This window comes from Nocardia cyriacigeorgica, from assembly GCF_010858045.1.
Classification (GTDB): Bacteria; Actinomycetota; Actinomycetes; order Mycobacteriales; family Mycobacteriaceae; genus Nocardia; species Nocardia cyriacigeorgica_E.
In genome coordinates this window covers 1-108,237 of sequence record NZ_JAAGVC010000016.1, presented here as the reverse complement: position 1 = coordinate 108,237, position 108,237 = coordinate 1, and the positions used below count along the sequence as shown (strand labels likewise).

Here is a 108,237-nt window from a genome sequence, read left to right as displayed (position 1 = left end):
CATGGTTTCCCAGATCACGGATACCGTCACACGAGGTATCGATGGCGCTGGTCGCTTCGATCCGGCCGACTGGCTGACCGGCCGCCACTGCTGCCGCCGCCACTGTTGCCGCCGCCGTTGCCGCCCTTTCCGTCCTCGTCGCCCTTTCCGTCCCCCTTACCGTCGCCGTCGCCTTTCCCGTCCCCCTTACCGTCGCCGTCGCCTTTCCCGTCCCCCTTACCGCCGTCGCCCTTACCGTCCTTGGGCGGTTCTTTATGGCCTGCGGCCGACTCGTCGACATAGGCGACGAGCAAATCCGTGCATTTCTGGACCGAACCACTCATGATGCCGTACAGCGGATACTCTTCCAAAATACTTTGGATACCCGCAGCAGTACTGCCCTTCTCGCCTTTGACACCTTTGGACAGTTGCTTGGCGATCGCCTCGTTCGCGGTCTCGACATTGTCGTACATCTTCTTGTAAGTGGCGACATTGTCGTTCGTCAGCTTTTCCGCCAACTTCTTCAGATGCTTGTCGTATTCCTTGAATTCGTCGTACTTCTTGCCGATCTTCTTGTTCACATCCTGGTAGCCCTTGTTGGCCTCTCCCGCCCCCTCCAGAGGCTTCACATAGGAAGTGTCGAAGAATTCGTCCTTCAGGGTGGTACCACCCTTTTTATTCTTGCCCTCGACGAGGAACTTCGGAATCTCCGGGTTCTTCGAGCCCATCTGATGCCCGATGTGCTTCAGCTTCAAGTTCATGAAATCCACCCAGCGGCCGAGCGCCGGCGATGGCTTTTCCCCACCCTTGGGAAGCTTGAACTCGAGTGGGTAGTTCTTCGGACTGGTACCGGCTTTCAGGCCCTGGTGCGGCTTGCCCCATACCGCGATCGTGCCCGTATCGGCTTCGGGATTGTATTTATCCCAGCTTTTCGGGATTCCTCCCTTGATCGCAGCTATCCGACCATCGTTGGTGAGCACGAAGTAGTCCGGCTCATGACCGTCGTCGTTTTCCCAGTCTTTGCCTTCTGAGGCCGGGCCGTCAAATGTCGAGTTGCTGGTTTTCGTTGCCCATACATTGACATCTTCTGTCCTTTCCTGCTTACCCCCCATGCCGTTGAGCTCGGTGGTCTTCTGGCCCACCAGGTTCAGCCGGGTGGCGCCCTGCTGCCCGAACCACCCGCCTTCTTCATCGAACTTTATCCGGGTGCCGTTCTTCCCCTCCGACAGCTGGTTGACGATCTTTCCGGTCGAGACCTCTTCGACGACCGCATTACCGTCCTTGACCCCGAAACGGTATTCACCATTCTGGGAGTACAGCCACCGATTCTTGTCTCCTCCGAGCTCGTCGCCTTTAGAGAGGACACCCGCAGTGATGTCGTCCTTTGTCGGCTTGTTACCAGCCACCAGCACAGCCCCTTTTTGCTTATCGCACCAGACCGCTTCGAGTCAGGAGCATTCGATCTATTTCGCGCACCGTGCAGGCACGGGCTTGGCGCAGTTACACCTCGGGTCCGGCACGACGCACCCGGGCGCCACCATCAATATCTTGGCCATCGATACTCACCGCGGTGACATCGAGATAATCGCCGGACAGATTTCGATCGTCCCCGACGCCGGTATAATTCTTCCTGCGTTCATTTATCGCCTGCATCCACAGGCCGCGCGCCTGGTTGGCCGCCTTCCCGAACATCTCTTCGAAATCGCGCTCCCAGTCGGGATCCCCTTCGGCCTTCGCATAGGCGGGTTCAGCGGCCGCGCGCTCCATGTTGGCCTGTTTGCGCGTCTCGGGCGAACTGTGATGCAGAGCCATCTCGACGAACACTCTCCTCGTGTTGTGCCGGGCTACCGTTCGATGTCATGGCGACCATCCGGGTCACATCGTCGCAATCAGCAGTCCGAACCGAATTCATCTCTCAATTTCCGTTGGAATTCGGACTCCGTCGGGAGCCCCAACGTGTCGGCGGTGTAGGGCGCCGCTCCGGCCTCCAGTAGTTCCGCGCGGCGGCCGACCTGTGACTTCAGGTAGGCCAAGCGGGCCACCCGCAGGATCTCGCGGGACAACCAGTAGTCGCTGTTCGACCACACTTCGTCGCCGAGGTGCACACCGGCGACCATGCCGCTGCGGTCGCACGCCACACCAACCGAGAAGTCCGGGTTGAACACTTCGTACAGGATGTTCTGCGCAAGGGGTACCGCGCCGGGCTCACCGAGCTCATCCACGTTCGTCATCCAGGTTTCCCACCTGCCGGTCAGTCCGATTCGCCGGGCACTCGCCCGGGAAGCTCGGGCGGCCGCATCTCGTCCACCGCGATCCCATGTTGGCGAATGGCATCCAGGGCGCTTTCGCGGATAGCGGCCATGATGTCGGCCACGAGCTCCTGTGGGTTGGCTGTACTCGCGATGGTTCCCGGAGCTATGTACAGGTCCGTCAGCCGCCCGAGCCCGTCGACCTCCGGGATGACGCGGCCGGACGGCGAGGGGCGGCGGGCACGGATGCCGTCGATCCGTTCGAGCATCGCATCCATGGCGTGGACCGCCGCTCGTCCACCTTCGAGCGCCGCCTCGGTATCGGGATGCATCCCGAGATCCCAGTTCTCCGACACTGTCACCACCCGGGCGGCAGGTGCCCATCGGCAGTCACGCCGCCGCGAGACCGTGACCCCGCCGGTCGTGCGGCGACGTCGCTCGGCCTATGGATCGTTTGCGCAGGCTGGACACCGTCGAGCCCCATCCGCACACTGCCTCCTCCCGCACTGGTATTTCCCCAACTTTTCACACTCGCGCAGGGTTTTTCATCGTTGGGAAGGCCCGGCCGTTGGGACGATGCCGTCGCAACGCAGCATCCACTACGACTGTGCCGATATCGTCGTAGCCTGCCGCCGACGAAAGAATCCAGCATGGCCGAATCCCCCGATCGCCGGGTGCGCCGCACCCGCGATCTGCTGCATCGCGCGTTGATCGAGCTGATGATCGAACGCGGGTATGAGCGGGTGACGGTCACCGACGTGATCGACCGCGCCGATGTCGGCCGGTCCACCTTCTACGCGCATTATCGGGACAAGGACGATCTGCTGGTGGTGAGTTGCACCGAGTTCCTGCGCCGGGAGATCGCGCGAGTGCGCGCGGTGCCCGGGTCGCCGCTGGCCCCGCTGCGCGTGATGTTCCAGCTGGCCGCGGATTATCCGGATGTCTACCAGCCGCTGATCGGCCCGAAGAGCGGCGCGACGGTGCTGCGCGCCTACCAGCAGTCGGTCCGTAGCATCTTGGCCGAACAGCTCGCGGGGCGGCTCGACATGGACGACGGCGAGTTCTCCGACACCGTCGCATTCCTGTCCTGGGGTGTGATCGGGCTGCTCGGATCGGTTATCGATCCGCGGGCGCCGACGCCGCCGTCGACCGCGTGGCGGCGGTTCGAAGCCCTGTGCACGTCAGGTCTGGGCAGCCGCTTGGGACGAACCAGCCTGCGGTGACACTTCGGAGCGCGCACCGTGCGGCGGCACCTGCCATCGGGACGCTGCGTTCCGGGTGGACAACCGTGCGCGGCCGGTCACTCGGGCGAGCGCGGCGTGCGGCGGCGACGGGACAGGTCGGGCCAGGGCGGGCGACGGAGGACGGCGAGGGTGACGATCACGACGGAGAGCAGACCGAGACATTCGCCGAGCAATGCGATCCGGTTGACGTCGACGGCAGGCACCCAGACGGCCTCGCCGTCACGAATGGTGAAAACTCCGACCGGGCGCACCCCGGTGCCGAACCGGCCATAGCGGTGCGCGACGGTGATGATCGTGGCGCCGTCGGCGGTTTCGAAGGGTTCGCCGTAGATGGGTGTGCCGTCGAGGGCCGCCTGGCCGAGTCGCTCGCCGATCGCCATCGCTTCGATCCCTTCCCGCTGCTCGCCGAGGCCAACACGCGGTTGGCCGATCGGGCGTCTGTTCCCGAGTAGTGTGCGGCACCCGATGCCGTCGCGCACGGCATTCGGTTCAGGACCTCCCGCGTAGGCAGCCGGAACCCGGGTATGCGACCGGCGAGGCGGCAGCAGGTCGCCGGAGGGAACGGAGCTGTTCAGGAGGTTGACATGGGTGCACGTCGAGTGGTCGCGTCCGTCGGGTTCGCGGCCGCCATGACGCTGGCGGGTGCAGGAGTGGCGGGGGCCCAGCCGGCGGCGCCGGAGCCGGAATCGCCGTTGACGCAGTACGTGGAGATGTTGCCGCCGGCGCCGCCGGAGTGCGCGGCCATCTGGGAGCCGATCGAGGATCGGATCGAGGATATGGTGCCGCCGCAGGTCGAACCCGCGTTCGACGCGTTCGACGACTGGTGCGAGGGCCCCACCGACTGAGTGGCGGTCAGCGTGCGGTGAGCCGGAGGACCGGGTAGATCCGCTTGGACTTCTTCTGATATTTCCCGATGCGGGGTTCCTCGGCGACGATGCGTTTCCAGGCTTCCTCGCGGTCGGTGCCGTCCAGCGTCTGCGCGATGACGTCGACGGTGCCCTCGCCGGGGAGTTCGATGGAGACCCGCTCGGGATGCGCCGTCAGGTTGGCGTACCAGTCGGGGTTCACGCTGCCGCCGCCGGAGGCCACGATCAGCTTGGCGTCACCGTCGCCGAACCAGGCGAGGGGCGTCTCGCGCTGCTCCCCGCTGCGGCGGCCGACCGTGTGCAGAATCAGCACATTCATGCCCATCACCTTGCCGCTGCCCTTACGGCGCATCTTCGCGGCGGTGCGTGCGTTCATCTTCTTCTGAAACCACCGCGACAGCGACCCCGGCGTCCCGGGCTTGCGCTTGCCACCCACCTGCTGATCGCCTGCCATCGCCTGACCTCTCATTCCTCGGCCCCGGACGCCGCGCGGATCCGTGCGCGACGCGAACTTGGTATCACGCTAACCAGCGCCGCCCACGCGCCGCTTCTCGATTCCTGATCGCCTCACCGACGGTTACCCCGTCCGAGACAACCGACGCGATGGCGATCCGGCCGCGGGATCGCGGACGGTCTCACTCCCCCAACGGGACGAGCCCTCCCGCACCGAAGGGCGGGAGGGCTCGAAACGTCTTGCGTTACTTCGATTTACACGTCGAAGTAGAGCTCGAACTCGTACGGGTGCGGGCGCAGGTTCACCGGGGCGATTTCCTGCTCGCGCTTGATGTTGATCCAGGTCTCGATCAGGTCCTCGGTGAAGACGTTGCCTTCGGTGAGGTAGTCGTGATCGGCCTCGAGCCGGTCGATGACCGTGGCCAGGCTGGTGGGGGCCTGCGGGATGTTCTTGGCCTCCTCCGGCGGGAGCTCGTAGAGGTCCTTGTCGACCGGGGCCAGCGGCTCGATCTTGCGCTTGATGCCGTCCAGGCCGGCCATCATCATGGCGGCGAAGGCCAGGTACGGGTTACCCGAGGAGTCCGGCGCGCGGAACTCGATGCGCTTGGCCTTCGGGTTGTTGCCGGTGACCGGGATGCGGACCGCGGCGGAGCGGTTGCGCTGCGAGTACACCAGGTTGATCGGGGCCTCGTAACCCGGGACCAGGCGGTGGTAGGAGTTCACGGTCGGGTTGGTGAACGCCAGCAGCGACGGCGCGTGGTGCAGGATGCCGCCGATGTAGTGGCGGGCCAGATCCGACAGGCCACCGTAACCGGACTCGTCGTGGAACAGCGGCTTGCCGTCCTTCCACAGCGACTGGTGCACGTGCATGCCCGAGCCGTTGTCACCGAAGAGCGGCTTCGGCATGAAGGTGACGGTCTTGCCTTCCTGCCACGCGGTGTTCTTGACGATGTACTTGAACAGCTGCAGGTCGTCGGCCGCCGAGAGCAGGGTGTTGAACTTGTAGTTGATCTCGGCCTGGCCGGCGGTGCCGACCTCGTGGTGGCCGCGCTCGAGCTCGAAACCGGCCTGCTGCAGGTTGGTCGAGATCTTGTCGCGCAGGTCGACGTAGTGGTCGTACGGCGCGACGGGGAAGTAACCGCCCTTGTTGCGGACCTTGTAGCCGCGGTTGAGGGTGCCGTCCGGGTTGAACTCCGCGCCGGTGTTCCAGGAACCGGAGACCGACTCGATCTCGTAGAACGCGCCGTTCATGGCCGAGTCGTAACGGATGGAGTCGAAGATGTAGAACTCCGCCTCGGCGCCGAAGTACGCGGTATCGGCGATACCGGTCGAGCGCAGGTACTCCTCCGCCTTACGCGCGATGTTGCGCGGGTCGCGGGAGTAGGCCTCGCGGGTGAACGGGTCGTGCACGAAGAAGTTCAGGTTCAGCGTCTTGGCGGCGCGGAACGGATCCAGCTGCGCGGTGCTGTAGTCGGGCAGCAGCAGCATGTCCGACTCGTCGATCGACTGGAAACCACGCACGGAGGAACCGTCGAACGCCAGCCCTTCCTCGGCCAGGTCGGCGGTGAACGCCTTCGCCGGGATGGAGAAGTGCTGCTGAACACCGGGAAGATCGCTGAAGCGGATGTCGACGTATTCGACGTCCTCATCGGCGATGTATTTGATGACCTCGTCGGCCGTGCTGAACGTCACTTAGTTCTCCTTACGGATTGTTTCCCAGGCCAGTGTCGATTGCATGGGCGTCGCGACCAGACGGTATGGACGCGGTGTTTCCCGGCAGTCAAGGTTGTGTTTCGCCAGTGTTACACGTGCTACCGAACGGGTGGCATGTGCCACCCATGCTCTGACGGTGACGTCATTCTGCCATTCGTGACCTGGGCCAACGGCGTGAGCACCGGTTATGCGGTCGCGGGTGGCCGACCGCATAGACCTATCCTGGAAGCCATGGCACGCATCACCGGATCCTGGCTCTCCGGACCGACAGCGGATCCGGGCGATCCGGCAACTCCCGAGTTTCGCGGCGAACACATCGGATTGCCGCGCGAGGGCGCAGGCTCTCTGGTGGGCATGGGCCGGCGCATCGCGGCACTGATGGTCGACTGGGTCATTGCGATGGGCATCGCGGCGCTGATCGTGCGGCCGGACCCGCAGCAGATCATCGCCGAGGCGGACGTGCCTGCCGGCAAGCAGCCGCCGACCAACTTCGAGGCCGTGGTGAGCGCGCTGAGCACGCCCACATGGATGGTGTGGGTGGTCGTCGGCATCCTCGCGGTGACCCTGTTCGGGTTCACACCCGGCCAGTACTTCCTTCGACTACGCGTGATCCGCGTCGACGCCCCGGTGCGGGTGGGCTTCGTGCGCGCCCTCGGCAGGCAACTGCTGCTCATCTTCGTGGTGCCCGCGCTGTTCACCGATGCCGACGGGCGCGGTATGCACGATCGGGCGACGGGTACGGCGGTCGTGCGCTCGCGCTGACCTCCCGTCCGGAGTCGGTGGTGCTGTTCGGCGGTGCCGCGGCGTTGTGGGCGGTGGGCCTGCCGCCGTGGGGGGCTGGGGTTCGTCGCGACCCTGGTGATCTATCACGTCATCGCGTATGACCGGATTCGTTGGCTGAGCACCCCGCTACGCCAAGGGCCGGTGCCCGCGATCCGGACACCGGCCCTTGCCGAGAATTGTGGGCTCAGCGGCGCCGGATGGTGCGCTGCACGCCGCGCATCTTCGCGCCCGCCGGCATCGGGCCCTTCGGCAGGGCCGGGCCGCTGCGGGCGCTGAGGGCGGCGAGGCGGCCTTCGATGAGGTCGATGCGCTTGGCGTCGATATTGCGGGGCAGCTTGGTGAGGTAGCGCTGAAGTTCCTTGAGCGGAACCTGGCCCTCCTCGTTACCGACGATGACGTCGTAGATCGGGGTGTCGCCGACGAGGCGGGCGGTGCGCTTCTTCTCCTGCGCCAGCAGCGACTTCAACCGTTGCGGCGAACCCTCGGCGACGAAGATCACGCCGGGCAGGCCGACCACGCGGTGCACGGCATCGAGCTGGGTGGTGGCGGCGACGCCGTTGCTGACCCGCCACTTGCCCTGCAGGTTGTCCAGCACCCAGGCCGCGGCACCCGCCTGACCTTCGGCTTTGCTGTACACCGACCGCTGCACCCGGCGACCGAAGATGATGAACGCGACGAGCACACCGAGCAGGATGCCCAGCGGCAGCAGGAACCATTGCAGGCCGAAGATCAGCCCGATCAGGAAGAACACCACGGTGATGCCGACCAGCGCGCCGATCATCAGCGGCAACAGCAGCTTGTCTTCCTTGCGCTGCATCTGGAAGGCCTGCCACAACTGCTGGCGGCGCTCCTTCGACTGCTGTTTGCGGGCCGCTTTCGCCGCGGCCTTCGCTTCCTTGGTGGGCTTACCTGCTGGCATGCCTCTCAGGATAGTGCCCGTGGGTGAGCGTTCCCGCCACGGGACGACCGGCGACAACCACGACGACGGCACCCCGGTTCCGGGGGCTGGACGTTCGTCCGGCGACCCGATACTTCTTAGGTGCGCTGCCGACGTAGTCCGTCGCCGGCCCGCGCGTGGGCTGGAACGGATGCGGAGGTAGTCGAGCGGTGCCTGGTCGACCGGTTCTGGTGCGTGCACTCTTGCTCGTCGTCGGCGTGCTGATGGTGGTGACCGCGGCCGTGCCGATGACCGCGAGCGCGCGGCCGGAGGTACCGCACGAATGGCGTGAGGCCTACATCGACGCACCCGACGGCACCCGGCTGCACGCCGACATCCTGCGCCCGGCCGGTCTGGCCGACGATGAACGCACGCCGGTGATCCTCACCGTCAGCCCGTATCGCGCACATTCGGCGTACCTGAGCGAGCCGCGGCTCGAGGGCGGGCCGTCGGTGGAGAACCTGACGCCCGAGCTGTTCCTGAACGCCGGCTACACCTACGTCATCGTGGACCTGCGCGGATTCGGCGGATCGTCGGGCTGCCCGGATTTCGGGGGACCGGGTGAGCGAGCCGACGTGGCCACCGCGGTGGAATGGGCGGCGAGCCAGCCGTGGTCGAGTGGCAAGGTCGGCATGTGGGGCGCCTCCTACGAGGCGTGGACCGGATTGATGGGGCTGGCGACCGAGCCGAAGGGCCTGGCGGCGGTCGCGGCGTTCGAGCCGGTGGTCGACCCGTACACCTACCTGTACATGGAGGGCGTGTCGTGGAAGTTCTCCGGTAAACCCGTCACCGAGGACGGGGTGCGGCCCGCCGACCTCGCCGGTTTCGAACACGTGCTGATCGCCTCTACCCCGCCGCACCCCGGCGACTCACCCGAGTACCAGGCCAACGCACTGCAACTGCCGATGCAGTGCTACGCCCGCTACCTCCAGGACATCACCGACCACAACGGCGACACCGCGTTCTGGCGCGATCGCGATCTGGTCGCCAAGCTGGGCGGCACCACCACTCCGCTGTTCCTCGGGCAGGGGTTCCTCGACTACAACACCCGCGCCTACCGCGTCTTCGACCTGTGGAACAACCTCGGCCCGGGCGACCACAAGGCATGGTTCGGGCAGTGGGGACACCAGACCTGCCACGAGAAGTGCGCGACCCCGCATTTCGACACCGAACTGCTGGCGTTCTTCGACAAGCATGTGGCCGGGCGCGACGTGCAGATTCCGGGGCCGCGGGTCACCGTCGGGCAGTTCGACGGACGGTGGCGCGGTGAGACGCAATGGCCGGCCGCCGACACCGTGCGCGTCCCGGTCGAGCTGCGCACCGCGCGCTATACCGATCGCGGATTGCTGCCGGGACCGGATCGAGAGATCTGGTCGGTGACCGAGCCCTTCGACCGTGCGGTGCATCTGTCGGGAATCCCGACGGCGACGTTGTCGCTGGCCGGGCCGCCGAACGCGACGGTGGCGGTGGAGCTGTTCGATATCGCGCCGGACAACAACGCCGTCGTCATCACCCGGGGGATCGCGCCGGTGAGCCAGACCGCGCAGGTGCGGCTGCTGGCCCAGGATTGGCCCATCGCGGCCGGACATCGGCTCGGCGCGCGCATCACCGATGTGGTGGACGACGTCTGGTCGCACTCCCCCGCCTTCGCCGAGGTCACCGTCACCGCGGCGCGCCTCGAGGTGCCCGTCCTGACCCAGCCGCGCACGGCCGATCTGCCCGGCGGTATCGGCGAGGCCATCCCGAAGTGGCATCGCAAGAAGACCCGCACCCTCGACGCCGGGGTGGTGAACAATGCAGTGGTGCCGATGAACCTGCCCACTGCGCCCACCCGATGAGCGGGGCCGCCCGCAACGAGCCCGACGAAGGCGCCCCGGTCGGTGCCGCCGACAGGTCCGTGCCCGCCGCTGGACCACGTGAACCCGGCGCGGACGGGTCGGCGTCCGACGGCACGGTAGCCGGGGAGCGGCCCGATCGGGGCGAGCCGGTTGATCCGACCACCGGCGGTCGAATGGTCGGGGCGGATGTCGACTCCTCCGTGCCCGCCACATCGGAGGCTCGGGCGCTGGCCGCTGCCGGCAGCGATCCCTTCGGCCGGTCGCACCCGATCGACGGCGTCGATGACGCGACGGCGGAGCGGCTGGCAGCGGCGCTGCGGTGTGCGACCGTGTCGCGGGAGGATCCGGCCGAGATCGACGATGCGGCGTTCGCGCTGTTGGCCGAGCACCTGGAGCGGTCGTTCCCGCGAGTGCATGCCGAGCTGGACCTGGAATTGTTCGGGCACAGCAGGCTCTACACCTGGCCCGGGACGGATCCGTCGCGGACGGCGGCGATCCTGCTCGCGCATCAGGATGTCGTTCCGGCCGATGATCAACCGCATTGGACGCATCCGCCGTTCATGGGTGTCGTCGATGAGCAGTACATCTGGGGGCGCGGCGCGATCGACGACAAGAGCCGGGTGATGGCGATCCTCGAGGCCGTCGAATCGGCCCTCGCCGCGGGGATTCAGCCGGCGCAGACGGTGTATCTGGCGTTCGGGCACGACGAAGAGGTCTTCGGCGACGACGGCGCTGTCCGCATGGCGCAGGCGCTGCGCGAGCGGGGTGTGCGGGCGGAACTGCTGCTCGATGAAGGCGGGGTGATCACCGAAGGCGTCGCCGATGGCGTCGCCCGGCCGGTGGCCTCGATCATGGTGGGCGAGAAGGGATACGCGACCGTCCGGCTGTCGGTGAACGATGTCGGCGGGCACTCGTCGATGCCGGGGAAACAGACGGCGGTCGGGCGCATCGCGCGGGCGGTGGGGCGACTGCAGGATCGGCCGATGCCGCTGCGATTGACACCGGTCATCACCGACATGCTGAGCCGTCTGCGCGCGGCCATGCCACCGGCCCGGCGCACGCTGCTCGGCATGGCAGGGGTCGCCGGGCCCGTGATCACCCGGGTGCTGGCCGCCAGACCGCAGACCGAGGCGATGGTGCGGACCACGACGGCGCCGACCGTCATCCGCGGCGGGGTGAAAGCCAACGTGCTGCCCCAGCACGCCGAGGCGCTGATCAACTTCCGGATCCTGCCCGGCGACTCGGTGCACGGAGTGCTGGAACACTGCCGCCGCGTCGTCGGCGATGACGGCGTGCGGATCGAGCTGGTCGGCATGTCATCGGAGCCGTCTCGGGTCGCCACTGCCGGCCCGGCTTTCGACCGGATCGCTCGCCTGGCCAGCGAGGTGGTGCCCGGTATCGTCGTCACCACCGGCCTGGTCCCCGGCGCCACCGACTCGCGCCACTACGACGATCTGGCCCGCACCCGCTGCAACTTCGCCCCTGTCGTCTTCGACCGGACCGATCTCGAACGCATCCATGGAACCGATGAACGGATCTCCCGCGTCAACTACGCTCGCCTCATCGCATTCAACCGGCGGCTGATCGACCAGCTCGCCGACCCGGCGCCACGCCCCACCCGAGGAACCGACACATGAGCCAAGCCGCCGAGCCGGACAAGCACTCCGCCTCCAGCACAACCGATTCCGCGACGACCGACACTGGAAACGGTGCCGCGAAGACCCCGGCAAAGGCCGCGGCCAAGAAGGCCACCACGCGGGCCTCACGCGCCACCAAGAGCACATCCTCCGGCGCCGCGTCTGGCGCGGCAGCCAAGAAGGCCGGAACGGCGGCGAAGAAGGCCGGCACAGCGGCCGAGAAGACCGGCACAGCAGCGGCGGCGAAGAACACCGGCACGGCGGCGAAAAAGGCCGGCACGGCTGCCAAGACCGCCGCGAAGGCGACAGCGCGCGGCGCGGCGAAGAGCACTGCGGCCACATCCGCCGCGACCAAGAGCACGGCCGACTCCGAGGTGACAAGCGCGGGCACGCCCGCTTCCGGCACCGCCGATTCCACCGCCGCCCCGGCGAAGAAGCGGCCCGCGAAGAAGGCCGCGCCGAAACCGGTGACCACGGCCTCCACCGACGCTGCCACCACCGGGTCGACGCCGGAAGCCGCCACCGGCACCACCGGCGACCGTCCCGCGAAGAAGACGGCCGCGAGCACGCGCGCCCGCAAGACCACTTCGACCAGCCCGGCATCGCGCCCGGCTGCGAAGAAGTCCGCTACCAAGGCGGCCGCATCGAGCTCTGCTACCGCGGACACCGACGCCGCACCCACGAACACGCAAGACGCAGGCAACTCCGAACCGCTGGGCGCTGCCGCGAATACAAAGGCATCGAGCTCCGCACCGGACTCCGCCACCGCAGTCACCGATGCCACAACCACCGACACGCAAGAAGCAGGCGGTACCGAACCGGCCACCGCCGCAGCAGGACCGGCCACCGACGACGCTTCCGAGACCAGCGCGGGTTCGGGCAGGATCGGCGCCGATTCAGGCGAGACCGACGTAGTTCCGGCCGAGTCCGACGCAGTATCAGCCGAGGCCAGCGCGGCTTCGATCGAGACCGACACGGCTCCGAGCGCATCCGACGCAGCTCCGGGCGAGACAGGCGCAGCATCGGCCGACACCGACGCGGTTCCGAGCGCGTCCAGCGCGAATTCAGGCGAGTCGAGCACAGTTTCGGCCGAGACCAGCGCGGATGCGGCCGTGTCCAGCGCAGATTCGACCGCGACCACCAGCGAAGCTTCGGGCGACGCGAACGGCGACGACGCGGAACCCGCCGCGGACATCGCCGTGTCCGACGACACCGCGGCATCCGGCGCCGCGACGGCACTCGACAGCGATTCGACCGGCGCAGAGAACCCGCCGGAGATCGCGGACGCAGCCGGCGCGAGCTCAACTGCATCCGCGACAGATAGCGCCGCCTCGACCTCCGGCGAACAGCCCCACGCCGATTCCGGCTCCTTCATCGGGCACGGTGCCCGGATCGAGTGGCGGGCCTGGCTGCCCGAAGGCGGGGCACGCGGGGTGATCGTGCTGGTGCACGGTGTCGCCGAGCATGCCGGGCGGTATGAGCATGTGGGGCGTCGGCTGGCCGATGCCGGGTTCGCGGTGTACGCGCTGGATCATCCGGGGCACGGGAATTCCGGTGGGGCGCGGGCGAATATCGGGTCGATGGATGCGGCGGCCGATAATGTGGCGACGTTGCTCGCGATGGCGCGGCGGGAGTTCCCCGCGGTGCCCGCGTTCCTGCTCGGACATTCGATGGGCAGCCTGATCGTGCTGTTCCTGGTGACGCGGGCGCCGATCGAGGTGGACGGTGTCGTGGTGTCGGCGCCGCCGCTCGACATCCCGGTGGGCAATCCGATTCAGCGGCTGCTGGCACCGGTGCTCACCAAGATCACACCCAATCTCGGTGTGCTGAAACTGGATTCGTCCGATATCAGCCGCGATCCGAAGGTCGTCGCCGCCTACGACAGCGACCCACTGGTGTTCCGTGGCAAGCTCCCCGCGCGGACCGCCACCGAAATACTCAACGCCGCAATCGCCGTCAAGGGTCGCCTGCGGAAGCTCACCGCACCGACGCTCGCGATGCACGGCACCGCCGACACCATTGCCGCGCCGTCGAGCACCGATCTCATCGAAAAGGGCGCGGGCGCCGAGGATCTCACCGTGCGCCGCTACGACGGCCTGTACCACGAGATCTTCAACGAGCCCGAGCAGGACCAGGTGCTCACCGACGTCGTGGACTGGTTGGAAGCACACCTCGGCACGTAGGCCGGCCCGCACAGCAGAAGGCGCCGAGGTCGACAACCCGACCTCGGCGCCTTCGCTGCTCGGACTACCTCAGTTGTACTTGTTGGCGCAGGCCGCCTCGCCCTCGAGCACACCCAGACGGAACGCCTCGAGCCGCAGATACCCGCTCTCCACGGTCTCGCCGTTGACGTCGCTGGCCGCCAGACCGTCCGAGAGAAGACCGGAAATGGCCTCGTCCAGATCACCGGCCGAGAGCTGAACTTCACGGCCCGGCTTGCTCAGTTCGGTGGTGATCGCACCGGACAGGCAGGAGGTGCGCAGGCCGGCGGTGTCCGCGCCCTCCAGCGACAGGCCCCGTGCCTTCTGCACGGCGAGGGTGTAGCGGGAGATGAAGACGACGTAGGCGTTGTAGTCGCCGCTGACGATCGCCGAGAGCGGTTTGTCCTCGTCCTCCAGCGGGCCCGCGCGTTCGGCGAGCGCCGGGATGTCGGTGCCGATGGAGTTGGCGTCCGGGCAGTAGGACACCGGCTCGGTGACGGTCACTCCGGAGCAGCTCGACGCCACACCCGAGTAGTCGTACTGCGGAGCGACATCCGACGGCAGCGCCTCGGCCGCGGCATTGGCGACGCTGACCAGCGATTCCTGATCGACCGGCAGCTGACGTTCGCCGTGGTCGTCTTCGAAGGTGATCGGCAGGCCCGCACGGCGCTGTTCGATCTCGTCCTCATTGATCGCCTTGCAGGCTTCGGCGCCGCTGGTGTAACCCATCTGCACCGCGGTCACCCGCTCGAACGCCGAACCGTGCACGTTGTCCGGGTCGTCCGGGTCGCGGTCGCGCACCGCGACCGTCGCGCCGAGCACACCGTTGAGGCCGTCGGTGGTGTTCATCGTGAAGTACTGGGAATCGCCCTCGGCGACGTAGCGCAGGTACACACCGGCCAGGCAGTCGGCCTGCTGTTCGCGCACCAGCCCGGGGGTGCGCCGGTCGGAGATCTTGGCCTGGCCTTGCAGGGCGTGGCCGTACTCGTGGGCCAGCACCATGACCACCGACATGTCGCCGAACTCTTTGACCAGCTCAGGGAGCAGCACGCCGCGGTCCCAGCCGATCGAATGGTCGGAGCCGCAGTAGGCGGCATTGACCATTTGATAGGTGTCGATGGTGCAGAACTCGACCGCCTCGGATTTCGGCGCCAACGCGGACCAGGAGATCAGCTGCTGCACCGGCTCGAAGGTGCCGGGAAAGGTCTTGCTGTACTCCTTTTTCCAGAATTCCTGCACGTCGTAGACGGCGTTGAGGGCGAGTTGGTCCATCGGCCCGCCGTCACCGTTCTCGGCCTGGATCGGCGCGTCCGGGGCGTCGGGGCGCGGCCCGCTCGGACCGGTGCTCGACGTGGCACCCGCGATCTGCCACGGGTTTTCCTGCCCCGGACCCGACTGCGCTGCCTCGGCCGATTCCGAACAGCCGGTGAGCACCAACGCGGCGCACGCCGCGATGGCGGCGGCAAAGCGCAGCCGCTTGTTCCTTGTCACTTGAATGCCTCCCCAAGTTCGACCGGGCCGGAATACAACCCGGGCCCGGACCGGCGCCGCATGCGCCTGCCGTCCGAGCGCTCCACATCGTAATCGCTCGGCGGCGCCGATACGCATCGTCGCGGCGGAAATTCGCGGCGATGCGGTGTCTCGATCAGTGCAAGTGGATGCGGGCCAGGACGGCGCGATGGTCGGTGCCCGGCACGACCATGGTCCAGACCTCGTCGGCGGTGGCGTCGGCGAGCAGGACGTGGTCGATGCCGATGACCGGGCCCCAGCTCCGGTCCTGCGGGTAGCTGCGCAGTGGGCCCGCCCCGGCCTGATCGGCGGCGGATTCGAAACGGCCGCGCAGCAAGTCGCGGAAGGCGCTGTGGTCGCGGGTGGCGTTGAAGTCGGCGCCGACGATGGCCGGACGCTGCTCCACGTCGAGAAGGTCGCGAATGGCGCTCAATTCGCGCTGCCACCTGCCGAAATCCACCGGCGGCGGTACCGGATGGAAGGCGTAGACCGCGATGGCGCCGCGATCGGGGTGGTCCATGATCGCGGAGATGTTGTTGAGCAGGAATCCGTCGTAGTTCTCGGTGTCGCGCAACGGGTATCGGCTGTAGATGCCGGTGCCGACGCCGCCGGCCTCGGAATCTTCCAGGTAGTGGTACGGGAGCAGAGTGTCGATTCCGGCGGCGGTGAGTCCGGCGACGGCGGCGGGGGTGAGCTCGTTCAATGTGAGCACATCCACGCTCTGCGCGCGCACGGCCTCGACCACCGCACCCGTATCCGCCCCGCCGAACAGCAGATTCGACTGCATCACGGTCAGTTCCGGCCCGGTGGCGGCGTGGCCGTCCGGCACGTAGATCGGTACTTGGGTCCACAACGCCGCGGCCACCGCGACGCCGGCGGCGATCATGCTGCGCCGCCCGCGAGCGATGACGAACAACACCAGCGCCACGATCGTGCCGAGCATCAGCAGCGACGCACCGGAAGCCAGCAGGACCATCGTCCGCCGCTGCGATCCGCTGAAGTACAGCGCGATCCCCGCGACTCCCGCCAGCAAGGCAACCCACCCCGTGCCGAGCAGCGCTCGGTTCACCCATGTTCGCATGTCTGGGACCCTAGAACGGGCCGGTGACGGATTCGTGGATCAATTGTGTGGATCCTGTGAGAATCGACTCGCCCGGACAGGAGGAGCACCGTGTACTTCGAAGAATTCGATTCCCCTGGCGCGCTCACCCGCGACGCCGCCGAAGCGTTGCTCGACGTGGCGGGCCGCTACTCCTCCACCATCGTCGTCACCGCCAACGCGCACTCGGTGCACGCGCCGCTACTGCCGCTGTGCTGGGAAGAACTCGGTATCGCGGCAGGTACCGCGGTCACCGTCACCGCCGACAACGGGCATCAGCCGCCCGATCTCGAAGACCGCCGTGCGCTCGGCGATTTCGTCGGCAGCTTTCGCCGACTCACCGCGCCGGGCGCTCGATAGTGGTCGAGCACCGCGCCGCCGACTGCCGCCGAAGCCCGAAGCCCGAAGCCCAGGTCAGCGCGGACTGTGGATGTCGAGGCCGGCCAGAAGCCTCCACTGCTGCGCCGGGATGGTGAACGGCTCGGCCGGGAGCGCCTGAAGGCACACGTGGTCGGCGCCGGCGGACAGATGCGCGGCGATCCGTTGTCCGACTCGGTCCTCCCCGATCGCGACCAACGCGTCGACGAGCCGGTCACTGCCGGGTGCGGCGAGATCGGCGTCGGTGAAGCCGAGTCGCTGCCAGCTCGCCCGGTATCCAGGGTTGGTCAGGTAGGCGCCCACGTGTGCGAGAGCGCGGCCGCGGGCATCGGCGTCGTCGGCCCCTACCACCACGGCCTGTTCGACCACGAGAGTCCGGTCCGGCCCGAGAACGGCACGCGCCTGCGCGGTGTGTTCGGGTGTCGTGAGATAGGTGATGGCGCCGTCGGCCCTGTCCCGGGCCAGTTCCAGAGCGCGCGGGCCGAGCGCCGCGAGTACTCGCGGTAGGCGGCCGGAGTCCGGCAGTCCGAGCTGGGCTCGCAAGCTGTCGGGCGCGTCGAGATCGTCCAGGTAGGCGCGCAGGGCGGCCAGCGGTTTGCGGTATTCGAGTCCGAGCACACCTTCGACGACACGAGGATTGGATGTGCCCGCCCCGAACACGAACCGCCCCGGGTAGGCGTCCAGGACCGCCCGGGCCGAGGCGCGCATCCAGTGCGGATGGCGACCGTAGGTCACCGCGATCCCCGTGCCGACCACCAGCCTGCGGGTGGCGGCGAGCAGCCCGGCGGCCGTGACGAACGGGTCGTGCGCGAGCCCCTCGCTGAGCCAGATCGCGCCGAGCCCCAGGCCCTCCAGCTCCGCGGCCATTGCCCCGACCACCGGCGGCGGCTGCAGATCGAGCCCGTTCACCCAGATGCCGGTACGCGGCAGATTCGGCGGCAACATCACGTTCGGCTCCTGTCGATTACAATTCGGAATGCCATTCCGAATATACGGAATGGCATTCCAATTAGCCACAGGAGGCCCGATGGACCACGGAGAGTCAGCGCCGCCGGGCGGAGTGCGAGCCGATGCGCGCCGCAGCCGGGCACGACTGCTCGAGGCCGCGCACACCATGTTCACCAGCGAGGGCGTCGATGTGTCGTTCAATGAGATCGCCCGTCGCGCCGGGGTGGGACCTGCCACGCTCTACCGGCATTTCCCCCAGCGCGAAGACCTCATCGCCGCAGTGGTCGGCACCAGTCTCGACGAGGTGATCGCGCTCGCGAGCACTCTCGATGCCGAGCCCGATCCCGCTGTCGCGCTTGCCCGCTGGGTCGCCGCGCTGGTGTCGCACATTCGCCGGGTCCGCGGGCTGTCCGAGGAGATCATGCGTGCCCTCGAGGTCCCCGACAACCCTCTCGCGCCGCATTGCGCCGCGGCACTCGACGCGGCAGGCACCGTGCTGTCCCGCGCCCAACAGGCGGGGCGCGCGCGACCGGAAGCCACCACCGACGACATCGTCAAGATCGCCGGCGCGATCGCGTGGACCAGCGACCAGTCCGACGCCACCGCGCAGGCCACCGATCGTCTTGTCGGTCTTGTGCTGCACGGCATCATCGATTCCGACCGCTCGCCTACCTGACGGTGCCTGGCGCCCGCCGAGCCTGTCTGCGGAATCCGCTGCGTCGCCGGACAACCGAACCCCAACCGGTCATCCGCCTCGGTCAGGCCCCGAATACCCGCTCCACCACGCCTTTCGCGCGCCGGGTGATCCGCATGTAGTTGTCGAGGAATTCCCCGCCGTCACCGTTGCGCCAGCCCGCCGCGTACGCCACCGCCGACAGCTGCGGGCCGGGCGCGGGCAGTTGATCGCTCGGCTTGCCGCGCACCTGGACCAGGGCATTGCGGGCCTTGGTCGCGATGAGCCAGGCCTGGCGCAGCAGGTCGACGTCCTCGGGGTCGAGCAGGCCCTTGCGCTCGATGACGTCCAGCGTCTCCAGCGTCGAGGTGTTGTGCAGCTCCGGCACCTCGTGGGCGTGGCGCAGCTGCACGAGCTGCACAGTCCATTCGATATCGGCGAGCCCGCCGCGGCCGAGTTTGGTGTGGGTAGCCGGGTCGGCGCCGCGCGGCAGGCGTTCGGAATCGACGCGGGCCTTGATCCGGCGGATCTCGCGCACCGATTCGGCCGACACCCCGCCCGCCGGATACCGCACCTCGTCGATGAGGTGCAGGAACCGCACGCCGAGCTCCTGATCTCCGGCGACCTGGTGGGCGCGCAGCAAGGCCTGCACCTCCCACGGCTGCACCCACTGCTCGTAGTAGGCCGCGTAGGAGGCGAGGGTGCGCACGAGAGCGCCGTTGCGTCCCTCCGGTCGCAGCGCGGCATCCACCTGCAGTGGCGGGTCGGTGCTCGGCGCGCCGAGCATGCGCTGCACCCGCTCGGCGATGCCGGTGGCCCAGCGCACGGCCTTGGTCTCGTCCTCGCCGGGCCGCGGATCGCAGACGAACAGCACATCGGCGTCGGAACCGTAGCCGAGTTCCATGCCGCCGAGCCTGCCCATGCCGATCACCGCGAAGTCGGCGGGCGCGGGTGCGCCGCGTTCGGCCTCGCTGGCCCGGATCACCGCCCGCAGCGATGCCTCGAGCACCGCGACCCACACCGACGACAGGGCCCGGCACACCTGCGGCACATCGAGCAGGCCGAGCAGATCGGCGGAGGCGACCCGGGCGAGTTCGTGCCTGCGCAGCGAACGTGCCGCGGCGACCGCGCGGTTCGGGTCGTCGTAGCGGGCGGCGGCGGTGAGGATGCCGCGGGCGACGTCCTCGGGTTGCGGGCCGAGCAGCAGCGGCCCGCTGGGCCCGTCGGCGTACATGCGGATGGTCTCTGGCGCGTTGATCAGCAGATCGGGCAGGTAGGCCGAGGAGCCGAGCACGATCATCAACCGCTGCGCGACCGCACCCTCGTCGCGCAGTTCGCGCAGGAACCAGGTCTGCTCGGCCAGCCCCTCCGAGACCCGCCGATAAGCCAGCAGGCCCGCGTCCGGGTTGGGGGTATCGCCCAGCCATTCCAGCAGCGTCGGCAGCAGCAGCGCCTGGATACGACCCTTACGCGACACCCCTCCGGTGAGTGCGCGCAGGTGGCCGAGCGCGTGTTCGGGGGCGGCGTAGCCGAGGGCGGCGAGCTGGCGCACGGCCGCATCGGGGCTCAACCGCAACGCGTCCGAATCCAGCCGGGCGACCGACTCCAGCAGCGGCCGGTAGAACAGCTTGGCGTGCAAACGCCGCACCCGGACGGTGTTGCGGCGGATCTCCGTGCGCAGCACCCCCACCGCGTCCTGGCGCCCGTCGGGACGCATATGGGCGGCCCTGGCCAGCCAGCGCATGCCGTCGGCGTCGTCGTCGGCGGGCAGGGTGTGGGTGCGCTTGAGCCGCTGTAGTTGCAGCCGGTGTTCGAGCAGGCGCAGGAACTCGTAGGAGGCGGTGAGGTTGGCGGCATCGTCGCGGCCGACGTAGCCGCCGGCAGCCAAGGCGGTCAAGGCTTCGACGGTGCCCTGCACATGCAGGGTGTCGTCGACCCGGCCGTGCACCAATTGCAGCAGCTGCACGGCGAATTCGACGTCGCGCAAACTACCGTGGCCCAGCTTCAGTTCACGTTCGCGCAGGTCGGCGGGCACCAGATCCTCGACGCGGCGGCGCATGGCCTGCACGTCGGGGACGAAGTCGGTGCGTTCGGAAGCCGACCACACCATGGGCATGAGCGCGTCGCGGTATTGCTCGCCGAGGGCCAGGTCACCGGTCATCGGGCGCGCCTTGAGCAGCGCCTGGAACTCCCAGGTGCGCGCCCAGCGCTGGTAGTAGGCGATATGCGATTCGAGAGTGCGCACCAGCGCACCGGCCTTGCCCTCGGGGCGCAGCGCGGCGTCGACCTCGAAGAAGGCGGCGCTGCCGATGCTCATCATCTCCGCGGCCAGCCGAGCGGCGGTGGCGTCGGCCGGTTCGGCGGCGAACACGATATCGACGTCGGAGACGTAGTTGAGTTCGCGCGCACCGCATTTGCCCATGGCGATCACCGCGAGCCGCACCGGGCACGGCTCGTCGCGGCAGACCCGGGCGACGGCGACCGCCAGCGCCGCGGTCAATGCGGCATCGGCGAGGTCGGTGAGATGGCGGCCGACCACCTGATACGGCAGCACCGGCTCGTTCTCCACGGTGGCCGCGAGATCCTGGGCGGCCAGCAGCATCAGCTGATCGCGGTAGCGTTTGCGCAGCAGCGCAACGACTTCCGGGCCTGACTGCCCGGCCCGGAACAGCATCGGGGCGGCGTTCGGGCCCGTCTCCGGTACCGCGTCGACGGCGTCGAGCAGATCGGTGACCAACTCGTCGCGGTCCGGGAGATCGGTGCGGCGCAACGACTTCCACGCCGACGGATCGGCCACCAGATGGTCACCGAACGCCGTCGACGAGCCGACAAGAGCGAACAACCGGCCGCGCAGGGCCGTATCGGTACGCAACGCCGAATCCAGCTCGGCCCACTCGTATCCGAGCGCCTCACGCAACCGGATGATCGTATTCAGCGCCAGGTCGGCGTCGGGCGCGCGCGAGAGCGCCCACAGCAGCGGGATGCCATCGATGTTGTCCCATGCCAGTTCGGCCAGGGAGGCGGCAGCCGTCGGCTCGAGCAATCCGAGACGGCCGACGCCGGGGACAGCGGAGCGGGCAGTCGGGGGCCGGACCATGCTTTCAAATTACATGCTCGCGCCCAGGTCGTGGTGGGCACGACCGCACCGCGACCTCACAGCCCGAGATACTCCCTGAGTTCGAACGGCGTCACCTGGCTGCGGTAATCGGCCCACTCCCGGCGCTTGTTGCGCAGGAAGAAGTCGAACACGTGCTCACCGAGGGTTTCGGCGACCAGTTCCGAGCGTTCCATTGCCTGCAACGCCTCATCGAGGGTGCCCGGCAGCTCCCGGAAGCCCATCGCGCGGCGCTCGGCGGCGGTGAGCGACCAGACGTCGTCCTCGGCCTCCGGCGGCAGCGTGTAGCCCTTCTCGATGCCGCGCAGGCCTGCGGCCAGCAGCACCGCGAAGGTCAGGTACGGGTTGCAGGCCGAATCAGGGCTGCGGATCTCGACACGACGCGAGGAGGACTTGTTCGGCGTGTACATCGGCACCCGGACCAGCGCGGACCGGTTCGACCGGCCCCACGAGGCCGCGGTGGGCGCCTCACCGCCGTGGATGAGTCGCTTGTAGGAGTTGACCCACTGGTTGGAGATGGCGCTGATCTCGGGGGCGTGCTCGAGGATGCCCGCGATGAACGCGCGCGCGGTCGCGGAGAGGTTGATCGGGTCGTCAGGATCGTGGAAGGCGTTCGCCTCGCCCTCGAACAGGCTCATGTGGGTGTGCATGGCCGAGCCCGGGTACTGGGCGAACGGCTTGGGCATGAACGTCGCGCGCACGCCCTCGTCGATGGCCACTTCCTTGATCAGGTAGCGGAAGGTCATCACGTTGTCGGCCATGGACAGCGCGTCGGCGTAGCGCAGATCGATCTCCTGCTGGCCGGGCGCGCCCTCGTGATGGCTGAACTCCACCGAGATACCCATCGACTCGAGCGCGTCGATGGCGTGGCGGCGGAAGTTCGGGGCGGAATCGTGCACGGCCTGGTCGAAGAAGCCGCCGCTGTCGGCCGGCACCGGATCGGCGCCGTCGGGGGTGTTCTTGAGCAGGAAGAACTCGATCTCCGGATGCACATAGCAGCTGAAGCCGACGTCACCGGCCTTGTTCAGCTGACGGCGCAGCACATGCCGCGGATCGGCCCAGGACGGTGAGCCGTCGGGCATGGTGATGTCGCAGAACATGCGCGCGGAATGCTGGTGGCCCTTGCTGGTCGACCACGGCAGCACCTGGAAGGTGGACGGGTCGGGGCGGGCGACCATATCGGCCTCGGAGATCCTGGCGAATCCCTCGATGGCCGAACCGTCGAAACCGATGCCTTCCTCGAAGGCGCCTTCGAGTTCGGCGGGGGCGATCGCCACGGACTTCAGATAGCCCAAGACGTCGGTGAACCAGAGCCGCACGAAGCGGATGTCCCGCTCTTCGAGCGTCCGCAGCACGAATTCCTTCTGGCGATCCATGACCGCGACTGTAGGCACCCGGCGTTAAATCTGTGTTACATGGCGACACGGGGTTTGTATCCCGCGATGTGAGCTCACCTGCGCGTCAGCACCTGAGCCCGGGTTGCGGCGCGATCAGCTCGGTCAGGTAGGCGACGACCGCGTTGTCCACACACGGCGAACCCTCGTTCAGCACCACGGTATGGCTATCGCCTTCGTAGGTGATCAACGCGGCGCCCAGCTGCTCGGCGAGGTCGACGCCGGCCTGATACGGGGTGGCCGGATCGCCAGTGGTGGACACCACCACCGTCGTCGGCAGGCCCTGCACCGAGATCTCGTGCGGCTGACTGGTATTGGGCACCGGCCAGCTCGCACACAACTCCAGCGGCGCGGCCCCGGTACCGCGGCCGTCGTCCATGAACGGAGCGGCCTTGCGGTACTCGGCGTCCTGGCGTGCCGCCACCGCCGGATCGGTGATGCGCGGATCGTCGACGCAGCGGATGGCGTTGAAAGCGTCGTTCAAATTGTTATACGTGCCGTCTTCGTTGCGGCCGTTGTACAGATCGGCCAGCTGGAGCAGCGTGTCGCCGCGACCCTGGCTCAATTCTGTCAGCCCGAGCGACAGCACGCGCCAGAAGCTTTCGCTGTAGAGCGTCTGCCGCACGCCGGTGAGCGCATCGCCGTAGCTGAGGCCGCGGGTGTCGGTGGTGGCGGCGGGCTTGTCCCACAGCGGGTCGACCAGCTCCCGGAACCGCTTCACCGCCGTGGACGCGTCGTTACCCAGTGGGCATTCCGGCCGGGTGACGCAGTCGGCGGCGTAGGCGTCGAAGGCCTGTTGGAAGCCTTCGGCCTGGCGCAGCGATTCCTCCACCGGGTCCTGGGTGGGATCGATGGCGCCGTCGAGCACCAGGGCGCGCACGTTGCCGGGGAACTTCTCGGCATACGCGGTGCCGAGGCGGGTGCCATAGGAGTAGCCGAGGTAGCTGAGCTTCGGATCACCGAGCACCGCCCGGATGACGTCCATGTCCTGCACCACCTCGCGGGTGCCGACGTGGGCCAGGAACTCCTTGCCGGTGCGTTCGACGCAGGCGTCGGCGTATTCGCGGTTGTCGGCCTCCTCGGCGGCGATGCCCTCCGGGGTGTTGACCACCGGCGGCTCGGCGCGTTCGGCGTCGGCTTCCTGCGGGGTCAGGCAGGCCACCGAGGGCGTCGAGGCGCCGACGCCACGCGGATCGAATCCGACTCGGTCGAAACGTTCGGCGATCGCGGTGCCGCCGCCGACCGTCACGGTGGACAATCCGGACATACCGGGTCCGCCCGGGTTGAGCAGCAGCGAGCCGATGCGATTCGCGCCCTCGGCCTTGACCCGCGACAACGCGATCTGTGCGGTCGCGCCATCGGGATCGGCGTAGTCGACCGGGACGGTGATCCGTGCGCATTCGGTCGCAGGTGGCAGCGATTCGTCCGGGCCGGTGAAATCGGCGCAGCTACCCCACTGCGGGGTCTGGGTGTAGAACTCGGCGAGTCCGTCCGGCGGCGGGGGCGCCGCGACCGCGGGTTCCTGCTTCGACTCGGCACAACCGGCCGCCAACGCCGTCACCGCCAGCACCGTCACCAGCACACCACGCCCACTCCGCACGGCGCCATGCTAGCCGCGATTCCGGTCGCCGCCGCACCGCGCCAGCTGGGCCGGGCCGGTCTGCGCGGCGCGCGGACCGCCGCCGCGCAGCGTGGGACAAGGGAACCGGCGCACGGCATCGGGCCGGCGAGCAACAGCGCAGCGACGGCCGCGCATCCGATGACGGTGCCCGGCGCATGTGACCAACCGCACTGGTCGCGGGCCTTAAATGCGTAGTGCGGCCGGTGGCACACTGGATGGCGTCACCCAGACCCGGGGACCCGTACGACGGGCCTCGAGGACGACGAAAGGGACGATGATGTCCGTATCCGATTCGGAAACCCCCGCCTACGGCGCTGCCTCGGCCGAGGCGAAGCCCCGGCGTAAGACCCGCGTCCATCATCTACAGCAGATGAAGGCGACGGGCGAACGCTGGTCCATGCTCACCGCCTACGACTACTCGACGGCCCGGCTGTTCGAGGAGGCCGGCATTCCGGTGCTGCTGGTCGGCGATTCGGCGGCCAATGTGGTCTACGGCTACGACACGACCGTGCCGGTCACCGTCGACGAGCTCATCCCGCTGGTGCGCGGTGTGGTGCGCGGCGCGCCGCACGCCCTGGTGGTCGCCGATCTGCCGTTCGGCACCTACGAATCCTCGCCGCAGCAGGCGCTGGCCACCGCGACCCGGTTCCTGAAGGAAGGCCAGGCGCATGCGGTGAAGCTCGAGGGCGGCGAACGGGTGGCCGAGCAGATCGCACTGATCACCGCCGCGGGTATCCCGGTGATGGGCCATATCGGCTTCACTCCGCAGAGCGTCAATACCCTTGGCGGTTTCCGGGTGCAGGGCCGCGGCGACGGCGCCGAGCAGCTCATCGCCGACGCCATCGCGGTCCAGGAAGCGGGCGCGTTCTCGGTGGTGATGGAGATGGTCCCGGCCGAACTCGCCGGCCAGGTCACCCGCAAGCTCACCATCCCCACCGTCGGGATCGGGGCCGGCGCCGATTGCGATGCCCAGGTGCTGGTCTGGCAGGACATGGCCGGCTACACCAGCGGCAAGACCGCCAAGTTCGTCAAGCGTTTCGCCAACACCGGCGACGATCTGCGCGCCGCGGCCGCCGCCTACGCCGAGGAAGTTCGCACGGGCACCTTCCCCGGGCCCGAACACAGTTTCTGAACCGTCGACAACGAGCTCGGCCGGGCCCGCGCGGATCCCTCCCGCGCTGCCCGGCCGACGCCGTTGCGGCCCCCTCGTCTAACCCCACACCCGACCCCGGCCCGGGAACACCGCACCGCCGGGGTACCGGAAAAATGGCAGACTCGTATCGACAATCTCGAGTCGAGCAGAGGTACTGATGCCGGAACGCCGTTGGATTTCCCGGAGCACACTGGTGGTCGCGGGAGCGTGTGCTGCTGTCCTATTGACCGCGTGCGGAGGTGAATCCGGGACCGGCTCCAGCGGTACGACCGGGACGACGACCGCCGTGCCCACCAGCCTTCCGGCGACCACACCTGGCGCCACGTCCCCCACCCCCGGCACGCCGCTCGAGGTCTCCGATTCCGCCGCGACGGCCTTGTGCGAGATGATCCGCCCCGAGCTGTCGAACTGGCGGGTGCAGGGCCCGACCCTCGGCCGTATCGGCTTGAACGCCATGGTGCACGACTGGGCGCTGCGCAACGGCGCGATCAACGCCCAGGTACTCGCCGATAAGCAGTCGATCGACCGGATCACCACCAAGGCCTGCCCCGAGGTGCGACAGGAGGCGATCGACGCGCTGCAACTGCCGGATCTGGCGTCCGGCCTGGCATTCTGATGCGCACCCTTTACCCGCCGATCGAGCCGCATCAGCAGGGCATGCTCGACGTGGGTGCGGGCCAGTCGGTGTACTGGGAGGTCAGCGGCAATCCGGACGGTAAGCCCGCGGTGTTCCTGCACGGCGGGCCCGGCGGCGGCACCGCACCATTCCATCGCCAGTTCTTCGATCCGGAGCGGTACCGGATCGTGCTGTTCGATCAGCGCGGCTGCGGGCGCTCCACCCCGCATATCGCCGACGGCGCGGATCTGTCGGTGAACACCACCGACCATCTCATCGCCGATATCGAGCAGTTGCGCGAGGCGCTCGGCGTCGAGCAGTGGCTGGTGTTCGGCGGATCGTGGGGTTCCACCCTCGCGCTGGCCTACGCGCAGCGGTATCCGCAGCGGGTCACCGAACTGGTGCTGCGCGGGATCTTCCTGTTGCGGCGCAAGGAAATCGACTGGTACTACAACGGCGCGGCCGGCTACGTCTACCCCGACGAATGGGAGAAGTTCCTCGCACCGGTGCCCGAAGCCGAGCGTGACGGCGATCTGGTGCAGGCCTATCACCGGTTGCTGCACTCCCCCGACGAGGAGATCGCCACCGCGGCCGCCATCGCCTGGTCCACCTGGGAGGGTGCGACGAGTTCGCTGCTGCCGCAACCGGATCGGGTCGCCGAAACCGGTGAGCCGCGCTTCGCGCTCGCCTTCGCGCGGATCGAGAATCACTATTTCCGGCACGGCGGTTTCCTCGACGAGGGACAGTTGTTACGCGATATCGACACGATCGCCGACATTCCCGCGGTGATCGTGCAGGGCCGCCACGACATCGTCTGCCCGGCGGTCAGCGCATGGGAATTGCACCGCGCCTGGCCCGGTTCGGTGCTGCACATCGTCGACGATGCCGGGCACGCCGCCAACGAACCCGGAATCACGCACCATCTCGTCGAAGCCACCGACGGGTTCGCGAAAGGACGCTAGGTCATGACGGCCACCGCCGCAGACGCGCTCATCGCGGCGCTGGGTGAGGACATCGACCGGCTGCTGGCCGCCGAACCGGAGGTGCGCGCCGACGCCTGGGATTCGGTGCATCAGATGCGCGTGGCCACCCGCAGATTGCGCAGTGTGCTGCGGTCCTATCGCCGGTTGTTCAAACGCAGGCCCGCCGCCGCGATGGTGGCGGAGCTGGCCTGGCTGGCCGGGCTGCTCGGGGTCGCCCGGGATGCGGAGGTGCGGGCCGAACGGTTCGCGGCGCTACTGGATTCCGAGCTCACCGAAGGCGCCGATCCGGATGTGCTCGGGGCCGTCACGCATCGGCTGGTAGCCGCCGAGCGGGAGCGGTACTCGGCCGCGCACACCGAGGTGCTCGGCGCGCTGGACAGCGCACGCTATCGCGCGTTGCGGGATCAGCTCGCGAGCTGGCGGACTGCGCCCCCGCTGCGCAAGGCACGGGTCGGCGGGCCGGCCGACGACGCCTTCCGCTCGGTGTTGCACCGCGACCGTGCGCGCCTGCACCGGATGGTCGGCGCGGAGGTCACCGTCGCCCCGGCGGATCGCATCGAGCTGCTGCACGATATCCGCAAGGGCGCCAAGCGGTTACGGTATTCCTGCGAAGCCGCGGCCGACACGCTCGGCGGCGAGGCGGACGAACTCGGCAGCCAGGCCAAGCGGTTGCAGACAGTTCTCGGTGATCACCGCGACGCGGTCGAATCCCGTGCAGCCATCCTCGCCCGCGCCGCAGAAGCACGGGCCGCCGGCGAATCCACGGCGCTGTATTCCGCGCTGGCAGACGCCGAAGACCGGGCCGCCGGTGAGCATTTGGCGAAATACCCTGTCACTGCGGCTTCGCTGCTGCCCGGTTAGGCGTGCTCGGTATCGCGGGAGCCCCGGCCACGCGTTCGACCGAGTAAGTCGGCGGGCGTCGACCCACTACCTCGGCGGACGTCGGCTCAACGGCCACGCGCGTATCCGCTCGTCACCATCCGCGCCGGGAATTCTGCACCGTGGCGACCGGGCCTCAACGCACGTGGGTGAACAACACCTTCCGCGCCACCGGATCCGCCGATGCCAAACGCACCCGCACCCTGGAACCCTCGGTCGGCGACCCCTCACAGGGACCCACCAGCGGCGGGTCGGCGATGAAGATCTCGGCGGGCCGGTTGCCATTGCCTTCGCGTACCACGACGGCCTCGAATTCGGCGCCGATGCGCTGCGACAGCAGGGTTGCCTCGGTGAGGTCGATACAGGCGCGTTCGACCTTGTTCGCCACACCGTCGCTGCGTTTCATCGTCTCGGCGGTCGCGGCCAGGCCGTCGCGCACCCACTGCGGCACCGGGGTGCCAGCGCAGTGGGCCAGGCAGATCTCGGTGGTGAACCGGTCGACCAGGCGCCGCAGCGGCGCGGTGACATGCGCGTACGGTGCGCCGATCGCGCTGTGGCGCAAGCTGTCCGAGGACGGGTCGGTGCCGTCGAGGACGGTGTAGGCGGCGCCGCGCAGCAGGCCGGTGGCCTCGGACATGAGCACCAGCGTCGCCGGCGAATTGGGATCGAGTGCCGCCAGCATCCGGCCCACCGGCGCACCGGCGGGCCAGTCGATGCCGAGGGCGGCGGCGGTGCGGCGGATCGAGGCAATGGCCGAATCGGGTGGCGGCGGCATGGTGCGCAGCAGGCCGATGCGTTCACCGGAGCCGTCGGCGCCGTCGAGCATGATGCGGGCCGCGCACATGCCTGCCAGCAGCGACACCTGCTCGTTCCAGTCGTCGGCGGCGGTGCGCGGTTCGAGCACCAGGCGCCAGTGCCCGTCGGCGCCCTCGTCGCGGATCACGCTCTGCGCAGGCAACCGCAGTTCGATCGCGCCGCGTTCCAGCCCGGCCGCGATGCGTTTGGTGCCGAATTCCGGCAGCGCCGCGATCGAGGGGTGCAGGCGGCCGGCGTCGGCGTCGGCCTGCACACCGGCATAGTCGAGGCGGGCCCGGGAGCGCACCAGGGCGCGCTCGACCGAATACCGCAACGGCTCGGCGTCGTGATCGAGTTCGATGGTCCACAGGGCGGCCGGGCGGGTCTGATCCGGCAGCAGACTGGCCGCGTTCTCCGACAGCACCGGCGGATGCAGCGGCACAGTGGTGTCGGGCAGGTAGAAGGTCTGGCCGCGGGCGCCCGCTTCGGCGGCCAGCGCGCCGTCCGGGATGACCACGGCGCCGAGGTCGGCGATGGCGTAGTGCAGCAGGAAGCCGGTGCCGGTGCGTTCCAGGTGCAGCGCCTGGTCGAGATCCATCGCGCCCGGCGGGTCGATGGTGACGAACGGGATGTCGGTGCGATCGGAGCGGTCGCCCGCGAACACGTCGACCGCGTCGCGGGCTTCCGCGGTGGCCTCGGCCGGATAGGCCGAGGTCAGTCCGAATTCGGATCGAATGGCGCCGAAATCGACCGGCGCCGAGACGATCCGCTGGTGGAGTTCCACGCTGAGAATTCTAGGTCGCTACTTCAGCGCCAGCATGGTGCCGCTCAGCTGGTCGAACGGCCCGAAGACGGTGAAAACGACGCGGCCCTCGGGATACTCCGACGACAACGCCGCCGCCGAGTCCAGGGCGTAGCCGAACGACGCCGCCGACGGGTGCGGCAGCCCGGCGATGGTGCGCCCGACACCACTCTGGTGCACCCATTTGGTGTCGGCGGGGGTGAGGTCGACCTGCACCCCACCCGGCAGCGGAGTCACCGCCACCGCGCCGGCGTTACCGGCCCCGAGCGTGGCGAAAACCGATGCGGCCCCGGCGATCAATGCGCCGGCGACCAGAGAACGAACTACCCGCATATGAGTTGAGACCTGCTTCCCGAGAGTTTCAGTGTGAGGTGATGCATCGCGGCCCCGCGAGGCATCTCGATCCAACGGCGACCACTCTATGACCTCTATCACGTTCTCGGCCAGTTCCGGATGAATCCGGCACCTCAGCGGCGCCGACTCGGCAGCCGGCGGGCGCGGTCGCTGCTAGGGTGGCCGAGCGTAACCGTCCCGTAAGACGAAATCTTGGGAGTTCCGCACCTCATGTCCACTCTTGTGTACGACTACCTGCTGCCCCTGCTCGGTCCCGAACAGGCCGCCAACTTCGCGCGGATGCTGTTGATCGGCCCCGCCTGAGGTAGTTGCGCAGTCGCCTCCCGCTGCTGGTGCGGGAGGCGCTTTGCCCCGGGTGCCGCTAGCATCCGGCAACGTGATCAGAACTTCCGCCGCCATCGCGGCAACTGCCAGCGCCCTTGCCCTGTTCATCGCCGGTTGTGAGGACGAGACGACCTCGAGTTCCGCGCAGTCCACGGCCTCCGGTTCCGCGACCGCATCGGCCACCGCCTCGGCCACCGAGTCCGGCGATGCCGCGGCTCCGTCGACGGGCGCGACCTCCCCGAAGGGCGATATGAGCCTGGATTCGGTCAAGATCGGCTCCTTCGTCGTCGCCTACAAGCAGGCCTTCCCGAGCCTGGCCGAGGGCCGCAGCGACGAGGAGATCGGTGAGATCTTCACCGAGACCTGCGACGATATCCACGAGGGCAAGGCCGAGGACGAAGTCCTCACCGAAATCTCCAACCGCACCAAGAACGGTCGCGGCTCGGCGTCGCCGGAGGAGTCGAAGGCCATCTACGAAATGATCAAGGTGCTCTGCTGATCACAGTGCTCTGAGACCTGCGAAGACTGATACCGACGCGGCGGCGCCCCAGCAGGGGCGCCGCCGCTCGGCGTCTGGGGCGGACGAGCCGGCGTATAAGCCGGATCCTGTCCCCGGTTCGCACCGGGTGGCGGCCATCCATCTGGACACACCGTCGCCGGGTGCCTCGAGCGGTCCACCCGCAGGCTCGGGCGAGCAGCCCTCGAACACCTGCGCAGCCGCATCGCACGCGATGCGACCTTCGACCTTGCTCCGGGCGGGGTTTACCGAGCCGCCCCGGTCACCCGGGGCGCTGGTGCGCTCTTACCGCACCGTTTCACCCTCACCACACGACCCCGAGAGGTCGTGGGCGGTCTGTTTTCTGTGGCACTGTCCCGCGGGTCGCCCCGGGTTGCCGTTAGCAACCGCCCTGCTCTGTGGAGTCCGGACTTTCCTCGGCTCCGGGCAGCGACACCGCAGTGCCCGTTCCCGTCGCCGCGGCCGCCCGGCCGACTCGTCCGCCAGCACAGGATACTCGGTAAGTTAATCGACCATGGAACGTGTCGAGGTCAGCTTCCCGTCGGGGGGAGAGCAGTGCGCCGCCTGGCTCTACCGTCCGGATGGCGTGCCCAAACCCCGCCCGCTCGTGGTGATGGGACACGGCCTGGGGGCCAACAGGGAAATGGGTTTGGATCGGTACGCGCGCAGGTTCGCGGCCGCGGGGATGGGGGTGCTGGTCTTCGACTATCGCCATTTCGGTGCCAGTGACGGCGCACCGCGCCAGCTGCTGCACATCGCCCGTCAGCGCGAGGACTGGCATGCGGCGATCGCCTACGCGCGCACCATCCGCGGGTTCGACGCCACCCGGATCGCGTTGTGGGGCACCTCTTTCGGTGGCGGGCACGTGCTGTCGGTGGCGCCGGACGACGCCTATATCGCCGCGGTGGTGGCGCAGGTGCCGTTCACCAGCGGCTGGGCCTCCGCCATGGCGAAGGGCCCGACCAGCCTCACCAAGGTGGCCACCATCGCCGCCACCGACCTGCTGATCGGACCGATCCGGCGCAAGCCCGTTCCGGTGCGGCTGGCCGGGCGCAAGCGTGCCGCCGCGCTGATGTCGGCGCCCGACGTGCCGGAGGGTTTCGGCAGGCTGGCCGAGGAAAGCGAGAGCTATCAGCCGAAAGTAGCCGCGCGCGTGGCCTTCTCGGCCCTGTTCGACGCGCCGGGGCGGCGCGCCAAGGCGCTGAAGATGCCGGTGCTCTACGCACTGTGCGACAACGATTCGGTGGCACCGGTCAAACCCGCGCTGCGCGCCGCCGAACGCACCAAGCACGCCATCGTGAAGCGCTACGACGCAGGGCATTTCGACATCTACTTCGATGACGTGTTCGAGCAGGCCGTGCACGACCAGACCGAATTCCTGGTCTCGGTGCTGCGCCCCTGAGCATGCCCTGGGCGGGGCCGGCCCGGCGCGGTAGGCCGGATCCGGACCCGGCCGGGGTCTCACACCCGCCAGATGAGCTCAGACCCGGCGCGCGACGACGGCGAAGTTCAACGGAATCCGCGGGTGGCCGGGGGCCGTCGTCCAGCCCTCGGCGCAGGGCTCGAGGGCCGGGAACGCCGGCCAGTCCATGTACGGGAGTTCGTGCAGGGCTTCGATTCTCAGGCCCGCCGCGAGCAGCGCGGTGACGACTTCGCTGAGGTCGTGGCGCCATTCGTGGTTGGTGGTGTGGGTGATCAAGCCCTCCGAATCCTCGGTGTAGGTGCCGGAATCTTCATAGGTCAGGACGCCGCCGCCGGTGAGGTAATCGTCGGTGATGGTCCAGGGCTGGAAGTCCATGGCGCCGAGGATCGGGTGGTCGTCGCGGATGAGGAAGACACCGCCCGGTTCGAGCAGGTCATGGATGGAGCGGGCCCAATCGGTGAGATCCGGGAGCCAGACGATGGTTCCGGCGCTGGTGACGATCGTGTCGAAGCGGCGGTCGATCGCCGAGGAGGCGTAGCGGGCGTCGCCTTCGACCCAGGTGATGTCACGGCCGTCGGCGGCCGCGATCCGCGCCGCGTGCCGCAGCGAGTTCGGCGAGAGGTCGAGGCCGTGCACCTCGGCCGCGCCGAGCCGTGCCCACGAGACGGTGTCGGTGCCGATATGGCATTGCAGATGCAGGAGGGATCGCCCGTGGATCCCGGTGTCCGGCAGGTGCGGCTCCAGCACCGACAGATCGTTGCGTACCACCCGGGAGATATCGGTGGGATCGGCCAGGAACGCGTCGACGTCGTACATCCGCGAACGCACGTGGACGTCGGCGCGGTCGTCCCAGTTCGCGCGGTTGGCGGCGATGGCTTCCATCTCGTTCACGGCAGGCCCTTTCGACGGTTCAATCCCCCGGCTGCTCTCGTGCGCCCCGACGAACCTTTGTACTGATGCCCGAAGCCGACCGCCACCGGTTTTCCAGCGGGCACCGCGGACTCGCCGGATCCGCCCGCCGAGATCGCCACCGAGCGTGCGGCTCGCCCGTGTGCGGCGGTGTCCATCAGGCAGCGCCCGGCTCGGCGAATTCTTCGATCAGCACGGCATATTCGTCTCCACCGTGCCCGGCAGCGACCGATCGGTCGGCCATCGACTTGATCAATCTCGGCAGCTCGGCATTGATGCCGGCCGCCTCGCATTCCTCGATCAGATGCGCCATTGTCCGCACGTGGGTGTCGAGCGAGGCCACCTCGGTCGCGAACGAGCCTGCATCGATCTGCTCCGCGTGTCCGGGCAGCCAGCCGGCGACACTCGCGGCCATCTGCTGGGCGAACGGGGCGAAGGTGGCGGCGTCGACGCCGGCGGTGCGGAGCAGGGCCGTGCCCTGGAGCCAGGCGTTGAGGACGCCCCACATCATGGCCAGCCCCGCCACGTCGTACAGCGACGCCAAGCCGTGGTCGCCGCCGAGATAGGTGAGCGTGCCGAGCGCTTCCAGCGTCGAGCGATGCGCTTCGGCATGCGCCTGCACGCCGCTGAGCAGGATCACCGCCTCGTCGGTGCCGATCGCCTGTGGGATGGCCATGATGGCGCCGTCGAGGTAGTGGGCGCCGCGCTGCTCGGCCCAGCGGGCGGCTGCCCTGGCCTGGGCCGAGTCGCCGGAGGTCAGGTTGAGCAGGGTCGTGCCCGCGAGCTCCGCCCCGTCGAGCAGCTCGTAGACCGCCGGATAGTCGCTCACACAGATGATCGTCAGTGATCCGGCGGCGATCGCTTCGGCGGCCGTCGGAGCCTGCCGCGCGCCCTCGGCGACCAGCGGTTCGGCCGTGGCGGGCGTGCGGTTCCAGACGGTGGTCGGATGCCCGGCTTTCAGGAAGGCGCGTGCGAGTGCCCGGCCCATCAGGCCGAGTCCGAGAATGGACACGGATGTTTCGGTGTTGGTCATGGCAGCATGATCAACGTTCATACCGGTCTGAAGGTCAAGTGAGGTGTCGATGCTGATCGGGGAACTGAGCCGCCGCACGGGCGTCAACGCCCACCAGCTGCGCTACTACGAGGCGCAAGGCCTGCTCGAGGCCGACCGCAGCCCCAACGGCTATCGCGACTACCCCGAGGACGCCGTGCTGCGGGTGCGCCAGATCCGGCACCTGCTCGACGCCGGCCTGTCCAGCGACGACATCGCCTACCTGCTGCCCTGCGCCACCGGCGAAGCGCCCGACCTGCCCGGCTGCCCCGAACTGCTCGACGCGATGCGCTCGCGGATGAACCGGCTCGACGACCAGCTGGACAAACTGACCCGCTCCCGCGACGCCCTCGCCGAGTACATCGCGGCCGCCGAACGGACGGGCGGGGACAGTTATCCGCCGTTCGACGGATCCGGTCGCGCGCGCGTCACCGCATGAGCGGGCGGCGCACGACCCACTACCGGCCCACCGAATTCACGACGATGACCCGGCGACCGCTTCAACCGGGTGCGCGACAAGCGATTTCGGCCTGATGGACGCCCCCGCCGCCGGGACCGAGACGAGGCGCGGGCGGCCGTCGCGATGTGGACGGAACCGGTCAGCGACGACGTGCGCGCAACACCGTGTCCTCGAGCGTGACCTCCGAACCATTGGGGCCGATGGTCTGCCGGGAACGGCCTTCGGCTACCTGGACTTCCCACCGGCCGGGGTCCAGGCCCGCGGCGATGTCTTCGGCGGTGACGTGCACGTGTGCCGATGACGAGCCGTGCGCATGGCTGGACAGGTGGTCGCTCGGGGCGTGACCGACGATGAGCAGGGTTCCGCCGGGGGCGACGGCCGTGGCGAGGCGCTCGAACAACTCCTGCGGGGAGCCGGAGGTATGGACGTAGTGAGTGCACACCAGGTCGAATTGCGCAGCGGGAGGCACCCATTCGGTGAGGTCGGCCTGCTGCCAGCTGATGCGGGCGGCGATGTCGGCACCGGCGGCGTCGGCCCGTTCGCGGGCGTGCCGCAGGGCCGCATCGGAGATATCGACGGCCATCACCTGCCAGCCCTGAGCGGCCAGCCACAGTGCTTCGCCGCCCGTCCCGCAGCCGGCGTCGAGCGCCGTGCCCGGCGGTAGGTCACCCACCTCGGCGAGGAGGTGCGGGTTGGGTTCGCGGGCGGCGGAGTGGGCGCCGTGGTAACGCGTCTCCCAGAATTCCTTGCCGAATTCCTCTGTCATGCTGATCCTTTGGTCGCGGTCGTCGATCGGTGCCGGGCGGCGGGTCGCCGGCCCCGCCGCCCGGTCTCGCTTATCCGAGGGCGTGCTCCCCCACCGGCTGCTCGGCGACTCCGGGCTCGGACGCAGCCCTCTCGCGCAGCGCGGCGACCGCCTGCCGGGTCTCCTCCGCCACCAGGTCCGCGTTGATCTGCGCGCCGGCCATGGTCCCCGCGGCACCGGCAGCGCCCACCTGAGCCGACAGGTCGACCACATTGCCCGCTGCCCACACCCCGGGCACGTCGGTGCGGCCCGTCGGATCGGCGGCGATGTGCTCGCCCATGCCCATCGGGTGCTCCACCGGTGTCAGCCCGAGATCGGCCAGGAACCCGGCCCGCGCCACCATGCGCGACCCCACGGCCAGTGCGTCGCGGGCGACGACGGTGCCGTCGGCGAGACGCACACCCACCAGCCGGTCCGCGTCGATCTCCAGTCCTGCGACCGCACCGGTCACCACCCGAATTCCGCGTGCCGCGAGTTCCTCGGCCACCTCACCGGCCGGTTCTGGCGCGGTATGGGTGAAGAAGGTGACGTCGTCGCTCAGCTGCCGGAACAACATCGTCTGGTGCACCGACATCGGGCTGCTCGCCAGCACGCCGATGGCCTGGTCGCGTACCTCCCAGCCGTGGCAGTACGGGCAGTGCAGGACGTCGCGGCCCCAGCGTTCCCGTAGACCGGGAATGTCGGGCAGCACGTCGGTCAGGCCGGTCGCCACCAGCAGGCGGCGGGCGCGGGTCGATCGGCCGTCGGTCAGGGTGACGGCGAATCCGTCACCGTCGCGCGTGGCCGTGGCCACCTCCCCGGTGACGATCCGGCCGCCGTATCCGCGAAGCTCCGCGCGGCCTCGTTCGAGCAGTTCGCCGGGCGGCATCCCCTCGCGGCCGAGCAGGCCGTGCACGCCATCCGCCGGTGCGTTGCGTGGGTCGCCCGCATCGATCACCACGACCGACCGCCTCGACCGCGCCAGCGTCACCGCACCGCTCAGCCCCGCGGCTCCGCCGCCCAGTACCACCACGTCATAGCTGTTTTTCAGCTCATCGGTCACTGTGACCACCTCCGCACACGATGATGCGAACAGTTGCCGATCCTGGCAAGAAAATTTGCCAATGCGGCAAATTTTGGCGGGCGGGAGGGGGGTATCACCCGCGAGCGCGCCAACCGCCAGTCGGCGGGACCAACACTGTCACACCAGGGCGGATTCGACGTGCCGACGCGCGGTGGCCCAGCGGGTGTTAGATGGCTGCGAAGCAGTTACTTCGAGGAAGGACGTCGTTCATGACCGAGAGGGTCGCAGTAGTGTCCGGTGCCGCGCGGGGAATCGGCGCGGCGATCGCCCGACGATTCGCCGCCGACGGCATGAAGGTCGGCGTGCTCGATCTGGACGAGAGCGCCTGCGCCGATACGGTCTCGGCGATCACCGAGGCCGGTGGACAGGCGGTGGCGCTCGGCGCCGATGTGAGCGATGAGGCGTCGGTGGCGGCGGCGGTCGAGCGGCTGGAAGGCGTGCTGGGCGCACCGACGGTGGTGGTCAACAATGCCGGTATCCTGCGCGACAACCTGCTGTTCAAGATGAGCGTCGACGATTGGGACGCGGTCATGAACGTGCACCTGCGTGGAGCGTTCCTGCTGACCAGGGCCGTGCAGAAGTACATGGTGGAGCAGAAGTTCGGCCGCATCATCAACATGTCGAGCACCTCGGCCCTGGGCAACCGCGGCCAGGCCAACTACTCCGCCGCCAAGGCGGGCATGCAGGGCTTCACCAAAACCCTCGCCTTCGAACTCGGCAAGTTCGGTGTCACCGCCAACGCCATCGCCCCCGGATTCATCGTCACCGATATGACCGCCGCCACCGCGGCCCGCGTCGGCGCCTCCTTCGAGGACTTCCAGGCCGCCGCCGCCTCGCAGATCCCCGTGGCCCGCGTCGGCTACCCCGAAGACATCGCCCACACCGCGTCCTTCCTGGCCAGCGAGGGCGCCGGCTTCGTCTCCGGCCAGGTCATCTACGTGGCCGGCGGCCCCAAGGACTGATCAATCCCCTTGCGGGCGAGCGCTATCCGGCGCACGATCGACCGATGATCGTGCGCCGGGTGCCGCCTGCGGAATGGGAAGTGGCGCGGGCCGTTCGCCTGGACGCGCTCGCGGGATCGCCGCCCGGCACGTTCAGTACGACGTTCGCCGAGGCATCGGCGTGGAACGAACAGCGTTGGCGTGAGTGGGCCCGCCCGCGGACGTTGTTCGTGGCCGAAGACGGCGGTGTTCCCATCGGGTCGGCTGCGGGCTTTCGTGCCGACGGGTCCGCCGAGCTGGTGTCGATGTGGGTGAATCCGGTCGCCCGCGGCAGCGGAATCTCCGACCGGCTGGTGCACGCGGTGATCGAGTGGGCGCGCGACGGCGGCCATCCGGAGCTGCGACTGTGGGTGCTCGACGGCAACCACCACGCGGAGAACCTGTACCGGCGTAACGGTTTTCACTACACCGGGCGCCGGCAGCCGTGCGGGCCGGAGGATCCGCGGCCGGAGAACGAGATGGTCCTTCGTCTGGCCACCTAGCGAGTAATGCCCGGGGGCCCAGCTGGATCGCTGTGTTCACCGCGCGAATCGGGCGGCGGCCGACAAGATCGCTTCGCCCATGGCCGGGCTTCCGGTGTGCCCGGAATCGTCGATCACCTGGAGTTCGGCGTCGGGCCAGGCGTTGGCGAGGTCCCAGGCAGTGCGGAGCGGAGCGCTGAGGTCGAGTTTTCCGTGAATGAGGATGCCGGGGATGCCGGTCAGGCGGTGGGCGTCGTGGAGGAGCCGGCCGTCGGGCAGCCAGGCCGCGTGGGCAAAGTAGTGGGCGCAGATGCGGGTGAAGGTGAGCATGGCGGCTTCGGGTTTGGCGCTGTACTGGCCGGGCGAACCGGTGGTTTCGTGGGCGATGACGGCGTCTTCCCAGGCGCACCAGTTGCGGGCGGCGGTCACGCGGACCTGCGGGTCGGGGTGGTCGAACAACCGGCTGTAGGCGGCGACCAGATCGCCGTCACGGTCGCTGGCGGGCACACCCTCGCGGAACCGCTCCCATTCCTGCGGCAGCAGCAGCCCGACGCCCCGGTAGAGCCAGTCGATCTCCGCGCGCCGCGTCATCGTCACACCGACCAGCACGATCTCGGTCACCCGTTCCGGGTACCGCTGGGCATAGGCGAGGCTCAGCGTCGAACCCCACGATCCGCCGAACAGCATCCACTGCTCGATCCCCAGGTGGGTGCGCAATCGCTCCATATCGGCGATCAGATGTTCGGTGGTGTTCACCGCGAGGCGCACTCGCGGATCGGCCGCGTTGGGCAGGCTCCGCCCGCATCCGCGCTGGTCGAAGCGCACGATGCGGTAGATCGCCGGATCGAAGGCGCTCCGACGCGAGCCGCCGCCACCCGCGCCGGGCCCACCGTGCACGACGACCACCGGCTTCCCGCGCGGATTACCACTGGTCTCCCAATACATCCGATTGCCGTCACCGACATCGAGCAGGCCGGACGCGTACGGCTCGAGCACGGGAAAGGCGTGCGGCTGCGACGGCGGTGAATCCACCCAGCGGACGCTAACACGATGTTTCCGCCACCTCACCCGTCCGCACCGGAAACGCGCAGGTTCGATAACGATCATTATGACGCCTTGATTTCCGCAGATGCGGGAATATGCTCCCAATGGTGTCGAATTTGCGGATCAGCGAGGCAGCAGCCCTGCTCGGTGTCAGTGATGACACCGTACGCCGGTGGGTGGACCATGGGCGGTTGCCGTCGATTCAGCTCGACAACGGACGCAAGGGCATCAGCGGGCGCGACCTGGCCGAATTCCTGCGCGCCAGCGCCGAGGCGCCCGAGCCGGGCACCACGGTCGCCGCCTCGGCCCGCAACCGCATGCGCGGCATCGTCACGCGCATCGTCAAGGACACCGTGATGGCGCAGGTGGAGATGCAGGCAGGTCCGTTCCGGCTGGTGTCGCTGGTCAGCCGGGAGTCGGTGGATGAACTCGGCCTCGAGGTGGGCAGCGTGGCCGTCGCCTCGGTGAAATCCACGCATGTCGTCGTCGAGATCCCGGAGAGCTGAACTCGTGCACCGCTATCGTCATGTCGCCGCGCTGTTCGTCGCGAGCACCTTCGCACTCACCGGTTGCGGGGATGGCGGCTCGGCCGCGCCCGGCGATGGTGAAATCAGCGGCAGGGTAACCGTTTTCGCTGCCGCCTCGCTCACCGAGACATTCACCGCGCTGGGTGCGCAGTTCGAGGCCGCGCATCCCGGCGTGGACGTCGTGTTCAGCTTCGGCGCGAGCTCCGAACTCGCCGAGCAGATCCGGCAGGGCGCGCCCGCCGACGTCTTCGCTTCGGCCGCCCCGAAGAACATGCAGCAGGTCGTCGATTCCGGCGACATCACCGGATCGCCGGTGACGTTCGTCCGCAACAGCCTCGAAATAGCGGTTCCCGCAGGAAATCCCGGCGCGATCACCGGTCTGTCCGATTTCGGCCGCGAGGAACCGATCATCGCGCTGTGCGCCGAACAGGTACCGTGCGGGGCGGCGGCCACGAAGGTCTTCGAGTCCGCGCGGATCACTCCGAAACCCGACACCAGGGAACCCGACGTGAAGGCCGTGCTGAGCAAGGTGACGCTCGGCGAGGTCGATGCCGCGCTGGTGTATCGCACCGATGTGCGAGCGGCCGGCGACAAGGTCGACGGCATCGAGTTCGCGGAATCGGCGAGCGCGGTCAACGAGTATCCGATCGCGCCGGTCGCGCACGCGCCGAACGCACCGGCCGCCGCGGCATTCGTCGACTTCATCGGATCCGACGCGGCCCGCCCGGTCTTCGCCGACGCGGGATTCGAGACGCCGTGACCCGGACCGTCGCACGACGGGTGCGGCGACGGCGGCCACCGATCTTGCTGGTGCCCGCCGTGATCGGGCTGCTGTTCCTGGTGGTTCCGCTGGTGGGGCTGGTGCTGCGAGCACCGTGGCGGACCCTGCCGGATCGGCTGTTCAGCGCGGAAATCGCGGAAGCGCTGCGGCTTTCGCTGGTGTGCGCGAGCCTGGCGACGATGATCTGCCTGCTGCTCGGCATCCCGCTGGCCTGGCTGCTCGCACGCGCCGACCTGCCCGGCCGCGGGCTGGTGCGGGCGCTGGTGACGGTGCCGCTGGTTTTGCCGCCGGTGGTGGGCGGTGTGGCACTGCTGCTGGTGTTCGGGCGTCGCGGGCTGATCGGCCAGTACCTGCACGAATGGTTCGGGGTGTCATTGCCGTTCACGACGGCCGGTGTGGTGGTCGCCGAAGCCTTTGTCGCGATGCCGTTCCTGGTGATCTCGGTCGAAGGCGCCTTGCGGGCGGCCGATCCGCGCTACGAGGAAGCCGCCGCCACGCTCGGCGCCTCCCCCTGGTTGAGCTTCCGCCGCGTGACCCTGCCCTCGATCCTGCCCGGTGTGGTGGCCGGTGCGGTGCTCTGTTGGGCGCGCGCACTCGGCGAATTCGGCGCCACCATCACCTTCGCGGGCAACTTCCCCGGCGAAACGACGACCATGCCGCTGGCCGTGTATCTGGCGCTGCAAACCGACCCGGACGCCGCCATCGTGCTGAGCCTGGTGCTGCTGGCGGTCTCGGTCGGAGTGCTCGCGGCGCTGCGGGAGCGGTGGACGCGGGGCATCGGATGACGCTCCAGGCGGATATCCGGATCACCCGCGGCGACTTCGCACTCGGGCTGGCGCTGACGGTGCGGGCCGGCGAGGTGGTGGCATTGCTCGGGCCCAACGGTGCCGGGAAAACGACCGCGCTGCGAGCGTTGGCCGGGCTCACACCGCTCACCGACGGTGCGATCCGGCTCGATGAGCGCCTCTGGGACGCACCGCCGCACACGTTCACGCCGGCCGAGCACCGGCAGGTCGGAGTGGTGTTCCAGGACTACCTGCTCTTCGCGCATCTGAATGCGCTGGACAATGTCGCGTTCGGGCTGCGAGCGCGGGGGATGCGGCGGGCAGCGGCGCGGGCGCGGGCCGGGCACTGGCTGGAGCGAGTGGGGTTGGGCGAGTATTCGCAAACGAAACCGCGCAGCTTGTCCGGCGGTCAGGCGCAGCGGGTGGCGCTGGCGCGGGCGCTGGCCACCGAGCCGAAACTCCTGCTGCTGGACGAGCCGCTGGCCGCGCTGGACGCGAGCACCAGGATCCGGGTGCGCAGCGACCTGGCCCACCATCTCGGCGACTATCCGGGCCACACGGTGCTGGTCACCCACGACCCGCTCGATGCGATGGTGCTCGCCGACCGGCTGGTCATCATGGAGGACGGCGCCGTCGTGCAGGAAGGTGCGCCCGCCGAGGTCGCCCGGCGCCCCCGCTCGGATTACGTCGCCAATCTGGTCGGCCTCAATCTCTTCCGCGGCACCGCGCGCGGCACGGTCGTCGACCTCGACCGCGGCGGCGAGCTGACGATCGCCGAACCGGCAACAGCTGCGGTACATCTGGCCTTCGCGCCGAGCGCCGTCAGCCTGCATCCGGAACGTCCTGCGGGCAGTCCGCGCAATACCTGGCCGGTGACCGTCGCCGGGGTCGAACAGCATGCGCACACGGTCCGGGTCCGGCTCGACGGCACTCCCCCGGCCCTGGCCGACGTCACCGCCGCCACCGTCGCCGAACTGCGCCTGCGCCCGGGAACCGAGCTGTGGGCCGCCCTCAAGGCCACCGAAATCCACACCTATCCGGCATAGGATCGCGCGCCGAGCGATGAGTTTCGCCGGCCCGCCTGGTCGTCACTACCAGGAACCCGACGAGAGGAAGGCCCGTGGACACCGCAATGACCTCGGAGAACACAGCAGCCAGAGCGCTGCCGGACACCGCACCGCAGACCGCGGGCGGGAAGGTGCTCTGGCACTTCAGCATGTCGCTGGACGGATTCGTCGCTGGACCGAACCATTCCATGGACTGGATGCGCGGAACCTCCCGACCCGGCCTCGTCGAGGAGTACGTCGAGACGACCGGCGCCGTGCTGGGCGGCCGCACCGGCTGGGACGCCTACCCCGACCCCACCGCCATCTACGGCGGCGCCTGGCAAGGACCGGTGTTCGTGCTGACCCACCACCCCGAAGACGCCACACCCGCCGCCGGCGTCACCTTCCTGAACTGCGATGTCGCCGAAGCGGTCCGGATCGGACTCGAGGCGGCCGCAGGCAAGAATCTCGAAGTCTTCTCGCCCACGATCGGCGCGCAGCTGCTCGAACGCGGACTCATCGACGAGATCGACCTGCACATCGCGCCGGTGCTGCTCGGGGACGGGATTCGCCTGTTCGACCATCCCGGCGGCACACCCATCCCGCTGGCCCTCGCCAACGGCGACGACCCCGACGCCGAGGTCAACCTCCGCTACCGCCCGATCAGCCCCGAGCTGACCTGAACCGCCACAGCCGCACAGCCGCACAGCCGCACAGCCGCACAGCCGCACAGCCGCACAGCCGGGAGTGTGAGCACAGCGTCATTGCGGGGCAACTGCGCCGAAAATGGCGGGAAATCGGCGGCGGCGAGGATGGCTCGCATGATGTGGGTGAGCTCGGGTCCGAGGCCGGCCGGTGCGCGCGAGGCGGACCGGCGATGAGCGCGCCGACCGCCCGCGCGATGGTGGCGCACACCGGCCAGGCCGGATGCGGCGACACGGCCCGCACGGTCGAGGAGGCGCGGGCGCTGTTGCGTGCCCGGCTGGCTCCGATCGCGAGCACCGAACGCCCGCCGTCCGAGGCCTCCGGAGCGACGCTGGCCGAGCCGCTGACCACCGCGACCGCGCTGCCGCGGGTCGATACCGCCGCCATGGACGGTTACGCGGTCTGCGGGCCGGGACCGTGGGTGCTGCGCGGCGATACCCGGGTCGCGGGCGCCCACGGCGGCCGGGCGCTCGAACCCGGGCAGGCGGTCCGCATCGCGACGGGCGCGCCGACGCCAACCGGCACCACCGCTGTCGTCCGCGATGAATTCGTCTCCACCAGTATGTTGTCCGGCGAGACCCTGCTGGCACGTCTCCCGGAGGCGCCGGTGCGCGACGACACCCGCCGCCGCGGGGAGAACTGGCATCCGGGCGCGCAGTTGGCCGCCGCGGGCACCCGCGTGTCCGCCGCGGTGGTGTCGGCGGCGGCGAGCGCCGAGGTGCCAACCCTCTCCGTCCGTGGGCCGCTGCGGGCGGATGTGCTGATCACCGGCTCCGAGATCCGCGCGCAGGGCCCGTTGGCGCCCGGTCAGACGCGGGATTCGATCGGCCCGGTGCTGCCCACCTATCTGCGGGCCTGCGATATCGAGACCACCCATGTCTGGCGGCTCGACGACTGCCGGGAGCTGCTCGGCTCCTGGTTCGCGCTGCGTTCGGAGGCCGACCTGGTGGTGGTGGTCGGCGCCACCGGCCGGGGCGCGGCCGATCATCTGCGCGCCCTGCTCACCGAGCTGCGCGCCGACATCCTCATCGACGGCCTCGCGATCCGTCCGGGCGGCTCCCAGCTGGTCGCGCTGCTGCCCGACGGCCGCGTGTTGCTCGCACTACCCGGCAACCCGTTCGCCGCGATCGCCGCACTGCTGCTCACCGGCCCCGCCATCGTCGACGCCCGCACCGCCCGCATCCCGGCCGAACCGCTGCGCGGGCGGATGGCCGATTCCTCCGGCACCCACGACACCCTGACCCGCATCGTCCCGGTCTGCCAGCAGCCCGGCGGGGTCTGGCAGGCCACCGGCCCGGTGCACACCCCGCATCTGGCGAGCCTCATCACCGCGCGGGCGCTGGCCCTGCTGCCGCCCCGCTCGGGACGAGGGTCGCTGGTCGAGCTCGTGCCACTTCCCGGCTGAGCGGTCTACCGGCTCATCTCCACGATGCGTGGTGTACAGGAAGTCGTGAACGGCCGCTCCGGGTGCGCACGGCAGTCAACGTGCGCGCCGATACTGATCGACACGACGCAGACCGCGGTATTCGAGTCCCGCGAAGCACGCCACAACCACCGCACCGGCGAGCAGAAAACTCACCCCCGCGGCAGTCAGATCGATCAGCCCGGAGAACGCGAGCCCCGTCATCGCGACCGCCGACGCGCCGTTCACCGCCACCACCGTCGCCGCGTGCCGTGCCGAGATCACCGGATATCCGGCTATCAGCAACAGCGCGAGCCCACCGCCGACCATCGCCACTCCGAACGGGATCGACCAGCCCGTCGGCAAGCCGAGCGGATCCCGCAGCGGCACCGCGCCTGCCAGCAAGAACAGCCCGAAAACTCCGGTTCCCCATCCGTCCGCTCGTAACGCGAAGCGCAGCGGCTCTGCCGCGACGCGTTCGGCATCCTCTCGCAGCGCAGTGCTCATGATCGCCCTCTCTCTCGGTCCGGGCACCACTGTGCGGGCCGCGGGGTCATGGGCTCAATAACCTCTGAGGTCATGGCCGGCCGGTACGCCGTCACACGTCGAGCATGCCCTCGCTGAACTCCCGGTCCAGGTCCGGATCGGCCGACGACACCGCCGCGTCCAGTTGCATGCCGACCTCGGCCACATGCGGTTCGGTCATCATGTGCAGGTGATCGCCCGGCACCGCCACCACCTCGAATCGGCGGCCGGCGTACTGTTCCCAGCCGTTGTTCTCGCTGTCGAACATCGTGCCGATGGTCTGGTGGGCGATGTCGAAGCCGCGCGGGATGCCGTCGGTGGCCCGTAGCAGCGTGATATCGCGGTCGAAGACCGACAGCTGGTAGGTGATCAGCGCGGTGTAGTTGGCGTGGAACACCTCGTACAACCGTCGAATCGATTGCGCCGGACTGCCTTCGGGCAGGATCCCGGAGCGGATGGCCTCGGCGAGCATGGCGTCGAACAGTTCCGCCGAATCGTGCACATCCGGTTCGAACTCGCCGAGCGCGGTCTCATTGCCGCGGGCATACCAGAGCAGTTCGAGGAAGAACCAGCGGATCAGTTTCTCCTCGGGGATGGGTTCGCGGGACTGCTGCCGCAGCGCCATCGTGTCGAGCAGGGTCACGCTGGCCACTTCGTGCTCGGGCAGCTTGCGCCCCATTTCCAGTGCGACATAACCACCGAACGACCAGCCCGCCAGATGGTACGGACCCTCAGGATGCACTCGGCGGATCGCCGCGATGTAGGAATCGGCCATCGCAGCGACCGAGTTCAGCGGCGTGCTGCCGGTATCGGCGCCGGCCGCTTGCAACCCGTACACCGGACGATCCGGATCCAGATACTTGGCGACAGCGAGGTAGCACAGCACGTTGCCGCCGATCGGATGCACCAGGAACAGCGGCGGTTTGGTGCCTTCGGGCTGGATCGGCACCAGCGGATCGAAGCTCGGCCGGGTGTCACCCGCGCGGATCAGCTCGGCCAGCCCGGCCGCGGTCGGCGCGGCCACGAACGCGCTCATCGGCAGCTCGACGCCCCAGCGGCGCGACAGCCCCATCACCACGCGCATGGCGCCGATGGAGGTGCCACCCATGGCGTAGAAGTCGTCATCGGGACCGATGGACGGCAGGCCGGCGTATTCGGCGAGCAGTTCCATGGCCGAGCGCTCGATATCGTCGACCGGCTCCCGATGCTGTTGCGCCTGTTCGGTGGTGCTCGTCACCGGCAGGGCGAGCAGTGCCCGGTCGTCACGTTTGCCGCTGGGTGTGCGCGGCATCGACTCCACCCACTGCCACCGCGACGGCACCATATGCGCGGGCAGCACCGACCGCAGTTCGGCTCGCAGCGCGGTGAGATCGGTGGACTCGGCATCGCCGGCCAGGAACGCCACCAGCGCACCATCGATCCCGCCGAACCCGCGCGCCACCACGGCGGCCTCGCTGATCCCGGGGAACTGTTCGGCCAGGCCTAGGATGGTGAGCTCGACCTCGGCCGGCTCCACCCGGTAGCCACGAATCTTCACCTGACTGTCGCTGCGGCCGAGGCAGACGATATCGCCCGAGGGCAGCCGCACACCGAGATCACCGGTGCGGTAGCGGATCTCACCGCCCGGGGCGGCGACGAACCGTTGCGCGGTCAAACCGGGCATGGCTTCGTAGCCGCGTGCCAGCGAGCGACCGCCGAGGTAGATCTCGCCGATCACGCCGTCGGGCACCACCCGCAGCTGCCGGTCCAGGATCTCGGCGGTATCGCCGTCGACGGCGCGGCCGATGGGCGGCAGCACCGGGAACGAGCTCTCCGGGCCGGTGAGGGTGTAGGTGGTCGCCACATGGGTTTCGGTGGGGCCGTACTGGTTTTCCAGCAGCAGACCGGGCACCGCCGCGCACAGCGCGCGGATCTCGTCGGTGATGCGCAACTGCTCACCCGAGGACGCCAGCACCTTCAACCCGGTCGGGTAGATCTGGCGCACCGACGCCGCCTCGGCGAACGCCTGCAACGCCACATACGGCAGGAACACCCGCTCGATCTGCTCATCGGCCACCGTGCTCAGCAGTTCGTCCATATCGGCACGCAGGTCGCGTTCGCTGACCCGCAGCGTCGAACCCGCCGCCAGGGTGGTGAAGATTTCCTGGAACGCGACGTCGAAGCTCAGCGGCGCCGCTTGCAGCGTGCTCGCGAGTCCGCTACCCGACTCCGCGCGCAGCTGCCAGTCGACCAGCGCGGTCAGGCCGCGATGCGGCATCGCCACGCCCTTGGGTTCGCCGGTCGAGCCGGAGGTGAACAGCACGTAGGCCGTGGTTTCCGGATGCACCGGCCCGAAACGCGGTGCCGCCGGGTCCGACGGACCGGCCGGGGCGGTGAGTTCAGCGGTATCGAGCACCAGCGCCGGATCGTCGACCAGGTCGAGGTGTCCGGCGTCGACAACCACGCGGTGCGGGCGGGCCCGCTCGATCATCAGGTTCAGCCGCGCCCTCGGATAACGCACGTCCAGCGGGACGCTCGCCGCGCCGATCCGGGCCACCGCCAGCACCAGCGCCACCAGCTCCGGGGTGCTGCGGCCGATGATGGCCACCTTCGACCCGGTGCGCACACCGTGCGCGAGCAGCCGGGCCGCGATGACGTCGCTGCGGGTCACCAGCTCGTCATAGGTCCAGGCGCAGTCGTCGGCGGCGACGGCGATATCGGACGGTCGCACGGCTGCGACCTCGGCGACCAGCGCACCGACGTCACGACTCGACACCCACTCGGCCCCCGGATCGATCGGGGCGTCCGGGTTGTCCACCAGAGCCGTCAACATCCGCAGCTCGGCGCGCGCGAACATCTCGCACTGCTCGGCGCCGACCGCGCCGTCACCGTCGACGCGCAACCACATCCGGCCGTCGCGTGGATCGGTGGCCGCGGTCACCAGCAGCTGGAAGTTGGTTTCCTCGCGAATGTCGATGTCGTCGAGCTCCACCCGGTCCGCGCCGAGAACGGCCTGGAATTGGTGGTAGTTGACGTAGTTGAACGCCGTCTCGAACACCGGTCCGCCGTGATCGGCCATGATCGAACGCAGCGGGTAGCGCCGATGCGGGTAGGCGGCGCGGTCGCGGCGCACCACCTGGTCGACGGCGTCGCGCCAGGTGGTCACGGTGGCGTCCAGCCGCATCGGCAGCGTGTTGAGGAACAGCCCGGCCAGGCTTTCGGCGCCCGCACGGTCGGGGCGGCCGTGGCTGATGACGCCGGTGGTCACATCGGCGCGCCCGGACAGCAGCCGCAGCGTCAGCAGATGCGCGGCCAGATACACCGCCTTCTCCGGGACCTGATGTCGCGCCGCGAAATCGGCGATCCGGGCACTGAGCCGCTGCGGTACCAACGCCCGCGCCTTCGCGGGGCCGGCGGATTGCGGCTGATGGGCCGCCAAGGCCGTCAGCGCGGTCGCCTCGGCACCGGCGAGTACTTCGCGCCAGTACGCCCGCGACGAAACACGTTGTGTGGCAGTGAGTTCGGCCTGCGCGTATTCGGCGAGCGCCGCCGCCGGGTGGGCGGTGTCGTCGATGCCGGTTTCCAGCACGCCCAGCGCGTGCAGGTAGTCGCGCAGCAGCTCGAGCACCGAGGTCGCCACGCTCCAGCCGTCGAGGATGGCGTGGTGGAAGCTGAGCACCAGATCGACCGCCGCGGTGCCGGAGGATGTTTCGGGAGCACGCAGGAAGGCGCGCAGGGCGTGCAGCGGTGCCCGGTCGATGGCGTAGGCCGCGTGCCTGCGCTGCTGGATGTAGTCCTCGACCCGGCGCTCGGCTTCGGTCTCGGCGATGCCGGTCAGGTCCACGACCTCGTAATCTGCGGTGATCTCCGGATGCACGATCTGCAACGGCACCGAGAACTTCGTCAGCTCGAACGACGACCGCAGCGCGGGCTGGCGCCGCAGCAGCCGGTCGAAGGCGGTGCGGAATTGCCGTTCCTGCCACGGAATCCGCAGCCGATAGCGGAACACATCCTTGTAGGTCACCGAATCGGCGCGTTCCAGGCTGTGGAACAGCATGCCCAGCTGCAGGGCGGTGGCCGGGAAGGCGTCTTCGGCGCGGTGCAGTGCGGCATGATCGACCAGCGGCACCGTCGCCAGCCGTGCGGTGACCGGCTCCGGCGCCTGCTCGGCGCTGTCGGCGATCACCTCGGCCAGTTCGGCGATCGTGGGGCGCTGGTAGAAGGTGTCGACATCGAAGCGGATACCGGCGCGTTCAGCGGCCGTGCGCACCGACAGCGCGAGGATCGAGTCGCCGCCGTGGGTGAAGAAGTTGTCGTGCACGCCGATCGTGTCGACGCCCAGGACCGCCGACCACACCCGCACCAGCGCGGCCTCCACGTCGTTGCGCGGCTCACCCGAACCTGCGGCCGCCTCGGCAGGCTGCTGTTCGGCCGCGGCCTGCGCCAGTGCCCGGCGATCGAGTTTGCCGTTGCGGGTGACCGGGATCCGATCCACCCGCACCAGCCGGCTCGGCACCATGTATTTGGGTAGCCGCTCACCGAGCTCGGCGGCCAATCGGTCGCGCGCGGGCTCGGCCTCGGACTCGCCGACGTAATAGCCGACCAGGTACACCCCCTGCGCCGGTGACTTCTCGTCGACGACGGCCGCCGCGCGCACCCCGGCGCAGTCGAGCATCGCGTTCTGCACCTCGCCGAGGGTGACGCGGTTGCCGCGCACCTTCACCTGGTCGTCGAAGCGGCCCAGGTAATCGATCTGGCCGTCGGGCAGCCAGCGCACCAGGTCGCCGGTGCGGTAGCGGCGACGGCCCGCGACCGTGCGGTCGTGCACGAACGCCGCGGCGGTGAGGTCGTCGCGGCCGCGGTAGCCGCGCGCCACACCGACACCGGCGATATTCAGCTCACCGGGCACACCGGGCGGCAACCTGCGGCCGTGTTCGTCGAGCACCAGCAGGTCGATGTTCTCGATGGGACGGCCGATGGGCACCACGTCGAGCGCTTCGCCGTCGGGGCAGTCGAAGTAGGAGACGTCGACCGTCGCCTCCGTCGGCCCGTACAGATTCACCAGCTGCGGGGCCGTCACTCCGGCGGCGGCGAACACCGCCTGGAAACGGCGCACCAGCGCGGGCGGCAGCGCCTCGCCACTGCAGAACACCCGCCGCAGCGAGGCGATCCGCGCGACGGCGGCGTGATCGCTGTCGAGCTCGTCGACGAAGGCCGCGAGCATCGACGGCACGAAATGCAGCACCGTCACCGCGTCCTTCTCGATGGCGGCGATGATGCGGCGCGGATCGCGCTCCCCGCCGGCCTCGAGCAACGCCACCCGCGCGCCGGTGATCGACCACCAGAACAGCTCCCACACCGACACGTCGAAGGTGGCCGGCGTCTTCTGCAGGATGACGTCGGCAGCGCCCAGCGGGTAGCGCCGCTGCATCCAGGTCAACCGGTTGACCACCGAGCGGTGCTCGATCATCACGCCCTTGGGCTTGCCGGTCGAACCGGAGGTGTAGATGAGATAGGCGAGATCGGCCGGATGCGAACGGTTTTCGACGCTCACCGGATGCACCTCCCCCGGCTCGACCCGGACCACACCCAGCCGGTCGAAAACCTCCTGATGTTCGGGTCCGGCCACCACGAACCGCGCACCGCAATCGGCCAGCACGGTCTCGATGCGGGTGGCCGGGAACTCCGGATCCAGCGGCACATAGGCGCAGCCGGCCCGCAGGATGCCGTACATGGCGATCAGCATCCGCGGCGAGCGCGACAGGATCACCGGCACGCATTCGTTGCCGGTAGCGCCCAGTTCGAGCAGCTGATCGGCGAAGACATCGGCGCGCTCGGACAATTCGGCGTAGCCGAGGCGCTCGCCGTCGGCAGCGATGATCGCGATACGCGCCGGGTGCGCCGCGGCCTGTTCGGCGAAGAGCCGGTCCAGCGTGGTGTACGGGAAGTCGGTGCGCGGACCGGCCTCGAACTCCGCGACCCGCTGCGCCGTCGCCGGCGACAGCAGCGGCAACGCCGATACCGGCTGCTCCGGGTCGGTGAGCGAGGCCTCGATCATGGTGGCGACGCTGTCGAGGGCGCTGCCGATCGGGTAGGTGTCGTCGAAGACATCCAGGTCGTAGATCAACTGCACGCTCAGCGAACCGTCACGCTGATGTTCGATGGCGACGATATTGAGCGCCTGTAGGCAGGATCCGGCATTGGGCAGCCGCAGCCGCGCCATGATCTGATCCAGATGGTCCGAGGCGGGCAACCGCATATACGAGTACGACACGTCGAACAGCGGTGGCGCGGACGGGTCTTCGGCGAGCGCGCGCATGAGATCGCCGTAGGCGAAGCGCTGATGCTTCTTCAACGCCTTGATCTGAGCGGCGACATCGGCGGCCACCTCGGCCAGCGTCCGCCGCTCGCCGACGCGCACCCGCACCGGCAGCATATTGGTGACATGTCCGCCCGCTGCCAACGCGACGGGTGTGTCGCGGTTGAGCATCGGCACGCCGAGCATCACCTCATCGGTGCGGTGCACCGCGCACAGGTAAGCGCCCAGCGCGGCCGCGGTGTAGGCGAACGGCGAGGTGCCGGTGCCGCGCAGCCGATCCAGATAGGCCTTGTCCAAGCGCACCACCCGATGCCCGCGCGCGGCCGTCGGCGCGGACGTGCGGGTGAACAGTGCCGGAACAGCGTCACCGACGTGGTCGAGCAGCGCCTCGCGGTCGGCATTCCAGTCCGCGGAGAACCGGTACTGCTGCTCGGCGGTGAGCAACTCGCGATAGGAGGGCAGCGGCTCCGGCTCGGCGCTGTCGGGGCTCAGGAAGTCGTGGATCAGATGCGCCAGCAGCATGTTCAACGCCCAGCCGTCGGCATTGGCGTGCTGCACCCGGATGAAGATGTGGAAATCGGCCGGATCGTCGACCAATACCGCTACCGCCAGATTGGACGGCCCTTCGATGGGCTGGGCCGACATCCGGCGAATCCAGTCCGCGCACGCCTGCGCCGGATCGGGTTCAGCGGTGAAATCGACGTGCTCGAGCACGGGTTCGACCTCGGAAACCCACTGCCGGAACTCCCCGTCGACGAGTTCGAAACGCAGGCGCAGCGCATCGTTGCGGCGCACCGCGCGATGCAGCACCTCCCGCATCCGCGCCACATCCAGCGGCCGGTCCACATCGCCCTTGACGGCCAACTGGGACACCGGTTCCGGTGCGAACCGGAAGGCGGCGGACAGCACGTCGCGCTGATAGGCGGTGACCGGCCAGCGGGCTAGGCCGGGCTCCTCCGCGTCCGCCGGTGTCGTCTCGGAATTCACGGTAGCTCCTCGTGCGGCCAGGTTCGGACCCGCTGCCGGCGTCGGCGGGTCACGGCGCTGTGATCACGCGGGGACGCCAGAGCAGTCGTCCGTATCGATCGAAGGTTGTGGCGATGACGGCCCGGGGACTGCCGGGCCGCCACGCGGTTGTCGGACGGTGAACGATCTGTCTCAGATCGCTGACAGCAGCGCCCGGATGCTCTCGTCGGCGAGCAGTTCGGCCCGTTCCGTCGACACCGCCGGTTCCACGTATCCGACGTTGAACGACAGCTGACCGTGGGTGGCATTGGCGGTCGCCATGATGAAACCGCTCACCGACATGCCGGAGACGAACTGCGCCTCCGACAGTCGCCAGGCACCGATCTTGTCCGGGACGTCGTACTGTCCCAGGTAGGTCATGCACAGGTGGCCGGGACCGCGGCTGTCCATCAGCTTCACCGTCGAAGCGCTGGCCGCCACCGACTTCGGGCCGACCGCCTGCAACAGATTCAGCGCCGACATGTGGTCGCGGCGCGCCATCCGTTCGCGGTAGGCGCCGTCGATCTCCCCGGCCAGCTGCCACAGCGACACCCACGGCGCATAGTTCGCCATGGTGGCGATCATGCCCTGGTAGGAACCGACTTCGGCGTCGGAGACCACACCGTCGAGGTGCGAACGGAAGTTCACCGAGCTGCCCACCGTGTACGGCGCCGCACCCGTGGTGCCCGCCTCACGGGCGGCACCCACCAGCAGCGCCGCCGACAGCACCGACTGCAAGCTCACGCCGCGGGCCTCACATCCGGCCAGCAGCGCGTCGAGGCGGTCACCGTCGAGCTTGCGGTGCACCACGCGGCTGCGACGCTGTGCGGGCGGCACCAGGGTGGTCGGTTCCAGCCGCCGCGGTTTGCGCAACTGGGCCAGCTGGTCGCGCAGCTGCGCGCCGATCATCTTGCGAGTCCCGCTGCCGCCCCGGTACTTCGCCGGGAACAGCCGCTCCGGGCCCGGACGCACCGGGCTCACCGGCAGCTCGCCCGCTTCACCCGCGGCGACCTGCAGAATCTGCTTGGCCACCGTCATCGCCGATTCACCGTCGGCGATCGCGTAATGCAGGGTCACCACCAGGTCGGCGCTCTGGCCTGCCGGGTCGGTGATCAGCACCGCGCGGCCCAGCGGGCCCTGCTGCCAGTCGAACGGCTCACGCAGCTCGACCTCGTCCGTCTCGGACAGCCAGGCGTCGGGATCCGCGGATTCCACCACGCGCAGCGGCAGCGGACGATCGGTGGGCACGAACTTCGGTTCGGTGCCATCCGGATTCGCCGCGATCGCGACCCGCAGCAGCGGATGTCGGCGCTGCACTTCGTCCAGACCCGCGCGGATCTGCTCGGCGGTGACGGTGCCGTGCACCCGCACCCGGGACAGGATGTGCAGCGGCGCGAGCTGATCGGCGATCCAGTGCCAGCGCTCCATCGGGGAGAGCTCGCGCGGCAGGTCGACGCTCGGGCCGCCGAGTTCCGGAAAGCCCATGGGCTTGGCCAGGTTGTTCAGAAAGAACGCCTCCGGCGCGCGGCGGAAGTAGGCGTCGCGCACCGCGACGGCCTTGTCGTTGCCGGTCTGCTCGACCTTGGCCAGCTGAGCCGAGCCGTTGACGAACATGGCGCTGCGATCGGCGCGCAACTGCTCGTAGCGGCGCAGCCCGGCGATCGGATCGAGCGAGTTGGCCAGCGTGTGCGCGAGGACGACGGCGTCTTCGATGGCCGAGTTCGCGCCCTGTCCCAGACTGGGCAGCATCGGATGCGCGGCGTCACCGAGCAGGGTGACCCGGCCGCGGCCGAGTTCGGCCAGCGGCGGCCGGTCCTGCGCGGGCACGGCCAGCACATCCGACCATTCGGTCTGCTCGATGCAGGCGCGCACCTCCGGCGCCCATCCCGCGTACAGGCGCAGCAGGTCGTCCTTGGTGCCCTGCCAGTCGGCGGCCTCCTCGCCCGGCATGGTCATCGTGCCCCACCAGTACACCCGGCCGTGGCCGATGTCGTGGATGCCGAAACGCATTCCGGTGCCCCAGTAATGGGCCGAGGCGCCACGCGGAACGCGGGGATGCTCGAACGGGATACACGCCAGCCAGCACACGAAATTGCCCGGTCGCGGCTCGGACCGGCCGTGCAGCTGGGCACGCACCATGGAGTGGATGCCGTCGGCGCCGACGAGCAGGTCACCCTCGGCTTCGCGACCGTCGGCGAACTCGACCCGGACCCGATCACCGTCATCAATGAAACGCGTGGCCTGGGCCCCGGTGAAGGTCGGCGTGTCACCGATCGCGCGCACCAGCGCGGCATGCAGATCGGCGCGATGCAGCGCGACCGCGGGCGCGCCGAGCCCGGCGTCGAGCTTGTAGACGGGCAGCTCCCGGATCAGGGTGCCCTCCGGCTTGCGGAACTGGAAGGTCTCGACGCGGCCGCCGCGTTCGAGGAGTTCGGTGTCGAGTCCGAGATCGAGGCTGCGCAACGCGTTGATCCCGTTGGCCTGTACCGAAAGACCGAATCCCTGCGCCCGCAGCTCGGGCCCCGCCTCGTAGAGCTCGACCCCGAACCCGGCATGTCGCAATGCGGCGGCAGTGGTGAGTCCGCCGATCCCCGCCCCTAGTACAACTACCTTGATCGGACTGCTCATCGAACCTGCACTCTCGTAGACCACTAGGCAGCACAGCGCGGATTCATTTTCGAAACCGCTGGTGAGCAGCATTACTCGCCGATCGTCACCCCCGACAGCGCTGACCGGGAAACCAACACCCTTCCCCGATCAGACAGGCCGGACGGGACGCCTGTGCCTGACCGGTCCGAAGCGTACCGCGATCCTCTAAATTCGACCAATGCAACCGGTATTCGCTCGCCAAGGTAATTGCCATGCGCAATTACGTTGGAGTTCGGCAGGATTCGCCGCGCACGCTGGGGATTAACCAATCCTCCAAAACAACACGCCGAGCCGCGTGAGGGCACCCTATGTCAGTTGCCTCGGGGCGAGTTATAGATAGCTCGTATCGTTGACCAGACGCACCGACGAGCCGCCGTCCGGGTAGAACTCGGCGATAGACAGCGACGCCAGGTCCAGATGCAGCCGGTAGAGCAGCGACGGCCCTACCCCGAGCGCGAGTTGCAGTAACGTCTTGATAGGTGTGACATGGCTCACCACAACAAGATTTGCGCCCGGATAGAGCGCGACGAGATCGCGCCGCGCCGCCTCGACCCGCTCGCGGACCTGGTCGAAGCTCTCCCCACCCGGGGCGGGCAGCGAGGGATCGCCGAGCCAGGCCGAGTGCAGTTGCGGATCGCGCTCGACGGCCTCGGCGAAGGTCAGCCCTTCCCAGTCGCCGAAATCGGTTTCGATGAGACCGTCGCAGACCTGCATCGGCACCCCGAGCGCGCTCGCCGCCGCCTCGGCGGTTTCCTGAGCGCGCCCGAGCGGCGAGGAGATCACCGCGGCGATATCGCCCTTGGCGGCCAGCATCTTCGCCGCCCGCGCCGCCTGCTCCCGGCCGAGTGCGGTGAGCGGCGGGTTACCGCGACCGGAGTAGCGGCGTTCGACCGAGAGCTCGGTTTGGCCGTGGCGCAGCAGCAGGAATCGAGTGGGGCGGCCACTCAGACCGGTCCAGCCGGGCGGTGGTTGCTTGGCGGTCACGAGCGGTTCGCGCGGGCTTTGCGATGCTGTCGCCGAACTTTCGCCGAGCGGCGAGGCTTCGCGGCCTTCTTCGGTCCGGACCGGCTGTTCGCGTTCGATGCCTGCCGCCGACCCCGCGCCGGAGCCGGCCGGGTCGCCCGCACCACCGAGCGCGGTGGGCGCATGGCCGGCCTCGCGCGCGGTGCGCACCTCGTCGACCAGCCCGCCGTCGTCCATCGCGACATTGGCCAGCCGGTCGGCGTGCGCGTTCTCCGCGCGTGGAATCCAGTGGAAGCTCACCCGATCGAACCCGGCGACCAGGCGTTTGGCCCGGTCGGCCAGCGGGATCATGGCCGCGTGCTTGACCTTCCAGCGGCCCGACATCTGCTCGACCACCAGCTTGGAATCCATCCGCACCGTCACCTCGCGGGCGCCGAGTTCGGCGGCCGCTTCCAGGCCCGCGATCAGCCCGCGGTACTCGGCGACATTGTTGGTGGTGACGCCGAGGAATTCCATCCGTTCGGCGAGGATGCGGCTGTGGCCGGCGTCGAAGACGACGGCACCGTAGCCCGCGGGGCCGGGGTTGCCGCGCGAGCCGCCGTCGGCCTCGACGATCACCTCACGCACGGACACCACCGTCACCTCCTCGCTTCGATCTCACCGACCCGAACTCACAGCCCCGACTCTTTGGTCCGGACCATGATCGCGCCGCACTCCGGGCACCGCACCACGACCTCGGGAGCCGTTTTGGCGATGCGAGCGATCTCGCCGCGGTCGAGTTCGATCCGGCACGCTCCGCAGCGGCGGGCCTGCAGCAGCGCGGCGCCGACGCCGTGCTGGGCGCGTTGCCGGTCGTAGATGGTCAGCAGCTCGTCGGGGAACGCCCCGACCAGTTCGGCGCGATCACGGTCGCAACGGTCCTGCGCGACGTTCAGGTCGGCCACGGCCTCGTCGCGGGCGCGCTTGGCGGTTTCCAGATCCTCGTCGGCCTTGCTCAGCCGGGCGCCGGCGTGGTCGTGGTCGGCGGCGGAGGCCTCCCGTCGTTCCATCACCTCGAGCAGATCGTCTTCGAGCACCGAGCGGCGCCGCTCCAGGCTGCCGAGTTCGTGCTGGAGCTCGGAGAGCTGTTTGGCGCCGACCGAACCGGAGGTCAGCATGGCGCGGTCGCGTTCCTCGCGCTTGCGCACGGCCTCGATCTCGCCTTCGAGTTTGCGGATATCGCGGTCCAGGTCGTCCAGCACGATCTCCACGGCCACCGCGGCGTCCTTGTGCGCATTGCGCTCGGCCTCGAGCCGGTCGACCTCCTGCTGCTCGGGCAGTACCGTGCGCCGGTGCGCGATACGGGTCAGCTCGGCGTCGACGGCGGCGAGCTTCAGCAGCTTGGCCTGGATCGGTGGTTCGACATTCAACGCGGACAAACTCCTGACAACGCTGTGGACGGATAGAAGCTCAACCGTACCGCGCCGACCAGCCGATACCCGCCACCCGCTGGGAACGGCCATGAACCGGGTGCCGCCGCGGGCGGTCACCGCCGGGCCAGTGCCGCGAACTGCACGCTCGCGCCGAGGAATCCGGCGACCCCGAGACCGACACACCACGCCACCGCGATACCCGCGTGGGCGCCCGTGCCGGTGCCGTCGAGCAGTCCGCGCACCGTCTCCACCACCGGGGTCGCCGGTTGGTGTTCGGCGAAGCCGCGCAGCCAGCCCGGCATGGTGGAGGTCTGCACGAACGCGCTGGAGATATAGGGGATGAACATGATCGCGTAGGTGAGCCCGCCCGCCGCCTCCGGATTCTTGGCGACCAGGCCGAGCGCGACCGCGATCCAGCACACCGCGGTGACGAACAGCGCGATCATCAGCGCCGCCGCCAGCCACCCCAGCGGACCGGCGTCGGGCCGATAGCCGAGCACCACGGCCACCGCCACCGCGATCCCGATCGCGACCATATTGCGCGCCACGCCCTCGGCGACGTGACCGGCCAGCACCGCCTGCCGGAACATCGGCAGCGTGCGGAACCGGTCGACGCTGCCGTTGGTCATATCGGTGGAGACGCCGGTGGCGGTGATGGAGGAGGCGAACCCAGCGCACAGCAGCATGATGCCGGGAACCACGTAGTCCAGGTACGGTCCCCCGACGTTGATCGCGCCGCCGAACACATAGGTGAACAGCAGCATGATCAGGATCGGCATCAGCAGCGAGATGATCAGCGTGTCCCGGCTGCGCAGCGTCTTGCGCGCGCTGCGCTGGAACATGGTGGCCGTATCGGCGAGAACGTGCCCGATCACCGGCCCGCGGCCTCGATGACGTCGGCGGCCCGCGCACTCGCACCCTCGGTGATCAGTGTTTCGGCGAACGCACGCGCCCGGGCCGTGTGCCCGGGCGTGAGCACCGACCGCAGCTTCTCCTCGAGCGCCGCCGCGGTGAGCCGGGTGAATCGCAGATGCCCACCGACCCCGAGCCGCTCGACCTGCCCGCCCCACATGGGTTGTTCGAACGACACCGAGCACACCAGCGTCGGCAGCCCGGCGCGCAGACTTTCGAACAGCGTCCCGACACCGCCGTGGTGCACCGCCGCGGCACAGCGCGGGAAGACGACGTCGTGCGCGAACGGCCCGACGACTTTGACGTGCGCGCCGACCTGGGCGTCGACGTCCAGATCGCTCCACCCGACGCTCACCAGCGCCCGCACCCCAAGCCGCGCCGAGACCTGCGACACCATCGCCAGCACCGAGGCCATATCGCGGATCGGCATGCTCCCGAAGCCGAAGAACACCGGCGGATCGCCCGCCTCGACCCAGGCCAGTATGTCGTCGTGATCGCCGGCGAGCTCGCCCACGGCCGCGCGGGTCTGCTGGTCGAGGGTGAGGAAGCCGGTGAACGGCCTGCGCGCACCCCACTCCTGTGCCAGTCCTGGCACCAGCGCGGGATCGTAGATCTGGATCTCGGGCACCTTCGCCGCGGCCAGCACGGCGGCGGTGCTCGCATACGATTTCGGCAGGCCGAGGCGCCCGCGCAATTCGTTCAGGTAGCGCGCGAAGACCACCCGCCGCAGATTCTCGGCCAGCACCCAGGTGGCGCGATTGACCAGAGCGGGCGGATCCCAGTGCGGTGGCAGCGCGCCAGGGAACGGATACCGGCTGCTGTAGCGGCACGGGTAGTAGTGCACGCTCACCAGCGGTACGTCCATCGCCTCGGCCACCGAACTCGCGCGGTCCTCGGTGACGGTGGTGGCGACGATCAGTTCCGCGTCCGCGCAGACGTCGATGACTTCCTGATTCATCTGCGCCGCATACCCGGCCATCTGGCGTCCCACCAGCTGCATCAACCGGAACGTGCTGCCCGCCGCCAGCGCCCGCTGCCCTTCGGGCGAACTGTAGAGCTGTTGAATGTCGGGACCGCAGGCACGGGCGGTGAGCCCGGCGTCGGTGACGAAGTCGACCAGATTCGGTGGGGCGCCGATCAGCACATCATGTCCGCGGCCTTCGAGTTCGCGCGCCAGCGCGACGATCGGCTGTACGTCGCCGCGGGTTCCCGTGAGCGGGATGGCAATCTTCACTCGCGCTTCTTTTCACTCGTGGTGCCTCGGTACAGTGACATTGTGCACATCGCGATGTTCATGGATTACCACCCGGCCACGCTCGGTGGTGTCCAGACCGCGGTCGATTCGCTCTGCCGGGGGCTGGAAAACGCAGGTCATCGCGTCACGCTGGTCGTCGCGCCGCTCGCGGGCGCGCGGGTCGAATCCGCCGCGAACGTGGTGGAGCTCGAAGCCGTTCCGGTCGCGGTGAACGGTTTCCCGATGGTGCTGCCGAGCAAGCGCAATGCCCGCCGCATCGATGACGCCTTCGCCGCCCGCGGCCCGGTCGACGTGGTGCACACCCACACCACCTACGGTGTCGCCATCGCCGGCATGAAAGCCGCACGGCGGCATCGCCTTCCGCTGGTGCACACCGCGCAGAGCCGTGACGACGCGTTCCTCGAGCGCACCTCCCCCGCGCCCTATCCGGCGGCACTGGCACTGCGCACGTTGCACGGACGCTTCGTGCCGCACCGTCATCACATGCCCCATCGTGCGGAAAGCCGTGCGGCGCGCCATGCCTGGTGGACCATCTCCGCGCAGGCCCAGGCCGCTGACCGGGTGATCGCGCCCACCAGGCATTTCGCCGATCTGCTCGTCGATCACGGCGTGACGCGGCCCCTGCGGGTGGTGTCCAACGGCGTCGACGACGCACTGGTCGACAGCCGCTCCGGAGCGGACTACTCCCATCCCGAATCCGGCCCGTTGCAGCTGATCTGGTGCGGCAGGCTGTCGGCGGAGAAGCGGCCGCTCGAAGCGATCGACGCGGTGCGCGGCACGCCCGGCTGCACCCTGGACATCTACGGCGAGGGCGATCAACGCGACGCCGTTGCCGCCCGCATCGCAGAATACGGACTCGCCGATCGAATCCGGTTGCACGGCAGGGTCACTCAGCGCGAATGCCTGAACGCGATGGCCAAGGCCGACGCGCTGCTGTTTCCGTCGTCGGGTTTCGACACCCAGGGGATGGTGCTGCTGGAAGCCGTCGCGGTGGGGCTGCCCGTCATCTACTGCGATCCCGATCTGGCCGAATCGGTGCCCGTCGGCGGCGGGATGCGCACCGGCGATCCTTCGGCGAAGGGGATCGCCGAGACGCTGACCCGGCTGGCGGCCGATCGTGCCGCACTGGCCGAGATGCGCGCGGTGCAGTCCAAGCACAGCGACGGTGTGCGCCAATCGCGGCAGATCGGCGCGGTAACCGAGGTCTATCGCCAAGCGATCGAGGAGGTCGCGGCCAGCCCGGAACAGGCGATGCCGCGCAGTCTGACCGATATCCCCACCGCTCCCGGCGGCCTGCCGCTCGTCGGGCACAGTCTGCGCGCGCTGCGTGACGCACCCGGATTCGTGACCTCGCTGTCGGAGCTCGGGCCGATCGTGCGGCTGCACTTCGGCCAGAAGACCGGCTACCTGCTCACCACCCCTGATCTGGTGCGTGAGGTCGGGTTGGGTGAGGCGGAGTTCAATCGCGAGGATCTGCGCGAGGCGATCAAGGACGTGGCGGGCGGCTCGGTGAATGTGCTGCGCGGCGCCGAACACAAGCTGCGCCGCCGGATGATCGCGCCCGCCCTGCGCCAGAGCAGGCTGGCCGAATACACCAGGGCCGCAGCCGATATCGCCGAGGCGTGGTCGTCGAGCCTGCCGTCGGGCAGCACGGTGAACCTCATGGACGAGGCGCACGGGCTGGTGCTCGACACGGTGTCCTCCACCCTGTTCAAGGCCAGTTTCAGCGATTCGGCCCGCCGCGAGATCCGCGACAATGTGCCGTGGCTGCTCAGCCAGGTCATCATCCGCACCGCCATGCCACCGCAGATCCGCAGGCTGCGGCTGATCGCGAACTGGCGGTGGGAACGCAAGTCCAGGCATCTGCGCGGCGCCATCGGCGACGTGATCGCCGAATACCGCCGCCGCGACGAAGATTTCAACGATGTGGTCTCGGCGCTGATCCGCCACCGCGACGACGAAACCGGCGCAACGCTGTCCGACGAGCACATCATCGACGAGGCGATCCTCATGCTGGCCGGCGGTGTCGGCTCGATGGCCTCGCTGGCCGGCTGGCTGTGGCATGAAGTGATGCGCAGACCCGAGGTCGCCGAACGGCTCTACCGCGAACTCGACGAGGTGGTCGGCTCCGGGCCGGTGCGCGCCGAGCACATCCATTCCTTGCCCTACCTGAAGCAGGTCGTGTCGGAGACGATTCGCTTCTGGGGTCCGTGGATCAGCGCAGCGACCGCCGACGGCGACGTCACCATCGGCGGCGTCACCATCCCGGACGGCACCGCCGTCATGTTCAGCCCGTACATGGTGCAGCACGACAAGCGCTACTACCCCAACCCCGAAGCCTTCGACCCCGACCGCTGGTCTCCCGCCCGCGCCGAGGAGATCGACAAGAAATCCAGCCTGTCGTTCGGCGTCGGCCGGCGCCGCTGCCTCGGCGACCACTTCGCCATGCTGGAGATCACCCTCGCCTCGGCCGCGTTCTTCGCCAGGTGGAAGCCCACGCCGGACCCGAATTACGTGGTGCGAGCGTCGAATCGGGATTTCGTGCTGTCGCCATCGGCATTGCCGGTGACGCTGACGCCGAGGTAGACGCCGCAAGCGATCCGGCCGCTCTCCACTGCCCTACGACTGTGCAGGTGCGCGACGGTCTGCGGGGGCCGGTTACGCGACGGATGGTGAGCGGATTGCCCGGTGGATGTCCGCGGTCGGTGCTGCGACGTCGGAAGCATGCGCCGCGTTGGCGATGTATCAGTCGCGCAGGGTCTCCACACCCGCCTGCGCGAACTTCTCGTCCAGATCACCGCTGGGCGCACCAGCGACGCCGATGCCGGCGATCGGCGAGCCCTCAACCGCGACCGGGGCGCCGCCACCCAGGAACAACGTGCCCGGGATATCGGCCAGATGCGGTGCCGAATCGAGGCGCTCGGCCAGTGTCGAGGTCGGGGCGTTCCAGGAGACGGCGGTGTAGGCCTTCTTCTCGGCCGACTCGTAGGACTGCGGGCCTGCGCCGTCGCCGCGCAGCATCACGATGGTGTTGCCGTTGCGATCCACCACGGCGACGCTGACGCGCTGATTCTCCGTGCGGGCGGCGTCGAGTGCCGCCTGCGCCGCCTCGGTGGCGGCGTCGATGGTGAGGTGGGCGCTGTGGGTGATGTTGCCCGCGGCGGTATTCACCGCGACGGGCGCCACCTGCGCCTGCTGCGGGGCATCGGCGTCGACGGAGACGATGCCGATCGTGCCCGCCGCGATGGCGGCTACGGCGGCGCCACCGATGGCGATCCGGGTGCGGGTGGCCAGGGTGCTACGCGAGTTCATGGGGGTCTCCTCGGCTCGGGTGAACGGCGGTCGCCATTCGGTTCACCATCAATCCTCGGCGTGGGCCAGGTGTTTGCCATCGGCTCCGCGGCTCGTCTCGCGCCGCTGTCCGGCCGATACCCGGGTCATCCGATCGGTTGACTCCGCCACCGCGACCCGCACGGCAGAATGAATGTGTTTGCCCAGTTCGACGCGATAGAGGAGGTGGCGATGCCGGCGGTGTCCACGACCGATCAGGGCGAGGAACGCGTGCTCGCCATCGTCATGCACGCGACGTTCTACGTGTTGCTGGGCGCCTCACTGGCACGTTTCCTGATCCGTCATCCCGGTAGTCCACAGTCCGGCTGGGTGTTGGCGCTGTCCGGTCTGCTCGCGCTGTTGTACGTGGCCGGCGCGCCGGGTGGCCGGCGCGGGACCGTGTGGTTCGCCCTGCTCGTCGCCTGCTGGGCGGTGCTGGTGGTGCTGGCGCCGAGCTTCGCCTGGTGCGCGGTGCCGTTGCTGTACACCGGGTTTCGCATTCTGCCCGTGCGCGTCGCGGTCGGCCTGGTCCTGGTGCTCACCGGGCTGGTGGTGCTCACGCAAGTGCGGTTGGCGGGCTGGGGTGATCCGAATCTGTTGCTGGCCCCGCCCGCGGTGGCCGCGGTGACCACGGCGTTGTTCGTGCAGATGCGGCGCCAGACCGTGCGCCAGGCCGGCCTCATCGATGATCTGCTGCGCACCAGGCGGGAACTCGCGGCCACCGAACGCCGGGAAGGCACCCTGGCCGAACGGCAACGCCTCGCCAACGAGATTCACGACACCGTGGCGCAGGGGCTGTCGAGTCAGCGCATGCTGCTGCAGGCCGCCGATCGGATCTGGGACAGCGATCCCGCACGTGCGCGCTCCCATGTGCGCACCGCCGCGACCGTCGCCGAACGGAATCTCGCCGAAGCCCGCCGCTTCGTGCACGATCTCGCGCCCGCCGATCTCGCCGCGACCGGTTCCCTGGATGCCGCCCTGCGTGCCCTGGCCGAGCGGGAGAACTCCGCGGATCTCGAGGTGCGCTACGTCATCGACGGCGCACCCGTGGCGCTGCCCGGCCGGATCGAAGCCACCGTGCTGCGTATCGCCCAGGGCGCGCTGGCCAATATCCGCGAGCACGCCGCCGCCCGCACCGCCATCCTGACCCTCACCTATCTCGACGATCAGCTGTTGCTCGACATCGCCGACGACGGCCGCGGATTCGACCCCGCCGGCGCGGACGGTTCCGCCCACGATCGTGGCTACGGACTGCCCGCGATCCGGGCCCGCCTCCAGCAGCTCGGCGGCACCCTGACCATCGAGTCCGCGCCCGGTGAAGGCACCGTCCTGACGGCCGCGATCCCCCTGGAGCGTCCATGACGAATCCGACTGTCCGCCTGCTGATCTGCGATGATCACGTCGTCGTCCGAGCCGGGCTGCGGGCACTGCTGGACAGCGCGCCCGATATCGAGGTCATCGGGGAGGCGGGCAGCGGCGCCGAGGTGGTGACGCTGGCCGGCGCGCTACACCCCGACGTGGTGTTGATGGATCTGCAGCTCGGCGGGGAGTTCGACGGCGTGGAAGCCACCCGCCGGATCAGCGCGCTGCCCGAGCCCCGCCCGCACGTGCTGGTCCTCACCACCTTCGACACCGACGCCGACATCACCCGAGCCATCGCCGCTGGCGCCACCGGCTATCTGCTCAAAGCCGAGCCGCCGGAGGAACTCTTCGCCGCCATCCACACCGCCGCCGCCGGGCGCACCGCTCTGTCCGCGCCGGTGGCAGGCCGGGTCATGGCCCGCATGCGCGACCCGCGCCCCGGGCTCACCACCCGCGAAACCGACATCCTCGCCCAGCTCGCGCACGGCCTCGGCAACCGGGAAATCGCCAAGGCCCTGCACATCAGCGAAGCGACGGTCAAGACCCACCTCGGCCGCATCTACGCCAAACTCGGCGTGGACACGAGAGCGGCCGCGGTGGCCGTCGCCAAGGAACAGCGCCTACTCGGCTGACACCGCTCCCACGATCGTCACGCTGCGACGGTGTGCTGGATGGTGACGTTGCCGAAAGAGTTGCGCGCGTACACCCGCAGCACGTCCTCGTCCCGGACGGTCTTGTCGATCGGCTCCATCAGGTTCTGCACGGTGCCACACAGTGCGCGGGTCTCCAGCCGGGCGGCGACACCGGGTCGGATGCCGATGTCGAGGCTGCCCAAGGAGGTTTCCAGCCGCAGCACACCGTGCGATGCCTCACCGATCCTGATGCTGCCCAGATCGGTTGCCGCCGTGACCGATCCGCGCGGGCGCTCGACGATGATGTCACCGGCGGACACCTTCACATCGCATTCACCGAGGTCACCGGCACCCAGCACGCGGCCGGCCGCGGCGGTGGCGGCGAGCCGTGAACCGGCGGGCACCTCGATGGCGACCTGGATCGAGGGGCAGCCGCGGAACCGGGTGAAGTCGCGCCAGCCGCGCGACTGCTGCTTCACCGTCAACTTCCCGGCGACGACATCCACCCGGATCTGCTCGGCTGCGCGTACGTCATCTTTGTCGGCCGGATCCGTCGGCCGGATCTGCACGACGGTATCGGTGCGCTCCGACGCGGTGACGGTGATATCGCCGCAGGCCACGTCGATGTCGACGGCGATGGGCTCGGGAGTCTGGAAGGTAGGCATGGGTTCTCCTCGGGTCGATTCACCCCGGATGCGTTATATGTAGATGTATACGTATAACGACCGGCTGAGGTCGACTATACGTAGATGTATACGTACACGCAAGGTTCCCTGTGGACCACAGGTCGCGCGGATTTCGTTCTCCGGTGCGACAGCTACCCGGAGGTCCCCAGCCCGCAGGGTGAGCGCCCAGCCTGATCAGGAGAAACCCGCTGGCCTCCGGCCGGGCTCGGAAGGCATGATGCGCTCATGCGGCGAACATTCGAGGAGCTCGTGGCCGAGGCAGCGGCCGCGCCGGTGGCGGGCTGGGATTTCTCCTGGCTGGATGGTCGGGCGACCGAGCAGCGCCCGAGCTGGGGCTACCAGCGGCTGATGAGCGCGCGCCTAGCGCAGGCCGCCGCGGCGCTGGACATCCAGACCGGCGGCGGCGAGGTGCTGGCGGGAGCCGCGACCCTGCCGCCGGTCATGGCCGCCACCGAATCCTGGCCGCCCAATGTCGCCAAGGCCACCGCACTGCTCCGCCCGCGCGGCGTGGTTGTCGTCGCCGATCCCGACGAACCACCACTCCCGTTCGCCGACGCTGCCTTCGACCTGGTCACCAGCCGCCATCCCGCCACCGTGTGGTGGACCGAGATCGCCCGCGTGCTCGAACCCGGCGGCACTTACTTCGCTCAGCACGTCGGCCCAGCGAGCGCGTTCGAACTCGTCGAATACTTCCTCGGACCGCAGCCGGAATCCGTGCGGCGCAGACGTCATCCCGATGCGGAACGCGCCGACGCCGAAGCCGCAGGCCTGCACGTGGTCGACCTGCGCTTCGAACGGCTTCGCATGGAGTTCTTCGATATCGGCGCCGTGGTCTATTTCCTGCGCAAGGTGATCTGGATGGTGCCGGGCTTCACCGTCGACGAATACCGCGATCGCCTGCGTGAGCTGCACGAGCAGATCGACACCGAAGGCCCCTTCATCGCGCACTCCACCAGATTCCTCATCGAAGCCCGCAAGGTGTGAGCGTGGAGTTTCGCGCGGCAGCCGGCCCGATCGTCGACGACGTCCGGGAGGCGGTGCTCGCCATCGCCCCGGGGACCGTCGCCTCCTACTCCGATATCGGCCGGGCGATCGGTGCCCACCCACGGCAGGTCGGACGGGCGATGAGCCTGCTCGACGACGGCGTGCCGTGGTGGCGGGTCGTCCATGCGGACGGCACACCGGCCTCCTGCCACGGCGGCACCGCACCGGAACGGCTCGTCCGCGAGGGCATCCCGATGCGCGGAGCGCGCGTGGACATGGTTCGGGCGCGAGCCGCACATCCGCGGTGAAGCGCCGGCCTCACGATGCCGAGGATCTGAGAGACCCATGGGTCACCAGGATGCGGAACCTGCCGGCCACGGTGGTGTCGAGCACATTGACCGGGCCGCTCGATTGGCCGGATGCCACCGTCGTGCCCGGCGATGCCGTCGACATCGTGGCGCGGCTCAAAGAATCCGATGTGCCGTTGCGCTCGCACGGCAGCCTGTCGATGAACCGTGCCTTGATGGCCGCCGGTCTCGTCGACCGCCTCCAGGTGACGATATTCCCCGTGATCACCGGCCGGACCGGCAACGACTCCGTCTTCGACGGCGCCGACGACTTCGACCTCGAGCTGATCGAATCCCGCACCCTGGACGGCAACATCCAGGAACTCATCTACCACCCGACCCCGCACCGCTGACGCCGTGCACCGGCCCGGCGTTACGCTCGGTGGGTGAGCAGCGCCCCGGCAACACCGAGCTTCACGCAGCGGATTCGCTACGTCTGCGGCGCAACGCTGCCCGCGTCGATGCGCGACTGGGTGATCGATGACCTCACCGGGCCCGGGGCCGCGCGCCGGTACCTGACGCGCATCCTGGTGCCGATCATCGTGCCGTTGTGCCTGTTTCTGCTGATCCCCGGTCCGCTGTGGATGGGATTGGCGATGATGGCGCTGTTGTACCTGCCGCTGATCTATTTCACGGTCGCGTTGATGTATGTGTACCGGCGGCATCGGCTGGCCAAGCATGGCCTCGACCCGGCGCTGGCCGATGCTCGTGAACGCCAGAAGGGTGCCGCCGAACGCGAGGAGTACGAACGCCGGCACGGGCGGATGTGACGCCGATGCGCATCGTCGACGACGTGCTGGCCATCGCCCGGGGCGTCGTCGCCTCCTACGGCGATATCGGGCCGGACGATCGGCGCTCACCCGCGGCAGGTCGGACGGGCGATGAGCCTGCTCGATGACGGCGTGCCGTGATGGCGGGTCGTCCCCTATCGAAGCGCCGGCCTCACGATGCCGACACAGTCCACGGGTCCGTGCGCAACGTCGACACGCGCGTCTCCAGGTCCGGAAGCTCTGCTCGCACAATAGATTCGGCCTGAGCGCACCAGGGGAACTCGGTGGCCCAGTGCGCGGCGTCGATCAACGCGGGACCGTGGCGGCGCAGGTGTTCGTCGGCGGGGTGGTGACGCAGGTCGGAGGTGAGATACGCATCGACCTTGCGGCGGGTGACGGTGTCCAGATACGAATCGCCCGCACCACCGCAGACCGCGACGGTCTGGATGAGTCGTTCCGGATCACCGGCTGCCCGCACTCCCCACGTGGTCTTCGGCAGCGCGGCGGCGGCACGAGCGGTGAAGGCGCGCAAGGTTTCCGGCTCGGGCAGGGTGCCGATGCGGCCGATGCCGAGACTGCCGGGCAACGGCGCACGTTCGGTGAGGTGGAAGGCCGGTTCCTCATAGGGGTGGGCGCTGCGCAGCGCGGCGAGGACGGCGCCGCGGGCGGCGGGTGGGGCGACGAGTTCGATGCGGTCCTCGTCGACGTATGCGATCTCACCGATGGCGCCGATGGCCGGATCGGCGCCCTCCATCGGCCGGAACTGGCCGATCCCCGCCACTTTCCAGGCCGCCTCCCGATACTTGCCGCTCGCACCGGCACCGGCCGCGAACAGCGCAGCGAGCACCCGCTCGGTATCGGTGCGCGGCACCTGCACCACCCACTTGTCCACGGCGGCAGCAGGTTTCGGATCGAGCGGCCCGGTGACGGTGAGTCCGAGCGTTGCGGCGAGCGCGTCGGAGACGCCAGGGTCGGCCGAATCGGCGTTGGTGTGCGCGCTGAACAACGCGCATCCCGAACGGATCAGCCGATGCAGCACTGCGCCTTTGGGCGTATCGGCGGCGACACTGTCCACCCCGCGCAGCAGCAGCGGATGATGCACCACCAGCGCCTGCGCACCCCACTCGATGGCCTCGTCGACGACGTCCGCGGTGGCGTCGACAGCGAAGACCGCCCGCCGCACCGTCTCCGCCGGATCACCGCACACCAAACCCACCGAATCCCAGGGTTCGGCCAGCTTCGGCGGGTAGGCCGCATCCAGCACCTCGATGAGTTCCGCCAGCGTCGTCACCGCTCCACCTCCATCGTCCGATTCGACCGGTGCCATCATCTCCTGTCGCGGCTACCCGCCCGCAGCGACGTCCCGCCGCGGAGAACAACCAGGCCGCCCGATATCACGTGTCGCCCGAACACCCTCCCTGCACCCGGCGACGGAAACGTCACCGTCCCTCCGCCACCAGGATCGCCTCGATCAATCGGTCCACCTCGGCAGCTCCGCGCACCGCTACCCGAAGATGATCGGCGTCAAGGCCAGGGAAGGTGTCGGCGCGGCGCACCGCTATCCCGTTGTCCGCGAGATGTTTACGCAGCAGCGCGCCGTCGCGGACCCGCAGCAGCAGGAACGGCCCGGTCGCGGGGGTGTGGACGGTGACCCCGATGGCTGTCAGTCGCTCGATCATCGCGGCGCGGTCTCGCGCGATCCGCTCGGCCAGCGCTCGCGTCTGCGCCATCGCCTCGGGTTCGGCCGTCGCCGTGATCGCCTCCAGCTGCAAGGTCCCCAGCGGCCAGTGCGGACGTCCGCGGTCGAGCCGGGCGAGCTGGTCGGGTGCGCCGAGAACGTAGCCGCAACGCAAGCCCGCCAGGGCCCACGTCTTGGTGAGGCTGCGCAGGACGAGGACGTCGGGCATGGATTCGGCCGCCAGCGACTCGGGCTCACCGGGGACGGCATCGGCGAAGGCCTCGTCGACGACGATGACGCGCCCGGGCCGACGCAGGGCGCGGATGGTGTCGGCGGGGTGCAGAACCGAGGTGGGATTGGTGGGGTTGCCGAGGACGACGAGGTCGGCGTCCTCGGGCACCTGCTCCGGATCCAGGGCGTAGGGCGGCGGCAGCACCACCCGAGTCACGGCCACACCGGCCTCACGCAACGCCAGTTCCGGTTCGGTGAACGATGGATGCACCACCGCCGCCAGCCGTGGCGCCAATCGGGGCAGCATCGCGAACCCCTCGGCGGCGCCGGCCAGCAGCAGCACTTCGTCGGGCGCGCGTCCGTGGCGGGCGGCGACGGCTTCCCGGGCCGCGAGCTCGTCGTCGGCGCTCGGATAGCGGCCGAGTTCGTCGAGGCGGGCGGCCAGTCGGGCGCGCAACCAGTCCGGTGGGGCGCTGCCCTGCACGTTCACCGCGAAGTCGAGCAGCCCCGGGCGGGCCTCCACGTCGCCGTGGTGGCGCAGTGCGGCGAGGTCGATGCGGTCGGCGGACACGACATCACACCCTACGTGCCGGATCGGACGCCGCCCCGGCCGAGATTGCCCAGTCGGTCGCTTGACCGATCCAGCAGGTCGGTACCTTGGTTTGCGTGTTCTCCATGGTGTGCGCTCCCCACGGTGATCGATGATGTCGATGCCGCTCGAGCTCGTCTTCGTGTGTACGGGCAACATCTGCCGCTCCCCGATGGCGGAGAAGATCCTCGCTTCGCACCTGTACCGGGCGGGGCTGGCCAACCGCGTCCGGGTCAGCAGCGCGGGCACCACCGCCTGGCACGCCGGTGCCGACGCCGACCCGCGGACCAACGCGACCTTGCGTCGCCACGGCTACCCGACCGGCCACGTGGCCGCCGTCTTCGGTGACGGACACCGTGACGCCGATCTGGTCATCGCCATGGACTCCGGCCACGACCGCGAACTCGCCCAGCTCGGTATCCCGACCGAGCGGCGCAGGCTGCTGCGCAGTTTCGATCCCGACGCCGACGGCCTCGACGTACCCGACCCGTACTACGGCCCCGACTCGGGCTTCGAACTGGTCCACGATCAGATCGAAGCCGCCATCCCCGGCCTGCTCGACTGGGTGCGCCTGGCCCTCGCCGCCGCACCGGAACCGATTGCCGACGGAGGACGCTGATGCGCCGGTTGGCGTTTCTGCTGCGACCCAGCTGGCTGATCTTGGCCGTGCTGGTCGCCGCGTTCGCCTACCTGTGTTTCACCGTGCTCGCGCCGTGGCAGCTCGGGAAGAACACCGATACCTCCGAGCGCAACCAGCTCATCGCCGAATCGGTGGACGCCGAGGCGGTCGATGTGACGACGGTGTTCGACGGTGACGCGACCGAATGGCGTCGGGTCATCGCCGAGGGCACCTACCTCCCGGATTCGACGGCACTGGTGCGGTTGCGCCACCTCGACGGCGCGCCCGGTTACTCCGTGCTCGCCGCGTTCCGGCTGACCGACGGCCGCATCCTGCTGGTCGACCGCGGCCTCGTGGGCGCGATCGAGGGCTCGCGGCCGCCGCGGGTCGAGCAGCCGCCGACCGGCACCCAGCGCATCGAGGCCCGGATCCGGCATTCGGAAGGCGTGAGCGCGGACAAGCTGCCGACCGTGCAGGACGGTTACCGTCAGGTCTATTCGATCGACACCGGCCAGGCCGCCGAGGTCCTCGGATTGCCGATCACCGCGCTGCCCACCGGCGACCGCGGCGGCTACCTGCAACTCACCGAGAACCAGCCCGGCGCCTTCACGCCAACCCCGCTCCCCCAGCTGGACGCGGGCCCCTACCTGTCCTACGGGCTGCAGTGGCTGGCCTTCGGCATCATGGCCCCGCTGGGCCTCGGGTATTTCGTGTATGCCGAGATCCGGGAACGTCGTAAGGAGCGCGCGGCAAACGCGCCTGCGGAAATCGTCGCGGCGGAGCCACCGGTCGGCGAATCCGGCGATACGCCACGCAAAGGCACGAGCACGGCGAGCGAGACGTCAACCCGGGGTGCGGCTGCCACTTCCGCGTCCGCGCCGGACCGGATGTCCACCGAGGCGCGGCTCGCAGACCGGTACGGGCGCACCCGCAAGTAGCTCGCGCCCGCAAGTTGCTCGCGGCCGCACGCTCAGCCGGGCGCCATCCGGCTGAGCTGCTCCCACTCCCGATAGCCCTGTATCCTGGCCGATTCCAGCTCCAGAACCTGGTCGAAGGATTTTCCGCCCACGATGATCCGCCGCGGCGGGTCGGCCATATACGCCAGTTCCAGGATCACCGGTGCCGCCGTGCTCGGCTCCGGTCCCGCATCCTCGCCCCACATCTCGGCCAGTTCGGCGCGCAGGGTTTCGTACTGCGGCGCCGGCTCGGTGGCGGTGGTGCCCGCGGTGAACAGGCCGGTGGAGTAGCCGCCCATCTCGACGATGGTGACCTCGATACCGAATTGCTCGACCTCCATCGCCAGCGCGGCGCTGACCGCATCCACTGCGACCTTGCCCGCACCATAGAAGCCGACGGAGGCGAAGCCGCCCACACTGCCCATGGAGGTGATCTGCAGGATTCGGCCGCCGCCCTGCGCGCGCAGATGCGGAATCACCGCCTGCGATACCCAGACGGCGCCGAAGAAGTTCACGTCCAGGTGGGCCCGGATCTGCTCCTCAGTGGCCTCCTCCACCATTCCGTACAGCATTCCGCCCGCATTGTTGACCACGACGTCGAGCCGGCCGAATGCCGCCACGGCGCGCTCGACCCCGTCGAAGACCGCGGCGCGATCGGAGACATCGAGCGAGATCGGCACCAGATCGCCCGGGTACTTCTCGACCAGATCGTCGAGTGGCCCGATCGTGCGGGCCGCGGCGACCACCCGGTCTCCCGCGGCCAGGGCCGCCTCGGCGAACGCCCTGCCGAGGCCTCGTGAAGCACCGGTGATGAACCACACTGTGGCGGTCGTCATATCGCCCTCCTTCTGTTCGAGACGGTCCGTCTCGTCTCGATAAGAGTGGAGGACGGTCAGAGTTTTGTCAAGACGGACCGTTCCGTCTCGGTGCTAATCTGTGCGCATGCCCGAGTCCGAGAAGAATTCCCGGCGTAGCGAACGCTCCCGGCAGGCGATCCTGGCCGCCACCCGCGAGCTCATCGACGAGGTCGGCTACGCGAAGACGTCCATCGAGGCCATCGCGGCGCGCGCGGGCGTCGGCAAACAGACGATCTACCGGTGGTGGCCGTCCAAGGGCGCGGTGATCTTCGATTCCTTCCTCGCGCTCAGCGAAGGAACCGATAACGACATGACCCTTCCCGACACCGGCGACCTCCGCGCCGACCTACGCCAGGTGATGCGCGCGACCGTCGCCGAATTCGCCGACCCGGCCTTCGAGAAACCGATCCGGGCGCTCAATTCCGAGATCATCAACGACCCGAGCCTGGCCGAGCTGTACCGCGACAAGCTGGCCCGCCCCGTCGACGAAGCGAAGAAGGCGCGCCTGCGCAGCGCTCAGGATGCCGGGCAGCTCGCCGCCGACGCCGACCTCGACCTGGTGCTGGAGGTGCTCTATGCCCCACTGTTCCAGCGCTGGCTGCTCCGCACCGGGCCACTGACCCGCGAATACGCCGACTCCCTCGTCGACCTCACCCTGCGCGCCTTCGCACCCTGAACTCGCCACGTCCGGTCGCATTCCATCTGGCAGGCCCCGCGGCGACGGTCCCGGGCGTCGGCCCGATTCGCGACCAGGGGCACGCATTCAGCGCCGCAAGCGGATCACCGATACACCAGCGAGTACGGCGACCGCGGCGAGCTGCACCGCCTCGGACATCCGCACCGCCCGACGCAGATCGGGCACAGTGGGCGGCGCACCGTCGCCGAGGACGGGTCGCTGCTCGATGCCGTGCCGGTACTGCGTGATCCCGCCGAGGCGGATGCCGAGCGCGCCCGCCATGGACGCTTCGACCACGCCCGCGTTCGGGCTGGGGTGATCAGCCGCATCCCGGCGCCACGCCCGCCAGGCCTGCGCGGGCCGCCCGCCGGCCAGCGGCGCGAGCACCACGGTGAGCAGGCCGGTGAGCCGGGCGGGGGCGAGATTCGCGATGTCGTCGGTGCGGGCAGCGGCCCAACCGAAGCGCTGGTAGCGATCGTTGCGGTAGCCGATCATCGCATCGAGAGTGTTGACAGCCCGGTAACCGAGAAGTCCGGGCACTCCGGCCACCGCACCCCAGAACAACGGCGCGACAGTCGCGTCGGAAGTGTTCTCCGCGATCGATTCCAGGGCCGCGCGGGCAAGCCCATCGGCGTCAAGCGCTTCGGGATCGCGCCCGCACAGCGATGGCAGCAGCGCCCGCGCGCCCTCGATATCACCGGACTCGAGCCGTTCGGCCATCTGCCGCCCGGCGCGCGCCAGGCTGTGCCCGCCGAGCACCGTCCACGTCGCCAGCGCCGTCGCGACGACTCCCCCGCGCGCCACCGCCACCCCGGCCCCGGTCACCGCGCCGACGAGCACGGCCTCGTGCATCACCCCGGCCGTCCGCCGATCCGCGTAGGTCACCGATTCCAACGCCAGCGCCGCCGAACCGAACCCGGCCACCGGATGCCCGCGCCGCGGATCACCGAACACCCGGTCCAACGCGAATCCGAGCAGCAGCCCCGCCGCCCTCGATGTTGCCCTACCCACCCCGCGACACTATCCAGCGCGAACGCCGCCGACGCGCCGAGGTCACGTCGAACGCGGCTGCGTCGCCGGGGTCGAGCGCCGTAACCCGTCGCTTCCCGCTCCGGGGCGGTGACGCGTAGATCGGCATCGCGTCCGGGAAGAATCGACGCTCGCCGAACGCTGTTGGTCGATGGGGCGGCTGGAATGTCACACTCGACCGCCCCGCGTCGTCATCTCGGCGACACGATCCGATACCGCCCGGTCCCGGGCCGCACGACGAGGATGGCGAAGCGCAGTGCATACCGACGACCGTGGCGAACGCATCGATCAGGCCGAGCTGGCCCGGCGTTTCGAGGAACATCGCCCCTATCTGCGCAGGCTCGCCTACAGCACGCTCGGCAGCCTCACCGACGCCGAGGACGTGGTGCAGGAGGCGTGGCTGCGGTTGCAGCGTCAGCACGAAGCGGGTGACGTCGGCGAGATCGAGAATCTGCGGGCCTGGTTGAGCACCGTGACCGGCCGCCTGGCACTCGACTACCTGGGGTCGGCACGGGTGCGCCGGGAGCAGTACGTCGGCGAATGGCTGCCGGAGCCGACGGTGGTGGACTGGGACGACCCGGCGGACAAGATCAGCCAGGACGAGCGCGTCACGATGGCTTTGCTGGTGGTGCTCGAATCGCTGTCCCCGGCCGAACGCACCGCCTTCGTCCTCCAGGACGTGTTCGGCATGTCCGGACCCGAGGTCGCCGAGGTGGTCGGCCGCACCCCCGCGGCGGTGCGTCAGCTCGCCTCCCGCGCCCGCAAACGCGTCGAAGACGGCACCCCGCGATTCCCGGCCTCACCGGACGAACACGAAAAAGTGGTGTCCGCGTTCGCCCTCGCCTGGCGGTCCGGCGATATGAGTGCCCTGCTCGGGGTGCTGGACACCGGTGTCACACTGACCGCCGACGGCGGCGGCAAGGTTCCCGCCGTGCGCAAGCCCGTCACCGGCGCCGAACTCATCGCCAAATTGCTGCTCGGCTGGTACAGCTCGCCGTCGGCGCGCTCGTGGGGGCGCAAGGTGCTGGTCAACGGCCGTCCCGGGCTGGTGGTGTTCGACGGAACGCACACCGGCGTCTTCTCCTTCACCGTCGACGCCGGCCGCATCACCGCGATCGACGTCGTCCGCAACCCGGACAAGCTGCACGACATCCCGGACTCCGGCGAGCCGTGGTTCCTCAACGAATCGGACAGTGATCGGCCGGCCACGGACTGACGGGCCGATCTGCCTCCGTTACTCAACCCGCGAGCCCCACCCGCCGGACCGTCGAATACCCGTGCGCCGCCGCCACTTCCGGCGACAGCAGGCGCCCGGCGTCCGCGGTGAGCCCGTGGGCCAGCCCCGGGTCGGCAGCGCAGGCGGCCTGCCAGCCGTCGGCGGCGATGGCCCGGATATAGGGCAGTGTGGCGTTGGTGAGGGCGACGGTCGCGGTGTGCGGGACCGCGCCCGGCATATTCGCCACGCAGTAGTAGAGCGAGTTCGCCACGCGGAAGGTGGGATTCGCGTGCGTGGTCGGATGTGAACCGGCAAAGCAGCCGCCCTGGTCGATGGCGACGTCGACCAGGACCGAGCCCGGCCGCATGCCCGCGACCAGCTCGCGCGAGACCAGTTTCGGCGCTCGCGCCCCCGGCACCAGCACCGAACCGATCACCAGATCGGCGGCGAGCACGGCCCGTTCGACTTCGGCGGCGTTGGAGGCGATGGTCGTCAGCCGTCCACCGAACCGGTCGTCCAGTGCCCGCAGCCGGTTCAGGTTGGTGTCCAGAACGCTCACCCGCGCACCCATCCCGGCCGCGACCGTGGCCGCGTTGGTGCCGGCGACCCCGCCGCCGAGCACCACCACATCGGCCGGACGGACCCCCGGCACACCACCCAGCAACACGCCCGCACCGCCCAGCGGGGCCATCAGGTGGTAGGCGCCGACCTGGGTGGCCAGCTTGCCCGCGACCTCACTCATCGGCGCAAGCAGCGGCAGGGTGCCGTCGGGTGCGCGCACGGTCTCGTAGGCGATCGCGGTGGTCCCCGAGCGCAAGATCGCGTCGGTACACTCGCGCGACGCCGCCAGATGCAGATAGGTGAACAACACCTGCCCGTCACGCAGCCGGTGATATTCCTGCGCGATCGGCTCCTTCACCTTCAGCACCAGCTCCGCCGACGCCCACACCGCATCCGCGTCGGGCACCATGCGCGCCCCGGCCGCGACGTAATCGGCATCGGGAAATCCCGAGCCCGCGCCCGCCCCGGCCTGCACCGCTACCTCATGCCCACGCCCGACGAGGTCCGCGGCGCCCGCAGGCGTGAGGGCCACCCGGAACTCCTGCTCCTTGACCTCCCCCGGCACACCGATCCTCATACCGCCATCGTGGCCCAGATGGACCCGGCGTGCCATGAACCCGGGCCTGATGTCGCAACCTGCCCGCAACCATGCCCCGCTCGGCCCCGATTCTGATCATGGCGCCCAGATGATGAGCCCGGAGCACCGCCGCGCCTACACCCGGAACCGTTCACCCGGGCATGGACTCCCCGCTGCGATCGCCTCATGACCCCGGGGTTCCCGCCGCGCCCTGTTCCGGGCACCGGCCTCCGCGGGCGACCCGATAAGTTGCTCGGCATGAGGATTGAAATCGACGGGATCGCCCCTGAGGTCGACGCGACCGCCTTCATCGCGGTGAACGCCACGCTGATCGGCCGCGTGCACATCGCCGCCGAAGCGAGCATCTGGTACAACGCCGTGCTGCGCGGTGACAGCGAGCAGATCACCATCGGCGCGCGCAGCAATATCCAGGACGGCTGCGCCGTGCACACCGACCCCGGTTTCCCGGTGGTGGTGGGCACCGGAGTCTCGGTGGGGCACAACGCGATCCTGCACGGGTGCACGGTCGAAGACGATGTGCTGATCGGCATGGGCGCCACCGTGCTCAACGGCGCGGTCATCGGGGCGGGCAGCCTGATCGCGGCCAACGCGCTGATCCCCGAGGGCGCGCAGATTCCGCCGGGTTCCCTGGTCGCCGGCGTACCCGGCAAAGTGCGCCGTGAGCTCACCGAAGATCAGCAGAATGGCATTCGCCTGAATGCGCTCGCCTACTTGCATCACAGCGGCACACATCGCAACGCAAAAGTGCTGTGATACCCGCCACACTGATCAAGCGTCCAGTAGGATCCGCTGCTAGCATTTTCGGCAGTGCGCCCACTCTATCGGGCTACTCCACCCGCCCCGGCCGATCATCGGTTCGGTCCACGGTGTTCCGGTAAGCCCCATGGCGCGGCGCGCTGTCGAGCAGGAGGTAAGTCCGTGGCGTACAAGCAGTCCAGTATGCACCGGCCTAAGGGGCGGATCAGTGTGGCCGATATCGCGGCCCAACCCGGCGGTATCGAGGCGCTCCAGCGCCGCGTGCACGAATTACGTTCCAGTGGGGTGGATTTCGCGGCCAACGCGATCGAAAAGGAAATGGCCGAATTCGATCTGCCGCGGCACTGAACTACGCGGCGCCGAGCTCGGCGCATAATTGCGGGCAACGAACGCACCGCCGCGACGGCCGTGATGCCGTGCGCCGTCCCCGTGGAGACTCGATGCCGACCGTCCCGCCCATCCTGCAGCGCATCCTCGACAAGCCGGCTGCCGACAGCGAAGCGCTGCTGGAAAGCGCGCTGTCGGCGTTCCTGGATTTCGGGATCAAGCGCACCAGCATGGGCGAGATCGCCCGCCGCGCCGGGATCAGTCCCGCCACCCTCTATCGCCGTTTCGAATCGAAGAACGATCTGGTCGAGGCGGTGAGTGTGCGTGAGGCACAACGATTCGTCGCCGATATCGATGCCAGGGTGCGCACCGTGGCGGGCACCGAGAACCAGCTGGTGGAGATCTTCGTCGCGTTCATCGCCGCCATCGCGGGCAATGAACTGCTGCGCAGGCTTCTGCGCACGGAACCGGAGTTGATCCTGCCCCGGCTCACCACCGACGCGGGTCCGGTGCTCGCGGTCGGCCGCACCTATCTGGCCGCGAAGCTGCGCGAACTGCGCGATGCCGAGGCAGCCGCCGATTTCGACGCCGACCTGGTCGCCGAGATCATGGCCCGGCTGGCCCAGTCGCTGGCGCTGACCCCGGACGGGCTCATCCCCCTCGACGACGAGGACGCCGCCCGCGAATTCTCCCGCCGCACCCTGCTGCCGATGGTCGGCGTCCGCCCGAGCCGCTAGCGCGCCGGCCGGGATCGAACAGACACCGGCAACGTGCACCGGCCACGGCAGCATCGAATACTTTGCCCGCACAACGCGAACAGGCCCCGGAATGCCCGAGGCCTGTTCGTCGCCTACCGAATCGATCTCAGCCGATCACAGCGGAATGTTCTTGTGGTGGCTCTTGCGCGCGGGCGCCGACGCCAGCGCCGCCGCGATGACGCTGCGGGTCTTGGCCGGGTCGATCACCTCGTCCACCACGCCGATGGCGATGGCGCGCTCCACGCCGCCCGCGATGGCCTCGTGTTCGGCGGTGAGACGTTCGTGCAGCGCCTCCCGCTCTTCCTCGGGCGCGGCAGCCAGTGCCTTCTTGTGCAGGATGCCGACCGCGGCCTTGGCGCCCATCACGGCCACCTCGGACCCGGGCCAGGCGTACACCGCGGTAGCGCCGAGCGAGCGGGCGTTCATCGCGATGTAGGCGCCACCGTAGATCTTGCGGGTGACCAGCGTGACGCGCGGGACCCGAGCCTCGGCGAACGCGTGCAGCAGCTTCGCACCACGCCGCACCACGCCTTCCCATTCCTGGCTCACGCCGGGCAGGTAACCGGGCACGTCGGTGATGACGACCAGCGGGATACCGAACGCATCGCACAGCCGCACGAACCGCGCGGCCTTCTCGGCGCTCTCGGAGTTCAGGCATCCGCCCAGCCGCAACGGGTTGTTGGCCAGCACACCGACGGTGCGCCCACCCAGCCGACCGAGACCGGTCACCATCGAGCGCGCGTAGCCGCCCTGCAATTCCTCGAAGCTGGACTCGCCGTCGACATTGTCGAGCAGCTCGTGCACCAGCGGCTTGACGTCGTAGGCGCGCTTGGCCGACTCCGGCAGCATCGCCTTGAGATCCACATTGCCGTGCTCGGCGGCGACCAGATCGAATTCGCCCTGCTCGGCGAACATCGACACCAGCCGGCGGGCGCGGTGCATGGCATCGGCCTCGTCATCGGCGACGATATGGGTGACGCCGGATTTCTTGCCGTGGGTCTCCGGGCCACCGAGGGTGGCCATGTCGACCTGCTCGCCGGTGACGCTGCGCACCACGTCCGGGCCGGTTACGAAGACGCGGCCCTCCGGCGCCATGATCACGATGTCGGTCAGCGCCGGACCGTAGGCGGCGCCACCCGCGGCGAAACCGAGCACCACCGAGATCTGCGGCACCAGACCGGAGGCGCGGACCATGGCCTCGAACACCAGGCCGACCGCGTGCAGGGCCTCGACACCCTCGGCCAGCCGGGCGCCACCGGAATGCCACAGACCGACCACCGGAATACCGGAGTCGATGGCGGTGTCGATCGCGTCGACGATGTGCTTGCAGCCCTCGACACCCATCGCGCCACCCATGACGGTGGCATCCGAGCAGTAGGCGACGGTGCGCACACCGTCGACCTCACCGATCGCCGCCAGCACGCCGGACTTGTCGCGCGGATGGAGGGGAAGAATGGTTCCTGGATCGAAGAAACGCTGGAGCCTGCCCAGCGGATCACGCGGATCTGTGGCGGTGTCCTGCTGATACGCGGGTGCCAAGATTGTCATCGCGTCTCTCCTCAATGATGGTGGCCGCGCTAGCAGCTGCGAAGGTCGAGGGCCCGGCGGGGGTCGAGCCATTCAGTTGGCCAACCCCCACCGGGTTCGTCGATCAGTCGGACGGGTCTCGGATCAGGCCCGGCCGAAGGCGAGCGCGACATTGTGCCCACCGAATCCGAAGGAGTTGTTGATCGCGTACTCGATCTCCTGGCGGCGGGCTTCGCCCTTCACCACATCGAGGTCGATCTCGGGATCCTGGTTCTCCAGGTTCAGCGTCGGCGGAACGATGCCGTCCCGGATGCTGAGCACGGTGAGCACCGACTCGAGGGCGCCGACGGCGCCGATCGAGTGACCGAGTGCTGATTTGGGCGCGTACACCGAGGCGTGGTTGCCCACGGCCTTGTTGATCGCCTTCGCCTCCGCGGTGTCACCGATCGGGGTGGCAGTCGCGTGGGCGTTGATGTGGGTGATGTCCTTGGCGGACAGACCCGCGGTCTGCATCGCCCTGGTCATGGCGCGCGCGGCGCCGGTGCCCTCGGGATCGGGCGCGACCAGGTGGAAGCCGTCGGAGGTGATGCCTGCGCCGAGCAGGCGGGCGTGGATGGTGGCCCCACGTGCCTTGGCGTGCTCCTCGGTCTCGATGACCATCAGCGCACCGGCCTCACCGAAGACGAACCCGTCGCGATCCTTGTCGAACGGACGCGAGGCGCCCTTCGGATCGTCGTTGCGGGTGCTCATCGCACGCATCATGGAGAACGCGGCGATCGGCACCGAGTCGATGTAGCCCTCGACACCACCGGTGACGACGATGTCGGCATCGCCCATGGCGATCATCCGCCACGCGTTGGCGATGGCTTCCGAACCCGACGAGCACGCCGAGACCGGAGTGACCACTCCCGCCCTGGCCTTCAGCTCGAGACCGACGACGGCCGACGGGCCATTCGGCATGACCATCTGAACAGCCAGCGGCGAGATCTTGCGATAGCCGCCGTTCTTCAGCTTGTCCACCGAATCGATGAGTGCGTCACCGCCACCGAGCCCGGTGCCGATGGCCACACCCAGCCGGTCGGGATCGACCTCGGGGCTGCCCGCGTTGCGCCATACCTCGCGACCGAGCACGGTCGCGAGCCGCTCGACGTAGGCCATGCGCCGGATCTCGACCCGGCTGAGCAGGGTGTCCGGCGAAACCTTCAGGTGACCGCCGATGCGGACCGGAAGGTCGTATTCCTCGACGAAGGAATCCTCGAGAACGTCGATGCCGCTCTCGCCGTTGAGGAGTCCCTTCCACGTCGCATCGACGTCGCCCGCGATCGACGTGGTCGCCGCCAGGCTCGTTACGACGACGTTGGGGAAGTTCCCGTTCAAGGTGGAAGGAGTGGTCACGGTGTCGGCCCTACTCGGCGTTGTCGAACTTGGCCTTGAGCTCCGCGGCGGCGTCAGCGTTCTCCGCCTCGAGCTTCTGGATGTAGGAGACGGCGTCGCCGACCGTCTTCAGGCTGGCCAGATCCTCGTCCGGGATCTTCACGCCGTACTTGTCCTCGGTCTGCACCGCGATCTCGACCATGGACAGCGAGTCGATGTCCAGGTCATCGACGAAGGACTTCTCGATCGTCACCTCGGAGGGCTCGATACCGGTCACCTCTTCGATGATCTTGCCGAGTTCCTCGACGATTTGTTCCTGGGTCAGAGCGGCCACTTTGGTGGCTCCCTTCTTGTTACTGTGTAGGGCTTCACTGTTTTTCTTCGGATCGAGCGGGCGGAAAGTTACGCCAACTCGGTCACGACCGGGCCTCATCTTCGAAGCACGATCGCGGGTGGAAAGCTAGCCGGAGCCGGTGAGCTCGGCCAAGGTGGGGAGGTCAGCGGGGGTCTTCAGCGCAAGCGTCGGCGTGCCCTTCAGTTCCCGTTTGGCAATTCCGACGAGGGTGCCCGCCGGCGGCAGTTCCACCACCGCCGAAACGCCGGCCTGCCGGACCGTTTCGGTGCACAGGTCCCACCGGACGGGCCGGGTGACCTGCGCGGCGAGCTTATCGACCGCGTCCTGACCCGAGGCGACCGGCTTACCGTCGAAGTTCGACAGCAAAGTCCGGGTCGGCTCGTTGGGCGCGATCTTTGCCACAGCTGCGGTGACCGCGTCCTGGGCCGGAGCCATGTACGCGGTGTGGAACGCGCCTGCGACGGGCAGCGCGCGAACCCGGGCCTTTTCCGGTGGGTTCGCGGCGAGCTCGGCGAGAGCGTCCAGGGCGCCCGCGGCCACGATCTGGCCGACCGCGTTGCGGTTGGCCGGGACGAGGTCGAGTTCCGCGAGCCGTTCGAGCACGGCGGCTTCGTCGCCACCGAGCACGGCGGACATTCCGGTCGGTTCGAGCGCGCACGCCTTGGCCATTTCCGCACCGCGGATGGCGGCCAGGGTGACCGCGTCGTCGGCGGAGATGACTCCGGCGACGGCGGCGGCGGCGAGTTCGCCGACCGAGTGTCCGGCGACGATGGTATCGGCCGGAAGCGTTTCGGTGTCGATTTCGGCGAAAGCGAGCAGCGCGGCAGCGACGACCAGCGGCTGGGTGACCGCGGTGTCGGTGATCTCTTCGGCCGTCGCGGTGGTGCCGAGACGAACCAGGTCCAGACCGGAGGCCTTCGACCACAGCGCGAGACGGTCATGCGCGCCGGGGAGGTCGAGCCAAGGCGCGAGCATGCCGGGTGTCTGGGAGCCCTGTCCAGGGGCGAACAACGCGATCACATCTCTAAGAGAACACTGTGAGGCGGCTCTCGGGAGATGTCGACGCGAATGAAGCTTGCGGACCCGTTTTGTGTGAACTCCACAAAACGCCACGTGGCTCGCCCGGATCGACGCAGCCGTCGATCGCGTTACAGCCCATCTCCGTCGGTCGAGACGTAAGTGGCCTCAGATACTGGAGTTGACGATTCGTTACGAGTTCGTGTCAAACGACCTACTGTGGCGGCAATCCGGAGCACGTACGCGTCCCGCGGATTGAGCGGATCACGCCCGGTGATCTCACCGATTCGTTTGAGGCGGTAGCGAACGGTATTTGGATGGACGTACAGCTGACGGGCACACGTCTCGACCGCTCCACCACAATCCAAGTAGGCATCGAGAGTGTCCGCCAACGCCGATCCGGCCGCGGCCAACGGAAGGACAAGATACTCGTTCAGCGCCTCGATCGCAGCTCGGTCCCCCAGCAACGCCCGTTCGGGTAGCAATTCCGAGGCGTGCACCGGCCGCGGGGCGCCTCGCCAGCCGATCACCGCCTCCATACCGGCCAGTGCCTCCAGTGCGCTGGCATGCGCGGCACCCAAGGTGCGCGTGGTCGGTCCGATCACCACCGGACCGTCGGAGAACACCTCGTTCAACAGATCCGACAGGAACGACGACACCTGGGCGGTGTCGTCGAGATGCCCGCTGACCACCATCACCAACCGTGAACCCTGCACCACCGCCAGCGCGGCGCGTCCGTGCCTGGCGGCGATGGTGTGCACCCCACCGACCACCGAGACGCCCTGATCGCGCGGCGGGGTCCCGACGAGCACGGTGGCGGGCGCGGTGGCGTCCCAGTTGAGCGTGGCGGCCCGCGACAGCATGTCCGGGCCGGTGTCGCCGCGCACCACGGCGTCGACGACCAGCGCCTCCAACCGGGTATCCCAGGCGCCACGCGATTCGGCGGCGCTGGCATACACCGAGGCGGCCGCGAAACCGAGCTCACGCCCGTATCGCAGCACCGCCTCGGTGAGCGCCACCAGCTGCCGGTCGTTGCGCGCCAGCGCGGGCAGCCACTGTTCGAAGAACTCCATGGCCACCCGGACCATGTCCACGGTCTGGCGCAACGTCAGCCGCCGCGCCAGATCCTGCGGGATCACCTGGAAGGCGTCCAGGCTGAACCGGATATCGCTGTCGGGATCCTGCAACCACTCCAGGAAGTTCACCACCGCGGTCTGCACCAGCATCTGGACGCCGGCCCGCTGCGCGGCGTCCAGATCGGCGAAGAACGGCAACCTGTCCTGCATCGACCCGACAGCCTCGGTGGACAGCCGCCCCGAGAACTGCTTCACGCGTTTGAGCAGCGTGTCCGGGAGCGGGTCGCGGGTCTGCCGGTTCGGTGAGAGCGCGCCGGTCGGCAGATACACCTCGTGCTCGGAGGAGCCGTCGGAGATCCGTCGCGGCCGCGGCGGTTTTCGATCCACCCTCTAATGGTGCGCTATTCGGTTTCTCCGTCCGCGCCCGCCACCGGCTTCGGCGCGGCGTCGACGTCGTCGATGCGGTAGCGCTGCGCCGCCTCGGCGAGCACCGACTGCTCGACCTTGCCCGCCCGCACCAGGGCCTCCAGCGCCGCGACAGCGATGGATTCGGCGTCGACATTGAACACCCGGCGCGCGGCCGGACGGGTGTCGGAGAAGCCGAAACCGTCGGTGCCGAGGGTGACGAACTCACCCGGCACCCACTGACGCACCTGATCGGGCACCGCGCGCATCCAGTCGGTGGCCGCGATATAGGGGCCCTGGACCCGAGACAGCGCCTCGGTGACGTACGGCACGGCCGCGTCGGTGCCGGGCGCGCGCAACGCCGCGATCTCCTTGGCCAGCGCTTCCTTGCGAAGCTCACCCCACGACGTCACCGACCACACATCGGCGGCCACACCCCATTCGGCGAGCAGTTCCTGCGCGCGCACACCGTCGGGCACGGTGACGCCGGAGACGAGGATCTGCGCACGCACATCGCCGTCGGCACCCGGCTTGTACAGGTAGATGCCCTTGAGCAGCCCGGCCACGTCCAGATTGTCCGGCTCGGCCGGCTGCTGGTACGGCTCGTTGTACAGGGTGATGTAGTAGAAGACGTTCTCGCCGCCGAACACATCGGCCTCGTCGCGGGTGTGCGACTCGATCCCCGGCATGGCGTACGGGCCGGTGTCGGGCTTACCGCCGCCGTACATCCGACGCAGGCCGTCACGCACGATGTGGGCGATCTCGAACGCGAACGCCGGATCGTAGGTGACCACGGCCGGGTTGGTCGAGGCCAGCAGCAGCGAATGCCCGTCGTTGTGCTGCAGGCCCTCGCCGGTGAGCGTGGTGCGACCGGCGGTGGCGCCGAGCACGAACCCACGCGCCAGCTGGTCGGCGGCCGCCCACAGGCCGTCACCGGTGCGCTGGAACCCGAACATCGAATAGAAGATGTAGAGCGGGATCATCGGCTCACCGTGGGTGGCGTACGAAGTGCCCGCCGCGGTGAACGACGCGGTGGAACCGGCCTCGTTGATGCCCTCGTGCAGGATCTGGCCGACCGTGCTCTCCTTGTAGGCCAGCATCAGTTCCGCGTCGACCGAGGTGTAGAGCTGGCCGTTGCGGTTGTAGATCTTCAGCGATGGGAACCACGAGTCCATACCGAAGGTGCGGGCCTCGTCGGGAATGATCGGCACGATCCGCTTGCCGATCTCCTTGTCCCGCAACAGCTCCTTCATCAGCCGCACCAGCGCCATCGTGGTGGCGACGTTCTGCTTGCCGGAGCCCTTGCGCACCGAGCGGTAGGCCTCGTCACCCGGCAGCTTCAGCGGCTTGGCCGTGGTGCGCCGCTCGGGCAGGAACCCGCCCAGCGCCTTGCGCCGATCCAGCATGTACTGGATCTCGCGGGCCTCCATACCGGGGTGGTAGTACGGCGGCAGGTACGGATCCTTCTCCAGCTCGGCGTCGCTGATCGGGATGCGCTGCAGGTCGCGGAAGTCCTTGAGGTCCTGCAACGTCAGCTTCTTCATCTGATGGGTGGCGTTGCGGCCCTCGAAGTGCTTGCCGAGGGTGTAGCCCTTGATGGTCTTGGCCAGGATCACCGTCGGCTGGCCCTTGTGCGCCATCGCGGCGGCGTAGGCGGCGTAGACCTTGCGGTAGTCGTGGCCACCGCGCTTGAGGTTCCAGATCTCCTGATCCGACAGGTCCGCCACCAGTGCCTTGGTGCGCGGATCGCGGCCGAAGAAGTGATCGCGCACGTAGGCACCGTCATTGGCCTTGTAGGTCTGATAGTCGCCGTCGGGAGTGGTGTTCATCAGATTCACCAGCGCGCCGTCGCGGTCGGCGCCGAGCAGCGCGTCCCACTCGCGGCCCCAGATCACCTTGATGACGTTCCAGCCCGCACCGCGGAAGAACGACTCCAGCTCCTGGATGATCTTGCCGTTGCCGCGCACCGGGCCGTCCAGGCGTTGCAGATTGCAGTTGATGACGAAGGTCAGATTGTCCAGACCCTCGTTCGCCGCGACCTGGATGAGCCCGCGCGATTCCGGCTCGTCCATCTCGCCGTCACCGAGGAAGGCCCACACATGCTGATCGGAGGTGTCCTTGATGCCGCGATCGTGCAGGTAATGATTGAAACGCGCCTGATAGATCGCGTTCATCGGACCGAGGCCCATCGACACCGTGGGGAATTCCCAGAAGTTGTCGAGCAGGCGCGGATGCGGATACGACGGCAGGCCCTTACCGGGACCGCCGTGGCTGTATTCCTGCCGGAACCCGTCCATCTGATCGGTGGACAGCCGGCCTTCCAAGAAGGCGCGGGCGTAGATACCGGGCGAGGCATGGCCCTGGATGAAAATCGAATCGCCGCCGCCGGGATGATCCTTGCCGCGGAAGAAATGATTGAAACCGACCTCGTACAACGCCGCCGACGACGCGTAGGTCGAAATATGGCCGCCCACGCCGATGCCGGGGCGCTGCGCGCGATGCACCATGATCGCCGCATTCCAGCGAATCCAGGCGCGATAGCGGCGCTCCACCTCTTCGTCGCCGGGGAACCACGGCTCGTTCTCGGTGGGAATGGTGTTGACGTAATCGGTGGAGGTCAGCGCGGGAATGGAGACCCGGCGCTCACCGGCACGCTCGAGTAGGCGCAGCATCAGATAGCGCGCACGCCCCGGGCCCTCCCGGTCGAGCATGTCGTCGAAGGATTCCAGCCATTCGCTGGTCTCCTCCGGATCGATATCGGGCAGGTAGGACGCCACGCCTTCGCGGATCACCCGGACCCGTTCGCCGGTCTGACGGCCGGCGGACGATCCGTTCGCGTCGCGGGCACCGGGCGGCGTGGAATCGGGTACAGCGGGTTGCGCTGGAGCGGAAGAGTGGATCAGGTCGGTCAAATCTGCTCCTCGTACATGGGGCGGACAAGCTGATGGCGTCTGTTTCCCCGGGCGGCCACTCTGGTGGGCGGACCACCCGTTTACGAAAGTCCGGGCGCACCCTCCATCCTTGCCGAGGATGCGTCCCAGGTCATCATGTCAGCCACAAATCCAGTACGGTTTCTCCTCGACGGGTTACTCGGCAGTTTCCGGTGTGGACCGGTGTTCGGGGGCTGCCCGGATATCGACCAGAACACGAGAAATGAGAGCGGGGAGGACGATGAAACTGCTGGACCCACGCGGGGTCGGGCTGGTGTGCGCGGCCGCAGCGCTGATCGCGGGAGCGACGATCGCGGGCTGCTCGAACAGCGTGGACGGCACCGCCGCGCCCAATGCCGCCGACCTGTCGGCCTACAAGACCTATGCGGCGTCGTCCTCGGCGGCGGCCACCTCCTCACGCAAGGCGGCGGCGCAGGCCAAGGCCATCGCCGACAACTGCGGCCAGTTCCCCGTCATCACCGGCGTCGGGGTCAGCAAATACAACGAGTTCGTCGACGCGCACGACTCGAACGCCCCCGATTACGACGCCAAGCGCGATACCGCGGCGACCACCCTCGAAGACGCCGCCAACAAGGTCGAGGCGGGCGTCAACGCGGCCAAGGACGATCTGCCCGAAGACCTGAAGGGCAAGCTCACCGAGTACGTCACCGCCGCGCGGGCGTTGGCGCAGGCCACCAGGGGTATGCACTACACCGCGCCGGTGGGCCCGCTCAACGACGCCAGCCGCCGGGTCAACGACGCGCGCAACGCGGTACGTGACGACTGCTCGGCGCGCTGATCGCACTGGATTTCCCGCGACATCCGGTGGCCAATTCATCGGATCGGCTTGCGTTGCGGCCGATAACCATGTTCGCTTGCACCTACCTGTAGTCGGCATATTGAGGAGGACACCACCGTGGTCGCCGCGGCGGACGCGCAGAATTTCGCTCAGAAGCTTGGCATCACCCACGGCTTGGTCGTCCAGGAGCTGGGCTGGGACGAGGACACCAACGACGACCTTCGGGCCGACGTCGAGGAAACCATCGGAACGGAACTGCTGGACGAGGATTCCGACGAGGTCATCGACGTCGTGCTGCTCTGGTGGCGCGACGGTGACGGCGACCTGGTCGACGAGCTGATGGAGGCGATCGGACCGCTCGCCGACGACGGTTTCATCTGGGTGCTCACCCCCAAGACCGGCCAGCCCGGCCATGTCGATCCCAGCGAGATCGCCGAGGCAGCCCCCACCGCGGGCCTGACCCAGACCTCGGCGATCAGCCTCGGCGATTGGGCGGGCAGCCGCCTCGTCCAGCCGAAGGCACCCTCCAAACAGCGCTGACCGGCGTTTCACCTAAGGTTGCGGCCGGGCGATGTGTACGCGCCGCCCGGCCGGGCCCGACATGATGGAGGATCAGCGATGCCACTCGAGGTAGGCACCCTCGCGCCGGACTTCACGCTGAAGGATCAGAACAACCAGGAAGTCAGCCTGTCGGATTTCCGGGGCAAGAAGAACGTGCTCGTGGTGTTCTTCCCGCTGGCGTTCACCGGCATCTGCCAGGGCGAGCTGTGCAAGGTGCGCGACGAGCTGCCCAAGTTCCAGAACGACGACGCCGAGATCATCGCGATCTCGGTCGGCCCGCCGCCCACCCACAAGATCTGGGCCGCCGAACAGGGCTACACCTTCCCCCTGCTGTCCGATTTCTGGCCGCACGGCGCCGTCGCCCAGACCTACGGCGTGTTCAACGAGAAATCCGGCTACCCCAACCGCGGCACCTTCGTCGTCGACAAGGACGGCTACATCCGTTTCGCGGAGATGAACGCCCCCGGCGAGCCCCGTGACCAGGCAGCTTGGGAGAAAGCGCTCGCCGCGCTAGATTCATAACCCGTCGCCGCCGGTTACCCACCGGCAGCGCCCGGGCGTATAGCTCAGTGGTAGAGCTCTGGTTTTACACACCAGCGGTCGGGGGTTCGAACCCCTCTGCGCCCACCGGCACGCCCTCGGTCTCCCGCAGACCGAGGGCGTCTTGAATTGCGAAGCCCGCCGGCTAACGGTCCCTCACACGGGCGCGCCCCCGCTGTGTCCACGGCCGTGCACCGAACCCCTGACCGCACCCACGCGAAAACCTGCGATAGATCTCCGCAACCGGACGCTGTAGCGCGGAAGTCGTTGCGCCGGGAGGCAATTGCGATAAGGATGGCGGAATGAGCACGGTGTCGGTGTCGACCGAGCTGCCGATTTCCGCCGAGGAGGCCTGGCGGCTGGCGCAGAAGCCGGAGATGTTCGAATACGTTCTGGCGCCGATCATTCGGATGACCGGACTGAACCTGCCGGAACGGCTGGAGGCGGGCGCGTCGGGGGTGGCGCGGATGTGGATGTTCGGCGTCATCCCCGCGTGGACCCACCACATGACCGTGGTACGGCTCGAACCCACCGAGATCTACACCAACGAGCACGGCGGCCCGGTGCGCGTCTGGAACCATCGCCTCACCTTCACCCCACTCGGCGGCAACCGCTGCCGCTACACCGACGAGATCGAGATCGAAGACGGCTGGCGCGCATTCGGCCTACGGCAGTTCGTCACGTTGCTGTTCCGGCACCGACAGCGCCGCTGGCGCACGTTCGCCGGGATCATCGCCGGCTGAGTGCCGCACCGCACGCGCGCCCACAGATTCAGCTGATCCGGTTTCCGCGCACGCCCTCCGCTCACCGCGGCGAGCGAACAACCTCCGCCACCCAATCGGCGTTGGGTTCGATCGCGTACGGCTTGGTCGATCGACGATCGGTCCAGCTCGGTTCCAGAAAGGTTTCGGCGGCCCAGCAGGTGTGCCGGTAGAACCAGCAGTGATCGGCGGTGGTCTGGACCTCGGACCTGCGGACGATGACCCAGCCGCTGCCGTCGGCGCGCAGGCAATGGCTGCGGCCGTCGTCCGGACACTGCTGCGGGGTAAAACCGGCGGCCTTGTTCAGGACCTCGGGTTTGCCGTTGTTCTCGTTCTCACCGGCCAGCACCCGCAGGCGGTTCACCGGGAGAACCGAGCGCATGTCGCCGCCGTAGCCGGTGGTCCACACCGCGCGCACCCGCGGGTCGTGGTTGGGCGCCAGGTGAGCGACCGCACCACCTTGGCTGTGTCCCCAGGTGGCGATACCGAGATCGCAGTCGACGGTGTCCAGCGCGCAGGCCGCGCGGAGCAGGCTGCGCGGTTCGTGCGGCGCGAACAGGCAGCGGGTCTGGTTTCCGTGATCGCCGGCCAGGGCGAGCACGGTGTTGTCGTAATCGACCATGAGGGCGACGAAGCCGCGGCGCGCCATCGCCGCGGTCACCGCGTTCGCGGCGGGGATATTGCCGAGCAGATCTGCCTGGGGGTCCTTGCCGAAATTGGTGCCGACGAAGTACAGGAACAGCGGATGGCGGTGGCCATCCGCCGACGCCGGCTCGAATCCGCGCGTCTGATATTCCCGTCGGCAGTCGGCGCTGTTGTCCACGGTCCCCGCGTACGTCGGCGGCAGCGCGATCTCCCGGACGACATCCCAGTCCTGCGCCGAAGCCACGCCTACCGGGCCGGAGCAGCCGAGCAGCAGGGCAACCAGGCCCAAGAGCGTCATCCGCCAGCACGAACGCCCAGCTGCCCGAGCGCGCGCGTCACCATTGAGCACCAGTTCGTTCGCCACGGCGCCGAGCCTAGTTGCGCCCCTGCGGAGTTCCGGTCCTACGCGCCGAGAGACGAGTCCTTTCTCGACAGCCGACACCCGATTCACCAAGGCGGGCGGCCGACCCCACGGCACCACCACCTCGGCGCGAGCTTCTCGGTCGATCCTCCGCCCGGCGAGCGCGGCAGCTCACCGTGTGGCCGGGCTCCGTTCGTCCGCGGGCGCTTCCTGCACCGCAGGCGAGGCGGGCTTCCCGCGCAGCTGTGCCGACCGTGCGAATGCGATCCAGGCCAGCATCAGCAGTGCCACCCACACGTAGGCGTCGCCGACCACGTGCTGCCCGATCGACCAGCCGAGCTCCCGATCCTCACCCTGCGGCACGTTCTCGTGCGGGGCGATGTAGAACACCCAGGCGGCGGCGATCACCGCCAGCGAGCAGGCGATCGCGGCCTGGCGTGGCAGCCGGCTCGCGTACGCGGCCATGATCAGCAGACCGGGCGCCACCCACACCCAGTGATGCGACCACGAGATCGGCGACACCAGCAGGGCGAGCAGCGCGTTGGCGAACAGCGCCAGCGGCGGCACATCGGCCACCTTGCGCATGATCGTGTACACCAGCACCAGCGCCAGCGCGGCCAGCACCAGCCACAGAGCGGTGAAGGCGATACCGGAGATCCCGAAACGGGCGAGCACGCCCTGGATGGACTGGTTGGTGTGGAACACCGATCCGGACAGTCCGGACATGTTGCCGCCGCCGAACCAGTATTCGAACGATTCGCGCGGCAGCACCGCGAAGGCGAGGGCGGTGACCGTCGCGCCGGTGGCGGCGGCGGTGATCGCGGCCTTGTAGTCACGACGCACCAGGAAGTACAGCACGAACGCGGCCGGGGTCAGCTTGATCGCGGCGGCGATACCGACCAGCACACCGCGCGGCCACTTGGTCTTCTCGGGCAGGCAGTCGGCGGCGACCAGGCCCATCAGGATCAGGTTCACCTGACCGAAGTCCAGCGTGGACACCGTCGGCTCGAGCAGCAACGTCAACGGCAGCGCGGTCGCGGCCGCCCACCAGCCGAGGCCACGCTGGTGCGGCCACATCCGGCGGGCCACCAGGAACAGGGTCAGTGCGAGCGCGGCCACCGAGACCGTGAAGTAGCTGACGACGGCCACATTCCACGGCAGCAGCGCGAACGGTGACAGCGCGAGCGCCGCGAAGGGCGGGTAGATGAACGGCAGGCCGATGCCGAACGACGTTTCCGGCAGATCGCCGTACAGGTCGCCGCCATCGCGCAGGGTGTCGATGCCGATCCGGTAGACCTCGAGATCGATGAAGCCTCGAGAGATGTGGTCCGACAGCCAGAAGGCGACGACGATCGCGAGCAGCGCCGGAATACACCACGGCACTACCCGGACCCACCGTGTGGGCGATGTGAGCAGACTATGTGTCATAAGGAGGGGTGTGTGTTGTGTGGCCCCGGACTCGGCTGGGCGTCGTTCCCGGTCGATCCTGCTTCCCGGCGTGTTCGGATTCCGACCACCTCCCCACTGCTCGACGACCTCGGCAACCATACACAAACGTGGCCTGTCGATGGGAACGAGGTGCGTCCGGCCCGCGTCAGGTCAGCCCGTGCTCGTAGGCGAAGGCGGCGGCAGCGGTTCGCGAGGTGACATCGAGCTTGGTGAAGATATTGGACAGATGCCGCGCTACCGTCTTCTCGCTGAGCACGAGCGCGGACGCAATGTCGGTATTGCTGTGTCCGGCTGCCACCAAACGCAGCACCTCGAGCTCACGGGGCGACAGCCCGGCCGGCGCCCGCGGGGTCAGCAGTGCGGTGACCTCGCGTTCGGCGGGCGCGGCGCCCAGTTCGGCGAAGACCCGACGCGCGGCGGCGAGTTCCGATCGGGCCGAATCCTCATCGCCGAGCGCTCGCAGCGCTCGACCGATATCGACCTGGCAGCGCGCCGTCTCGTACGGAGCCCCGAGCTCGGTCCAGATGCGGACCGCGCGACGCAGCTCCGGAACGGCCATGGCGCAGTCGCCGCGCGCTATCGCGACGCACCCGGCGGCCCGCGCCGCCATCGCATGCAATGGCGCGCAGCCGAAGTTCGCGGCGATCTCGGCCAGCTCGTGGCTCAGCGCCACCGCTTCGTCCGTCTCCCCTGCCGCGAGCAGGATGTCTATCGCCGCGGGCAGTAGCCGGCAGCGGTGCACCGGGTCCGCCGCTTCGGCGACCAATCTGCGCACCGCTCCGAGCGCGGCGGCGGTACGGCCCCGGATCGACCAGAGCAGTGCCAGCCCGGGCTGTGGCTCATGCCCGTAATCGATCGCCCCGGTGTAAGCGTCGCCGGCCTCGTCGAACGCGCCGCGGATCCGCAAGACATCACCGCGCTCGGCCAGCGCAAGACCGGCCGCGGCCGGTGACTGGGCGATGAGGTAGCGGCGGACCGCCAGGGCGAACTCCTCGAGGGCTGCCTCGTAGGCGCCGTGCAGGCGCATCAGCTGCCCGCGGTGCACCGCGCACTGGCCGGTGAACAACACCAGGCCGGGTTGGTCGGCGCACCAGTTTGTCAACGCCACTGTCCATTGCTCCGCCCGGCCCAGGTCCGAGATCTCCTGGCAGGCTTCGATCATCGAGCAGTAGATGTGCCCGGCGAACATCGTCGAGACGCCGCCTGCCGCGATACATGCCATCGCTTCGTCCATCAGCGCGAGCCCGCCCCGCACGTCACCGCCGTACAGTGCCAGCCTGCCGTGCGCCGACAGGCCCATCGCGGTCAGGTCGGGGTCGCCGTAGCGGCGACCGTAGTCGATGATCTTGTCGGCGCATGCGGCCGCGGCCGGGTATTCACCGGCGAAGACGTTGCGCAGCATCACCGAAACCAGCACATAGCCATGTTCGACGACATCGTCGCCCACCTCGTCGAGTAGGCGTCGGGCCCGGCCCACCCAGCCGCCGGAGACCGCCGATTCGCCGGCCATCAGCAGGGTCTGTGCCAACCAGAACGCGCACCGGACGGCGGCGAGCCGATTGCCGTCGTCCACGTGCAGCTGATAGGCCCGCTGCATCGCCTGGATGCTGTCGTTGGTGTGGCCTGTGAGATAGGCGGCGGTGGCCAGCCGGGCGAAATCGTCGCCGCGCAAGGCCTCGGCGTCCGAGGCGGACAGCGCCTCGAAAGCCGCCACCCATTCCCGCCGCTCGTAGGCCTCACGAGCCTGCCGCAAACTGTCGACAACGCTCATAGCGCATCACCTGTTACAGGACGATACGCGCAGTTCGGCGCCGCGGTGGGCTCGCTGAGCGAGGCCCGGCCCGGCATCTCGTTGCCTGCCGGCGGGGCGGCGTTGCCGGATCGTCCGCTAGCGCCGCCGGACCGGCCAGCCCGGCCGGATGAACCTCAGGCCGCCGCCCGCACAGCGGTCTGCTCCCGTACCCGCGCATCGATCCGTCGCGCGACATACTCCGCGTCCCGACCGACTCCGGGAAACACCATCGAGGAAAATGCGTACTGGAAACTCAAACCGCAGAAGTACAGGCCGGGCATATCGTCGACCACACCGCGATATTCCTTCGGCCAGCCGTCCTCGCCGATGACGGGCAGATCGATCCAATCGAACACCTGACGGAACCCGGTCGCCCACACGACGTTCCGCACGTCGACGACCGTGCCGTCGTCCAGTTCCGGGAGCCCATCGCGGACTCCGCTCATCCGGGCGGTATTCCGGCGCACCCCGCGCTCGGCCAGGTCGGCACGCTTGACCCGCAGCATGGGTCCGCCGTGCAAGCGCACCTCACGCATCACCTTCCTGCCGATCGGGGTGCGCCGGGTGAGTACGTGCCGCCACAGGAAGACCAGCACCGGCAAAGCGAACCTGATGGCAGGGCGGTCCCACCGCACCGGGATCTGGCCGCAGTCGCGGCCGCAGAGGATGGTCCGGTGGGTGCCTGCCACTTCGTAGGCGATGTCGGTGCCGGAATGCGAGGCGCCAACCACCAGCACCGGCCCCAGCGCCAACTGCTCGGGCCTGCGGTACCGGCTCGAGTGCAGTTGGGTGATCGCCGGATCCAGTTCCGCGGCGAAGTCCGGGATGTAGGGCGTGCGGCCGAAGGTGCCGGTCGCGACGACGACGTTGTCGCAGGTGATGGTGTCGTCGCCGAGCCGCGCCACGAATCCTCCGCCTGGCCGGGCGGTCAAGCGATCGACACCGGTTCGCATACGCACCGGCAGATCCCAGTGCAGCGCGTACCGCTCCAAGTAGTCGGCCACGTCGTCCTTGCCCGGATAGCTCCACGGATTCGCGGACGGGAACGGCAGCCCGGGCAGCCCGTCGTACTTCGCGGGTGAGTACAGGCGCAGCGAATCGTAATGGCGCCGCCAGTTGTCGCCGATACGGTCGTTGCGGTCGACGATCAGGAATGGCCGGTGCCGTCGGCGCAGCGCGCTCCCGGTCGCCAGTCCGGCCTGTCCGGCCCCGATGATGAGTGTCTCGATGTGCTGGGTGGTCATGGTCGCCTCCTGAACCGATGGTTACGAGGCTCTCGACGCTATGGTTCGGCTGCGGGCGCATGCTTCGGGCGAATTGCCCATTCGAGTGGGTGCGATCCTGCACGTAATCACCCATGTCCAGGCGCGCTGGATCCCGGGTACGGATCGGCTGCGGGTGCCGGCGACCGCTCGCGTTCTGCCGACGCGATATCGCTGTGGCGGTCCGCCCACGCCCGCTACGGCCCGGCTACCCCACGTCGCGACGCAGCCAGGTGATCTCCGCGCCCTCGCTGCCGCAGCGATAGACCTCGAGGTCTTCGTCCCAAGCCGTACCGAGGGCGCGGTCGAGTTCGGCGGCCAGGTCGTAACCGGAGTATTTGTCGAGTTCGCGTGCGGTTTGCAACATCACGCGCAGGCGCATCTCACCGATGGTGACGTCGCCGTTGGCGCTGGTGGATCCGTGCCAGAGGCCGAGGGCCGGGACGAAGCTGTAGCGCTCGCCGTCCACGCCTTCGCTGGGGTCCTCGGTCACTTCGAATCTCAACACCGGCCAGGAGCGGAGGGCTTGGGCGATGCGCGCGGCGGTGCCGACAGGGCCGACCCAGTCGCTGGTTGCCCGCAGTTGGCCGGCGGCGGCCGGCTGGGCGGTCCAGCGGAGTTTGGCGGGGGCTCCGAGAGCAGAGGCGAGGGCCCACTCGATGTGCGGGCACAGCGCGGCAGGCGACGAGTGGATGTAGACCACACCCGCCGTCGCATCCGCGAACTGACTCGATGCGCGCACCACAGACACCTCCAGCTTCGACGAGGAACGTCTTCCCCAACGGTCCGTCGAACTGGCGTTGCCCGAGTGTACTCGAGTGTCCGGTGTTACACCTGTTACTTAGCCGACGAGTTGCTTCGGCGTGTCGCCTCCGCGATCACCGCATCGCTGAACGGCGGCCACACCGCCCGTGCCCAATCGCCGAAATTCTCGTCGCTCAAGGCGAGACACGCCAAACCGACTTCCGGGTCGACCCACAAAAAAGTTCCGGATTGGCCGAAATGGCCATAGGTTCGCGGCGAGTTCGCCGAGCCGGTCCAATGCGGGGTTTTCCCATCGCGGATTTCGAATCCGAGCCCCCAGTCGTTGGGACGTTGCGAGCCATAGCCGGGCAGAACGCCATTGCGTCCAGGGAACTGGACAGTCGTCGCCTCGGCGTGGGTCTCGGCCGAGATCAGCTGCGGACGCAGCAATTCCGCGGCGAAGCGCAGCAGGTCGGCGGCACTGGACCGGCAGGCGTGACCGGCCGATCCGTCCAGCACCGACGAGGTCATGCCCAGCGGTGCGAACACCGCGTCACGCAGGTATTCGTCGAACGCGATACCGGTCTGCCCGGCGACGAAATCGGCCAGCACGTCGAATCCCGAGCTGGAGTAGATGCGCCGCTGCCCTGGCTCGGCCATCACCTCGGTGGTGTCGAAGGCCAGCCCCGAGGTGTGCGCGAGCAGATGCCGCACGGTCGAGCCGGGCGGCCCGGCGGGCTGATCGAGTTCGATCGCGCCTTCCTCGATCGCGATCAGCACGGCGTAGGCGGCAAGGGGTTTGGTGACCGAGGCCAACCGGAAGACCCGGTCGGCGTCGCCCGCGACAGCGGTCTCGCCGTCGCCGAACACCACGCCGGCCGCCGCATGCCGGACCGGCCATTCGCTGATCTGCTCGAGTGCGCGCACGCAGCCGAGCCTACGAGACGAGCCCCGATACGATCGAGTAACCATGAGTGCGCAGCCCACGATCCACGGCGATGTGGCGGCCGGTTTCGGCCCCGTCGCCGACGCTTTCCGCCGCAATTTCACCCAGCACGGCGAGATCGGCGCCGCTGTGGCGATCTACGACGGTGCTCGGCCGGTGGTGGATCTGTGGGCCGGTCACCGTGATCGCGCACGGGCCGTGCCTTGGGAACGCGACACCATCGTGCCGGTGTTCTCCTCGACCAAGGGGATGGCGGCGTTCGCGCTCGCGACGGCGGTATCGCAGGGCCTGCTCGACTACGACCAGCCGGTGGCGAAGTACTGGCCGGAGTTCGCGGCGAAGGGCAAGGACGCGATCACGGTGCGGCAGTTGATCGATCATCAAGCCGGGCTGTCCGGGCTCGATCGTCCGGTGACGGCGGCCCAAGTCGCCGATCTCGATGGGCTGGCCGAGATCCTGGCCGCGCAGAAACCCGCGTGGCGGCCGGGCACCCGGCACGGCTATCACGCCTTGACTCTCGGCCTGTACCAGGGCGAATTGCTGCGCCGGGTGGATCCGAAGGGCCGCACGATCGGCCGGTTCTTCGCCGAGGAACTCGCGACGCCGCTGGGCTTGGACTTCTTCATCGGCCTGCCCGCCGAGCAGAGCCTCGACCGCGTCGCCGTCCTGTCCGCCACCAAGGGCCTGGACATCCTGCGCTATGAACGCGATATCCCGCTGCGCATCGGCGCCGAGGTCTACGCCAAACGCGGGTTGTCCTATGCGGCGCTGACCAATCCGCGCTTCGGCGCCCCCGCCCGTGCCGCGCGGCGGGAATTCCTCGACCTCGGCGTGGCCAGCCACGGCGGCGTCGGTTCGGCCCGTGCGCTCGCTGCCATCTACGGCGCCGCCGCCGGCCGCACCGGCACGCTTCCCATCGACGATGCGGTAGTGGATCGACTGGCCGCCGACACCGCCGACGACGTCCCCGCCGACGATCTGGTGCTGCACACCAAGAGCCGCTACCACCTCGGCTTCCGGAAATCGCGCGGCGCGTTCCGATTCGGCTCCGATAAACGCGCCTACGGCACCACCGGCCTCGGCGGCTCCTTCGGATTCGCCGATCCCAGCACCGGATTCGGCTTCGGCTATGTCATGAACCGCCTCGGCATGGCCGTCCTCGACGACGTCCGCAGCCGCAATCTGCGCGAGGCGCTACTGCGTTGCGCCGGCTGATCCGACCGCCGATACCGCTCGGCGAGCCGATCCCGCGGAGTTGATCATTCGGATCGTCACGCTGCTCGCCGAGCGGTAATCGTCATCGATCAGCGTCGGTGTACTTGATGATGCCGCGGATGTTCTTGCCGTCCAGCATGTCCTGGTAGCCCTGGTTGATCTCCTCGAGGGAGTAGGTGCGGGTCACCATGTCGTCGAGGTTGAGCTGGCCGCTCTTGTAGAGCGAGAGCAGGCGCGGGGCGTCCTGGCGGGCATTGCCGCCGCCGAAGATGCAGCCCTTGACCGTCTTCTGCAGCATGGACAGCAGGAAGCTGTTCATCTTCACCTCGCCGGCGTCCATGCGGCCCATCGAGGTGACGACGAGCGTGCCGGCCTTGGCGGTGAGGATCAGGCCTTCTTCGATGTAGTCGCCGTGCATTTCACCCATGGTGAGGATGACCTTCTCGGCCATCCGCCCTTCGGTGGCGTCCATCAGCGGCATGATGGCCTCGGCCATGCTGGCGTAGGTGTGGGTGGCGCCGAACTTCTGGGCCTGCTCCCGCTTCCACGGGTTGGGGTCGATGGCAACCACTTTGGAGGCGCCGGAGAGCACCGCGCCCTGCAGCGCGCTCATGCCGACGCCGCCGATGCCCGCGATGACCACGGTTTCACCCGGCATGACGTTGGCGACGTGGGTGGAGGAACCGAAGCCGGTGGGCACACCACAGCCGACCAGGCAGGCGACCTCGAACGGAATCGACGGATCGATCTTCACCACCGAGGTGTGGTGCACCGTCATGTACGGGGAGAACGTGCCGAGCAGGCACATCGGGATGACGTTCTCGCCCCTGGCCTGGATGCGGTAGGTGCCGTCGCTGATGGCCTGGCCGAGCAGCAGGCCCGCGCCGAGGTCGCACAGCGCCATGTTGCCCGCGACGCAGGCCGGACAGCGTCCGCAGGCCGGGATGAACGACAGGATGACGTGGTCGCCGACCTGGAGGTCGCTCGGCACGCCGGGGCCGAGTTTGGTGATCACGCCCGCGCCTTCGTGGCCGCCCATGACGGGGAAGCTCGGCATCGGCGTCGCGCCGGTGACGATGTGATGGTCCGAATGGCACATGCCCGCGGTCTCCATGCGGATCTGCACCTCGCCGGCGACCGGGTCGCCGATCTCGATTTCTTCCACCGACCACGGCTCATCGATCCCCCACAGGATCGCGCCCTTCGTCTTCATTCCTGTCGACCTCTCGCGTGCTTCAATGTGACTGCACCCACAGTACGAGAAAACTGTAACGCGTTCTAGTGCCTGACAGAAAATTCATCTACCGCGCCCCGCGAGCAGCGCGAACACGTTCTATTATTGGAACCCGTTTTCAGCAGCGAGGCCGTCAACGGGCACGAGTGGGCACAGCGAAGCCACGCGATCGGCGCAGCACGGTTACTCCATCAAGCCGTGCGCCCGTTCGAACAGCTCGAGGGTGATGGCGTGCAGGAAATCGCCGACCTGTTTGGGCGCCTTACCGGCGAACGCCCTGGCGTGCGTGCCCTCGAGGACGATGCCGAGCTTGAAGCAGGCGAGCACGGTGTACCAGGTGACGGCGCTCAGATCGCGCTCGGAGAACTTCGCATAATGGTCGACCATCTCCTGCGGCGTCGGCAGCCCGCCGACGGCGCCCAGCTTGCCCACCAAGGCCGCGCCGGTCGTACCCGGCACCGGCCGGGTGGCGATCTGCCAGCCCAGGTCCAGCAGCGGATCGCCGATGGTCGACATCTCCCAGTCGACCATGGCGGCGACCTCAGGGCCGTCGTAGGAGAACATCATGTTGGCCAGATGGCAGTCACCGTGCAGGATGCCAGGAGTCCACTGCGCGGGCCGGTTGCGGTCCAGCCACTCCCCCACCCGCTCGACACCGGGGATCTCCGGGCCCGGGTAGCCCTCGTTGGCCGAATAGGACTCGAGTTCGCCCATCCAGCGCGGAACCTGCCGCTCCAGAAAGCCTTCCGGTTTGCCGTAGTCGGCCAGCCCGAGCGCCTGGTAGTCGAGTGAGCCGAGGCGCGCGATCGCCTCGACGGCCGACAGACCCATCTGCCGCCGCACCTCCGGATCGCCCGCGTGCAGTTCGGGCAGTTCGTTCTGCGGATTGAAGCCGGTGATCGGTTCCATCAGATAGAAGACGGCGCCGAGCACCGATTCGTCGGTACAGGCGGCGATCACCCGCGGCGCCTTCACCTCGGTCTCGCCCAGCGCGCCGAGCAGGCGGGCCTCCCGCCGGATGACCTCGTTGCTCTTGGCCCGCAGATGCTTCGGCCCGCGCCGCAGCACATAGTCGCGCCCACCGCGCCGGAACCGCAGCATGATGTTCTGGGTGCCGCCACCGAGTTCGGTGACCGCCTCGAACTCCCCCTCGGGCAGCCCCTGTTCGGTCATCCACTTCCCGACCACGGCGAAATCGACGACCTCGCGGTCCACACCTACCGGTTGCGCAACAGACATGCCCCACATTCTGCACCACCGCGCGCGCAAATCTGAAGGCAGCTGACAGCAGTTTCCCGATCGCACCGGAGCGTAGGGTTCGGACCACCATGCGCACGCTGTTGATCGACAACTACGACTCGTTCACCTACAACCTGTATCAGCTGATCAGCGAGGTATACGGGATCGAGCCGACGGTCGTGCGCAACGATGAGGCGCGGGCGGTGCGGCAGCTGCGCCTCGACCGGTTCGACAACGTCGTCATCTCGCCGGGCCCGGGTCGGCCCGACGTCGCGCGCGATGTCGGCGTCTCGGCGGCGGTGATCCGCGAGACCGACCTGCCACTGCTCGGCGTGTGCCTCGGTCATCAGGCGATCGTGGTGGCCGAGGGCGGAATCGTCGACGCGGCGCCGGCCGCCCGGCACGGCTATCTCGATCGGATCGACCACGACGGCACGGGATTGTTCGCCGGTCTGCCGCAGCGGTTCACCGCGGTGCGCTACCACTCGCTGTGCGCGGCCGACCCGCTGCCCGATGCGCTGGAGGTGACCGCGCGATCGTCGGACGGTGTGGTGATGGGCGTGCGGCATCGCCACCGTCCGCGATGGGGCGTTCAGTTTCACCCGGAGTCGATCGCGAGCGAGCACGGAGCCGCGATTCTCGCCAACTTCGCGAAGCTGACGGCGGGCCACCGGAGCCGCACGGCGAGTTCGCCGCCGAGCGCACTCGGGCCGCCATCCGCGCGGGTGACGGCCGACAACCCGATCACCTCGCCTGCCGGCCGTCGGTCGCCCTCTCCGATGGCCGAAGCCGAGCCCGCCGGCCGCGCCGCCGCGACCCCGGAACCGAACGGCGCTCACGGCGACTCGGCTACCGGAGCCGATCCACTCCGGCTCGAGCACCTCGTGATCGAGCGGGCGGTGGATACCGAAGCGATATTCCTGCGGCTGTACGCGAATTCCACGACGGCGTTCTGGCTCGACAGTGAGCACGTCGAGCCCGGCTTGGACCGGTTCTCGTTCCTCGGCGACGCGAGCGGTCCGCTGGCGGAGGTCGTGCGCTACCGGGTCGGCTCCGGGGTCGTGACGGTGACCGGGGCCGACGGTGAGCACACCGTACCGGGACGGATCCTCGACTATCTCGATGCGCGACTGCGGGAGCGGCGGATCGAGTTGCCCGATCTGCCCTTCGATTTCACCGGCGGCTACGTCGGCTATCTCGGCTATGAGGTGAAGGCCGAGTGCGGGGCCACGGCCGCGCATCGGGCGCGGACGCCGGACGCGCAGTGGATCTTCGCCGACCGGCTGGTGGTGGTCGACCACGAGGCGGGACGCACCCATCTGCTCGCCCTGACTGCTTCCGACGATTCCGCCGCCGTCGACTGGTTGCGCACCACAGCACAGGCGCTGGCATCCCTGCCCACCTGGGCCAATCCACCCGATCTCGCGATCGACGCCGATCCCGGTGCCGTCGCCGCCGCGCTCGAGCGGGGCCGGGAGCGCTACCTGATCGACATCGCCATCTGCCAGGACGCACTGCGGGCGGGCGAATCCTACGAGGTCTGCCTGACCGATACCGTCACCGTGCCCGCCACGGCCGAGGGCCTCGACGTCTACCGGACGCTGCGCCGCTGCAACCCCGCCCCCTACGCGGCCTACCTGCGCTTCGGCGACCTCGAGATCGCCTGCTCCTCCCCGGAGCGCTTCCTGAAGATCGATCGGCACCGCATCGTGGAGAGCAAGCCCATCAAGGGCACGGCGCCGCGCGGAGCCACTCCCGCCGAGGACGAACGACTGTGCCGGGAACTCGCCGCCAGTCCCAAGACCAGGGCCGAGAACCTGATGATCGTCGATCTGCTGCGCAACGATCTCGGCCGGGTCTGCGAGATCGGCAGCGTGCACGTGCCGAAGTTGATGGCGACCGAAACGTATTCGACACTGCACCAGCTGGTTTCGACGGTCCGCGGCATCCTGCGCCCCGGCGCCGGCGTGATCGATTGTGTGCGTGCGTGTTTCCCGGGCGGCTCGATGACGGGCGCGCCCAAGCTGCGCACCATGGAAATCATCGACGAACTGGAGACCCGGGCCCGCGGGGTCTATTCGGGCACCATCGGATTCCTCGGACTGGGCGGCACCGCCGACCTCAATATCGTGATCCGCACCGCCGTGCTGCACGAGGGCAGCTGGCAGATCGGCGCGGGCGGCGCCATCGTGCTGGACTCGGTACCGGAGGACGAGTACGCGGAGATGGTGCTGAAGGCGGCGGCCACCCATCGTGCCGTCAGCGCTACGGGTGCCGCCGGACGACACCGGAACCACTACTCCGTCCCCCGCGAAGCGGCTTCCGTGGAGTGAAACTCCCCGGTCCGCCCGTCGGGAGCGGCGAGGCATTTTTCGGACGAGGTGGTGCAGCCCTATCGACGCTTGGACCGCCCCTGCCCCTGATCCTTCGGATCCGGCGCCGGAGTGTCCTCGGCACGACCCGCCAGGCGCCCGAGGATGCTCACTCCCGGCAGCTTCGACAGCGCACCGAACAGGTCCTCGCCGAGGGAGATCATCGCTTCCAGGCGCGGCAGCAGCCGGTCGTAGGCGGCGAAGGCCGGATCGGCCAGCGCCAGCGTGCGATCGAGCCGATCGATGGTGGAGTTGAGCCGATCGATGGCGGTGGACAGGTTGTCCAGTAGGTCGGGCAGCTGCGCGGCGAGCTGCGCCGAGGCCGGTGGCAGGCGCACCGCGGCGTCGAAGGAGTAGCCGGCGGTCATCCGCGCGGCATCCAAGGCCTGGCCCGCAGCGGTCTGGGCCGCCTCCACCGCCGACTGGGCCGCGGCCAGGACGTCGCCCGGGTTGGGCACCTTCCGTGATCCGGGCGCCCGCCCCGGCGGCTGCTTGCCCGCATCCTTCGGATTCGTCATAGCACTACTGTGCCCCAACCTGCGCCGATGCGACAGGATTGGGTACGCAGGGCCCGAGGGTGTCGGTGGCCGCGCGGCCACCGTTTCACGGACGGCGATCGGCTGCCCCGGCTGTCCGCCGGGCCTGTCGGAGGGCCGTGGCATAGTTCGACAACGATGAAACTCAGCAAGGGCGCGAACGCGCCGGTACCGACTTCGCTTCTAGCCGTGGTTGTTTCATGGCGTTCGGAGCATGCGGTGGACGCGCACGCGCTGCTGCTCACGGATTCGGGCACGGTGCGCAACGATCGTGATCTGGTGTTCTACAACGCGCCCAGGCACATCTCCCAGGCTGTCACCCTCGATCAGGCGGCACCGGCGGGCACGGCACGGCTGAGTGTGTCGTTGCCGCGCACCGAAGCCGAGATCGCGCGCATCGTGGTGTCCGGCTCGATGGACGACGGCAGCTTCGCCGACGTCGCCGGCCTCACCGTGACGGTGCACGATGCCGACGGCGCGGTGGCGGTGTTCGAGATCGAGGGTTCGGAGCCGGTGGCGGCGATGATGTTCGGCGAGTTCTACCGGCGCACGGGGCAGTGGCGATTCCGGGCCGTGGCGCAGGGCTGGGAGTCCGGAATGGCCGGGCTGGTCACCGAGTTCGGTGTGGTCGTCGACGAGCCCGGCGGCCAGACCACCCCACCGGCGGCCCACGAGCGCGCACAACGTGCGCCGGGCGGCGTGCTCACCCAGGAGTCGCGCACCGCGCCGACGCTGACGTTGCGTCGCGAGGTCATCGCGGAACTACCCGCCGAGCCGGCACCGCCACCGCACCCCGAACGCGCCGACTGGCATGTCGACCCGCACGACGGCACCCGGCTGCGCTGGTGGGACGGCTCCCACTGGACCGGCGACACCCGCCCGCGCCTGCCGGTGCCTCCGCACAGCTGCGACCGGTGCGGTAACCGCAGGCGGCGCAAGATCTTCGGCGGCTTCCACCCGTGCCGGGCCTGCGCCGAGGAGATCGAGGAGTACCTGACCCACTGGCACACCCAGGTCTGGCGGGTGCTGTCCGGTCCGGGGCCACAGGGGCCCGAATGGGAACAGTTGTGGGCGTCGTTGCGGTATCAGCGCATCGACGAGCGCGTCGGGCGCGCTTCCCTGCAACCGCTCGCCCTCGACCATATGGAGCGGATGGTGGCCTTCGCGATGGCCGACGGCCAGATCGAGGGCCCGGAATTCGAGCGCTTCAAGGAGACCATCGCCGAGCTCGGGCTGAGCGGACCGGCCATCGACGACCTGTACCGCCGGATGCATCGCGGCCGTACCCTCACCCGGTTGCGCGCGGGCGATCTGCCGACGGTGCGCGGCCACGGCCTGCACCTGGACCCCGAGGAACGGGTGCATTTCGACGCGGGCGCCACTCAGATCCGGGCACTGGCCAAGGGACCCAAGTACACCGACGGGCGGTTGATCGTCAGCAACAAGAAGCTGCGTTTCGTCGGCTCCGACTCCGGCATCGAGCTGCCGTGGTCACGGATCGTCTCGGTCGCCATCGAACGCGAGGAAAGCTCGGGCGCCGACACCGTGGTGATCGCCGCGACGTCGGCGCGCGGCGGTGCCCGATTCGCGGTCGACGATCCGCATTACCTCGCCGCGGCCGTCGAGGGTGCGCTCCGGGTGGCCAAACGCCTGGCCCTCACCCCAGGGCAGCGCGATACCCGCAGCATCCCGCAGGAGGTGAAAGCCGAGGTGTGGCAGCGCGACGGCGGGCGATGCGTCGAATGCGGCGACGGCCATTACCTCGAGTTCGACCACATCATTCCGCTCAGCCGAGGCGGGGCCACCAGCGCCACCAACCTGCAGATCCTGTGCCGGGCCTGCAACCGCGCCAAGGGCGCGCGGATCTGAGCGCTCAGCCGGGGATGAACCCCGCCGAGCGGCCGAGGTCGGCCAGCATGGTGTCGAACAGGACCTCCGGGTTCGACAGCGGCACCGGATAGTTGCCGAACACCTCGAGGGTGACGTGCCCGTACAGGCGCGCCCAGATCTGGATCATCAGATAGGTGACGCCGAGGTCGATTCGATCGGCGGCGGCGGGCTGGCCCGCCTCGGCGAGCGCGGCCAGCAGCTCGGCCTGGAAATGTTGCAGGTCGGCCCGCAGCTCATCCGGGATGTCGTCGGCGGGTGGGGTGATGACGTCGTAGGTGGCCAGCAGCCTGCCCGCCGCCGCGAGGAAGATCCGGCCGAACGGCTCGTCGAAGCCGCGCACGCCGCGTCCGGCGCCCGGTGAGGCGAACACGAGCGTGAACTCCCTCGTGTGGGCCAGTGCCCAGTGCCGGAACCCCTGGCAGATGGCTAAGAACTGGACCGCACCGTCGTCGGGCAGTTCGGCGATCCGGTCCGACAGTTCGGCGGCCAGGTCGGCGCAGATCTCCAGGCGCAGGGCTTCCATCAGGTCGTCGAGCGACTTGTAGTACCGGTACAGAGCGGGGGCGGTGACCCCGAGCGAGCGGGCGATGGCGCGCAGGGTGACCGCGTCCGCGCCGTGCTCGACCAGCAGAGCGCGGGCGGCGCGCCGGATATCGGCGTCGGTGATCACCGGCGCGCGCCCCCGCGGCACGGGTTGGCTGATCCGGAGGTTCACGCCGGGCCCACCTCCCGGCGCACACCGGCGGCATGCGATGTGGTCACGGCTGTTCTCCTGCGAGTCCCGGGCGTGCACCCTCGAGTAGGTCCGATAGGAGATGTAACCACAACCGGCCGACGAGTAAACGCCGTTTAGTAATGTCGGTTAACCCACCCTGGTCGGTCGACGCCGCCGCCACATGCCCGATTCAGACCTGGTCAGGTGACCGGTTCGAGTGGTGGCGGCACCCACGCACCGGCCGTGGCAACTTCCTTCGGCGCATACATGCGCAACACCAGCGAAAACTGCCCCGCGGGCGGGATCGGCAGCCAATTGCCCGCGGGCACTCCGGTACCGGGATCGGCGTATTGGACCGCGAGTTCGAGCGAACCGTCGGGCTGGAATACCACCGGTATCTGATGGCCGATGGAGTAGATCCCGGCCGGGTTGGCGACCAGATGCCCTTCGGGACCGTAGGCCGTCAGCGACCAGAAGGCATCCACCGGCGGCGTCTGGCCGGGCGCGAACCGCAGCCGGAACGGGACCGGCAGCCCTTGGTCGCCCGCGTCGCCGAACAGCGTCGGGTACATCACGTCCTCGGCGAGATTCGCGCCGAGGCCGCGATCGGCGGTGGAGGCCCGCAGCAAATAGTTGGTCCCGTAGCGGCCGATGGCGGTATTGATCACCCAGCCGTTGACCGTCCTGGTCCCGGGGTCGAGATATACCGCGATCTGCCGTTGCGCGGTATCCGCCCCGGCGGTCAATTCTTCGGCGCTGATGCCGCGGGGGTGCCCGCCCGGGGTGATGCCGATCGTCGCGAAACGGTCGAGCGCGGGCGCGTCCTCTGGGGCGGGCGGATTGTCGCCCATCAACCGGCACAGGCGGTGGAAGAAGTCGCCGGCGGGCATGCGCGCCACCACGTCGACCGGCGGTTCCGGCAGTTCCACCGGCCCGTCCGGAGCGGGCGGCGCCGGCTCGCCGTCGCTGGGCGGCCACGCGCTCAACGGCAGCAATCTCAGCTGTGCCTGGATCGCGCGGACCGCGGGCACATCGTCGGGACCGTTCACCTGAATCCGGCCGAGCAGCCACACCATCCTGGTCGGCATCGGCAGGTGCCGCATCCCCTCCGGCACCTCGCCCGACCACTCGGGCCCGGAGATCAAATACGTGTAGGGCGCCCGCGGGCTCTCGGCCTGCGGGCCCACGCTGCTCGGGTTGTGCACGCTATTGGTCCAGGCATCCAGCAGCGGCATGATCCAGTAGCGGCGCGGGTCGATCGCGGGCACCCGCAACACCATGGGCTCGGCGCGCAGATCGAGCCACGCCGACGAGTACAGCGAATCCAGGCCCACCCGGCGCGCGCCCCGACTACTCGGCACCGGCAGCGCGGTGCCGTGCACGAACCGGTTGTTCCCGATGCCTGCGGTCATGGCTTCGCGGCTGGCGTCCATAAGCACCAGCGGATAGCCGAAGACGTAGGCCTCGGTCGCGACGTCGATGCGATCCTCGGGGGTGCCCGATGGCGTGGCCGAACCGTCGTCGGCGGATTCGCCGCAGGCCGCGAGACCGGCCGCGGCGACCATCGCCCCGAGCACGGCGCGGCGGGAAAACGCCGGTCGCTCATCGGATGCCGAGTCCGGCGCCGTCGGCCCGGCGTACTTCGGTGCGGTGCGACTCATCGCCGAACTCCCTGCTTTCCGAGATCGCCGGAGGTGGAGAGATACGCGAGGAAGTATAGCCACCGATTTGCCGGCTCAGGCCGGCATCGCGACCGCGGGGATTCAGGTGCCGAGCACGGCATTCATTATGGTGCCCGCACTGGTGGCGACCACACCACCGATCATCGCGCCGGCCACCATCTTCGGCGACTCCAGACCGCCTCCGGTCCACTTCTCCCAGGCGAACTTGCCGCCCGCGTAGATGATGCCGCAGACCCCGGACAGCAGCACGAACCAGGTCAGGTAGCGGACGAGTTGGAGAATCTTCTCCGACATCGGCGGCGCTTC

98 protein-coding genes, 1 tRNA gene, 1 other RNA gene and 1 pseudogene are annotated in these 108,237 nt (G+C 68.9%); 46 read left to right on the top strand and 55 right to left on the bottom strand.

Going from position 1 to position 108,237, the window contains the following annotated elements:
- Positions 1 to 26: 26 nt before the first annotated feature.
- The 4 genes from GV790_RS16390 to GV790_RS16375 form a co-directional block, all read right to left on the bottom strand.
- Positions 27 to 1,385 (bottom strand): hypothetical protein, encoded by a 1,359-nt coding sequence (locus tag GV790_RS16390; protein ID WP_163814214.1) that lies wholly within the window; start codon positions 1,383 to 1,385, stop codon positions 27 to 29.
- 94 nt (positions 1,386 to 1,479) lie between these two features.
- A complete protein-coding gene (locus tag GV790_RS16385) occupies positions 1,480 to 1,803 on the bottom strand; it encodes a hypothetical protein (RefSeq protein WP_163814213.1) in 324 nt (107 codons plus the stop codon).
- A gap of 65 nt (positions 1,804 to 1,868) precedes the next feature.
- Entirely contained in the window at positions 1,869 to 2,210 is a 342-nt protein-coding gene (locus tag GV790_RS16380; RefSeq protein ID WP_163814212.1) for a hypothetical protein, read from the bottom strand.
- A 20-nt stretch (positions 2,211 to 2,230) separates the two neighbouring features.
- Positions 2,231 to 2,560, bottom strand: coding sequence for a hypothetical protein (locus GV790_RS16375; RefSeq protein ID WP_163814211.1), 330 nt, complete (start codon positions 2,558 to 2,560; stop codon positions 2,231 to 2,233).
- Between the two features lie 318 nt (positions 2,561 to 2,878).
- On the opposite strand from GV790_RS16375, the gene GV790_RS16370 reads away from it, so the two are divergent.
- On the top strand, positions 2,879 to 3,451 hold the full coding sequence (locus GV790_RS16370; RefSeq protein WP_163814210.1) for a TetR/AcrR family transcriptional regulator: 573 nt from the start codon (positions 2,879 to 2,881) through the stop codon (positions 3,449 to 3,451).
- Between the two features lie 77 nt (positions 3,452 to 3,528).
- On the opposite strand, the gene GV790_RS16365 is transcribed toward GV790_RS16370, so the two are convergent.
- The gene (locus GV790_RS16365; protein ID WP_163814209.1) at positions 3,529 to 3,852 is read right to left on the bottom strand and encodes a hypothetical protein; all 324 of its coding nucleotides are present in this window, start codon (positions 3,850 to 3,852) and stop codon (positions 3,529 to 3,531) included.
- Between the two features lie 204 nt (positions 3,853 to 4,056).
- Here GV790_RS16365 and GV790_RS16360 point away from each other — a divergent pair, with 204 nt between their 5' ends.
- Positions 4,057 to 4,317, top strand: a complete 261-nt coding sequence (locus GV790_RS16360) for a hypothetical protein (protein WP_163814208.1) — start codon at positions 4,057 to 4,059, stop codon at positions 4,315 to 4,317.
- A gap of 7 nt (positions 4,318 to 4,324) precedes the next feature.
- Here GV790_RS16360 and GV790_RS16355 read toward each other — a convergent pair whose 3' ends face one another.
- Positions 4,325 to 4,792, bottom strand: coding sequence for a nitroreductase/quinone reductase family protein (locus GV790_RS16355; RefSeq protein WP_163814207.1), 468 nt, complete (start codon positions 4,790 to 4,792; stop codon positions 4,325 to 4,327).
- A 254-nt stretch (positions 4,793 to 5,046) separates the two neighbouring features.
- Positions 5,047 to 6,483, bottom strand: coding sequence for a type I glutamate--ammonia ligase (gene glnA / locus GV790_RS16350; protein ID WP_163814206.1), 1,437 nt, complete (start codon positions 6,481 to 6,483; stop codon positions 5,047 to 5,049).
- Positions 6,484 to 6,735: 252 nt separating this feature from the next.
- Here glnA (GV790_RS16350) and GV790_RS16345 point away from each other — a divergent pair, with 252 nt between their 5' ends.
- The gene (locus GV790_RS16345; protein ID WP_163814205.1) at positions 6,736 to 7,266 is read left to right on the top strand and encodes an RDD family protein; all 531 of its coding nucleotides are present in this window, start codon (positions 6,736 to 6,738) and stop codon (positions 7,264 to 7,266) included.
- Between the two features lie 205 nt (positions 7,267 to 7,471).
- On the opposite strand, the gene GV790_RS16340 is transcribed toward GV790_RS16345, so the two are convergent.
- Entirely contained in the window at positions 7,472 to 8,206 is a 735-nt protein-coding gene (locus GV790_RS16340; protein ID WP_163814204.1) for a DUF4191 domain-containing protein, read from the bottom strand.
- Positions 8,207 to 8,415: 209 nt separating this feature from the next.
- Here GV790_RS16340 and GV790_RS16335 point away from each other — a divergent pair, with 209 nt between their 5' ends.
- Both GV790_RS16335 and GV790_RS16330 read left to right on the top strand, forming a co-directional pair.
- The gene (locus GV790_RS16335) at positions 8,416 to 10,062 is read left to right on the top strand and encodes a CocE/NonD family hydrolase (RefSeq protein ID WP_163814203.1); all 1,647 of its coding nucleotides are present in this window, start codon (positions 8,416 to 8,418) and stop codon (positions 10,060 to 10,062) included.
- 200 nt (positions 10,063 to 10,262) lie between these two features.
- Positions 10,263 to 11,699 (top strand): M20 family peptidase, encoded by a 1,437-nt coding sequence (locus tag GV790_RS16330; protein WP_280211891.1) that lies wholly within the window; start codon positions 10,263 to 10,265, stop codon positions 11,697 to 11,699.
- Here GV790_RS16330 and GV790_RS31760 read toward each other — a convergent pair.
- On the bottom strand, positions 11,632 to 12,366 hold the full coding sequence (locus GV790_RS31760; protein WP_309139007.1) for a hypothetical protein: 735 nt from the start codon (positions 12,364 to 12,366) through the stop codon (positions 11,632 to 11,634). The two genes, GV790_RS16330 and GV790_RS31760, sit on opposite strands and share 68 nt — an antisense overlap.
- A gap of 445 nt (positions 12,367 to 12,811) precedes the next feature.
- Between GV790_RS31760 and GV790_RS31755 the strand changes: the two genes are divergently transcribed.
- A complete protein-coding gene (locus GV790_RS31755) occupies positions 12,812 to 13,882 on the top strand; it encodes an alpha/beta hydrolase (protein WP_280211888.1) in 1,071 nt (356 codons plus the stop codon).
- Positions 13,883 to 13,951: 69 nt separating this feature from the next.
- Here GV790_RS31755 and GV790_RS16320 read toward each other — a convergent pair whose 3' ends face one another.
- The gene (locus GV790_RS16320; protein ID WP_163814201.1) at positions 13,952 to 15,391 is read right to left on the bottom strand and encodes a metallopeptidase; all 1,440 of its coding nucleotides are present in this window, start codon (positions 15,389 to 15,391) and stop codon (positions 13,952 to 13,954) included.
- 154 nt (positions 15,392 to 15,545) lie between these two features.
- A complete protein-coding gene (locus GV790_RS16315) occupies positions 15,546 to 16,490 on the bottom strand; it encodes an endonuclease/exonuclease/phosphatase family protein (protein WP_256673337.1) in 945 nt (314 codons plus the stop codon).
- 90 nt (positions 16,491 to 16,580) lie between these two features.
- On the opposite strand from GV790_RS16315, the gene GV790_RS16310 reads away from it, so the two are divergent.
- Positions 16,581 to 16,868, top strand: a complete 288-nt coding sequence (locus GV790_RS16310) for a hypothetical protein (protein WP_163814200.1) — start codon at positions 16,581 to 16,583, stop codon at positions 16,866 to 16,868.
- A gap of 54 nt (positions 16,869 to 16,922) precedes the next feature.
- Here the strand turns inward: GV790_RS16310 and GV790_RS16305 are convergent, their stop codons facing one another.
- Entirely contained in the window at positions 16,923 to 17,831 is a 909-nt protein-coding gene (locus tag GV790_RS16305; protein ID WP_228816122.1) for a TIGR03620 family F420-dependent LLM class oxidoreductase, read from the bottom strand.
- Positions 17,832 to 17,913: 82 nt separating this feature from the next.
- Between GV790_RS16305 and GV790_RS16300 the strand changes: the two genes are divergently transcribed.
- A complete protein-coding gene (locus GV790_RS16300; protein ID WP_163814198.1) occupies positions 17,914 to 18,510 on the top strand; it encodes a TetR/AcrR family transcriptional regulator in 597 nt (198 codons plus the stop codon).
- Between the two features lie 82 nt (positions 18,511 to 18,592).
- Here GV790_RS16300 and GV790_RS16295 read toward each other — a convergent pair whose 3' ends face one another.
- From GV790_RS16295 to GV790_RS16285, 3 genes are all read right to left on the bottom strand, one after another.
- Entirely contained in the window at positions 18,593 to 21,604 is a 3,012-nt protein-coding gene (locus GV790_RS16295; RefSeq protein WP_163814197.1) for a bifunctional [glutamine synthetase] adenylyltransferase/[glutamine synthetase]-adenylyl-L-tyrosine phosphorylase, read from the bottom strand.
- Positions 21,605 to 21,660: 56 nt separating this feature from the next.
- Positions 21,661 to 22,998, bottom strand: coding sequence for a type I glutamate--ammonia ligase (gene glnA / locus GV790_RS16290; protein WP_036535109.1), 1,338 nt, complete (start codon positions 22,996 to 22,998; stop codon positions 21,661 to 21,663).
- 85 nt (positions 22,999 to 23,083) lie between these two features.
- The gene (locus GV790_RS16285) at positions 23,084 to 24,616 is read right to left on the bottom strand and encodes an alpha/beta hydrolase (RefSeq protein WP_375139399.1); all 1,533 of its coding nucleotides are present in this window, start codon (positions 24,614 to 24,616) and stop codon (positions 23,084 to 23,086) included.
- Between the two features lie 298 nt (positions 24,617 to 24,914).
- Here GV790_RS16285 and panB point away from each other — a divergent pair, with 298 nt between their 5' ends.
- The 4 genes from panB (at position 24,915) to GV790_RS16265 (ending at position 28,250) form a co-directional block, all read left to right on the top strand.
- Positions 24,915 to 25,769, top strand: coding sequence for a 3-methyl-2-oxobutanoate hydroxymethyltransferase (panB, locus tag GV790_RS16280; protein ID WP_163814196.1), 855 nt, complete (start codon positions 24,915 to 24,917; stop codon positions 25,767 to 25,769).
- 307 nt (positions 25,770 to 26,076) lie between these two features.
- Entirely contained in the window at positions 26,077 to 26,406 is a 330-nt protein-coding gene (locus tag GV790_RS31160; protein WP_163814195.1) for a hypothetical protein, read from the top strand.
- Complete coding sequence (gene pip / locus GV790_RS16270; protein ID WP_163814194.1) at positions 26,406 to 27,368, top strand: prolyl aminopeptidase; 963 nt, start codon at positions 26,406 to 26,408, stop codon at positions 27,366 to 27,368. The genes GV790_RS31160 and pip (GV790_RS16270) overlap by 1 nt, the downstream gene beginning before the upstream one ends.
- Before the next feature lie 3 nt (positions 27,369 to 27,371).
- Positions 27,372 to 28,250, top strand: a complete 879-nt coding sequence (locus GV790_RS16265; protein WP_163814193.1) for a CHAD domain-containing protein — start codon at positions 27,372 to 27,374, stop codon at positions 28,248 to 28,250.
- 154 nt (positions 28,251 to 28,404) lie between these two features.
- Here GV790_RS16265 and GV790_RS16260 read toward each other — a convergent pair whose 3' ends face one another.
- Together GV790_RS16260 and GV790_RS16255 are read right to left on the bottom strand one after the other, a co-directional pair.
- Entirely contained in the window at positions 28,405 to 29,847 is a 1,443-nt protein-coding gene (locus GV790_RS16260) for an RNB domain-containing ribonuclease (RefSeq protein ID WP_163814192.1), read from the bottom strand.
- A gap of 18 nt (positions 29,848 to 29,865) precedes the next feature.
- Positions 29,866 to 30,198 (bottom strand): hypothetical protein, encoded by a 333-nt coding sequence (locus GV790_RS16255; protein WP_138446546.1) that lies wholly within the window; start codon positions 30,196 to 30,198, stop codon positions 29,866 to 29,868.
- 397 nt (positions 30,199 to 30,595) lie between these two features.
- Here GV790_RS16255 and GV790_RS16250 point away from each other — a divergent pair, with 397 nt between their 5' ends.
- Positions 30,596 to 31,042 carry a hypothetical protein gene (locus GV790_RS16250; RefSeq protein ID WP_163814191.1) on the top strand — a complete coding sequence of 149 codons (447 nt, stop codon included), beginning with the start codon at positions 30,596 to 30,598 and terminating at the stop codon, positions 31,040 to 31,042.
- An 80-nt stretch (positions 31,043 to 31,122) separates the two neighbouring features.
- Here the strand turns inward: GV790_RS16250 and rnpB are convergent.
- Positions 31,123 to 31,538, bottom strand: an RNA gene (rnpB, locus tag GV790_RS16245) — RNase P RNA component class A.
- Between the two features lie 36 nt (positions 31,539 to 31,574).
- On the opposite strand from rnpB, the gene GV790_RS16240 reads away from it, so the two are divergent.
- A complete protein-coding gene (locus GV790_RS16240; RefSeq protein WP_163814190.1) occupies positions 31,575 to 32,462 on the top strand; it encodes an alpha/beta hydrolase in 888 nt (295 codons plus the stop codon).
- A 78-nt stretch (positions 32,463 to 32,540) separates the two neighbouring features.
- On the opposite strand, the gene GV790_RS16235 is transcribed toward GV790_RS16240, so the two are convergent.
- Both GV790_RS16235 and GV790_RS16230 read right to left on the bottom strand, forming a co-directional pair.
- Positions 32,541 to 33,365 carry a class I SAM-dependent methyltransferase gene (locus GV790_RS16235; protein WP_178128007.1) on the bottom strand — a complete coding sequence of 275 codons (825 nt, stop codon included), beginning with the start codon at positions 33,363 to 33,365 and terminating at the stop codon, positions 32,541 to 32,543.
- A gap of 184 nt (positions 33,366 to 33,549) precedes the next feature.
- A complete protein-coding gene (locus GV790_RS16230; protein WP_163814188.1) occupies positions 33,550 to 34,425 on the bottom strand; it encodes an NAD(P)-dependent oxidoreductase in 876 nt (291 codons plus the stop codon).
- Positions 34,426 to 34,474: 49 nt separating this feature from the next.
- Here GV790_RS16230 and GV790_RS16225 point away from each other — a divergent pair, with 49 nt between their 5' ends.
- Entirely contained in the window at positions 34,475 to 34,882 is a 408-nt protein-coding gene (locus GV790_RS16225; protein WP_163814187.1) for a MerR family transcriptional regulator, read from the top strand.
- Positions 34,883 to 35,042: 160 nt separating this feature from the next.
- Here GV790_RS16225 and GV790_RS16220 read toward each other — a convergent pair whose 3' ends face one another.
- Together GV790_RS16220 and GV790_RS16215 are read right to left on the bottom strand one after the other, a co-directional pair.
- Complete coding sequence (locus tag GV790_RS16220) at positions 35,043 to 35,669, bottom strand: class I SAM-dependent methyltransferase (RefSeq protein ID WP_163814186.1); 627 nt, start codon at positions 35,667 to 35,669, stop codon at positions 35,043 to 35,045.
- Between the two features lie 70 nt (positions 35,670 to 35,739).
- The gene (locus tag GV790_RS16215; RefSeq protein WP_163814185.1) at positions 35,740 to 36,750 is read right to left on the bottom strand and encodes an NAD(P)/FAD-dependent oxidoreductase; all 1,011 of its coding nucleotides are present in this window, start codon (positions 36,748 to 36,750) and stop codon (positions 35,740 to 35,742) included.
- A 230-nt stretch (positions 36,751 to 36,980) separates the two neighbouring features.
- Here GV790_RS16215 and fabG point away from each other — a divergent pair, with 230 nt between their 5' ends.
- Both fabG and GV790_RS16205 read left to right on the top strand, forming a co-directional pair.
- A complete protein-coding gene (gene fabG, locus GV790_RS16210) occupies positions 36,981 to 37,733 on the top strand; it encodes a 3-oxoacyl-ACP reductase FabG (RefSeq protein ID WP_163814184.1) in 753 nt (250 codons plus the stop codon).
- A gap of 44 nt (positions 37,734 to 37,777) precedes the next feature.
- On the top strand, positions 37,778 to 38,254 hold the full coding sequence (locus GV790_RS16205; RefSeq protein ID WP_163814183.1) for a GNAT family N-acetyltransferase: 477 nt from the start codon (positions 37,778 to 37,780) through the stop codon (positions 38,252 to 38,254).
- A gap of 36 nt (positions 38,255 to 38,290) precedes the next feature.
- Here GV790_RS16205 and pip (GV790_RS16200) read toward each other — a convergent pair whose 3' ends face one another.
- The gene (gene pip, locus GV790_RS16200) at positions 38,291 to 39,265 is read right to left on the bottom strand and encodes a prolyl aminopeptidase (RefSeq protein ID WP_280213454.1); all 975 of its coding nucleotides are present in this window, start codon (positions 39,263 to 39,265) and stop codon (positions 38,291 to 38,293) included.
- Between the two features lie 119 nt (positions 39,266 to 39,384).
- Between pip (GV790_RS16200) and GV790_RS16195 the strand changes: the two genes are divergently transcribed.
- From GV790_RS16195 to GV790_RS16170, 6 genes are all read left to right on the top strand, one after another.
- On the top strand, positions 39,385 to 39,783 hold the full coding sequence (locus tag GV790_RS16195; protein WP_163814222.1) for a TOBE domain-containing protein: 399 nt from the start codon (positions 39,385 to 39,387) through the stop codon (positions 39,781 to 39,783).
- A 4-nt stretch (positions 39,784 to 39,787) separates the two neighbouring features.
- Positions 39,788 to 40,564, top strand: a complete 777-nt coding sequence (gene modA / locus GV790_RS16190; RefSeq protein WP_280213456.1) for a molybdate ABC transporter substrate-binding protein — start codon at positions 39,788 to 39,790, stop codon at positions 40,562 to 40,564.
- The gene (modB, locus tag GV790_RS16185) at positions 40,561 to 41,370 is read left to right on the top strand and encodes a molybdate ABC transporter permease subunit (protein ID WP_163814180.1); all 810 of its coding nucleotides are present in this window, start codon (positions 40,561 to 40,563) and stop codon (positions 41,368 to 41,370) included. Before modA ends, modB begins: the two co-directional genes overlap by 4 nt.
- On the top strand, positions 41,367 to 42,416 hold the full coding sequence (locus tag GV790_RS16180) for an ABC transporter ATP-binding protein (protein WP_163814179.1): 1,050 nt from the start codon (positions 41,367 to 41,369) through the stop codon (positions 42,414 to 42,416). The genes modB and GV790_RS16180 overlap by 4 nt, the downstream gene beginning before the upstream one ends.
- A gap of 74 nt (positions 42,417 to 42,490) precedes the next feature.
- Positions 42,491 to 43,099, top strand: coding sequence for a dihydrofolate reductase family protein (locus GV790_RS16175; RefSeq protein ID WP_280213458.1), 609 nt, complete (start codon positions 42,491 to 42,493; stop codon positions 43,097 to 43,099).
- A gap of 194 nt (positions 43,100 to 43,293) precedes the next feature.
- Complete coding sequence (locus tag GV790_RS16170) at positions 43,294 to 44,526, top strand: molybdopterin-binding protein (protein ID WP_178127986.1); 1,233 nt, start codon at positions 43,294 to 43,296, stop codon at positions 44,524 to 44,526.
- Positions 44,527 to 44,601: 75 nt separating this feature from the next.
- Here GV790_RS16170 and GV790_RS16165 read toward each other — a convergent pair whose 3' ends face one another.
- From GV790_RS16165 to GV790_RS16135, 7 genes are all read right to left on the bottom strand, one after another.
- Positions 44,602 to 45,030, bottom strand: coding sequence for a hypothetical protein (locus GV790_RS16165; protein WP_163814177.1), 429 nt, complete (start codon positions 45,028 to 45,030; stop codon positions 44,602 to 44,604).
- 91 nt (positions 45,031 to 45,121) lie between these two features.
- Positions 45,122 to 52,333 (bottom strand): amino acid adenylation domain-containing protein, encoded by a 7,212-nt coding sequence (locus tag GV790_RS16160; protein ID WP_163814176.1) that lies wholly within the window; start codon positions 52,331 to 52,333, stop codon positions 45,122 to 45,124.
- Between the two features lie 171 nt (positions 52,334 to 52,504).
- Complete coding sequence (locus GV790_RS16155; RefSeq protein ID WP_163814175.1) at positions 52,505 to 54,979, bottom strand: FAD-dependent monooxygenase; 2,475 nt, start codon at positions 54,977 to 54,979, stop codon at positions 52,505 to 52,507.
- Positions 54,980 to 55,330: 351 nt separating this feature from the next.
- Positions 55,331 to 56,590, bottom strand: a complete 1,260-nt coding sequence (locus GV790_RS16150) for a bifunctional RNase H/acid phosphatase (protein ID WP_175585912.1) — start codon at positions 56,588 to 56,590, stop codon at positions 55,331 to 55,333.
- 44 nt (positions 56,591 to 56,634) lie between these two features.
- The gene (locus tag GV790_RS16145) at positions 56,635 to 57,372 is read right to left on the bottom strand and encodes a zinc ribbon domain-containing protein (RefSeq protein WP_163814174.1); all 738 of its coding nucleotides are present in this window, start codon (positions 57,370 to 57,372) and stop codon (positions 56,635 to 56,637) included.
- Between the two features lie 116 nt (positions 57,373 to 57,488).
- Positions 57,489 to 58,250, bottom strand: coding sequence for an ABC transporter permease (locus GV790_RS16140; RefSeq protein WP_163814173.1), 762 nt, complete (start codon positions 58,248 to 58,250; stop codon positions 57,489 to 57,491).
- Complete coding sequence (locus GV790_RS16135) at positions 58,247 to 59,521, bottom strand: glycosyltransferase (protein ID WP_163814172.1); 1,275 nt, start codon at positions 59,519 to 59,521, stop codon at positions 58,247 to 58,249. The genes GV790_RS16140 and GV790_RS16135 overlap by 4 nt, the downstream gene beginning before the upstream one ends.
- A 42-nt stretch (positions 59,522 to 59,563) precedes the next feature.
- On the opposite strand from GV790_RS16135, the gene GV790_RS16130 reads away from it, so the two are divergent.
- Complete coding sequence (locus GV790_RS16130; protein WP_163814171.1) at positions 59,564 to 62,128, top strand: cytochrome P450; 2,565 nt, start codon at positions 59,564 to 59,566, stop codon at positions 62,126 to 62,128.
- A gap of 159 nt (positions 62,129 to 62,287) precedes the next feature.
- Here the strand turns inward: GV790_RS16130 and GV790_RS16125 are convergent, their stop codons facing one another.
- The gene (locus GV790_RS16125) at positions 62,288 to 62,854 is read right to left on the bottom strand and encodes a GlcG/HbpS family heme-binding protein (RefSeq protein ID WP_163814170.1); all 567 of its coding nucleotides are present in this window, start codon (positions 62,852 to 62,854) and stop codon (positions 62,288 to 62,290) included.
- A 210-nt stretch (positions 62,855 to 63,064) separates the two neighbouring features.
- On the opposite strand from GV790_RS16125, the gene GV790_RS16120 reads away from it, so the two are divergent.
- Together GV790_RS16120 and GV790_RS16115 are read left to right on the top strand one after the other, a co-directional pair.
- Positions 63,065 to 64,234, top strand: a complete 1,170-nt coding sequence (locus GV790_RS16120) for a sensor histidine kinase (protein WP_163814169.1) — start codon at positions 63,065 to 63,067, stop codon at positions 64,232 to 64,234.
- Positions 64,231 to 64,866, top strand: a complete 636-nt coding sequence (locus GV790_RS16115) for a response regulator (RefSeq protein ID WP_163814168.1) — start codon at positions 64,231 to 64,233, stop codon at positions 64,864 to 64,866. The genes GV790_RS16120 and GV790_RS16115 overlap by 4 nt, the downstream gene beginning before the upstream one ends.
- 17 nt (positions 64,867 to 64,883) lie before the next feature.
- On the opposite strand, the gene GV790_RS16110 is transcribed toward GV790_RS16115, so the two are convergent.
- Positions 64,884 to 65,531: a hypothetical protein gene (locus GV790_RS16110; RefSeq protein WP_163814167.1), complete on the bottom strand. Its 648-nt coding sequence runs from the start codon at positions 65,529 to 65,531 to the stop codon at positions 64,884 to 64,886.
- Between the two features lie 246 nt (positions 65,532 to 65,777).
- Here GV790_RS16110 and GV790_RS16105 point away from each other — a divergent pair, with 246 nt between their 5' ends.
- The 5 genes and pseudogenes from GV790_RS16105 to GV790_RS16085 all read left to right on the top strand — a co-directional run bounded on the left by GV790_RS16105 (position 65,778) and on the right by GV790_RS16085 (position 67,781).
- On the top strand, positions 65,778 to 66,536 hold the full coding sequence (locus GV790_RS16105; protein ID WP_163814166.1) for a class I SAM-dependent methyltransferase: 759 nt from the start codon (positions 65,778 to 65,780) through the stop codon (positions 66,534 to 66,536).
- Positions 66,537 to 66,538: 2 nt separating this feature from the next.
- Complete coding sequence (locus GV790_RS16100; RefSeq protein WP_280213463.1) at positions 66,539 to 66,844, top strand: MGMT family protein; 306 nt, start codon at positions 66,539 to 66,541, stop codon at positions 66,842 to 66,844.
- Positions 66,845 to 66,870: 26 nt separating this feature from the next.
- A pseudogene (locus tag GV790_RS16095) lies at positions 66,871 to 67,236 on the top strand (dihydrofolate reductase family protein); the annotation flags it as partial.
- A gap of 33 nt (positions 67,237 to 67,269) precedes the next feature.
- Entirely contained in the window at positions 67,270 to 67,653 is a 384-nt protein-coding gene (locus GV790_RS16090; RefSeq protein ID WP_163814165.1) for a DUF5313 family protein, read from the top strand.
- Between the two features lie 5 nt (positions 67,654 to 67,658).
- Entirely contained in the window at positions 67,659 to 67,781 is a 123-nt protein-coding gene (locus GV790_RS16085) for a hypothetical protein (RefSeq protein WP_256673336.1), read from the top strand.
- Between the two features lie 44 nt (positions 67,782 to 67,825).
- Here the strand turns inward: GV790_RS16085 and GV790_RS16080 are convergent, their stop codons facing one another.
- Both GV790_RS16080 and cobC read right to left on the bottom strand, forming a co-directional pair.
- Positions 67,826 to 68,980 (bottom strand): Nif3-like dinuclear metal center hexameric protein, encoded by a 1,155-nt coding sequence (locus GV790_RS16080; protein ID WP_163814164.1) that lies wholly within the window; start codon positions 68,978 to 68,980, stop codon positions 67,826 to 67,828.
- Positions 68,981 to 69,092: 112 nt separating this feature from the next.
- Entirely contained in the window at positions 69,093 to 70,133 is a 1,041-nt protein-coding gene (cobC, locus tag GV790_RS16075) for an Rv2231c family pyridoxal phosphate-dependent protein CobC (protein WP_163814163.1), read from the bottom strand.
- A gap of 139 nt (positions 70,134 to 70,272) precedes the next feature.
- On the opposite strand from cobC, the gene GV790_RS16070 reads away from it, so the two are divergent.
- Positions 70,273 to 70,770 (top strand): low molecular weight protein-tyrosine-phosphatase, encoded by a 498-nt coding sequence (locus tag GV790_RS16070; protein ID WP_375139398.1) that lies wholly within the window; start codon positions 70,273 to 70,275, stop codon positions 70,768 to 70,770.
- Positions 70,770 to 71,708: an SURF1 family cytochrome oxidase biogenesis protein gene (locus GV790_RS16065; RefSeq protein WP_163814161.1), complete on the top strand. Its 939-nt coding sequence runs from the start codon at positions 70,770 to 70,772 to the stop codon at positions 71,706 to 71,708. The genes GV790_RS16070 and GV790_RS16065 overlap by 1 nt, the downstream gene beginning before the upstream one ends.
- Positions 71,709 to 71,740: 32 nt before the next feature.
- Here the strand turns inward: GV790_RS16065 and GV790_RS16060 are convergent, their stop codons facing one another.
- Positions 71,741 to 72,562 carry an SDR family NAD(P)-dependent oxidoreductase gene (locus GV790_RS16060; RefSeq protein WP_163814160.1) on the bottom strand — a complete coding sequence of 274 codons (822 nt, stop codon included), beginning with the start codon at positions 72,560 to 72,562 and terminating at the stop codon, positions 71,741 to 71,743.
- Between the two features lie 106 nt (positions 72,563 to 72,668).
- On the opposite strand from GV790_RS16060, the gene GV790_RS16055 reads away from it, so the two are divergent.
- On the top strand, positions 72,669 to 73,259 hold the full coding sequence (locus GV790_RS16055) for a TetR/AcrR family transcriptional regulator (RefSeq protein ID WP_163814159.1): 591 nt from the start codon (positions 72,669 to 72,671) through the stop codon (positions 73,257 to 73,259).
- Between the two features lie 87 nt (positions 73,260 to 73,346).
- Here the strand turns inward: GV790_RS16055 and GV790_RS16050 are convergent, their stop codons facing one another.
- On the bottom strand, positions 73,347 to 74,270 hold the full coding sequence (locus tag GV790_RS16050; protein WP_163814158.1) for a cobalamin biosynthesis protein: 924 nt from the start codon (positions 74,268 to 74,270) through the stop codon (positions 73,347 to 73,349).
- A 274-nt stretch (positions 74,271 to 74,544) separates the two neighbouring features.
- On the opposite strand from GV790_RS16050, the gene sigJ reads away from it, so the two are divergent.
- A complete protein-coding gene (sigJ, locus tag GV790_RS16045; protein WP_163814157.1) occupies positions 74,545 to 75,504 on the top strand; it encodes an RNA polymerase sigma factor SigJ in 960 nt (319 codons plus the stop codon).
- Positions 75,505 to 75,526: 22 nt separating this feature from the next.
- Here sigJ and ald read toward each other — a convergent pair whose 3' ends face one another.
- The gene (gene ald / locus GV790_RS16040; protein WP_163814156.1) at positions 75,527 to 76,642 is read right to left on the bottom strand and encodes an alanine dehydrogenase; all 1,116 of its coding nucleotides are present in this window, start codon (positions 76,640 to 76,642) and stop codon (positions 75,527 to 75,529) included.
- 258 nt (positions 76,643 to 76,900) lie between these two features.
- Here ald and GV790_RS16035 point away from each other — a divergent pair, with 258 nt between their 5' ends.
- From GV790_RS16035 to GV790_RS16025, 3 genes are all read left to right on the top strand, one after another.
- Complete coding sequence (locus GV790_RS16035) at positions 76,901 to 77,416, top strand: gamma carbonic anhydrase family protein (protein WP_163814155.1); 516 nt, start codon at positions 76,901 to 76,903, stop codon at positions 77,414 to 77,416.
- Positions 77,417 to 77,602: 186 nt separating this feature from the next.
- Positions 77,603 to 77,767, top strand: coding sequence for a hypothetical protein (locus GV790_RS16030; protein WP_218586424.1), 165 nt, complete (start codon positions 77,603 to 77,605; stop codon positions 77,765 to 77,767).
- A gap of 92 nt (positions 77,768 to 77,859) precedes the next feature.
- On the top strand, positions 77,860 to 78,483 hold the full coding sequence (locus GV790_RS16025; protein WP_163814154.1) for a TetR/AcrR family transcriptional regulator: 624 nt from the start codon (positions 77,860 to 77,862) through the stop codon (positions 78,481 to 78,483).
- A 135-nt stretch (positions 78,484 to 78,618) separates the two neighbouring features.
- Here the strand turns inward: GV790_RS16025 and GV790_RS16020 are convergent, their stop codons facing one another.
- The 6 genes from GV790_RS16020 to aceE all read right to left on the bottom strand — a co-directional run bounded on the left by GV790_RS16020 (position 78,619) and on the right by aceE (position 87,050).
- Positions 78,619 to 80,052: an acyl-CoA carboxylase subunit beta gene (locus tag GV790_RS16020; protein ID WP_163814153.1), complete on the bottom strand. Its 1,434-nt coding sequence runs from the start codon at positions 80,050 to 80,052 to the stop codon at positions 78,619 to 78,621.
- Between the two features lie 123 nt (positions 80,053 to 80,175).
- The gene (locus GV790_RS16015; RefSeq protein ID WP_163814152.1) at positions 80,176 to 81,426 is read right to left on the bottom strand and encodes a KasA/KasB family beta-ketoacyl-ACP synthase; all 1,251 of its coding nucleotides are present in this window, start codon (positions 81,424 to 81,426) and stop codon (positions 80,176 to 80,178) included.
- Between the two features lie 10 nt (positions 81,427 to 81,436).
- Positions 81,437 to 81,739 (bottom strand): meromycolate extension acyl carrier protein AcpM, encoded by a 303-nt coding sequence (gene acpM, locus GV790_RS16010; protein WP_014349925.1) that lies wholly within the window; start codon positions 81,737 to 81,739, stop codon positions 81,437 to 81,439.
- Between the two features lie 126 nt (positions 81,740 to 81,865).
- Positions 81,866 to 82,780, bottom strand: coding sequence for an ACP S-malonyltransferase (locus tag GV790_RS16005; protein ID WP_163814151.1), 915 nt, complete (start codon positions 82,778 to 82,780; stop codon positions 81,866 to 81,868).
- A gap of 128 nt (positions 82,781 to 82,908) precedes the next feature.
- Positions 82,909 to 84,210 carry a PucR family transcriptional regulator gene (locus tag GV790_RS16000; RefSeq protein WP_375139400.1) on the bottom strand — a complete coding sequence of 434 codons (1,302 nt, stop codon included), beginning with the start codon at positions 84,208 to 84,210 and terminating at the stop codon, positions 82,909 to 82,911.
- Between the two features lie 44 nt (positions 84,211 to 84,254).
- On the bottom strand, positions 84,255 to 87,050 hold the full coding sequence (gene aceE / locus GV790_RS15995) for a pyruvate dehydrogenase (acetyl-transferring), homodimeric type (RefSeq protein ID WP_163814217.1): 2,796 nt from the start codon (positions 87,048 to 87,050) through the stop codon (positions 84,255 to 84,257).
- A gap of 379 nt (positions 87,051 to 87,429) precedes the next feature.
- Here aceE and GV790_RS15990 point away from each other — a divergent pair, with 379 nt between their 5' ends.
- From GV790_RS15990 to GV790_RS15970, 5 genes are all read left to right on the top strand, one after another.
- Positions 87,430 to 87,987 carry a hypothetical protein gene (locus tag GV790_RS15990; RefSeq protein WP_163814150.1) on the top strand — a complete coding sequence of 186 codons (558 nt, stop codon included), beginning with the start codon at positions 87,430 to 87,432 and terminating at the stop codon, positions 87,985 to 87,987.
- Between the two features lie 117 nt (positions 87,988 to 88,104).
- Positions 88,105 to 88,527 carry a DUF3052 domain-containing protein gene (locus GV790_RS15985; protein WP_014349920.1) on the top strand — a complete coding sequence of 141 codons (423 nt, stop codon included), beginning with the start codon at positions 88,105 to 88,107 and terminating at the stop codon, positions 88,525 to 88,527.
- Positions 88,528 to 88,605: 78 nt separating this feature from the next.
- The gene (locus tag GV790_RS15980; protein WP_014349919.1) at positions 88,606 to 89,070 is read left to right on the top strand and encodes a peroxiredoxin; all 465 of its coding nucleotides are present in this window, start codon (positions 88,606 to 88,608) and stop codon (positions 89,068 to 89,070) included.
- 33 nt (positions 89,071 to 89,103) lie between these two features.
- A tRNA-Val gene (locus tag GV790_RS15975) sits at positions 89,104 to 89,175 on the top strand.
- Positions 89,176 to 89,390: 215 nt separating this feature from the next.
- Positions 89,391 to 89,831: an SRPBCC family protein gene (locus tag GV790_RS15970; protein WP_163814149.1), complete on the top strand. Its 441-nt coding sequence runs from the start codon at positions 89,391 to 89,393 to the stop codon at positions 89,829 to 89,831.
- Positions 89,832 to 89,892: 61 nt separating this feature from the next.
- On the opposite strand, the gene GV790_RS15965 is transcribed toward GV790_RS15970, so the two are convergent.
- From GV790_RS15965 to GV790_RS15940, 6 genes are all read right to left on the bottom strand, one after another.
- Positions 89,893 to 90,858 carry a hypothetical protein gene (locus tag GV790_RS15965; protein ID WP_163814148.1) on the bottom strand — a complete coding sequence of 322 codons (966 nt, stop codon included), beginning with the start codon at positions 90,856 to 90,858 and terminating at the stop codon, positions 89,893 to 89,895.
- 168 nt (positions 90,859 to 91,026) lie between these two features.
- On the bottom strand, positions 91,027 to 92,238 hold the full coding sequence (locus GV790_RS15960) for a glycosyltransferase family 87 protein (RefSeq protein WP_280213467.1): 1,212 nt from the start codon (positions 92,236 to 92,238) through the stop codon (positions 91,027 to 91,029).
- A 211-nt stretch (positions 92,239 to 92,449) separates the two neighbouring features.
- Positions 92,450 to 94,075, bottom strand: a complete 1,626-nt coding sequence (locus tag GV790_RS15955) for a LuxR family transcriptional regulator (protein ID WP_163814147.1) — start codon at positions 94,073 to 94,075, stop codon at positions 92,450 to 92,452.
- Between the two features lie 155 nt (positions 94,076 to 94,230).
- Positions 94,231 to 95,340: a flavin-containing monooxygenase gene (locus tag GV790_RS15950; protein WP_163814146.1), complete on the bottom strand. Its 1,110-nt coding sequence runs from the start codon at positions 95,338 to 95,340 to the stop codon at positions 94,231 to 94,233.
- 226 nt (positions 95,341 to 95,566) lie between these two features.
- Positions 95,567 to 96,100: a DUF3145 domain-containing protein gene (locus GV790_RS15945; RefSeq protein ID WP_036534963.1), complete on the bottom strand. Its 534-nt coding sequence runs from the start codon at positions 96,098 to 96,100 to the stop codon at positions 95,567 to 95,569.
- Between the two features lie 95 nt (positions 96,101 to 96,195).
- Complete coding sequence (locus GV790_RS15940) at positions 96,196 to 97,029, bottom strand: serine hydrolase domain-containing protein (protein ID WP_163814145.1); 834 nt, start codon at positions 97,027 to 97,029, stop codon at positions 96,196 to 96,198.
- A gap of 43 nt (positions 97,030 to 97,072) precedes the next feature.
- Here GV790_RS15940 and GV790_RS15935 point away from each other — a divergent pair, with 43 nt between their 5' ends.
- Entirely contained in the window at positions 97,073 to 98,263 is a 1,191-nt protein-coding gene (locus tag GV790_RS15935) for a serine hydrolase domain-containing protein (protein ID WP_163814144.1), read from the top strand.
- An 82-nt stretch (positions 98,264 to 98,345) separates the two neighbouring features.
- Here GV790_RS15935 and GV790_RS15930 read toward each other — a convergent pair whose 3' ends face one another.
- The gene (locus tag GV790_RS15930; protein ID WP_130915644.1) at positions 98,346 to 99,476 is read right to left on the bottom strand and encodes an NDMA-dependent alcohol dehydrogenase; all 1,131 of its coding nucleotides are present in this window, start codon (positions 99,474 to 99,476) and stop codon (positions 98,346 to 98,348) included.
- A 204-nt stretch (positions 99,477 to 99,680) separates the two neighbouring features.
- Positions 99,681 to 100,745, bottom strand: coding sequence for a phosphotransferase family protein (locus GV790_RS15925; RefSeq protein ID WP_163814143.1), 1,065 nt, complete (start codon positions 100,743 to 100,745; stop codon positions 99,681 to 99,683).
- An 80-nt stretch (positions 100,746 to 100,825) separates the two neighbouring features.
- Between GV790_RS15925 and pabB the strand changes: the two genes are divergently transcribed.
- Entirely contained in the window at positions 100,826 to 103,069 is a 2,244-nt protein-coding gene (gene pabB, locus GV790_RS15920) for an aminodeoxychorismate synthase component I (RefSeq protein ID WP_163814142.1), read from the top strand.
- Positions 103,070 to 103,128: 59 nt separating this feature from the next.
- Here pabB and GV790_RS15915 read toward each other — a convergent pair whose 3' ends face one another.
- The gene (locus GV790_RS15915) at positions 103,129 to 103,626 is read right to left on the bottom strand and encodes a hypothetical protein (RefSeq protein ID WP_163814141.1); all 498 of its coding nucleotides are present in this window, start codon (positions 103,624 to 103,626) and stop codon (positions 103,129 to 103,131) included.
- A 207-nt stretch (positions 103,627 to 103,833) separates the two neighbouring features.
- Here GV790_RS15915 and GV790_RS15910 point away from each other — a divergent pair, with 207 nt between their 5' ends.
- Positions 103,834 to 105,513 (top strand): TerD family protein, encoded by a 1,680-nt coding sequence (locus GV790_RS15910; RefSeq protein WP_445668759.1) that lies wholly within the window; start codon positions 103,834 to 103,836, stop codon positions 105,511 to 105,513.
- Positions 105,514 to 105,517: 4 nt separating this feature from the next.
- On the opposite strand, the gene GV790_RS15905 is transcribed toward GV790_RS15910, so the two are convergent.
- From GV790_RS15905 to GV790_RS15895, 3 genes are all read right to left on the bottom strand, one after another.
- Positions 105,518 to 106,249: a TetR/AcrR family transcriptional regulator gene (locus tag GV790_RS15905; protein ID WP_309139005.1), complete on the bottom strand. Its 732-nt coding sequence runs from the start codon at positions 106,247 to 106,249 to the stop codon at positions 105,518 to 105,520.
- A gap of 200 nt (positions 106,250 to 106,449) precedes the next feature.
- Entirely contained in the window at positions 106,450 to 107,910 is a 1,461-nt protein-coding gene (locus GV790_RS15900; protein WP_256673335.1) for a DUF1254 domain-containing protein, read from the bottom strand.
- A gap of 102 nt (positions 107,911 to 108,012) precedes the next feature.
- Positions 108,013 to 108,237: hypothetical protein (locus tag GV790_RS15895; protein ID WP_163814139.1), on the bottom strand; the 225-nt coding region annotated here is incomplete at its 5' end.

Bases quoted from the DNA above. Each gene is read 5' to 3' on its own strand.
- GV790_RS16380 (WP_163814212.1), bottom strand. From the start codon at position 2,210: ATGACGAACGTGGATGAGCTCGGTGAGCCCGGCGCGGTACCCCTTGCG.
- GV790_RS16375 (WP_163814211.1), bottom strand. From the start codon at position 2,560: ATGCATCCCGATACCGAGGCGGCGCTCGAAGGTGGACGAGCGGCGGTC.
- GV790_RS16370 (WP_163814210.1), top strand. From the start codon at position 2,879: ATGGCCGAATCCCCCGATCGCCGGGTGCGCCGCACCCGCGATCTGCTG.
- GV790_RS16365 (WP_163814209.1), bottom strand. From the start codon at position 3,852: ATGGCGATCGGCGAGCGACTCGGCCAGGCGGCCCTCGACGGCACACCC.
- GV790_RS16360 (WP_163814208.1), top strand. From the start codon at position 4,057: ATGGGTGCACGTCGAGTGGTCGCGTCCGTCGGGTTCGCGGCCGCCATG.
- GV790_RS16355 (WP_163814207.1), bottom strand. From the start codon at position 4,792: ATGGCAGGCGATCAGCAGGTGGGTGGCAAGCGCAAGCCCGGGACGCCG.
- GV790_RS16345 (WP_163814205.1), top strand. From the start codon at position 6,736: ATGGCACGCATCACCGGATCCTGGCTCTCCGGACCGACAGCGGATCCG.
- GV790_RS16340 (WP_163814204.1), bottom strand. From the start codon at position 8,206: ATGCCAGCAGGTAAGCCCACCAAGGAAGCGAAGGCCGCGGCGAAAGCG.
- GV790_RS16315 (WP_256673337.1), bottom strand. From the start codon at position 16,490: ATGCGAACATGGGTGAACCGAGCGCTGCTCGGCACGGGGTGGGTTGCC.
- GV790_RS16305 (WP_228816122.1), bottom strand. From the start codon at position 17,831: ATGTTGCCGCCGAATCTGCCGCGTACCGGCATCTGGGTGAACGGGCTC.
- GV790_RS16300 (WP_163814198.1), top strand. From the start codon at position 17,914: ATGGACCACGGAGAGTCAGCGCCGCCGGGCGGAGTGCGAGCCGATGCG.
- GV790_RS16295 (WP_163814197.1), bottom strand. From the start codon at position 21,604: ATGGTCCGGCCCCCGACTGCCCGCTCCGCTGTCCCCGGCGTCGGCCGT.
- glnA (WP_036535109.1), bottom strand. From the start codon at position 22,998: ATGGATCGCCAGAAGGAATTCGTGCTGCGGACGCTCGAAGAGCGGGAC.
- panB (WP_163814196.1), top strand. From the start codon at position 24,915: ATGTCCGTATCCGATTCGGAAACCCCCGCCTACGGCGCTGCCTCGGCC.
- pip (WP_163814194.1), top strand. From the start codon at position 26,406: ATGCGCACCCTTTACCCGCCGATCGAGCCGCATCAGCAGGGCATGCTC.
- GV790_RS16265 (WP_163814193.1), top strand. From the start codon at position 27,372: ATGACGGCCACCGCCGCAGACGCGCTCATCGCGGCGCTGGGTGAGGAC.
- GV790_RS16255 (WP_138446546.1), bottom strand. From the start codon at position 30,198: ATGCGGGTAGTTCGTTCTCTGGTCGCCGGCGCATTGATCGCCGGGGCC.
- GV790_RS16240 (WP_163814190.1), top strand. From the start codon at position 31,575: ATGGAACGTGTCGAGGTCAGCTTCCCGTCGGGGGGAGAGCAGTGCGCC.
- GV790_RS16235 (WP_178128007.1), bottom strand. From the start codon at position 33,365: ATGGAAGCCATCGCCGCCAACCGCGCGAACTGGGACGACCGCGCCGAC.
- GV790_RS16230 (WP_163814188.1), bottom strand. From the start codon at position 34,425: ATGACCAACACCGAAACATCCGTGTCCATTCTCGGACTCGGCCTGATG.
- GV790_RS16225 (WP_163814187.1), top strand. From the start codon at position 34,475: ATGCTGATCGGGGAACTGAGCCGCCGCACGGGCGTCAACGCCCACCAG.
- GV790_RS16220 (WP_163814186.1), bottom strand. From the start codon at position 35,669: ATGACAGAGGAATTCGGCAAGGAATTCTGGGAGACGCGTTACCACGGC.
- fabG (WP_163814184.1), top strand. From the start codon at position 36,981: ATGACCGAGAGGGTCGCAGTAGTGTCCGGTGCCGCGCGGGGAATCGGC.
- GV790_RS16205 (WP_163814183.1), top strand. From the start codon at position 37,778: ATGATCGTGCGCCGGGTGCCGCCTGCGGAATGGGAAGTGGCGCGGGCC.
- GV790_RS16180 (WP_163814179.1), top strand. From the start codon at position 41,367: ATGACGCTCCAGGCGGATATCCGGATCACCCGCGGCGACTTCGCACTC.
- GV790_RS16170 (WP_178127986.1), top strand. From the start codon at position 43,294: ATGAGCGCGCCGACCGCCCGCGCGATGGTGGCGCACACCGGCCAGGCC.
- GV790_RS16165 (WP_163814177.1), bottom strand. From the start codon at position 45,030: ATGAGCACTGCGCTGCGAGAGGATGCCGAACGCGTCGCGGCAGAGCCG.
- GV790_RS16155 (WP_163814175.1), bottom strand. From the start codon at position 54,979: ATGAGCAGTCCGATCAAGGTAGTTGTACTAGGGGCGGGGATCGGCGGA.
- GV790_RS16125 (WP_163814170.1), bottom strand. From the start codon at position 62,854: ATGAACTCGCGTAGCACCCTGGCCACCCGCACCCGGATCGCCATCGGT.
- GV790_RS16120 (WP_163814169.1), top strand. From the start codon at position 63,065: ATGCCGGCGGTGTCCACGACCGATCAGGGCGAGGAACGCGTGCTCGCC.
- GV790_RS16115 (WP_163814168.1), top strand. From the start codon at position 64,231: ATGACGAATCCGACTGTCCGCCTGCTGATCTGCGATGATCACGTCGTC.
- GV790_RS16110 (WP_163814167.1), bottom strand. From the start codon at position 65,531: ATGCCTACCTTCCAGACTCCCGAGCCCATCGCCGTCGACATCGACGTG.
- GV790_RS16105 (WP_163814166.1), top strand. From the start codon at position 65,778: ATGCGGCGAACATTCGAGGAGCTCGTGGCCGAGGCAGCGGCCGCGCCG.
- GV790_RS16085 (WP_256673336.1), top strand. From the start codon at position 67,659: ATGCGCATCGTCGACGACGTGCTGGCCATCGCCCGGGGCGTCGTCGCC.
- GV790_RS16080 (WP_163814164.1), bottom strand. From the start codon at position 68,980: ATGGCACCGGTCGAATCGGACGATGGAGGTGGAGCGGTGACGACGCTG.
- GV790_RS16070 (WP_375139398.1), top strand. From the start codon at position 70,273: ATGCCGCTCGAGCTCGTCTTCGTGTGTACGGGCAACATCTGCCGCTCC.
- GV790_RS16065 (WP_163814161.1), top strand. From the start codon at position 70,770: ATGCGCCGGTTGGCGTTTCTGCTGCGACCCAGCTGGCTGATCTTGGCC.
- GV790_RS16060 (WP_163814160.1), bottom strand. From the start codon at position 72,562: ATGACGACCGCCACAGTGTGGTTCATCACCGGTGCTTCACGAGGCCTC.
- GV790_RS16055 (WP_163814159.1), top strand. From the start codon at position 72,669: ATGCCCGAGTCCGAGAAGAATTCCCGGCGTAGCGAACGCTCCCGGCAG.
- ald (WP_163814156.1), bottom strand. From the start codon at position 76,642: ATGAGGATCGGTGTGCCGGGGGAGGTCAAGGAGCAGGAGTTCCGGGTG.
- GV790_RS16035 (WP_163814155.1), top strand. From the start codon at position 76,901: ATGAGGATTGAAATCGACGGGATCGCCCCTGAGGTCGACGCGACCGCC.
- GV790_RS16030 (WP_218586424.1), top strand. From the start codon at position 77,603: ATGCACCGGCCTAAGGGGCGGATCAGTGTGGCCGATATCGCGGCCCAA.
- GV790_RS16025 (WP_163814154.1), top strand. From the start codon at position 77,860: ATGCCGACCGTCCCGCCCATCCTGCAGCGCATCCTCGACAAGCCGGCT.
- GV790_RS16020 (WP_163814153.1), bottom strand. From the start codon at position 80,052: ATGACAATCTTGGCACCCGCGTATCAGCAGGACACCGCCACAGATCCG.
- GV790_RS15990 (WP_163814150.1), top strand. From the start codon at position 87,430: ATGAAACTGCTGGACCCACGCGGGGTCGGGCTGGTGTGCGCGGCCGCA.
- GV790_RS15980 (WP_014349919.1), top strand. From the start codon at position 88,606: ATGCCACTCGAGGTAGGCACCCTCGCGCCGGACTTCACGCTGAAGGAT.
- GV790_RS15970 (WP_163814149.1), top strand. From the start codon at position 89,391: ATGAGCACGGTGTCGGTGTCGACCGAGCTGCCGATTTCCGCCGAGGAG.
- GV790_RS15955 (WP_163814147.1), bottom strand. From the start codon at position 94,075: ATGAGCGTTGTCGACAGTTTGCGGCAGGCTCGTGAGGCCTACGAGCGG.
- GV790_RS15950 (WP_163814146.1), bottom strand. From the start codon at position 95,340: ATGACCACCCAGCACATCGAGACACTCATCATCGGGGCCGGACAGGCC.
- GV790_RS15935 (WP_163814144.1), top strand. From the start codon at position 97,073: ATGAGTGCGCAGCCCACGATCCACGGCGATGTGGCGGCCGGTTTCGGC.
- GV790_RS15930 (WP_130915644.1), bottom strand. From the start codon at position 99,476: ATGAAGACGAAGGGCGCGATCCTGTGGGGGATCGATGAGCCGTGGTCG.
- GV790_RS15925 (WP_163814143.1), bottom strand. From the start codon at position 100,745: ATGTGGGGCATGTCTGTTGCGCAACCGGTAGGTGTGGACCGCGAGGTC.
- pabB (WP_163814142.1), top strand. From the start codon at position 100,826: ATGCGCACGCTGTTGATCGACAACTACGACTCGTTCACCTACAACCTG.
- GV790_RS15915 (WP_163814141.1), bottom strand. From the start codon at position 103,626: ATGACGAATCCGAAGGATGCGGGCAAGCAGCCGCCGGGGCGGGCGCCC.
- GV790_RS15900 (WP_256673335.1), bottom strand. From the start codon at position 107,910: ATGAGTCGCACCGCACCGAAGTACGCCGGGCCGACGGCGCCGGACTCG.